108 protein-coding genes, 2 tRNA genes and 1 pseudogene (1 of these 111 only partly in view) are annotated in these 113821 nt (G+C 64.5%); 55 read left to right on the forward strand and 56 right to left on the reverse strand.

All coding sequences use genetic code 11. The features are described 5' to 3' along the window. Nucleotides 1–450 carry the 3' portion of a response regulator gene (locus AB4Z44_RS11035; RefSeq protein ID WP_404714077.1) on the forward strand. Its footprint begins 243 nt before the window's first position, so 450 of the gene's 693 nt are visible here — the last part of the coding sequence; its start codon lies beyond the left edge, outside the window; its stop codon occupies nt 448–450. Between the two features lie 77 nt (nt 451–527). Here AB4Z44_RS11035 and AB4Z44_RS11040 read toward each other — a convergent pair whose 3' ends face one another. Beyond that, a complete protein-coding gene (locus tag AB4Z44_RS11040; RefSeq protein ID WP_404714078.1) occupies nt 528–1184 on the reverse strand; it encodes a flavin reductase family protein in 657 nt (218 codons plus the stop codon). A 241-nt stretch (nt 1185–1425) separates the two neighbouring features. Here AB4Z44_RS11040 and AB4Z44_RS11045 point away from each other — a divergent pair, with 241 nt between their 5' ends. Together AB4Z44_RS11045 and AB4Z44_RS11050 are read left to right on the forward strand one after the other, a co-directional pair. Beyond that, nucleotides 1426–2118, forward strand: a complete 693-nt coding sequence (locus tag AB4Z44_RS11045; protein WP_404714079.1) for a transposase — start codon at nt 1426–1428, stop codon at nt 2116–2118. Nucleotides 2119–2726: 608 nt separating this feature from the next. Next, the gene (locus tag AB4Z44_RS11050) at nt 2727–2975 is read left to right on the forward strand and encodes a hypothetical protein (protein ID WP_404714080.1); all 249 of its coding nucleotides are present in this window, start codon (nt 2727–2729) and stop codon (nt 2973–2975) included. 192 nt (nt 2976–3167) lie between these two features. Here the strand turns inward: AB4Z44_RS11050 and AB4Z44_RS11055 are convergent, their stop codons facing one another. Further along, nucleotides 3168–5090, reverse strand: a complete 1923-nt coding sequence (locus tag AB4Z44_RS11055) for a potassium transporter Kup (protein WP_404714215.1) — start codon at nt 5088–5090, stop codon at nt 3168–3170. A 245-nt stretch (nt 5091–5335) separates the two neighbouring features. Here AB4Z44_RS11055 and AB4Z44_RS11060 point away from each other — a divergent pair, with 245 nt between their 5' ends. After that, nucleotides 5336–5581: a hypothetical protein gene (locus AB4Z44_RS11060; protein ID WP_404714081.1), complete on the forward strand. Its 246-nt coding sequence runs from the start codon at nt 5336–5338 to the stop codon at nt 5579–5581. A 152-nt stretch (nt 5582–5733) separates the two neighbouring features. Here AB4Z44_RS11060 and AB4Z44_RS11065 read toward each other — a convergent pair whose 3' ends face one another. Continuing rightward, the gene (locus AB4Z44_RS11065; RefSeq protein ID WP_404714082.1) at nt 5734–7233 is read right to left on the reverse strand and encodes a S10 family peptidase; all 1500 of its coding nucleotides are present in this window, start codon (nt 7231–7233) and stop codon (nt 5734–5736) included. 169 nt (nt 7234–7402) lie between these two features. Here AB4Z44_RS11065 and AB4Z44_RS11070 point away from each other — a divergent pair, with 169 nt between their 5' ends. Next, a complete protein-coding gene (locus AB4Z44_RS11070; protein WP_404714083.1) occupies nt 7403–7669 on the forward strand; it encodes an AbrB/MazE/SpoVT family DNA-binding domain-containing protein in 267 nt (88 codons plus the stop codon). After that, nucleotides 7666–8082 (forward strand): type II toxin-antitoxin system VapC family toxin, encoded by a 417-nt coding sequence (locus AB4Z44_RS11075; protein ID WP_404714084.1) that lies wholly within the window; start codon nt 7666–7668, stop codon nt 8080–8082. The genes AB4Z44_RS11070 and AB4Z44_RS11075 overlap by 4 nt, the downstream gene beginning before the upstream one ends. Here the strand turns inward: AB4Z44_RS11075 and AB4Z44_RS11080 are convergent. Then, nucleotides 8057–8485, reverse strand: coding sequence for a hypothetical protein (locus tag AB4Z44_RS11080; RefSeq protein ID WP_404714085.1), 429 nt, complete (start codon nt 8483–8485; stop codon nt 8057–8059). The genes AB4Z44_RS11075 and AB4Z44_RS11080 overlap by 26 nt on opposite strands. An 82-nt stretch (nt 8486–8567) precedes the next feature. Here AB4Z44_RS11080 and AB4Z44_RS11085 point away from each other — a divergent pair, with 82 nt between their 5' ends. Continuing rightward, nucleotides 8568–8906: a hypothetical protein gene (locus AB4Z44_RS11085; protein WP_404714086.1), complete on the forward strand. Its 339-nt coding sequence runs from the start codon at nt 8568–8570 to the stop codon at nt 8904–8906. A 5-nt stretch (nt 8907–8911) separates the two neighbouring features. On the opposite strand, the gene AB4Z44_RS11090 is transcribed toward AB4Z44_RS11085, so the two are convergent. Then, on the reverse strand, nt 8912–11008 hold the full coding sequence (locus AB4Z44_RS11090) for a nuclear transport factor 2 family protein (RefSeq protein ID WP_404714087.1): 2097 nt from the start codon (nt 11006–11008) through the stop codon (nt 8912–8914). A 13-nt stretch (nt 11009–11021) separates the two neighbouring features. Then, nucleotides 11022–12347: an MFS transporter gene (locus AB4Z44_RS11095; RefSeq protein WP_404714088.1), complete on the reverse strand. Its 1326-nt coding sequence runs from the start codon at nt 12345–12347 to the stop codon at nt 11022–11024. Between the two features lie 146 nt (nt 12348–12493). On the opposite strand from AB4Z44_RS11095, the gene AB4Z44_RS11100 reads away from it, so the two are divergent. After that, nucleotides 12494–13183, forward strand: a complete 690-nt coding sequence (locus AB4Z44_RS11100; RefSeq protein WP_404714089.1) for a GntR family transcriptional regulator — start codon at nt 12494–12496, stop codon at nt 13181–13183. Between the two features lie 39 nt (nt 13184–13222). Here the strand turns inward: AB4Z44_RS11100 and AB4Z44_RS11105 are convergent, their stop codons facing one another. Then, on the reverse strand, nt 13223–14500 hold the full coding sequence (locus tag AB4Z44_RS11105; RefSeq protein WP_404714216.1) for a sugar MFS transporter: 1278 nt from the start codon (nt 14498–14500) through the stop codon (nt 13223–13225). Nucleotides 14501–14546: 46 nt separating this feature from the next. Beyond that, a complete protein-coding gene (locus AB4Z44_RS11110) occupies nt 14547–15359 on the reverse strand; it encodes a CmcJ/NvfI family oxidoreductase (RefSeq protein WP_404714090.1) in 813 nt (270 codons plus the stop codon). Nucleotides 15360–15459: 100 nt separating this feature from the next. Between AB4Z44_RS11110 and AB4Z44_RS11115 the strand changes: the two genes are divergently transcribed. After that, nucleotides 15460–16770: an MFS transporter gene (locus AB4Z44_RS11115; protein WP_404714091.1), complete on the forward strand. Its 1311-nt coding sequence runs from the start codon at nt 15460–15462 to the stop codon at nt 16768–16770. 4 nt (nt 16771–16774) lie between these two features. On the opposite strand, the gene AB4Z44_RS11120 is transcribed toward AB4Z44_RS11115, so the two are convergent. Genes AB4Z44_RS11120 through AB4Z44_RS11130 form a run of 3 tightly spaced genes read right to left on the reverse strand, consistent with a single transcriptional unit; the run spans nt 16775 to nt 19444 of the window. Beyond that, complete coding sequence (locus AB4Z44_RS11120) at nt 16775–17737, reverse strand: hypothetical protein (RefSeq protein ID WP_404714092.1); 963 nt, start codon at nt 17735–17737, stop codon at nt 16775–16777. Between the two features lie 52 nt (nt 17738–17789). Further along, a complete protein-coding gene (locus AB4Z44_RS11125) occupies nt 17790–18899 on the reverse strand; it encodes a 12-oxophytodienoate reductase (protein ID WP_404714093.1) in 1110 nt (369 codons plus the stop codon). After that, a complete protein-coding gene (locus AB4Z44_RS11130) occupies nt 18896–19444 on the reverse strand; it encodes a nuclear transport factor 2 family protein (RefSeq protein ID WP_404714094.1) in 549 nt (182 codons plus the stop codon). Before AB4Z44_RS11130 ends, AB4Z44_RS11125 begins: the two co-directional genes overlap by 4 nt. Nucleotides 19445–19665: 221 nt before the next feature. Here AB4Z44_RS11130 and AB4Z44_RS11135 point away from each other — a divergent pair, with 221 nt between their 5' ends. From AB4Z44_RS11135 to AB4Z44_RS11150, 4 genes are all read left to right on the forward strand, one after another. Continuing rightward, nucleotides 19666–20646 carry a helix-turn-helix domain-containing protein gene (locus AB4Z44_RS11135; RefSeq protein ID WP_404714095.1) on the forward strand — a complete coding sequence of 327 codons (981 nt, stop codon included), beginning with the start codon at nt 19666–19668 and terminating at the stop codon, nt 20644–20646. A 163-nt stretch (nt 20647–20809) separates the two neighbouring features. Next, nucleotides 20810–23056 (forward strand): TonB-dependent receptor, encoded by a 2247-nt coding sequence (locus AB4Z44_RS11140; protein WP_404714096.1) that lies wholly within the window; start codon nt 20810–20812, stop codon nt 23054–23056. A gap of 135 nt (nt 23057–23191) precedes the next feature. After that, nucleotides 23192–24901 carry an FAD-dependent oxidoreductase gene (locus AB4Z44_RS11145; RefSeq protein WP_404714097.1) on the forward strand — a complete coding sequence of 570 codons (1710 nt, stop codon included), beginning with the start codon at nt 23192–23194 and terminating at the stop codon, nt 24899–24901. Continuing rightward, a complete protein-coding gene (locus AB4Z44_RS11150; protein WP_404714098.1) occupies nt 24898–27000 on the forward strand; it encodes a PQQ-dependent dehydrogenase, methanol/ethanol family in 2103 nt (700 codons plus the stop codon). Before AB4Z44_RS11145 ends, AB4Z44_RS11150 begins: the two co-directional genes overlap by 4 nt. 56 nt (nt 27001–27056) lie before the next feature. Here AB4Z44_RS11150 and AB4Z44_RS11155 read toward each other — a convergent pair. Beyond that, nucleotides 27057–27993 (reverse strand): IS630 family transposase gene (locus tag AB4Z44_RS11155; protein WP_404710065.1). Its coding sequence is split into 2 segments (ribosomal slippage): nt 27057–27662 and nt 27664–27993, totalling 936 coding nucleotides; the frame shifts between segments, so codons are not numbered across the junction. 777 nt (nt 27994–28770) lie between these two features. Between AB4Z44_RS11155 and AB4Z44_RS11160 the strand changes: the two genes are divergently transcribed. The 9 genes from AB4Z44_RS11160 to AB4Z44_RS11200 all read left to right on the forward strand — a co-directional run bounded on the left by AB4Z44_RS11160 (nt 28771) and on the right by AB4Z44_RS11200 (nt 39851). Next, nucleotides 28771–29628: a dienelactone hydrolase family protein gene (locus AB4Z44_RS11160; RefSeq protein WP_404714099.1), complete on the forward strand. Its 858-nt coding sequence runs from the start codon at nt 28771–28773 to the stop codon at nt 29626–29628. Between the two features lie 196 nt (nt 29629–29824). Continuing rightward, a complete protein-coding gene (locus AB4Z44_RS11165) occupies nt 29825–31003 on the forward strand; it encodes an aminotransferase class I/II-fold pyridoxal phosphate-dependent enzyme (protein ID WP_404714100.1) in 1179 nt (392 codons plus the stop codon). Between the two features lie 50 nt (nt 31004–31053). Beyond that, nucleotides 31054–32319, forward strand: a complete 1266-nt coding sequence (locus AB4Z44_RS11170; protein ID WP_404714101.1) for a chloride channel protein — start codon at nt 31054–31056, stop codon at nt 32317–32319. Between the two features lie 430 nt (nt 32320–32749). Beyond that, nucleotides 32750–35251 carry a TonB-dependent receptor gene (locus tag AB4Z44_RS11175; protein WP_404714102.1) on the forward strand — a complete coding sequence of 834 codons (2502 nt, stop codon included), beginning with the start codon at nt 32750–32752 and terminating at the stop codon, nt 35249–35251. A 116-nt stretch (nt 35252–35367) separates the two neighbouring features. Beyond that, nucleotides 35368–36273: a VOC family protein gene (locus tag AB4Z44_RS11180; RefSeq protein WP_404714103.1), complete on the forward strand. Its 906-nt coding sequence runs from the start codon at nt 35368–35370 to the stop codon at nt 36271–36273. Next, a complete protein-coding gene (locus AB4Z44_RS11185) occupies nt 36270–37385 on the forward strand; it encodes an FAD-dependent oxidoreductase (protein WP_404714104.1) in 1116 nt (371 codons plus the stop codon). The genes AB4Z44_RS11180 and AB4Z44_RS11185 overlap by 4 nt, the downstream gene beginning before the upstream one ends. A 13-nt stretch (nt 37386–37398) precedes the next feature. After that, nucleotides 37399–38334 carry a fumarylacetoacetate hydrolase family protein gene (locus tag AB4Z44_RS11190; RefSeq protein WP_404714105.1) on the forward strand — a complete coding sequence of 312 codons (936 nt, stop codon included), beginning with the start codon at nt 37399–37401 and terminating at the stop codon, nt 38332–38334. Between the two features lie 48 nt (nt 38335–38382). Next, nucleotides 38383–38703 (forward strand): hypothetical protein, encoded by a 321-nt coding sequence (locus AB4Z44_RS11195; protein WP_404714106.1) that lies wholly within the window; start codon nt 38383–38385, stop codon nt 38701–38703. A 113-nt stretch (nt 38704–38816) separates the two neighbouring features. Then, the gene (locus AB4Z44_RS11200) at nt 38817–39851 is read left to right on the forward strand and encodes a Rieske 2Fe-2S domain-containing protein (RefSeq protein WP_404714107.1); all 1035 of its coding nucleotides are present in this window, start codon (nt 38817–38819) and stop codon (nt 39849–39851) included. Nucleotides 39852–39885: 34 nt separating this feature from the next. On the opposite strand, the gene AB4Z44_RS11205 is transcribed toward AB4Z44_RS11200, so the two are convergent. After that, nucleotides 39886–40536: a TetR/AcrR family transcriptional regulator gene (locus tag AB4Z44_RS11205; RefSeq protein ID WP_404714108.1), complete on the reverse strand. Its 651-nt coding sequence runs from the start codon at nt 40534–40536 to the stop codon at nt 39886–39888. Between the two features lie 111 nt (nt 40537–40647). Between AB4Z44_RS11205 and AB4Z44_RS11210 the strand changes: the two genes are divergently transcribed. The 6 genes from AB4Z44_RS11210 (at nt 40648) to AB4Z44_RS11235 (ending at nt 47543) form a co-directional block, all read left to right on the forward strand. After that, nucleotides 40648–41634 carry an MBL fold metallo-hydrolase gene (locus tag AB4Z44_RS11210; protein ID WP_404714109.1) on the forward strand — a complete coding sequence of 329 codons (987 nt, stop codon included), beginning with the start codon at nt 40648–40650 and terminating at the stop codon, nt 41632–41634. Continuing rightward, nucleotides 41624–42922, forward strand: coding sequence for a fumarylacetoacetate hydrolase family protein (locus AB4Z44_RS11215; RefSeq protein ID WP_404714110.1), 1299 nt, complete (start codon nt 41624–41626; stop codon nt 42920–42922). The genes AB4Z44_RS11210 and AB4Z44_RS11215 overlap by 11 nt, the downstream gene beginning before the upstream one ends. Next, nucleotides 42919–43968: an amidohydrolase family protein gene (locus AB4Z44_RS11220; protein WP_404714111.1), complete on the forward strand. Its 1050-nt coding sequence runs from the start codon at nt 42919–42921 to the stop codon at nt 43966–43968. Before AB4Z44_RS11215 ends, AB4Z44_RS11220 begins: the two co-directional genes overlap by 4 nt. 108 nt (nt 43969–44076) lie before the next feature. Then, the gene (locus AB4Z44_RS11225; protein ID WP_404714112.1) at nt 44077–45333 is read left to right on the forward strand and encodes a spinster family MFS transporter; all 1257 of its coding nucleotides are present in this window, start codon (nt 44077–44079) and stop codon (nt 45331–45333) included. Between the two features lie 74 nt (nt 45334–45407). Beyond that, on the forward strand, nt 45408–45926 hold the full coding sequence (locus AB4Z44_RS11230) for a DUF3237 domain-containing protein (protein WP_404714113.1): 519 nt from the start codon (nt 45408–45410) through the stop codon (nt 45924–45926). Between the two features lie 69 nt (nt 45927–45995). Next, entirely contained in the window at nt 45996–47543 is a 1548-nt protein-coding gene (locus tag AB4Z44_RS11235) for a DUF6351 family protein (protein ID WP_404714114.1), read from the forward strand. Here the strand turns inward: AB4Z44_RS11235 and AB4Z44_RS11240 are convergent. Beyond that, nucleotides 47533–48525, reverse strand: coding sequence for a helix-turn-helix domain-containing protein (locus AB4Z44_RS11240; protein WP_404714115.1), 993 nt, complete (start codon nt 48523–48525; stop codon nt 47533–47535). The genes AB4Z44_RS11235 and AB4Z44_RS11240 overlap by 11 nt on opposite strands. An 88-nt stretch (nt 48526–48613) precedes the next feature. After that, complete coding sequence (locus AB4Z44_RS11245) at nt 48614–49036, reverse strand: MarR family winged helix-turn-helix transcriptional regulator (RefSeq protein ID WP_404714116.1); 423 nt, start codon at nt 49034–49036, stop codon at nt 48614–48616. A gap of 221 nt (nt 49037–49257) precedes the next feature. Here AB4Z44_RS11245 and AB4Z44_RS11250 point away from each other — a divergent pair, with 221 nt between their 5' ends. Beyond that, nucleotides 49258–50253 (forward strand): hypothetical protein, encoded by a 996-nt coding sequence (locus AB4Z44_RS11250; RefSeq protein ID WP_404714117.1) that lies wholly within the window; start codon nt 49258–49260, stop codon nt 50251–50253. Nucleotides 50254–50306: 53 nt separating this feature from the next. On the opposite strand, the gene AB4Z44_RS11255 is transcribed toward AB4Z44_RS11250, so the two are convergent. The 3 genes from AB4Z44_RS11255 to AB4Z44_RS11265 are packed head-to-tail and all read right to left on the reverse strand — an operon-like array spanning nt 50307 to nt 52795. After that, nucleotides 50307–50927 (reverse strand): nuclear transport factor 2 family protein, encoded by a 621-nt coding sequence (locus tag AB4Z44_RS11255; protein ID WP_404714118.1) that lies wholly within the window; start codon nt 50925–50927, stop codon nt 50307–50309. 53 nt (nt 50928–50980) lie between these two features. After that, entirely contained in the window at nt 50981–52459 is a 1479-nt protein-coding gene (locus AB4Z44_RS11260; RefSeq protein WP_404714119.1) for a carotenoid oxygenase family protein, read from the reverse strand. A 36-nt stretch (nt 52460–52495) separates the two neighbouring features. Beyond that, entirely contained in the window at nt 52496–52795 is a 300-nt protein-coding gene (locus AB4Z44_RS11265; protein ID WP_404714120.1) for a hypothetical protein, read from the reverse strand. 264 nt (nt 52796–53059) lie between these two features. On the opposite strand from AB4Z44_RS11265, the gene AB4Z44_RS11270 reads away from it, so the two are divergent. The 3 genes from AB4Z44_RS11270 (at nt 53060) to AB4Z44_RS11280 (ending at nt 56521) form a co-directional block, all read left to right on the forward strand. After that, nucleotides 53060–53479 (forward strand): PRC-barrel domain-containing protein, encoded by a 420-nt coding sequence (locus tag AB4Z44_RS11270; protein ID WP_404714121.1) that lies wholly within the window; start codon nt 53060–53062, stop codon nt 53477–53479. A gap of 258 nt (nt 53480–53737) precedes the next feature. Beyond that, on the forward strand, nt 53738–55027 hold the full coding sequence (locus tag AB4Z44_RS11275; RefSeq protein ID WP_404714122.1) for an MFS transporter: 1290 nt from the start codon (nt 53738–53740) through the stop codon (nt 55025–55027). Nucleotides 55028–55270: 243 nt separating this feature from the next. After that, nucleotides 55271–56521: an arsenic transporter gene (locus AB4Z44_RS11280; RefSeq protein ID WP_404714123.1), complete on the forward strand. Its 1251-nt coding sequence runs from the start codon at nt 55271–55273 to the stop codon at nt 56519–56521. A gap of 4 nt (nt 56522–56525) precedes the next feature. Here the strand turns inward: AB4Z44_RS11280 and AB4Z44_RS11285 are convergent, their stop codons facing one another. The 5 genes from AB4Z44_RS11285 to AB4Z44_RS11305 form a co-directional block, all read right to left on the reverse strand. Continuing rightward, nucleotides 56526–57314 (reverse strand): class II aldolase/adducin family protein, encoded by a 789-nt coding sequence (locus AB4Z44_RS11285; protein ID WP_404714124.1) that lies wholly within the window; start codon nt 57312–57314, stop codon nt 56526–56528. Further along, nucleotides 57311–57685 carry a carboxymuconolactone decarboxylase family protein gene (locus AB4Z44_RS11290; RefSeq protein WP_404714125.1) on the reverse strand — a complete coding sequence of 125 codons (375 nt, stop codon included), beginning with the start codon at nt 57683–57685 and terminating at the stop codon, nt 57311–57313. Before AB4Z44_RS11290 ends, AB4Z44_RS11285 begins: the two co-directional genes overlap by 4 nt. Further along, on the reverse strand, nt 57685–59931 hold the full coding sequence (locus AB4Z44_RS11295) for a TonB-dependent receptor (protein WP_404714126.1): 2247 nt from the start codon (nt 59929–59931) through the stop codon (nt 57685–57687). The genes AB4Z44_RS11290 and AB4Z44_RS11295 overlap by 1 nt, the downstream gene beginning before the upstream one ends. Nucleotides 59932–60234: 303 nt before the next feature. After that, nucleotides 60235–61014, reverse strand: a complete 780-nt coding sequence (locus AB4Z44_RS11300; protein ID WP_404714127.1) for a LuxR C-terminal-related transcriptional regulator — start codon at nt 61012–61014, stop codon at nt 60235–60237. Next, nucleotides 61011–62288 (reverse strand): MFS transporter, encoded by a 1278-nt coding sequence (locus tag AB4Z44_RS11305; protein WP_404714128.1) that lies wholly within the window; start codon nt 62286–62288, stop codon nt 61011–61013. The genes AB4Z44_RS11300 and AB4Z44_RS11305 overlap by 4 nt, the downstream gene beginning before the upstream one ends. A 147-nt stretch (nt 62289–62435) precedes the next feature. On the opposite strand from AB4Z44_RS11305, the gene AB4Z44_RS11310 reads away from it, so the two are divergent. Next, on the forward strand, nt 62436–63338 hold the full coding sequence (locus AB4Z44_RS11310; protein ID WP_404714129.1) for a 3-keto-5-aminohexanoate cleavage protein: 903 nt from the start codon (nt 62436–62438) through the stop codon (nt 63336–63338). Between the two features lie 62 nt (nt 63339–63400). Then, nucleotides 63401–64264, forward strand: a complete 864-nt coding sequence (locus AB4Z44_RS11315; RefSeq protein ID WP_404714130.1) for an NAD(P)-dependent oxidoreductase — start codon at nt 63401–63403, stop codon at nt 64262–64264. 58 nt (nt 64265–64322) lie between these two features. Here AB4Z44_RS11315 and AB4Z44_RS11320 read toward each other — a convergent pair whose 3' ends face one another. The 6 genes from AB4Z44_RS11320 to AB4Z44_RS11345 form a co-directional block, all read right to left on the reverse strand. Further along, the gene (locus AB4Z44_RS11320; RefSeq protein WP_404714131.1) at nt 64323–65960 is read right to left on the reverse strand and encodes a tannase/feruloyl esterase family alpha/beta hydrolase; all 1638 of its coding nucleotides are present in this window, start codon (nt 65958–65960) and stop codon (nt 64323–64325) included. A 38-nt stretch (nt 65961–65998) separates the two neighbouring features. Beyond that, on the reverse strand, nt 65999–66454 hold the full coding sequence (locus AB4Z44_RS11325; RefSeq protein ID WP_404714132.1) for a nuclear transport factor 2 family protein: 456 nt from the start codon (nt 66452–66454) through the stop codon (nt 65999–66001). A 62-nt stretch (nt 66455–66516) separates the two neighbouring features. Then, on the reverse strand, nt 66517–69069 hold the full coding sequence (locus AB4Z44_RS11330) for a TonB-dependent receptor (protein ID WP_404714133.1): 2553 nt from the start codon (nt 69067–69069) through the stop codon (nt 66517–66519). A gap of 69 nt (nt 69070–69138) precedes the next feature. Next, the gene (locus AB4Z44_RS11335; protein ID WP_404714134.1) at nt 69139–69903 is read right to left on the reverse strand and encodes a hypothetical protein; all 765 of its coding nucleotides are present in this window, start codon (nt 69901–69903) and stop codon (nt 69139–69141) included. A gap of 26 nt (nt 69904–69929) precedes the next feature. Continuing rightward, nucleotides 69930–70322, reverse strand: a complete 393-nt coding sequence (locus tag AB4Z44_RS11340; protein WP_404714135.1) for a DUF6152 family protein — start codon at nt 70320–70322, stop codon at nt 69930–69932. Between the two features lie 46 nt (nt 70323–70368). After that, nucleotides 70369–71283, reverse strand: coding sequence for a TauD/TfdA dioxygenase family protein (locus AB4Z44_RS11345; RefSeq protein WP_404714136.1), 915 nt, complete (start codon nt 71281–71283; stop codon nt 70369–70371). A 203-nt stretch (nt 71284–71486) separates the two neighbouring features. Between AB4Z44_RS11345 and AB4Z44_RS11350 the strand changes: the two genes are divergently transcribed. Both AB4Z44_RS11350 and AB4Z44_RS11355 read left to right on the forward strand, forming a co-directional pair. Next, complete coding sequence (locus tag AB4Z44_RS11350) at nt 71487–71885, forward strand: MarR family winged helix-turn-helix transcriptional regulator (protein ID WP_404714137.1); 399 nt, start codon at nt 71487–71489, stop codon at nt 71883–71885. Nucleotides 71886–71934: 49 nt separating this feature from the next. After that, on the forward strand, nt 71935–73020 hold the full coding sequence (locus AB4Z44_RS11355) for an alpha/beta hydrolase (protein ID WP_404714138.1): 1086 nt from the start codon (nt 71935–71937) through the stop codon (nt 73018–73020). A gap of 1146 nt (nt 73021–74166) precedes the next feature. Here AB4Z44_RS11355 and AB4Z44_RS11360 read toward each other — a convergent pair. The 5 genes from AB4Z44_RS11360 to AB4Z44_RS11380 form a co-directional block, all read right to left on the reverse strand. After that, nucleotides 74167–74496 carry a hypothetical protein gene (locus tag AB4Z44_RS11360; RefSeq protein WP_404714139.1) on the reverse strand — a complete coding sequence of 110 codons (330 nt, stop codon included), beginning with the start codon at nt 74494–74496 and terminating at the stop codon, nt 74167–74169. Nucleotide 74497: 1 nt separating this feature from the next. Beyond that, complete coding sequence (locus tag AB4Z44_RS11365) at nt 74498–75064, reverse strand: isochorismatase family protein (RefSeq protein ID WP_404714140.1); 567 nt, start codon at nt 75062–75064, stop codon at nt 74498–74500. 37 nt (nt 75065–75101) lie between these two features. Then, complete coding sequence (locus AB4Z44_RS11370; protein ID WP_404714141.1) at nt 75102–75554, reverse strand: MarR family winged helix-turn-helix transcriptional regulator; 453 nt, start codon at nt 75552–75554, stop codon at nt 75102–75104. A 375-nt stretch (nt 75555–75929) separates the two neighbouring features. Beyond that, nucleotides 75930–76217 carry a TM2 domain-containing protein gene (locus AB4Z44_RS11375; protein ID WP_404714142.1) on the reverse strand — a complete coding sequence of 96 codons (288 nt, stop codon included), beginning with the start codon at nt 76215–76217 and terminating at the stop codon, nt 75930–75932. Between the two features lie 76 nt (nt 76218–76293). Next, complete coding sequence (locus tag AB4Z44_RS11380; protein ID WP_404714143.1) at nt 76294–76872, reverse strand: recombinase family protein; 579 nt, start codon at nt 76870–76872, stop codon at nt 76294–76296. 185 nt (nt 76873–77057) lie between these two features. Here AB4Z44_RS11380 and AB4Z44_RS11385 point away from each other — a divergent pair, with 185 nt between their 5' ends. Beyond that, nucleotides 77058–77867, forward strand: coding sequence for a hypothetical protein (locus AB4Z44_RS11385; protein ID WP_404714144.1), 810 nt, complete (start codon nt 77058–77060; stop codon nt 77865–77867). Then, the gene (locus AB4Z44_RS11390) at nt 77864–78646 is read left to right on the forward strand and encodes a pentapeptide repeat-containing protein (RefSeq protein ID WP_404714145.1); all 783 of its coding nucleotides are present in this window, start codon (nt 77864–77866) and stop codon (nt 78644–78646) included. Before AB4Z44_RS11385 ends, AB4Z44_RS11390 begins: the two co-directional genes overlap by 4 nt. A 72-nt stretch (nt 78647–78718) precedes the next feature. Here AB4Z44_RS11390 and AB4Z44_RS11395 read toward each other — a convergent pair whose 3' ends face one another. Both AB4Z44_RS11395 and AB4Z44_RS11400 read right to left on the reverse strand, forming a co-directional pair. Then, nucleotides 78719–78898 carry a hypothetical protein gene (locus AB4Z44_RS11395; protein WP_404714146.1) on the reverse strand — a complete coding sequence of 60 codons (180 nt, stop codon included), beginning with the start codon at nt 78896–78898 and terminating at the stop codon, nt 78719–78721. A gap of 472 nt (nt 78899–79370) precedes the next feature. After that, nucleotides 79371–79460 (reverse strand) — tRNA-Ser (locus AB4Z44_RS11400). A gap of 143 nt (nt 79461–79603) precedes the next feature. On the opposite strand from AB4Z44_RS11400, the gene hspQ reads away from it, so the two are divergent. Both hspQ and AB4Z44_RS11410 read left to right on the forward strand, forming a co-directional pair. Beyond that, a complete protein-coding gene (hspQ, locus tag AB4Z44_RS11405; protein WP_404714147.1) occupies nt 79604–79936 on the forward strand; it encodes a heat shock protein HspQ in 333 nt (110 codons plus the stop codon). Between the two features lie 126 nt (nt 79937–80062). Next, nucleotides 80063–80728: a hypothetical protein gene (locus AB4Z44_RS11410; RefSeq protein ID WP_404714148.1), complete on the forward strand. Its 666-nt coding sequence runs from the start codon at nt 80063–80065 to the stop codon at nt 80726–80728. Nucleotides 80729–80738: 10 nt separating this feature from the next. Here the strand turns inward: AB4Z44_RS11410 and queE are convergent, their stop codons facing one another. From queE to AB4Z44_RS11425, 3 genes are all read right to left on the reverse strand, one after another. Next, nucleotides 80739–81383, reverse strand: coding sequence for a 7-carboxy-7-deazaguanine synthase (gene queE / locus AB4Z44_RS11415; protein WP_404714149.1), 645 nt, complete (start codon nt 81381–81383; stop codon nt 80739–80741). Next, complete coding sequence (gene queC / locus AB4Z44_RS11420) at nt 81380–82078, reverse strand: 7-cyano-7-deazaguanine synthase QueC (protein ID WP_404714150.1); 699 nt, start codon at nt 82076–82078, stop codon at nt 81380–81382. The genes queE and queC overlap by 4 nt, the downstream gene beginning before the upstream one ends. A 172-nt stretch (nt 82079–82250) precedes the next feature. Further along, nucleotides 82251–83150 (reverse strand): Hsp33 family molecular chaperone HslO, encoded by a 900-nt coding sequence (locus tag AB4Z44_RS11425; RefSeq protein ID WP_404714151.1) that lies wholly within the window; start codon nt 83148–83150, stop codon nt 82251–82253. 179 nt (nt 83151–83329) lie between these two features. On the opposite strand from AB4Z44_RS11425, the gene AB4Z44_RS11430 reads away from it, so the two are divergent. Both AB4Z44_RS11430 and AB4Z44_RS11435 read left to right on the forward strand, forming a co-directional pair. After that, nucleotides 83330–85525, forward strand: coding sequence for a TonB-dependent hemoglobin/transferrin/lactoferrin family receptor (locus AB4Z44_RS11430; protein ID WP_404714152.1), 2196 nt, complete (start codon nt 83330–83332; stop codon nt 85523–85525). 11 nt (nt 85526–85536) lie between these two features. Then, a complete protein-coding gene (locus AB4Z44_RS11435; RefSeq protein WP_404714153.1) occupies nt 85537–86517 on the forward strand; it encodes a DUF6607 family protein in 981 nt (326 codons plus the stop codon). Nucleotides 86518–86675: 158 nt separating this feature from the next. Here AB4Z44_RS11435 and argF read toward each other — a convergent pair whose 3' ends face one another. The 6 genes from argF to AB4Z44_RS11465 all read right to left on the reverse strand — a co-directional run bounded on the left by argF (nt 86676) and on the right by AB4Z44_RS11465 (nt 91315). Next, complete coding sequence (gene argF, locus AB4Z44_RS11440; protein ID WP_404714154.1) at nt 86676–87605, reverse strand: ornithine carbamoyltransferase; 930 nt, start codon at nt 87603–87605, stop codon at nt 86676–86678. 63 nt (nt 87606–87668) lie between these two features. Beyond that, a complete protein-coding gene (locus tag AB4Z44_RS11445; protein WP_404714155.1) occupies nt 87669–88859 on the reverse strand; it encodes an aspartate aminotransferase family protein in 1191 nt (396 codons plus the stop codon). A 161-nt stretch (nt 88860–89020) separates the two neighbouring features. Next, nucleotides 89021–89419, reverse strand: coding sequence for a PilZ domain-containing protein (locus AB4Z44_RS11450; RefSeq protein WP_404714156.1), 399 nt, complete (start codon nt 89417–89419; stop codon nt 89021–89023). Nucleotides 89420–89494: 75 nt separating this feature from the next. Then, nucleotides 89495–89944, reverse strand: a complete 450-nt coding sequence (gene dksA / locus AB4Z44_RS11455) for an RNA polymerase-binding protein DksA (RefSeq protein ID WP_404714217.1) — start codon at nt 89942–89944, stop codon at nt 89495–89497. A gap of 142 nt (nt 89945–90086) precedes the next feature. After that, the gene (locus AB4Z44_RS11460) at nt 90087–90761 is read right to left on the reverse strand and encodes a hypothetical protein (RefSeq protein ID WP_404714157.1); all 675 of its coding nucleotides are present in this window, start codon (nt 90759–90761) and stop codon (nt 90087–90089) included. A 104-nt stretch (nt 90762–90865) separates the two neighbouring features. Then, nucleotides 90866–91315 (reverse strand): host attachment family protein, encoded by a 450-nt coding sequence (locus AB4Z44_RS11465; protein ID WP_404714158.1) that lies wholly within the window; start codon nt 91313–91315, stop codon nt 90866–90868. A gap of 100 nt (nt 91316–91415) precedes the next feature. On the opposite strand from AB4Z44_RS11465, the gene serS reads away from it, so the two are divergent. From serS to AB4Z44_RS11480, 3 genes are read left to right on the forward strand one after another with little or no spacing between them, the layout of a single operon-like run. Beyond that, complete coding sequence (serS, locus tag AB4Z44_RS11470; RefSeq protein WP_404714159.1) at nt 91416–92708, forward strand: serine--tRNA ligase; 1293 nt, start codon at nt 91416–91418, stop codon at nt 92706–92708. After that, entirely contained in the window at nt 92708–93472 is a 765-nt protein-coding gene (gene surE, locus AB4Z44_RS11475) for a 5'/3'-nucleotidase SurE (RefSeq protein ID WP_404714160.1), read from the forward strand. Before serS ends, surE begins: the two co-directional genes overlap by 1 nt. After that, nucleotides 93469–94449: a peptidoglycan DD-metalloendopeptidase family protein gene (locus AB4Z44_RS11480; RefSeq protein ID WP_404714161.1), complete on the forward strand. Its 981-nt coding sequence runs from the start codon at nt 93469–93471 to the stop codon at nt 94447–94449. Before surE ends, AB4Z44_RS11480 begins: the two co-directional genes overlap by 4 nt. 28 nt (nt 94450–94477) lie before the next feature. Here the strand turns inward: AB4Z44_RS11480 and AB4Z44_RS11485 are convergent, their stop codons facing one another. After that, a complete protein-coding gene (locus AB4Z44_RS11485; protein ID WP_404714162.1) occupies nt 94478–95596 on the reverse strand; it encodes a DUF3089 domain-containing protein in 1119 nt (372 codons plus the stop codon). Nucleotides 95597–95647: 51 nt separating this feature from the next. Between AB4Z44_RS11485 and rimO the strand changes: the two genes are divergently transcribed. Then, a complete protein-coding gene (rimO, locus tag AB4Z44_RS11490) occupies nt 95648–96982 on the forward strand; it encodes a 30S ribosomal protein S12 methylthiotransferase RimO (protein WP_404714163.1) in 1335 nt (444 codons plus the stop codon). 71 nt (nt 96983–97053) lie between these two features. Here rimO and AB4Z44_RS11495 read toward each other — a convergent pair whose 3' ends face one another. Continuing rightward, nucleotides 97054–97422, reverse strand: a complete 369-nt coding sequence (locus AB4Z44_RS11495; protein ID WP_404714164.1) for a VOC family protein — start codon at nt 97420–97422, stop codon at nt 97054–97056. A gap of 259 nt (nt 97423–97681) precedes the next feature. Here AB4Z44_RS11495 and AB4Z44_RS11500 point away from each other — a divergent pair, with 259 nt between their 5' ends. Both AB4Z44_RS11500 and AB4Z44_RS11505 read left to right on the forward strand, forming a co-directional pair. Then, nucleotides 97682–98518 (forward strand): beta-etherase, encoded by an 837-nt coding sequence (locus AB4Z44_RS11500; protein ID WP_404714165.1) that lies wholly within the window; start codon nt 97682–97684, stop codon nt 98516–98518. Between the two features lie 106 nt (nt 98519–98624). Beyond that, complete coding sequence (locus tag AB4Z44_RS11505) at nt 98625–99509, forward strand: PEP-CTERM sorting domain-containing protein (RefSeq protein WP_404714166.1); 885 nt, start codon at nt 98625–98627, stop codon at nt 99507–99509. 25 nt (nt 99510–99534) lie between these two features. On the opposite strand, the gene AB4Z44_RS11510 is transcribed toward AB4Z44_RS11505, so the two are convergent. Then, nucleotides 99535–99609, reverse strand: a tRNA-Val gene (locus tag AB4Z44_RS11510). 101 nt (nt 99610–99710) lie between these two features. Continuing rightward, nucleotides 99711–100085: a cell cycle two-component system response regulator CpdR gene (gene cpdR / locus AB4Z44_RS11515; protein WP_404714167.1), complete on the reverse strand. Its 375-nt coding sequence runs from the start codon at nt 100083–100085 to the stop codon at nt 99711–99713. A 156-nt stretch (nt 100086–100241) separates the two neighbouring features. Here cpdR and AB4Z44_RS11520 point away from each other — a divergent pair, with 156 nt between their 5' ends. Continuing rightward, a complete protein-coding gene (locus tag AB4Z44_RS11520) occupies nt 100242–101105 on the forward strand; it encodes an N-formylglutamate amidohydrolase (RefSeq protein ID WP_404714168.1) in 864 nt (287 codons plus the stop codon). A gap of 435 nt (nt 101106–101540) precedes the next feature. Here AB4Z44_RS11520 and AB4Z44_RS11525 read toward each other — a convergent pair whose 3' ends face one another. Together AB4Z44_RS11525 and AB4Z44_RS11530 are read right to left on the reverse strand one after the other, a co-directional pair. Beyond that, nucleotides 101541–102317, reverse strand: a complete 777-nt coding sequence (locus AB4Z44_RS11525; protein ID WP_404714169.1) for a SapC family protein — start codon at nt 102315–102317, stop codon at nt 101541–101543. Between the two features lie 69 nt (nt 102318–102386). Then, nucleotides 102387–103767 (reverse strand): annotated as a pseudogene (locus AB4Z44_RS11530) (FAD-binding oxidoreductase). Between the two features lie 180 nt (nt 103768–103947). On the opposite strand from AB4Z44_RS11530, the gene AB4Z44_RS11535 reads away from it, so the two are divergent. From AB4Z44_RS11535 to AB4Z44_RS11545, 3 genes are all read left to right on the forward strand, one after another. Then, on the forward strand, nt 103948–104391 hold the full coding sequence (locus AB4Z44_RS11535; RefSeq protein ID WP_404714170.1) for a hypothetical protein: 444 nt from the start codon (nt 103948–103950) through the stop codon (nt 104389–104391). Between the two features lie 94 nt (nt 104392–104485). Beyond that, nucleotides 104486–105889 carry a DEAD/DEAH box helicase gene (locus AB4Z44_RS11540; protein WP_404714171.1) on the forward strand — a complete coding sequence of 468 codons (1404 nt, stop codon included), beginning with the start codon at nt 104486–104488 and terminating at the stop codon, nt 105887–105889. Nucleotides 105890–106074: 185 nt separating this feature from the next. Then, nucleotides 106075–106707 (forward strand): PilZ domain-containing protein, encoded by a 633-nt coding sequence (locus AB4Z44_RS11545; protein WP_404714172.1) that lies wholly within the window; start codon nt 106075–106077, stop codon nt 106705–106707. Here AB4Z44_RS11545 and tgt read toward each other — a convergent pair. Together tgt and AB4Z44_RS11555 are read right to left on the reverse strand one after the other, a co-directional pair. Beyond that, on the reverse strand, nt 106695–107813 hold the full coding sequence (gene tgt / locus AB4Z44_RS11550; RefSeq protein ID WP_404714173.1) for a tRNA guanosine(34) transglycosylase Tgt: 1119 nt from the start codon (nt 107811–107813) through the stop codon (nt 106695–106697). The genes AB4Z44_RS11545 and tgt overlap by 13 nt on opposite strands. Next, complete coding sequence (locus AB4Z44_RS11555; RefSeq protein WP_404714174.1) at nt 107810–108751, reverse strand: AEC family transporter; 942 nt, start codon at nt 108749–108751, stop codon at nt 107810–107812. Before AB4Z44_RS11555 ends, tgt begins: the two co-directional genes overlap by 4 nt. Before the next feature lie 292 nt (nt 108752–109043). Here AB4Z44_RS11555 and AB4Z44_RS11560 point away from each other — a divergent pair, with 292 nt between their 5' ends. Together AB4Z44_RS11560 and AB4Z44_RS11565 are read left to right on the forward strand one after the other, a co-directional pair. After that, nucleotides 109044–109532 carry a hypothetical protein gene (locus AB4Z44_RS11560; protein ID WP_404714175.1) on the forward strand — a complete coding sequence of 163 codons (489 nt, stop codon included), beginning with the start codon at nt 109044–109046 and terminating at the stop codon, nt 109530–109532. 10 nt (nt 109533–109542) lie between these two features. Then, nucleotides 109543–110040 carry a DUF6644 family protein gene (locus AB4Z44_RS11565; RefSeq protein ID WP_404714176.1) on the forward strand — a complete coding sequence of 166 codons (498 nt, stop codon included), beginning with the start codon at nt 109543–109545 and terminating at the stop codon, nt 110038–110040. A 593-nt stretch (nt 110041–110633) separates the two neighbouring features. Here the strand turns inward: AB4Z44_RS11565 and AB4Z44_RS11570 are convergent. Further along, nucleotides 110634–111029 carry a DUF6152 family protein gene (locus AB4Z44_RS11570; RefSeq protein ID WP_404714177.1) on the reverse strand — a complete coding sequence of 132 codons (396 nt, stop codon included), beginning with the start codon at nt 111027–111029 and terminating at the stop codon, nt 110634–110636. 24 nt (nt 111030–111053) lie between these two features. After that, entirely contained in the window at nt 111054–111785 is a 732-nt protein-coding gene (locus AB4Z44_RS11575) for a hypothetical protein (protein WP_404714178.1), read from the reverse strand. A gap of 160 nt (nt 111786–111945) precedes the next feature. Between AB4Z44_RS11575 and AB4Z44_RS11580 the strand changes: the two genes are divergently transcribed. Beyond that, nucleotides 111946–113076, forward strand: coding sequence for a cobalamin-independent methionine synthase II family protein (locus tag AB4Z44_RS11580; RefSeq protein ID WP_404714179.1), 1131 nt, complete (start codon nt 111946–111948; stop codon nt 113074–113076). Nucleotides 113077–113234: 158 nt separating this feature from the next. On the opposite strand, the gene AB4Z44_RS11585 is transcribed toward AB4Z44_RS11580, so the two are convergent. Next, nucleotides 113235–113783, reverse strand: coding sequence for a VOC family protein (locus AB4Z44_RS11585; protein WP_404714180.1), 549 nt, complete (start codon nt 113781–113783; stop codon nt 113235–113237). Between the last annotated feature and the right edge of the window lie 38 nt (nt 113784–113821).

The following is a 113821-nucleotide window of genomic DNA, read 5'->3' on the forward strand; positions in this document are numbered from 1 at the left end:
TCGGCGCGCGATACGACCGACGAGAAAGTGGCCGCGCTCGATCTCGGCGCGATCGACTATGTCACCAAGCCGTTCGACACCGAGGAACTGCTCGCCCGCATCCGCGTCGCCTTGCGCAGCCGGCTGACGGCGGAGGGCGGCCGCGCCGAAGTGACATCCGGCAACGTGAAGATCGACCTCGTCGAGCGACGCGTCACCCGCAACGGCGAGGAGGTCCACCTCACCCCCAAGGAGTTCGGCGTCGTCGCCGAACTCGCCCGCTTTCCCGGGCGCGTCATCACGCACGAGAAGCTGCTCGCGGCGGTATGGGCGAGCGATCACGAACGCCACATCGAATATCTGCGCGTGGTGGTGCGCAATATCCGGCAGAAGCTAGAGGACGATCCGGCGCGGCCGGCGGTGATCGTGAACGAGTTGGGGGTGGGGTATCGATTGATCGGGGCGAGTTAAGTTAGGTCGTGAAGAGATAAATCCAGGGCCCTGAGCCCTTCGGCTGCCTGCCAAGGGACACCATCATGAAGGGAAGGTCACTTGGAAAACTCTCGCTTGCGGTCGACTGGCGTGATCGGGCCGCGCCGCCATTTCTTAACCAGGGCATCGGCATGCGCCTCATAGTAATCGGCCGGACCGCCCCCGCGCGACACGGGGATCGCATGGGTGGTCTGATAGATGCCGTCGAGGATGCATTCCTGATTGATGTGCACATGCACGACCTGGCCGAACACCACCCGGAAGTCGCTGGGAATGCCGTCCAGATCCTTGAGGTGGACGATCTCGGTCACCTTGCATTCGAACTGGGCGGGGCTCGCCGCCACGCGCGGCGGTGCGACATCGATCGAGGCGATCTTCTCGATCCCCGCCATTTCGAACTCGTCGACTTCGGGGCCCACCTCGTCCCCCGTCAGGATCATCACGTCGGTGACATCGCGGCCAACCAGATTCCAGACGAATTCACCGGTTTCCCGCGCATTGCGGACGCTGTCCTTCTCCGCGCCGGAGGAGAAGCCGATGATCAGCGGGCGATAGCTGAAGATGTTGAACAAGCTGAACGGAGCGAGATTGGCGACCCCCTCGCTGCTGACCGTGCTGATCCAGCCGATCGGGCGGGGCGCGACGATCGAGTTGGCCGGCTCGTGCTTGAGACGATGGCCCTCGGCCGGGCGATAGGAGTGAAATTCTCTCATGATGGCGCAAGTCCCCTGGCAAGCTGGAAAAACCGGAAAGATTTCCGGTTTCTTGTTCGATGGGGCCTATAAGTCGTGAATGCGCCTGCGTCTAAGACATTTTCGGACGGTGGCGATGGAAGTCCGCTTTCCACCCCACTTTCAGTCGGCTCTCCAACTTGTGATGGAATTACGGGGACACGGAATTACAGGGACACTATACATAATTGACGTCGCAGCCTGCGCCCGTTAGCCATCGTCAATGGCCCGCTTGTCACGCATCGTCATTCCGGACGTGGCACACCACGTCACCCAGCGCGGCAATCGCCGGCTTCCCGTCTTCTTCGGCGACGACGATCGGATCCTGTACCTTCGCCTCGTGGCGGAAGCCTGCCGGGATCAGGGAACGCGCTGTCTGGCGTGGTGCCTGATGGACAATCACATCCACCTGATCCTCGTTCCGGCGCGCATCGATGGCCTGCGCGCAACGCTTGCGGAGGCGCATCGCCGTTATTCGCGCCACATCAACTTTCGCGAAGGCTGGCGCGGCTATCTCTTCCAGGGGCGCTTTGCCAGCTATCCCATGGACGACGCCCATCTGATGGTGGCGGTGCGCTATGTCGAGCGCAATCCGGTCGCGGCCGGCCTGGTCGAACGCGCCGAGGATTGGCGCTGGTCGAGCGCGCGATCGCACATTGGTGGCCGCCGCGCACAGGATGATCCGCTGACCGATGTCGCCGCGCTGTCGAGCCATGTTCGAAACTGGCGACGCATGCTGGTGGACGGTCTTGAGGCGGCAGGCATCCCTGAGGATGATGCCCTGATCGAAGCTCGGATTTCGACAGGACGCCCGCTTGCCGAGCCGGAGTGGATCGCTGACGCGGAACGCCGTTGCGCGCGGACCATGGCGCCCCAAAAGCGTGGACCCAAGCCCAAGATCGAGAGTTTGGTATAGTGTCCCCGGAACTACGGAACTACCCGAACTACGGCGACGACGATTGGATCTGTACCTTCGCCTCGTGCCGGAGACCTGCCCGGATCAGGGAACGCGCTGCGCCCGGTAATAAACTCGCTCAGCGACGGTGCCCAAAAGCCCGTGTGGGTCCTTTGCGCAGGCCGATCGTACGTCTTCCAGAGTAATCGTTCGCGCCTGGACGCGACCCGCGGTCGACGCTGCCATCAAATTCATGCCCGACCATAGGCCTCGTATGTAGCTCCGGGTGGCGTATTGAAACTCAGGCTTCCAAGCGTTTGAGCAGCTAACGCCACCTTCGTTGCCAAACATGGTGATGGACGGTCTTGCCGCGGCAACCGTGGCGGCCAGAAATATCAGCGGCATCATATCCGTATCTCCGGTTAGACAGGTAGTTTGGGGATTCGGTGGTTGCCTGTCCAGTCGCTCGGCCACAGCGATTGACACCGAATTGGGTCTATCGAAGACTTCGACGCAATATCGACGGCTGATTTCAGCTGGATAGACCGCCGTCCGCTTAGGGCTCAGACAACGGTCAAATCCGAGCAATGCCAGATTGCCCGAAACCTGCCGTCAGTGCACTAAGCGGCATGGCCTATGTCGATCGCTCTTGGCGCAACTGGGGCGCCCTGGTCGGCACTGCGGTTGCTGTCCCGGCTGCCGCCGCCTGGACGTTGATCGAATTCGTTGGCGGCGCTTTAGTGTGCGAAAGCGTCGATGGACCGTGTGGCCCGTCATTGATTGATTGGCTTCTTGGGCTGACCGCCATTGCGGTGGTGGCCTTCGGCGTGGGCTGGATATTCAACCGCGCCATCGATCTGATCAGGAGCGTTCACTAGCGGCGCGGGCCGCTGGGCCACCTTCGCACACCATTTTCGCCATTCGAATGATCTGGTGCTGGGCATCGGCTGATCGGGGCAAGTTGATCGCCCTCACTCTTCCCACCGCTGCGCGGCGGGCCCCTTCCCTCTCCCGACGGGAGAGGGAGAGAGGCGCGGAGCGCCGGAAGGGTGAGGGTGACCCGCTACCGGTTAAAGCTCCACCTGGCTCCCCAATTCCACCACCCGGTTGGTCGGCAGCCGGAAGAATTCCATCGCGCTCTCGGCATTGCGCACCATCCAGGCGAACAATTGCTCGCGCCACACCGCCATGCCGGGATGCGCCGAGGCGATGAGGGTTTGGCGGCCGAGGAAATAGCTCGTGTCCATCGCGCGGAAGATGCCGTTGCAGTCCTTCGCCTGCGCCAGCGCGGCCGGGATATCGGCCTCGTCCATGAAGCCGAAATGGAGGATCACGCGGTAGAAATTGGCGGGTAGCGCGAAGGTCTCGATCCGTTTCTCGATCGGCACGTGCGGCACCTGCTCCATCTTCACCGTCAGCACGACCACCCGTTCGTGCAGCACCTTGTTGTGCTTGACGTTGTGGAGCAACGCCGTCGGCACCGCCGTCGGGCTGGCCGACATGAAGATGGCGGTGCCCGACACGCGCTTGAGCGACTTCGCGGTCGAGGCGATGAACATTTCCATCGTCAGGTCGCTATGCCCCAGCCGATCACGCAGGATTTTCCGCCCGCGCGCCCAGGTGGTGAGAAAGGTGAACGCCACCGCCGCGACCAGCAGCGGAAACCAGCCGCCATCGGGCACCTTGGTGAGGTTCGACGCAAAATAAAGCCCGTCGATCAACAGGAAGCCGCCGGTCACCAGCCCGGCCACCACCGGCGGCCATTTCCACACGGCGAAGGCGAGCACACCGAACATGCAGGCGGTGATGAACATCGTGCCGGTCACCGCGATGCCGTAGGCCGCAGCGAGATTGCCCGAATTCTTGAAGCCCAGCGTGATCATGATCACCAGCACCAGCAGCGCCCAGTTCACGAACGGCACGTAGATCTGCCCCGCCGCCTTGGCGCTGGTATTGACGATCTTCAGCCGCGGCAGGAAGCCGAGCTGGACCGCCTGCTGCGTGACCGAAAAGGCACCCGATATCACCGCCTGGCTCGCAATCACGGTCGCCATCGTCGCCAGGATCACCAGCGGCAGGCGCGCCCAATCCGGGGCCATCAGGTAGAACGGATTCTCGACCGTCTTCGGATCGGACAGGAGCAATGCCCCCTGCCCCATATAATTGAGCAGCAGGCACGGCAGAGCGATGTAAAGCCACGAAATGCCGATCGCCTTGCGACCGAAATGACCCATGTCGGCGTAAAGCGCCTCGGCCCCCGTCACCGCCAGCACGACCGATCCCAGCGCGAGAAAGGCCAGCTTGGGATCGATGATGAAGAAGCGCACCGCCCACAGCGGATTGACGCTCCCCAGGATTGCCGGCTGGGCCGCGACGGACGTGATGCCCAGAAGCGCGATGATCACGAAATAGAAGACCATGATCGGCCCGAACAGCGCGCCGACCCGGGCCGTGCCGTAGGATTGGATCGCGAACAGCCCGATCAGGATCAGCACGGCGATCGGCAGCACCATATGCTCCAGGCCGTCCTGCACCACCGTCAGCCCCTCGACCGCGGACAGGACCGAGACCGCGGGCGTGATGATCGCATCGCCATAGAAGAGCGCTGTGGCCGCCACGCCGAGCATGATGATGCCATTCTTCCACTTGGCCGCGCCGAGGCGGCGCGAGATCAGCGCCAGCAACGCCAGGCTGCCGCCCTCGCCCTTGTTGTCCGCGCGCAGAATCAGCAGGACATATTTGACCGTGACGATCAGCATCATCGTCCAGAAGATCAGGCTGAGCACACCGTAGATGTGCAGCCGATCGACCGTGAGCGGATGATGGCCGACGAAGCTTTCTTTGAGCGCATAGAGCGGCGAGGTGCCGATATCGCCGAACACCACCCCGATCGCGCCAAGCGCGAGCGCGCCGGTGCCCTCGGGGGTGCCGTCATGTGCGTGGGCGGTATCGATGGACGATGGGGCAGAGGCCGGATCGACGGCCTGGGTCATAGCGGACACGTAATGGAACATCCTGCGCGCCGGGGGGCGACCGCGACGACGCACGCGCACATGAACCCGTCCTCATAGGCTTTCGAGACGGGTTCGGGCAGCGGCGCATATGTTTCGCATATGTTTTTCGCGCGACGCGGCGGCCCGATCATATGCGGCCACTATGCCAAGGCGCGGTTCATGATCTCGAATGCCTATGCCGCCCCGAATACATGGCCTGCTTCCGATTGGGTGAAGCGATGCAGATGGCAATGCAACCGACGAAATGGGCAAACCTGCCGCTCCGGCTGGTGGGCGCGGTAACGCTTGTTGTCAGCGCGGCCTTGTGGTCGCTGCTATTCAGAACGCCGACGCGGTCGCCCGATGCCATCGCGTTTCTGCTGGCCCTGCTCGCCTTCGCCTCGCTGAGCGCGGGCAGCGCAATGCTGGTGCTGGGCCAGCATCTCTTCGATCAGGTCGAGCTCTCCCAACGCTGGACGCGGCGATACTAGGATCCTCCCCGGCACGGGGAGGGGGACCGCGACGCGTAGCGGCGTGGTGGAGGGGGCCCACCTCGACCGAAGCACCTGTTTGGAGGTGGGCCCCCTCCACCATTGCTTCGCAATGGTCCCCCTCCCCGTGCCGGGGAGGATTTTAGAGCGCTTCAACTCACCCCGTACAGCGCCATCACGTCGCGCCGGAACGCCGCCTGGCTGTCGCCGCGCGAATAGAACATGTGCCCGCCGGGGTAGGTGCGCAGCTGGATACGGCCGGGCTTGCCCATGTCGGGCATCTGCGCGACCACCATCCGGCTCTGGAAGTAGGGGCAGGACAGATCGTTGTAGCCGTGCACGATCATGACCTTGAGCTTCGGGTCGATCGCGAGCGCGGCGCGCAATTCGGAGGCGGATTCGATCCGGGTGAACCAGCCTTTCTCCCAGCGCTCGTTCACCTCGCCGTTGAGCGCCTCATAATGCGCGTCGACCTTCCAGCCGACCTGGTTGGTGACGAAATCGACCATCGCCGAGGTCGTCGGCGCATAGATGCCGTCGAGGATCGGATCGCCCGCGCGCTGGTTGGGCGACCAGGGATAGGGATCGTAAGCGGTGACGTTGGGATCGTACCAGCTGCCGAGCCGGCCCTGATCGCGATAGAGTTCGCGCAGGAACGCGCGGCTGTCGATCCGCCCGCCCGCGCGGCGCACGAACGCCGGATCGAGCCCGGTATAGCCCGAGACCTTCTGGACGATCCGATCGACCGCCGCCGGATCCTCGCGCCCGCGCAGCAGATCGGTGACGAAATCGGTGCGCGCATAGGTCTCGACCTCGGCCATCTGCGCCGGGGTCAGCGGCTTGCCCTGGCGTTCGTAATAGGCCGCCGCCATCGACGGCAAGGTCGCCACCCACGACATCGGCGAGACATCGGGATCGGCGGCGGTCCTGCCGTCGAGCGCGGGCGACACCATCACCACGCCGGACACGCCGACCCCCATATCGGTCTGCAGCGCATGCGCGATCGCGGGCGCGCGATAGCCGCCATAGCTTTCGCCGACGATATATTTGGGCGAGGCCATGCGCCCGTTCTTGGCCAGCCAGTCATAGACGATGCGCGACAGGTAATTGATATCCTTGTCGATCATGAAAAAGGCCTTGTCGGTCTCGTCGCGCTTGAGCAGCGAGCGCGAGAAGCCGGTGCCGACCGGATCGATGAAGACGAGATCGGTGAAATCGAGCCAAGTGCCCGGATTGTCGTGCAGCCGCGCCGGATCGGACGGGCTGTCGCCCTGCGCGCCGAACTGGATGCGCTTCGGCCCGATCGCGCCGAGGTTGAGATAGACCGATGCCGCACCCGGCCCGCCATTGAAGGCGAAGGTCACCGGGCGATCGGGATTGCGCGGGCCATCGATCGTGTAGGCGGTGAAGACCACCTCGGCGGTCTTCTTTCCATCGGCATCGCGCACCGGCAGCGAACCGACGGTGACCGCATAGTTGATCGCCTTGCCCGCGACATGCGTCACTTGCCTGATGCTGGCGTCCGCGGGGAAAGGCAGTGGGCTCGCATCGGCGGCGGCCGGCTTGTCGGCGGGCTTGTCGGCTGCGATCGTCGCGGTGCCGAGCGCGGCGGTGGCGAGGAGAAGGGTGGCAAAACGTGCGTAGGCGCGCATGATATGTCCCGGAATGGAAGGTTACCCGATCGCTAGCGCAGCTTGGCGGCGGTCAACAGGGCTTTCGACGGAGTGTCGAATGACAACTGCGAACGACCATTCGCCATTTTTCGGTTTAGCTTGGATGTAATGCAGAAACGCATTATATAGCCTCACGAGGAGAATGGCCATGGCAACGCTGACCGTAACCGAGCGGGGGCAGGTGACATTCCGTAAGGACGTCCTCAAACATCTGGGCATCCAGCCGGGCGACAAGCTCAGGCTCGAACTGCTGCCCGATGGCCGCGCCGAATTAAAGGCTGACCGACCAACGGGGTCGTGGAATGCGCTGCGGGGCATGCTCAAGGCCAAGGGCAATGGGCGGACGCTCTCGATCGAGGAGATCGGCGAGGAGATAGCGGAGGCGGGCGCGGCCCGACATCGCGACGGCCCATGAACGTTATCGCCGATACCAACATCCTCGTTCGCCTCGTCATGGAGGATGACGCGGCGCAGACCGATCTCGCTATCCGGACAATGGCCGAGGCGTCGTCGGTTGCGATCAGTCCGCTGGTGCTGTGCGAACTGGCGTGGGTGCTGGGGCGTGGCTATGCGGTGCCGCGCCACGCGATCGCGAACGCGATCCGCAGCATCATGGAAACGCGCGGCGTTCTGGTCGATCGCCCGGCCGCCGAGGCCGGTCTCGCCATATTGGAAGCGGGTGGCGATTTCGCCGACGGCGTCATCGCATATCAGGGCCGGTGGCTAGGGGGCGAGACATTCGTGTCGTTCGACAGGAAGGCGGTCAGGCTTCTCGACGAAAATGGGGTAAGCGCTCGCCTCCTCACCGCACGTACCGCAGATCCTTGAAATCTTCCGGCACATAATCGACCGTGCGCCGGGCGAAGCGCACGACGATCTTGAACACTTCTCCCGGCGCGCCTGCGTCGACATCGGTGACGATCCCGATGGATCCCTTCATCGTGCGGGTCGAATGATCGTCGACCAAAGTCTCGATGATGTCGCCGCGGATCGGCACGCGATCGGTCACGAGCGGCATGTCCGTGAGCCGGACGAGGACCAGAGCGACGGTCTCGTCATAATTGCGCGCGATCGTCGCCGCATCGTCGGCGGGATCGACCTGGACCGCGATATCGCTGAACAGCATCACGACCGGGCCGTCACTCTCCCGGGCCGCCTGCATCGCCAGCGCGATCGTTCCCTCGAAGCTGCGGCCCGTGACGGCGGGGATGGTCGGTACGGTATCTGCCACGGCGGCTCCTGCTCATTGTCGCGCCGAGCCTTATGAGGCCATCCAGCGATTGCGTACAATTGCCGCGACGCTAGAGGCGGCGATGATGGACCGCCGCTTCATTCTCGCCTCGCTCATCCGCTTCGACCGGCCGATCGCCGAACTGGAGGCGCTCGTCGCCGGGCTCGATTGGGATGACGGTCCGGCGGTGCCGCTCCGTCGCCAGGATATCGCTGATGTGATCGACCGCTTCGTGACCGGGCAGACCGATGCCGAGAGCGTCGCGCGCTGGGCCAACCTGATCGAATTGCGCGAGGATATCGCCTTCGAGCCGCGCCACGAACCCGCGGTCGCGGATGCGATCTTCGATCTCGCCAATCCCGATCTGCAGGGGCCCCTGGCGGAGATCGCGCCCGCCATCCTGGCGTCGATCGAAGCCTAGAGGCGTCAGGGCATCGGATCTGGCTCCGGCCCGGTCGGGGGTGCGAGGTATCCGTGCGCCGACAACGCCAGATCGGGGCGGACGTCGCAGGGCACGCACACCGGCGTATAATGTTCGGGCACGCGCCCGCTCACCGGGTTCCGGTAATCGAACCACATCGGCAGGATGCCGGGCCATTCGATCGTCTGCCCGGTGCCGCCGCGGAAGTGCTCCATGCGGGCGCCGAGCGACTTGATCGGGATGTCGGGCGGATATTTGGCCATGAGCGGGCTGGCGGGCGCATTGCTGTCGATCACGCGATCCTTCGCACCCGACCAGCCGCCCTTCCAGTCGGGCGAGACCATGTAGGGCTCGTCGAGCGACAGGTTCCAGAAGCGCCAGATCCCGTCCTCCAGCACCATCTGGTCGTGATATACGCCGCTGTGGAAGCCCGCGCCGTAGAAGGCGTAAGGCTTGGCCGGCTGCTTCGAGGTGCGCGGCTGGAACAGGCGGGCGTGGTAGGTGGCGGAGCGGCCATCGGCGGCGACGTTGATCACCGGCTGGATGCGCCAGTGAAAGGAAATGCCCACGCGCGTCACCGGCGGCTTGCCCCAGACGAGCAGCCCCGCCTGGGTCACCCGCTCGCGCCCGACGAAATAGCCGGCAAAGGCCGAGACCTTGAAGCCGTCCTTCGCGAGCAAGGCGCTGAACTGCGGCGACTGGAAGTCGTCGAGGAAGTCGCCATAGGCGGTCGAGACATTCTCGACCCCGTCATAGGCCTTCGACACGGCAAGACGGCGGGATAGCTCGGCCAGCGCCATCGGTGCGCGTGCCGGGGCGGGCGGGATCGGGCCGGTGAGCGGTGCAGCCGCCACCTTCGTCTTGCCGGCCGGGATGGCGATCGGGCGGCCGCTCGCCGGATTGGCGATCAGGAAGGCCGGGATGATGTCGTCCTGCGAGCCACGATCGGCAGCGGGAACCGTATGGTCGGGGGCGAGGCGGCCGGTCGGCGCGTCCTCGACCAGCCGGCTCCTGGCCCAGCCCTGATGATAATCGCTGCGGATCAACGGAAAGATCCGCATCTCGCGGATCTTCCAGACGCCCCCTTCCCTGACGAAGCGGTTGTCGAAGACGTTGACCTCCCAATAGGCCTCGCCCTTGTCGGCCTCGCCCAGCATGCCGAGCTCGATACCGCGGGCATGGGCTTCGTTGCCGTCGATCGTCACGACCGTATCGAACAGCGGCCGATCGTTGAGCTGGCCGTGGGTCAGCCCTTGCGGCCCCATCCGCTCCATCGCGCGCCGGACGCCGGACTTGCCGTCATAGACGCCGATCCCGCCGATCTCGATCGCGCTCTTGTCGGCGAACAGATCGACCACATCGTCCCACATCCTGCGATCGACATAATAGCCGTACGCATTCTGGAGGTTGCGGACCTTGTCCTCGTCGTTCAGCGCGACGATCCGCTTCTGCAGCGCAGCCAAGGTCGCAGCGGATCGGGGCGCCGGGCCGGTCGCCGGCGGGATCGGCACGCCTGCGCTGTCGGGGGTGAAATGGTAGGGGACGATCGGCAGATCCTGTCCCTTCCAGTTGAGCCAGCCCTGCTCGTACGGGCCGGTATATTGCGGATAGAAATGGAGCGTCGCGATCTTCCAGACGCTGCCCTGCTTCACATAGTCATTCTCGTAGATGCCGCCGGTGATGGTCGCATGGCCTTTGCCGTCGCCCTGAAAGAACAGGCCATGCCAGCGCCCTTTCGCCGTCCGGCCATCGGGGGCGAGGTTGATCAGCGGCGTCTCGATCATCATGGTGTTGACGACACCCGGCGCCAGCCCGTCATGCCCGCCACCCCCGGCCAGCAGATGGCGGCCGATCGCGGCGCGACCGGCGATCGTCTCGGTATCGAATATCCAGCGCGCGTCGTCGGCGAACAAGGCCGCCATTTCGCGCCACAGCCCGAACTGGGCAAAATTGGCGTAGGAGCGCTGGAGCGTCTTGATCGCGCGAACGTCCTCGGCCTGGCCGACATCGCGCGCGAGGCTGTCGCGCGTCACCGGCACGGCCACGACCGGTGCCGTGGAAAGCATCAGCGCCAGGCCAAGCGCGCGCATGGCATTACCCATCACCAACCTCCCATCACGCGACCACCAGCCGCCGGAACAACCCGATCGCGGCGAAGGTCAGCAGCATCGGCACCGCCATCACCCAGAAGACCATATGCGGCCCGATCCCCGCGCTCAGCATCGCGCCCGCCGCCGCCGGGCTGATCACGTTGCCGATCCGCCCGAACGCCACCGCAGCACCGACCCCGGTCGATCGGATCGCCGTCGGGTAGAAACCCACCGCCGGCGGATAGACGAGGTAGAAAGCGCCCGGCACGAACAGGCCGCAGGCGAAGACCACCGCCATATTGAGCGCATCGCTGCCGCTCAGCACCATGCCCAGGGCCGCGACGCTGGCGGCGCCGATCAGCGCACAGGCCATCAGCACGCGGATAACCGTAAAGCGCGGACAGAAAAGCGGGACCACCAGCCCGCTGACGACCCCGCCCGCGCTATAGACGCCGATCGCGGTCATGCCGATCGCCGCCGGCTTTCCGGCGTAGGTGTAGATGAGCGTCAGCCAGTTGGTGAAGAAGCTGACCTCGGCACACACGCCGATGAAGGTCGCCCACAGCAGGCAGGTGCCGAGCGCGCGGCCGTGGCGGAACAGCTCGATCACGCTGCCGCGCCTGCCGCCCTCGGCACGCTCACCCTCCGCCGACGGCACGGACGCGATGCCGAGCTTGCCGAGCATCGCCGCGATTTTCGCGCCGCCGGGATGGCGCAGCAGCAGATAGCGCGGGGATTCGGGCAAGGCGAAGACCAGCAGCACCGTGGTCGCGGCGCAGATGCCGCCGGTCAGGAGGATGATCCCCTGCCAGTCGTGCGTGCCGAGCATCTGCCTGGCCAGAAAGGCCGCGACCACGGCGCCGAGATTCTGGCCGAGGATCACGAACGCGACCACGCTCGCACGGCGCTTCGTGGCGAGGAATTCGGACACCAAAGCGGTCGAGGCCGGGATCACCCCGCCGAAGCCAATGCCGGTGACGATCCGGCAGACCAGCATTTCGGGAACGGTGTGGATCCACACCGTCGCCAGCGTCGCCGCCGTCATCAGCACCATCGCCCCGATCAGCGAGGCGCGACGGCCGTAACGATCGGCGAAATAGCCCATCGCGAATCCGCCGACGATCAGCCCGATCGGCCCGGCGGCGAAGATCGCGCCGAACGCGCCCGACGGCAGCGCCCACGCCTTGGCGATGGCCGGGGCCAGCAAGGGGATCATGGTGAGATCGATCCCCTCGGTCACCGACACCAGGGTGCAGAGCAGGACGACATGGATCTGGAGCGCGGAAAGCGGTGCGGCATCGATCAGCGCCTGCAAACCCGAAGGGCGCGTGCCCTCCCCTTCCACGATCATGCCGTTCACCCTCTCTTGCCGGACCTGATTGATGCCAGACGCATCCCCGCCCGATTGCTCTATGCGGCAGAATCATACAGGATTTGCTGGATGGGGAAGAATTTTGGTCCTAACCGGCGGGCAAACGCGGCCGGGACGATGCGCCGATGACGGAACAAACGACGGGAAATTTCGCCAGCGCCAAGCCGGGCCGCATCAAGCGATCGCCGGGCTTCGTCGACGAGGTCTTTGCATTGATCCGGGCCGACATCATGTCGCTGCGCATCCCGCCCGACACGCGCATCTCGATCGACAGCCTCGCACGCGAACTTGGCGTCTCGCAAACCCCGATCCGCGAGGCGCTGAGCATGCTCGAGGCGGTCGGGCTCGTCACCAAGAAGCATTTCGCCGGCTATTGCAGCGCGCCGCAGCTCAACCGCCGCCAGCTTGACCAGCTCTACGAGGTCCGCCTGCTGATCGAGCCTTACGCCGCCGCGCGCGCCGCCGAGCGGATGAGCGACGAGGATCTGGCGAAGCTGGTCACGCTCGCCAAGAGCATGGAACCGGGCGAATCACGCACGTCCTACGATCGCTTTGCCGACCAGGATGCCGAACTGCACGACATGATCGCGCATGGCAGCGGCAACCAGATCATCGAGGAGTCGCTCGCCCGGCTCCACATCCACATGCATGTCTTCCGCCTGCGCTTCCACAGCGAGGTAACGACCGAGGCCCTGGTCGAGCATGAGCGGCTGGTGGCGGCGCTCGCGGCGCGCGATGCGGCGGGCGCGGAGGCGGCGATGCGCGCGCATATCGAGCGCTCCTACGAACGGCTGATGCCCTCTACGCAGGCGTGACGGGCCCTCCGGCGATTTTGGCGCCCCGATGACGAGACGTCATTGGGACACGGGCTTCCGCGCGAACCAGCCGAACGCCAGGATTACGCCATAGCAGGCCACCGGCAGCAACAAGGCCGTCGTCAGGCTGGTCATATCCGCCAGCTTGCCGGTGACGAACGGCACGATCGCACCGCCGACGATCGCCATGCAGATGATGCCCGATCCCTCCGATGCCCGATCGCCGAGCCCTTCGCTGGCGAGGCTGAAGATGGTCGGGAACATGATCGAGTTGAACAGCCCGACGGCAAGGAGGGTCCAGCCCGCAACGTGGCCGGTCGAGGAAATCGAGACCAGCACGAGCCCGGCTGCAATCGCCGCCACGGTCGCCAGCACCTTGCCCGGCGAGAACATCCGGAGCACCCACGAGCCGATGAAGCGGCCGACCATCGCCCCGCCCCAGTAAAGCGACAGCCGCTCGCCCGCCGAATGTTCGCTGAGCGCGAGCGTGGTGGGCTGGCTCAGGTAGCTCACCATCACGCTGCCGATCGTCACCTCGGCGCCGACATAGAGGAAGATGCACAGGGTGCCGAGCGCGAAGCGCGGGCGCTGGAGCAGTTCGAAGCCCTGGAAGAGACCGACCCTGCTGTCGCCGCTCGCGGGCAAAGCGCGGCGGCGGAACCAGAAGACCAGGGCCGCGAGCGCCAGCACCACCGCGAGCCCGATGTAAGCGCGGCCGATCACCGCCGCCTCGTGGCGCTGGAATGCGAGCAGGGTCGCCCCCGACAGCGTCTTGGGATCGGTCTTCGCGACCGATCCGAGCAGCACCTGGCTGCCGAGATAGGGCATGATCGTCGTGCCGAGCGAGTTGAACGCCTGCGCGAAGGTCAGCCGGCTCGATGCGGTCGCCGGATTGCCGAGCGCCGAGATCAGCGGGTTGGCGACGACCTGGACGATCGTGACCCCCGCCGCGAGCACGAACAGGGCGACGAGGAAGGTCCAGAACAGCCCCGATCCGGCCGCCGGCACGAACAGCAAGCAGCCGGCCGCCATCACCGCCAGCCCCACCACCGCCGCGCGCATATAGCCGATCCGCGAGACCAGCACGCCCGCGGGCAGCGAGATGAAGAAATAGGCCGCGAAGAAGGCGAATTGCGTGAGCATCGCCTCGGCATAATCGAGCTGGAACAAGCCCTTGAGCTTGGGCACCAGCACGTCGTTCAGGCTGGTGATGCCGCCGAAGAAGAAGAAGAGCGCGAACACCAGCAGGACCAGCGCATGCAGCGCCGGCCCCGATGCCAGCGGCGCGCGTGCGCCCACCGATCCGCTCGTCCCCATCGGTGCCGCCACGCTTCGCCCTTCCGTCTAGTTCTGATCGCTCGGCTTATGCGTCTTCCGGCATGAAGGAAATGGTGCGCAATTCGATGCTCTGGCGCGGCGCCGCATCGGCAGGCGCGGTCGGATCGTCGAACGCGGTGTGGGCGGTATGCTGGATGCGCGTGCGATCGGAATCGAACAGCTTGAACGCGTAGATCTCGTCCGGCCGCATGTGCGGCGTATAGTACCAGCGATGCTCGGGCCGGTGCGCCAGATTATAGCCCCACAGCGACGGGCGATTGGCGTCGCCGAGCCCGCCGCGTATCTCGCTGTCGAACATATCCTCGACGAACACCGTGCTCGCGTCGCACAGCGCCAGCGGGGTGCGCTCGACCGTGCGGATCGGGCGCCAGAGGTTGATCAGCATGTAGCGGCGATCGAGCCACTTGTCGGCCTCGTCGCCCAAGATATTCCGCGTGGTCTCGCGCACCGTGTAATCGCCATAATCGACATGCGCGCCATGCGCCGGCAGCCCGCCATCCTCCATGCCGGGACTGTCGCTGCGGATCATCGTGCCGAAGGTGATCACCTTTTCCGCACCGGTAAGCCGCTTCACCAGATCGACGATCTCGGGAATGTAGACATCGGCGATCTGCGCGGGATCGCGGAAGTCGCTGACCGCGGTCGGCTCCTCGAGCAGGACGAAGCCGTTGCGATCGAACGAGAGCTGATCCGTGATCGGGCGGACGTCGTGGATCGTCACCCTGTGCGGATCCTTCGGCCAGTAGGAGGCATCGCGATCGGCGGCGCAGAACACCGCTTTCTCGCCGCGCACGACATAGGTGATCTCGGTTTCGATCGCGCCCGCTTCCATCGCCATCCTCGCATCGGCCGGCTTGTTGCGGCTCGCTGCCCGCCCTTGTAGACCCCGATGCGACGCCGCCGAAAGCCAAAATACGCGCGCGCAGGAGGGGATGAGCATGATCGCGGAGGACGGCCCGGTCGCGTGGCGCCAATGGACGGTGCTGGCGCTCGTGCTGTGCGCTTTGGTGATCGACGGGATCGACACCCAGCTGCTGGCCCTGGTCGCGCCGCTGATCATGGGCGAATGGGGCGTCGACAAGGCCAGCTTCGGCCCGGCGATGAGCGCGGCCCTGCTCGGCATGGCGCTGGGCGCGGGATCGGGCGGGTGGCTGGGCGACCGGCTCGGCCGCCGCACCGTCCTGATCGGCGCGACCTTGTCGTTCGGCCTGTGCACGGTGGCGGTGGGATTGATCCATTCGCTGTTGCCACTGGTCGCGCTGCGGCTGATCGCCGGGCTCGGCTTCGGCGCGGTCGCCCCCAATGGCGCGGCCCTCGTCTCCGAATGGCTGCCGACGGGGATGCGGCCGCGCGCAATGGCCTTCCTGTCGATCACGATACCGATGGGCGGGCTGATCGGCGGCGGGGCGGTGTTGCTCCTGCTGCCGCTGGTCGGCTGGCGCGGCTGCTTCTTCACCTGCGGCATCGCCACGCTCGTCATGGTCGCGGTGATCGTCGCCTTGCTGCCCGAATCCGCCGCCTATCTCGCCGCCAAAGGCCGCCACGCCGAGGCCGAAGATTTGGTCGCGCGGATCAGCCGCCGCCCAGCCACCGCCCGCGCAGCCGCACCGATCGCGGCGTCCGCGGTCTTCACCCGCGCCAATCGGCGGCTCAATATCGGCGGCTGGCTGGCCTTCTTCTGCCTGCAGCTCATCGCCTATGCCTTCATCTCGTGGGCGCCCGTACTGCTGACGATGCTCGGCTGGCCTTTGCCCCATGCCATTCGCGGCTCGCTCGTGTTCAACCTCTCGGCGGTGTGCGCGTCGCTTGCGGCGGGATGGCTGCTCGGCTGGATCCGCGTGCGCACGCTGGCGCTGATCGGCAGCCTCGGCGCGATCCCGGCACTGGCGCTGCTCTACGCATTATTCGTGGCGCACGGGCCATTCGATGCGGCGGACGAGTGGATCATGCTCGGCGCGATCGCGCTGGTCAGCATCCTGGCGGGCTGGGGGATCGCCACGATCTATACCTTATTGTCGTTCGGCTATCCGGCCGGCTGTCGCGCGGGCGGGATGGGCTTCGGATTGATGGCAGGCCGGGCGGGCGGGATCACGAGCGCGTTCACCGGCGGCGCCTTGCTGGCGATCGACGGCGCCCATCCGCTGGCCTTCTTCGTGCCGCTGATGATCGCCGCGGCCGTGGCGGGGCTGGCGGTGATCCTGTTGGGGCCGCGCTATGCGGGCCGGCTGGTCGATATGGCCCGCCCGTGAGACCCTACCAGACGCCCCGCTCCATCAGCACGGGCAGCACCGTGAAAATCGACTCCACCTCTTCGATGAAACCGCCCCGCACCTTGAAAGCCTCCGCCATCGCCAGCGAATAAGGCTTGGTCGTCTGTTTGGGGCAGATCGTGCCGTAGTCGACGACGTTGGCGCAGGGGCCTTTCACATACTGGTTGTACATCGCGAAGGCGACGACGATCCCGCGCTCCTCGTCGACCACCGGATAGCGCCGATCAGTGATCGTATCGGTATCCCAGATGTGGGTGTTGAACTGATCGCGGCACGACATGGCGGTGAAATTGGGCACCGGCTTGCCCGAGGGCGACACGCCCGGGCTCGGGAAGGCGGGATTGCGGATCAGCTGGATGCCGTTCTCGACCTTGATGCAGTCATTGTCGAACGGGACGATATCGCCGTTGCCGCGTTCGATTCCGACATAATGGAGATCGGCGGCCTGGATGATCTGCGATCGGTCGCGCCGCTCCTCGGGCCGGAGCGCGGTGGCGAAAGCCGGGCGCGCGAGCGTCAGCTTGCCGGCGCCGCTGGAGAGATCGAAGGTACCCGCACTGGCGGCAGCGCCAGGCGCGATCGCCTCGATCTCCGAAATCCGGCCATCTTGGATGCGCAGGCGCACTGTCAGCATCGTCCAGCCGCTCGCGATCTGGGCATTGCCCATGAAGGCGATCTGCTGATTGCGGATATCCGACGCGAGGATCCGGTAGGTGCCGATCGCGCGCAGGCTCTTCCACAGCCCCTCGCCGATCGGCACTAGCGCCTGGTTCTCGGTATATTTGACGTTCGGGACGGCATGGATCCTGGCGGGATCATGCGCGACGATTGCGCCAAGATACGCGGTCATGAAGCCTTCGAGGCAGGATCGATCGCAAGCCGGTTTCTCAGCGGCCATGGCCGGTGCGGCGAGCATCATTGTGGCGGCTGCAACGAGTGCTTTCATGATCCTGTCCCCTCAAGCCCCACCCGTTCGCTCATTGCTAGCGGGCTGATCCTCAGCCCTCCCACTCCAGCGACGCGATATCGCGCTTCTGGAAAGGACGGATTGCGGCATAGTCGCCGTCGTGTACCTTCTTGACCCAATCGGGATCGCTGATCAGGCTGCGGCCGACCGAGACGAGGTCGAACTCGCCCCGCGCCAGCCGCCGGCTGAGCTCGTCAAGCGACGTCTCGATCGTCGATCGCGCCTCGCCTTCGGTGCTGAAGCTTTCCATCACGTCGCGGTCCAGCCCGACACTGCCGACCGTGATCGTCGGCAGCCCGCTCAGATGGCGCGTCCACCCCGCTAGGCCCCAATCGTGATCGGGCCATTCGGGGGTCCAGAACCGGCGGGTCGAGGCGTGGAGCATGTCCACCCCGGCCTCGCGCAGGATCGCCAGCATCTCGCCGAGCTCGTCGGGCGTTTGCGCGACGCGCGCGGTATAATCATGCTCCTTCCATTGCGAGAAGCGGAAGGAGATCAGGAAATCCGGCCCGCAGGCCGCACGGATCGCGGCGACGATCTCGGCGGGCAGGCGCACCCGATCGGCGATCGCCGCGCCGCCATAACCGTCGGCGCGCTGGTTGGTCGCCGCCCACAGGAATTGATCGAGCATGAAGCCATGCGCGCCATGCACCTCGACGCCCGCCGCACCCGCCTTCTGGGCGAGCAAGGCACTGGTGACGAAGCCGTCGATCATTTCGCCGAGCTCGGCCGGCGATGCCGCGCGGCCGCGCTGCAGGCCGGGATGGCCGTAGCCCGAGGCGCTGAGGGTCAGTCCGTCCTCGTCCTTGCGCAGCCCGCCCTCGTGCCACAATTGCAGCAGCATATGGCCCCCGGCATCGGTGACCGCACCGACGCAGCGCGCCCATGCATCGAAGGTGTCGGGTGCGAGACGCGAGGCAGCGGGCTGGGCCGTGGCGGACTCGTGCGCGATCGCGCAGGATTCGCTGATCACCAGCGAGACCCCACCCTCGACCCGCCGTCGATAATAATCGGCAAGCTGCGGCAGCGGGCGTCCGCCTTCGCTGAAGCCGCGCTGCATGCCCGGCATCACGAAGCGGTTGGCGAGTGTGATCGGACCGATCGTGAAAGGCCTGAACAGCCCCGATATATCCGCGCTCACAGCGATGCGCCCCGGGGCGGCTGAAGCGGGCGCTCGTAGCTCATGTCGGTGGGATCGCGATGCGCGCGGATCTCGTCCCAGGCCGGGCCGAGCCAGCCGGATTTGGCGATCTCGAAGCTGCAATCCATCACGAGCCGCCGCACCGAGATCGCCCATTTGCCGTCGCGCCGCTCGAGCCGGTCGATATAGCGGCCATAGCCCGATCCCAGCATCTGCCCGCCCGGTTGCACCACGAAGAAATAGACATAGCTTTCGGCATGCGCCTCGTCGCCGTCGATCTCGCAATTGTGGCTGGTGATGCCGTGATGGGTCGCGACGAAGCTGCCCTCGATCTCGATCGCGAACGGCACGAACTCGTCGACGCCGCCGAGGAAGGGCCCATGCTGGTCGATCGCGTCGGGATGGTAGGCATTGCGGATCAGGCCCGCATCGAGCCGATCGAGCCCGCGCCCATAGAGATTGATGCAGTCGAGAATCTCCTGGCGATCGCGCAGAAGACGGACTTCGCTTTCAAGCGCCGCAAAGGCTTCCTCGGATATCGTCACAAGAAGCTCTCCCGGCATATTCTGGCTGTGGAGCGGGGCTACACCCAAGTTTCCGGCATCGGCTTTCGTGTTTCCGAACCGATCGCTTGCCCGGGCGCGAAGCGCGGCCCGATCCGGCGCACAAAGCGCTTGCGCCCATCCCCGCCAAGGGACATTTTCATTTCACCGAAGCGGGTCAACCCGCTCGCGCGAGAGTGATGCCAAAAAGGAGGGTTTATCCCGTGGGCCACGTCCAGACGTCCGAGGCGAATTCACCCAATATCCGCGAGCGCTTTCGGATGATCGGATCGATCGTGTCCGAATGCTTCTATTCGAGCTGGGCGGCCGAGCCGATCGGACCGATGCAGGGCGCATCGCGCGTCAGCTGGGCTTATACCGACGGCGTCAGCGTCAGCCGCGCGCAGATGACGCCGCAGCGGATGATCAACAGCTGCGCCACCAGCCGGCACAAGCGCCGTTATTATGCCTATAGCGCCAACCAGACGACCCACATCCGTCTGCCGGGCAAGCCGATCATCCAGGTGCAGCCCGACGAGGTGATGATCCTGAGCTCCAGCACGCCGAGCGAATGGTTCATGTCGCGCCCGTACGAAACGTCGTGCCTGATCATCGAGGAGGATCTGTTCCACCAATATGTGCCCAATGCCGACGATATCGTCGGCCGCCGGCTGAACATTCCGAACTGCCTGCAGGAATCATTGAAGGGCATCGTCGACTCCGCCTGGGCGATCTCGTCCGCGGGACTGCTGGACGTGGCAGGGCTGAAACTGGCGCGATCCTTCATGGAGATGCTGTCGGTCGCGTCCCTCTCGAACTCGACCGATCCCGCAGATGTGGAGCGGATCCGCAGCTCCGCGCTCGATGTGCGGCGCATGCAGGTGAAGGCCTTCGTCAAGGATCATTACAAGGATCCCGATCTTTCGGTCGGTACGATCGCGCGCAGCCTCAATCTGAGCCCGCGTTACGTGCAACTCGCCTTCGCACCCGAGCAGACCACGCCGTCCGAATATATTCGCGAGCTGCGGCTCGAGGCGTCGGCGCGCATGCTGGGCGATCTGCACAATGCGCGATCGATCACCGAAATCCTCTACGATTGCGGATTCAACAGCTCCTCGCATTTCTCCACGCAGTTCAAGCATCGCTTCGGCATTTCCCCCCGCGATTTCAGGATGAACGCACAATCGCAGCGCGGATTTCAATAACAGCGCGAACCGCGTTGACGGCCAATTCGGCTCTTCATCTATTCGCGCAAACGAAAATGGCCGCTTCGTTCGCGGGAAAGACGTGCTGCCCCCGCAAGCCTAGCTCACCTCTGTCCGCGACATTTTGCGCGCGGTCCAAAGACGGAATGAGGGGAGATTGGTTATGCGCATGCACAGGGAGGGCCAGCGCCACTCCGCCGGATCGGCGATGCTCCGATCGACGGCAGCGATGCTGCTCGCGACGACGGCGACCACCGCTTATGCGCAACAGGCCGCGACCGGCGGCGCGCCGGACACGACCGCGCCTGCCGCCGCGACATCCACCGATACCGGCCTGGGCGAGATCGTCGTCACCGCAGCGAAGCGCTCCGAAAACCTCCAGCGCGCCGCCATCTCGATCACCGCGGTGAGTGCGGCGACGATGCAGGCGCGCGGCATCAACGATCTGGGGCAGCTTGCCGGTCTCGCGCCCGCGGTGCAGTTCCAGCCCAGCTTCCTTTTGCTCACCTACATTCGCGGCGTCGGCAATTATTCGTCGCAGCCGGCGGTGGACCAGTCGGTCGCCTACAATGTCGACGGCATCTATCTCGACCGGCCTTATGCCGTGCCCAACCTGCTGTTCGATCTGGACCGGATCGAGCTGGCGCGCGGCCCGCAAGGGACGCTGCAGGGGCGCAACTCGACCGGCGGTTCGGTCGATCTCATCACCGCGCGCCCGACCATGGATTTCGCCGCCAAGGTCAGCGTGTCGGCCGGCAATTACGGGCTGGTCGCGACCGAGGGCATGGTCAACGTCAAGCTGTCCGACGATATCGCGCTGCGCATTTCGGGCGCGAGCAGCCAGCATAACGGCTATTTCGACAATGGCTTCGGCGATCAGAATGCGCTCGGCTTCCGCGCCCGCCTGCTGGCGCACGTCACCCCGCGGCTCGAAGTCTTGCTGACCGCCGAATATACCCGCCAGAACGAGAAGGGCCCGACCGACTCCCCCTGCCCGCCCGGCAGCATCGATGCGGCCTGCAAGGGCGTGAAGTGGCGCCCGTTCGCCGGCACCGCCGGCCAGGGCACGAACGACGTCACCAACATCAACGAACCGCAAATTCTGCGCGACAAGAATTATGCGATCTACGCACAGGTCAATTACGATCTCGATTTCGCGACCCTGACGTGGGTGCCAAACTATCGCTCGCTCAATTATCGCAGCGATCAGGAATATTCGCAATTCTTCGGCTTCGCCCCGGCAGCGATCGATCAGATGCATTCGGAAGAATTGCGGCTCTCATCGAAGGCCGGATCGCCGATCACCTGGGTCGCCGGCCTTTATTATGGCCGCCAGCATTCGCGCGAGCAGAACTATTTCCTGACTTCGCAGGGCGCGTTCATCACGGCCAACGAGCCCGGCTTCGACACGATCGGCCATGTCTATTTCAAGAACGACATCGATCGCTACGTCTACCGCTCGCAATCGGTGTTCGGGCAGGTGTCGGTACCGATCTTCACCGGCTTTCGCCTCGTCGCTGGCGGCCGCTACACGCAGGACAAGAAGGAGCTCACCGGCCGCGTCGGCCTGGTCAATCCCGGGCCGACTTTGGTGACGGTCGCCGTCGGCGGCACGCAGAAACTGCATCGCTTCACCTATAAGGCCGGCTTCGAATATGACATCGCCGATCAGGTGATGGGCTATGCCCATATCAGCACCGGCTTCAAATCGGGCGGCGTCAACGGCGTGCCCCCCGGCTCGGCGGTCTCGTCGATCTTCGGGCCGGAGAAGAACACCGCCTATCAGGCCGGTATCAAGAGCCGCTTCCTCGACAACCGGCTGCAGCTCAATGCCGAGGGCTTCTATTACGATTATCGCGGCTACCAGACGAGCGCCTTCTACACGACGCCGCAAGGGATCACCGTCGGCCTCAACGTCAATTCGCAGAAGGCGCGCATGTATGGCGGCGAGGTGGAAGGCAGCTTCCTGCTCACCCCCGACGATCGCTTCGACGCCAATCTGTCGTTGCTCCACGCCAAATACGTGACCTTCGTCGTGCCGGGCGCCGGGCTCGATCTCAGCGGCAAGCGCATGCAGAATGCGCCGGGCCATACCTTCACGCTGAGCTACGGCCATACGTTCCAGATGGCGGGCGGCGGCAAGGTCGTCGCTCATGGCGAAGGCCATTACGAGAGCAATCAATATGTCGATTACCGCCTGTCGCCCGGGTCGCTGCAGAAGGGCTATTGGCGCGCCAATGCGGACCTGACCTACACCGCGCCCAACGGCCGCTGGACGCTCGGCGCGTTCGTCAACAACATCACCAATAACGGCGCGCTGACGACCGCGGTTGGCGGGCTCGGGCCCTATGAACTCGGCGTGCCGCTGCCGCCGCGGACCTTCGGCGGACGCGCCACGGCGAAATTCTAGGACAATATCCAACCATCATTCCCGCGAAGGCGGGAATCCATATGCTCTGAAGCTCGCGAATATCTCGAAACGTTAGAGAATATGGATTCCCGCCTGCGCGGGAATGACGAAATAAAGGCAGGAGAAACCGGCACCATGGCGGAAACGGAGTTGTCGGCGGGGCCGGTGACCTGCGACGTGCTGATCATCGGCACCGGCGCCGCAGCGATGAGCGCAGCGCTCACCGCCTCGGTCGCGGGATTGTCGGTGCTCATGGTGGAGAAAGAGGAGAAGTTCGGGGGCGCCTCGGCGCGCTCGGGCGGATGCCTGTGGGTGCCCAACACCAGCCATGCGGCGCGCGCCGGGGTGGAGGATAGCCGCGAGGCCGCGATCACCTTCTTCCGCAACGAAACCGGCCATCGCTTCAACCAGCGCAATGTCGAGGCGTTCGTCGATGCGGGGCCGGCGATGGTCGATTTCGTCGAGGCGAACAGCCCGGTCCGCTTCGGCTTTCTCAAGGGCTTCCCGGACTATCATTGCGATACGCCGGGCGGATCCACCAAGGGACGCGGGCTTTACCCGATCAACTGGGATGCCGCCCCGCTAGGCAAGGATCTCGCGCGGCTGCGTCCTGCTCTGGAGACGGGCACGTTCCTGGGTATGCAAATCGGGGTCAACGAGGTCGGCTATTATATGACGGCCGGTCGCAAGCTCGCTTCGGCCGCTTATGTCGCGAAGTGCATGATGCTGCGGGTCCGCGATCAGTTTCGGGCAGGCCGAACGATGCGGCTCGCGCTCGGCAACGCGCTCGTCGGCGGTCTCGCGGCGGGGGCATTTGCGCGTGGCATGAGGCTCTGGACCTCCAGCCCGGCGCGCCGCCTGCTCTTCGACGGCACCCGCGTGACCGGGGCCGAAGTCGATACCCCGCAGGGCCTGCGCCAGATCGTCGCGAAGCGCGGCGTCATCCTTGCGACCGGCGGTTTCCCGCACGATTCCAAACGGCGCGCCGAGCTCTTCCCCACCGGAGCGACCGCGCCAGAGGTTTGGGGCATGTTCCCCTACGGCAATTCGGGCGACGGCATCCGCATGGGCGAGGCGGTCGGCGGCCGCTTCAACGCCGACGTCAAATCCCCGATCGCGCTCACCCCGATCACGCGCCTCGCTTCGGGCGAAGGCGCGCTCGAGACGATGCCCTGCTTCTTCAATCGCGGCGTCCCCGGCGCGATCGCGGTGACGCGCGACGGCATGCGCTTCGCCAACGAAGGGCGCTCCTACCACGATGTCGGGATCAACCTGCTCGCCAAGACCGCCGGCCAGCCCGAGGCGGTGGCGTGGCTGGTGTTCGACCATCGCTTCCTGCGCCGCTACGGCCAGGGACCGATCCGGCCCGCGCCCCTGCCGTACAAGCATTTCATCAAGAGCGGTTATCTCAAGATGGGCAAGACGGTACGTGAGCTGGCCGAACAATGCGGGATCGATCCCGACGGACTGTCGGCCTCGGTCAGCCGCTACAACCATTTCGCCGCCGAGGGGCACGACCCCGATTTCCATCGGGGCACCAATGCGTTCGACATCGCCAATGGCGATCCCGAGCATAAGCCCAACCCCTGCATCGGGCCGCTCGATCAGGCGCCTTATTACGCCGTCCGCGTCTTCGCCGGCTGCGTCGGCACCTTCGCCGGCCTGCAGGCGGACGAGCATGCGCGCGTGCTGAACGAGCAGAACCAGCCGATCGCGGGCCTCTATGTGGTCGGCAACGATATGCTGAGCATCACCGCGGGCGATTATATCGCGGGCGGCTGCACGCTCGGCCCCGGCATGACCTTCGGCTATCTCGCCGCGCGCCATATCGCGGGCGCGGCATGAGGCGGCTTGGCACTGCCTTGTCGGCGCTGGCGCTCGGATCGCTGGTCGCGAGCCATGCGCTCTCCTCGACCGGGATCGACACCGCGCGCTTGAGCAACGAAGCCGACGGCACCGATTGGGGCAGCTATGGGCGCACCTATAGCGAGAACCATTATTCGCCGCTCGCGCAGATCACGACCGCAAACGTGGCGAAGCTCGGGCTGGCCTGGTCGTTCGACCTCAACACGCCGCTCCGCGCGGACTCGCAGCCGCTGGCGGCGAACGGCATCCTCTATGTCGCGACCGGGCTCAGCGTCGTCCAGGCGATCGATGCGCTCAGCGGCAAATTGCTGTGGCGCTACGATCCCGATGTCGCCGGGGTCGGCGGGCGCAAGCTCATCTCGGGCTGGGGCATTCGCGGGCTGGCCTTGTGGAGGGACCGCGTCATCGTCGCGACGCAGGACGGCCGCCTGATCGGGATCGACGCGAAGAGCGGCAAACTCGTCTGGAGCACGCAGACGCTCGACAAGAGCGTCGACGCGATGGGCGAGGCCGACATTACCGGCGCGCCGCGCGTGTTCGACGGCAAGGTCGTGATCGGCTTCGGCGGCGCCGAGCGCTGGGCGCGCGGCGCGGTCAGCTGCTTCGATGCCGAAACCGGCAAATTCCTTTGGCGCTTCTACACCGTGCCCGGCGATCCCGCCAAAGGCTTCGAGAACGACACGATGGCGATGGCCGCCAGGACGTGGACCGGCGAATGGTGGAAATATGGCGGCGGCGGCACCGTCTGGAACGCCATGACCTACGATCCCGAACTGCACCGGCTCTATATCGGCACCGGCAATGCCGGCCCTTGGAACTGGAAGATCCGCAACCCCGGCAAGGGCGACAATCTCTTCATTGCCTCGATCGTCGCGCTCGATGCCAACACCGGCAAATATGTCTGGCATTACCAGGAGAATCCCGACGAGGCGTGGGACTATAATTCGACGATGGATATCGCGATGGCGACGCTCACCATCGGCGGCCGCCCGCGCAAGGTGCTGATGCAGGCGCCGAAGAACGGTTTCTATTATGTGATAGATCGCGAAACCGGCAAATTGATTTCGGCGGAGAAGATCGGGCTGGTGACCTGGGCAAAGGGCGTGGATCTCAAGACCGGGCGACCGATCGAAAATCCGGGGATCCGCTACGAGAATGGCCCGATCCTGCAATGGCCGGGCACCTACGGCACGCACAATTGGCAGCCCATGTCGTACAGCCCGAAGACGAAGCTGGCCTATATCCCGACAATCCACCAGGCCGACATCTACTCGTCCGAGGGCATCAAGCCGGCCGACTGGAAGCCGATCAACGATGCCTGGAACACCGGCATGGGCGGCGCCGGTACCCTGACCGCACCGGCCGACACCTTCTCGAGCATGCTCCAGGGCTGGGATCCTGTGGCGCAGAAAGCGCGGTGGCAGGTGCCGACCCCCGGCATCATCAACGGCGGCACGATGGCGACCGCCGACGGCCTCGTCTTCCAGGGGCATATCGACGGCACGTTCAACGCCTACGACGCCGGCACCGGCAAATTGCTGTGGCATTTCCCTGCCGGGGTTTCGGTGCTGGGCGCGCCGATCAGCTATACTGCCAAGGGGCGCCAGATGGTGTCGGTCGTGGTCGGCCCGCCCAGCGGATCGCCCTCGGCCACCCTGACCGGCCAGTCCAAATTCGGCTGGACCTACCGCACCCATCCGCGAATGCTGCTCACCTTCGCGCTCGGCGGCAAAGCGAAGCTGCCGGCGATCCCGAAACATGCGCCCGAGCAGCCGCTCACCAGCCGCGAACTCGTGCCCGACCCCAAACTGGCGGCGGCGGGCGGCGCGATCTTCAACAATGCCTGCATGACCTGCCACGGTGTCGGCGCGATCGCCTCGGGCGGCGCACCCGATCTGCGCGCATCGCCGGTGCCGCTCGATCGCGACACGTTCGCGCAGATCGTGAAGGAGGGCGCCTTGCTCAAGCAGGGCATGCCCAAATTCGGCGATCTCGGCCCCGCCGATCTCGACGCGTTGCGCCACTATATCCGCCAGCAGGCGCTCGCCCCGAAGACCGACGTCGTCCACGCCATGTGATATTCGCGCGTGCTGGAATCAATCCACCTTTCGCACGACATTAGAGTCTGATGACGTTAAGTTGCACCATAGCCTGAGTTTCGCAGGTAATTGCTGCATTCATCGGGTGGGAACCGATCCAGCAGCGCTCCGACGCGCTGCCATGTTGCGTCGTGCGTTCGCTCTGCGGCCTTTCGGAGCAGGTGTTTGAGCTTGGCGAAGACCTGCTCGATCGGATTGAGGTCTGGGCTGTAGGGCGGCAGGAAGAGAAGGCGAGCGCCTCTGGCGCGGATGGCGGCCCTGACGGCGGGTGTCTTGTGGCTGGAGAGGTTGTCCATGATGACGATGTCGCCTGCGCGCAGCGTTGGGCAGAGCTGGGTTTCGACCCACGCGGTGAAGCTGGCGGCGTTGATCGGCTGATCGAACACGAACGGCGCATCGATCCGGTCGGAGCGCAGGGCGGCGATGACGGTCATCGTTTTCCAGTGGCCGTAAGGCACCTTGGCATGGAGCCGTTTGCCGACCGGCGCCCACCCACGCAGAGGCGCCATGTTGGTCTTGGCCCAGGTCTCGTCGATGAAGACGAGGCGCGCTGGATCAGGCCGGCTCTGGAACTTCTTCCACTGCTCGCGCCGCCGTGCCACTGCGGGTCGTAGCTGCTCGGCGGGGAGCACGCTTTTTTTTAAAGCTCAGGCCCTCGGCATGGACGAAACGCCAGACCTGCACATAGTCTACCGTGACGTCGCGTTCGGCGAGTTCGGCCACCAGCCCGCGCAGGGTGAAGTCTGTCTTTGCCCGCTCCAGCAACCAGTCGCGGTTGCCGCCCGACAATATGCCGATCTTGTGGCCGCCCACCTTGCCCGGAGCCACGCTGCCCGATCCGCGATATCGCTGCGCCCAGCGCACCACTGTCGCGGCGCTGACACTCAGCGCCTCCGCCACCGATCGAACCGTCTCCCCCGCCAGCACCCGCGCAATCGCGCGATCCCGCAAATCCATCGAATAGGGTTTCATCGTCGCTGGCCTCCAACCCAGCACGAAGCTTGAATCAGAAAATCAGACCCGTGTGAATCCCCCGATTCATTCAAACGTCATCCCGCTCTAGTATTCAAATCGATATCTTTGTCAGAAAATCTCGCTGTTATATTGACTGATATCGTTTCACCAACCCTGTAATTTCTCTTACAATAATTTACGGTATCGAATTTTATAATTCTCTTATAATGACACTCACTATTTCCGATGTTGATTTTTTGGCAAGAAAAACCCAAACGGGCCAATGCGTAGAGCCGATTACCACGGCTGTTCGAAATTTCATGTCTGATATAGCGTTCAGCATAGCCGGCTAGAAATGGGCCCATCGGCCATTGCTCGTCAACGAACCCATCCATTTTTGATGATGCATCCAACGGCGATGTTCTTTCAATTCTGTCCTCGCAGACCATACCGCAGCCGCCAAGGCAAAAGAATCCGCAGATCGCGGCTACAAAACCGGGTATCGCCGATCTCGGCTGATCGAGATTATTTGAGATCATTGGAAAGTGGCTAAACATTCCAGCCCTTTTGCGCATCACGATTTAAGACTCTGCAAAATTGCACCGTCTGGCTTACGCTTCCTATACACCAAGTTACCCGGAGCAAGACATGTCGTAACCCAGCTATAGACACCGGCCATATCGACGCCTTCGCGCCATGGTTTGCATAGCCAAGCGAACATCATCAAGTGCGCCTATTGACAGCCGCGCGCACGGGCCGACCATGCGACAAAGTCAACGACGGGAGAGAATCGGCATGTGCGATAACGATATCCATCAGGGACTGGTCGAGGACTGGCGCCTGTCGCGCCGCGCATTCGTCGCCACCGGCATGGTCGCCGGCATCGCGACTGCCGCACACGCCGCCGACAACGTCGTCGAAAAGGACGTGACGATTACCACGCCCGACGGCACCTGCGATGCCGCGCTCTTCTATCCCGCCGGCAAGGGCACGTGGCCCACCGTGCTCGTCTGGCCCGATATCATGGGGCTGCGCCCGGTGTTCCGCGACATGGCGCGGCGGCTGTCGGCCGAGGGCTATGTCGTGCTCGTGCCCAACCCCTTCTATCGCAGCAAGCATGCGCCGGTCGTGGAAGGCGCATTCGATTTCAACAATGCCGAAGCGCGCAAGACCCTGTTCGGCTATCGCGCGGCGATGACCGACGAAGGCGTCGAGAAGGACGCCACCGCCTATCTCGCCTTCCTCGACGCGCAGAAGCAGACCGCAAAAGGTAAGAAGGCCGGCGTGCAGGGCTATTGCATGGGCGGCCCGCTTTCCTTCCATACCGGCGCGGCGGTGCCGAACCGGATCGGCGCGATCGCGACCTTCCATGGCGGCGGCCTCGTCACCGATACGCCCGCCAGCCCGCATCTGCTGATCCCCAAGACCAAGGCGGCCTATCTGATCTGCGTCGCCAAGAATGACGATGCACGCGAGCCCAAATCGAAGGACGTGCTGAAGGACGCGCTCAAGGCGGCGGGCCGGCCGGGGACGGTCGAGGTCTATCCGGGCGACCATGGCTGGACCGTTCCGGGCAGCCAGGTCTACGATCAGGCGGCGGCGGAGCGTGCGTGGGCGGCACTGGCGGCGTTTTACAAGGCGAATCTGGTTTAAGAACGCCGTCCGTCTCATCCACCCGTCACCCTGAACTTGTTTCAGGGTCCACCGCGCGTGCCGCACCGTCTGTGCGGATGCCTGGTGGATGCTGAAACAAGTTCAGCATGACGGATGGTGGAGGGGATCGGGCTACCCGGAAACGAGAGGGGACTTTGGGTTGCCCTCCCCGCCTCCCGCGCCCTAAACGGCGGGCGTGACTGCAGATATCGCGCCCTTCCAGGCCATCACGATCAGCCGCCTCGCCCACCGTCTCGCGGTGGAGGGGCGGTCGATCATCCATATGGAGTTCGGTCAGCCCTCGACGGGCGCGCCCGCCGCCGCGATCCGCGAGGCGCATCGCATCCTCGACGCAGACGGCATGGGTTATTGGGAAAGCCCGATGCTGCGAACGCGCATCGCCCGCCATTATGCCGAGGCCTATGGGGTCGAGCTCGATCCCGATCAGGTGCTGCTCACCTGCGGCGCCTCGCCCGCTTTGGTGCTGGCACTGACAACCCTCTTCGCGCCCGGTGCGCGGGTGGCGATCGCCCGGCCCGGCTACGTCGCCTATCGCAACACGCTGAAGGCGCTGCACATGGTGCCGATCGAGATGGCGTGCGGCGCGGCCGAGCGGTTCCAGGTCACCGCCGCCGCGATCGAGGCGATGGAGCCCAAGCCCGACGGGCTGATCGTCGCCAGCCCCGCCAACCCGACCGGCACGATCATCGCCCCCGACGAATTGCAGGCGATCGCCGAGACCTGCCGCCGCCACGGCATCCGCATCGTCTCCGACGAAATCTATCACGGGCTGAGCTATGCCGGCGCGACCGCGTCGATGCTCGAGGTCGAGCCGCAGGCTTTGATCATCAACAGCTTCTCCAAATATTTCAGCATGGCCGGCTGGCGGCTGGGCTGGCTGGTCGTGCCGCCCACGCTGATCGAGGCGGCCAAGGCGCGGATCGGCAACCTGTTCCTCACCCCGCCGTCGCTCAGCCAGCATGCCGGGCTGATCGCGTTCGATTGCCGCGACGAGCTTGAGGGCCATATCGCGACCTATGCGCGCAATCGCGATCTGATGCTGGCGGCCCTCCCTACGCTCGGGCTGGCACGGATCGCCCCGCCCGACGGCGCCTTCTATATCTATGCCGATATCGGGCATCTGACCGACGACAGCCTCGCTTTCTGCACTCGCCTGCTGGAGGATACCGGCGTCGCCACTGCCCCGGGCGTGGATTTCGATCCGGTCGAGGGACACCGCTTCATGCGCTTCAGCTTTGCGGTCTCGACCGACCGGATCGAGCAAGCGATCGAACGGATAAAGCCGTGGTTTGCCGAGCGCGCAACGGAGGCGGGCGCGAAACCTGCCTTTCCCCTTCACGGAAAAGGGCTTTGACCGATCGATCCGCCCACCGCAACAACGCCCTTCGCAGAGGCCGGATTTTCATGCGTCGCCACGGCCCCACCGCACCGATATGGCGGCAGCGGCTCGCCATCTTCGGCGGCGCGGTCGCAGTCGGGCTCGTCGCGATCCTGTTCGCGGCGGTTGCCGACAAAGCGAGCGACTTGTTTGCGAACCGGATCGCACACGTCTGGTGGCTGCCGCTGATCGTTACACCGCTCGGTTTCGTCGTCATCAGTTGGGTGACGACCCGCCTCGCCCCAGCCGCACGCGGCTCCGGCATCCCCCAGATCATCGCCGCCAAGCATGATCCGGAAGAGGCGACCGCGTCGCTCGCCTCGGCGCGAACCGCCGGCGCCAAGGCGGTATTGACCGCCGCTGCGCTCGCCTGTGGTGCCTCGGTCGGGCGCGAGGGGCCGACGGTGCAGATCGGCGCGACCGTGATGGCCTATGCGCACCGGCTGATGCGCGTGCCCGTGCGGGCCTCGGTGCTCGTCGCCGGCGCCGCGGCGGGTGTCGCCGCGGCGTTCAACACCCCGCTCGCGGGCGTCGCCTTCGCGATCGAGGAACTCGCCGCCGCCTACGAGCAGCGCATGACCCTGCTGGTGATGACGGCGGTGCTGATCGCAGGGATGATCAGCCTCGGCGTCGCCGGCGACTATGTCTATTTCGGTATCGTCGGCCAGACCTTGCCGCTGCGTGCCGTGCTGTTTCTGGCACCGGTGGCGGGCATCCTCGGCGGTTTGAGCGGCGGGCTGTTCTCGCGCATCATGCTGTGGCTGGCACGCGGGGGCGCGGCGCGGATTTCGCGCGGGCAGCCGCTGCTCCTCGCGGGCGGATGCGGCCTGGTGGTGGCCAGCCTCGGGGTGGCGACCGGGCTGACCTGGGGCACCGGCTACACCGCCGCGCGGGCGATGATCGACGGGGCGCACGCCCCTCTGTGGTTCGGCCCCGCGAAGTTCGCGGCGACACTGGCCACCGCCGCCGCCGGCCTGCCCGGCGGCATCTTTGCGCCTTCGCTGGCCACGGGCGCGGGCATCGGCAATCTCGTCCACGCGATCTTCCCGGGCGAGCCGACCGGCGCGGTCGTGCTGCTCGGCATGGTCGCCTATTTCACGGGTGTGGTGCGTGCGCCGCTGACATCGGTGATCATCATGTCCGAAACGACCGGAAGCCGCGGTCTGATGCTGCCGCTGCTCGCGACCGCGCTGATCGCCGAAGGCGCCGCTTCGCTCATCTCGCGCGAGCGGCTCTATCATGGCCTGGCGGCAGGCTTCCTGCCAGCGGATGCAGGCGCCCCGAAGCGTTGAGACGCGATCGCAGAACGCGGCACTGTCCCTATCTTAGCAACGATTTTTTAATCTTTTCCGTATCATAAGAGCGTCAGGCCATTGCAGGGGTCGCGTTAGCCTCAGCGATTTGGTTTCGGTGGACGGGCAGCGCGTGCGCGCCGACCTGGGGACGTCCACCGTTACACTCTCGGCCAGTCCTCCCGACATGGACGCCTCACCGCCTTTGCGGTCTTCCCACGCTCGACATGCCGGCCACCGAGGCTGCGAAACCGATTCGCATGACCGGCGACATTGCGACCTGACCCTACACGTTTGCCGCCGGTTCTCATCGGTTGGCCCGCCGCTGCCGTCGCGCACCGAACATATTGAGCCGCCCCTATATTCATGATAGCAGGAATTTAAATTCATGGATCCGGGAATAAACCCCGGACGAAAGGGAGAGGGTATCATGAAGAACGGAATGCTCGCGTCCGTGTCGTTCGGCGCGCTCGTGCTGGCTATGCCTGCCGCCGCACAGGAAGCACCCGCAACGCCGTCTCCCCCCACAGCAAACGCGCCTCAAGGGGCGGCGGTTGGCACCGTTACGCCCGAGGGCCAGGGCCTCGCCGAGATCGTCGTCACCGCGCAGAGGGTCAGCGAAAGCAGCCAGCGCACGCCGCTGGCGATCGACGTCGTGAAGCCTGAAGAATTGCAGCGCCAGAACGTCATCCGCGCCGAAGATCTGGCGCGGACCGCACCTGCGCTGGCCGCGATCGGTGGCACCGGTGGGCCGACGACCGCCTTCTTCGTGCGCGGTGTCGGCAATGGCACGGTCAATTCCTATTCGGATCCGGCGATCGCGTTCAATTATGACGGCGTCTATATCGGCCGGCCTTCCTCCACGTCCGGCGTCTTCTACGACCTCCAGCGCGTCGAGGTGCTCAAGGGCCCGCAAGGGACGCTTTACGGCCGCAACGCCACGGGCGGGGCGATCAACGTCATCCCCAACCGGCCCAAGCTGGGCGAGAATGGCGGCGAGTTCACGCTCGGTTACGGCAATTACAACTGGCTGACCGGCCAGGCGGCGGTGAACCTGGCGGTCGGCGAAAAGGTGGCGGCGCGCTTTGCCGGCACGATCGCGCGGCACGACGCCTTCCTGTCCGACGGCACCGGCAAGCAGCGCGAATATGCCGGTCGCGCCCAACTCTATGCCGAGCCGACCGAACAGCTGAACCTGCGCATCGGCCTCGATTATGCGCACCAGGGCGGCAGCAGCCAGAGCGGCTTCTACCTCGGCACGGTCGATCCGGTCTTCGGCGCGACCGGCTTTGCCGGCTACAAATATACGCCGACCAATTTCTCCCGCCAGCAGGGGCTGCTCGATCCCGCGTCGAACGCGTTGCTGTCGTCGCGCTTCGTCACGCAGGCCGGCCGCGCAGGGGCGGTGGTCGATGGCCAGCCCTACAACGACGACGATTATTGGGGTGCCACGGGCGAACTGAACTACAAGACCGACATCGGCACGTTGACGATCCAGCCGGCCTATCGCGAGGCCAAGCTCGACTACACGTTCAACGGCGTGTTCCGCCAGGCCGGCGTCAAGGAGAAGGACAAGCAGACCAGCGTCGAGGCGCGCTTGGCGGGCAAGATCGGGCCATCGCTCGATTATCTGCTGGGCGGGATGTATTTCGACGAGAATATCAACACGCCCAACGCCTTCTACGACCAGTCGACGCTGTCGCCGATCCAGCATTTCACCACCGGGACCAAATCCTATGCCGGGTTCGGTAAGCTCACCTTCCGCCCGATCGACAAATTGAGCCTGACGGCGGCCGGCCGCTACACATCGGACAAGAAGACGTTCGACGGACTGTCGCAGGTCTATATCCTGTTCTGCGGCAATCCGGCGAGCTTCCCGCCCAACAGCTGCCCCACCCTGCCGTTCGTCCCCACGGTGCGCAGCACGGCGGAAATGGAAAGTTTCTACACGTCGCGCGGCATCCCCGTGACGTCGGTGCCGCTCTATGTCCTGCCGCCCTTCCTCGGCGGATCGCAGACCGCGCCGTTCGTGCTGCGTTCGCCGATTGCGATCGATTCCGGGCTGAAGAACGAGAAATTCACCTACCGCCTGGCCGCGCAATACGATCTCACGTCGCGCAACATGCTCTACGCGAGCTACGAGACCGGCTACCATGGCGGCGGTTTCTCATTCGCGCGCGGGGTGGAATCGTACAAGCCCGAGACGATCCGCGCTTACACGATCGGAAGCAAGAATCGCTTTTTCGGGAATACCTTGCAGATCAACGGTGAGGCTTTCCTCTGGAAGTATAAGGATCAGCAGTTCACGCAATTCGGCTACGATCTCGGCAGCCCGCCCGCGACGGTCTATTTGACGCGCAACATCGGCAACAGCACGATCAAGGGTGCCGAATTCGACGTCGAACTGCTGGCGACGCCAAACACCTTGCTGTCCGCCAACGTCCAGTATCTCGACGCCAAATATGACAGCTTCGTCTATTACGCGCCCAACCAGGGGCTGCCGCCGAACACCGCCTGCGGCTACGCACCGATCACGCAAACCGCGACCGACGGCAGCGTGCTGAACGTGTTCCGCGTCGATTGCTCGGGCAAGCAGGCATTCAATTCGCCCAAATGGTCGCTCAACCTCAACGCCCAGCAGACGATCCCGCTGGGCTCGCACAAGCTCGTGCTCCAGGCGGGCACGCGCTATCGCGGATCGAGCTATTCGTCGGCGGACTATCTCTCCTACCTCAAGTCCGAGGCAGCTTTCGTAAGCAACGCATCGGTCACGCTCTCGACCGACAACGAGCGCTGGTTCGCGAGCGTCTATGTGTTCAATCTCGAAAACAACCAGCGCCTCGTCGGCGGCACGACCAATTCCGCCGGCGTGATCTCCGCCGCCGCCGAACAGCCGCGCACCTATGGCCTGCGGATCGGCGGAAAATTCTGATAGACGGAACGGATGGTATCCCTGCGGGCCAACCCCGAAAGATACCATCCCGGTTGCAATCGCGCAGCGAGCCTTTATTCCTGAGTACAGGAATTATCGAGTCCGGAGAGGTCCCCATGACCGCAGTCACCGATCTACAGTATGTTGCCCTCGCCGTGCCCGATCTTGCGGCCGAACGGCAGTTCTTTGGCGAAACCTGGGGCCTCACCGAGGTCGGCGAGATGGACGGCAAGGTCTATTTCGCCGCCGAGGGATCGCCCTACCCGTTCGTGATCCGGCTGCGCCAGGACGACGAGCGCAAGACCGATCTGATCGGCTTCTCCGCCGCATCGCGCGCCGATGTCGATGCGCTCTATGCGCAGGTGCAGGCGGCCGAGTGCAAGATCATCTCGCCCCCGGGCGCGGCCGAGGGGCCGGCGGGCGGCTACGCCTTCCGCTTCTTCGATCCCGATGGGCGGGCGATCGAGGTGATCTGCGACAGCAACCAGCGCACGCACCGCGCGCTGGCCAAGGGCGAGGCGATCCCGATCGGGCTGAGCCACATCGTGCTCCACACCCCCGATCATAAGAAGCTCGCCCAATTCTATCAGGACGTGCTCGGCTTCCGCCTGTCCGACTGGATCGGCGAGTTCATGGTGTTCCTGCGCTGCAACCCGGTGCATCACCGCCTCGCCATCCTGCCCGGGCCCCCTGCCCTCAACCATGTCGCGTTCGACGTGAGCTCGGTCGACGAGCTCATGCGCGGGCTCGCGCGGATGACCGAAAAGGGGGTGAAGCTCTCGTGGGGCCCCGGCCGCCACACGGCCGGCAACAACACCTTCACTTATTATCTCACCCCCAACGGCAATGCGGTGGAATATACGTCCGACCTCGAAGAGGTCGAGGAGGCGACCTGGCAGCCGACCACCTATGCTTTCTCCCCGACCATCACCGATCAATGGGGCACGGGGCGGATCATCACCGGCAACGTGCCGCATGCCGAGATGACCCCCGACAAGGGCCTGTGGCAGGTGCCGGCGTGATCGCAAATGCGCTGATCGTCGGCGGAGGCGTCGGCGGCATGACCGCCGCGATCGCGCTGCGCCGCGCGGGGGTCGATGTCACCTTGATCGATGCCGATCCCGACTGGCGCGTCTATGGTGCGGGCATCAGCGTCACGGGCATATCGCTGCGCGCGTTCGACGATCTCGGCATCCTCGATCGGATCAGGGCGCGCGGCCATGTCGGTGCCGGGATGCGCGGCAAGACGGTCGCCGGGCAGACCGTGTTCGAGCCGCCGGTCCCCGAAAACCCGCGCCCGGTCGAGCAGAGCGGCGGCATCATGCGCCCGGTTCTGCACGACATCCTGTCTTCGATCGTGCGGGCGGAAGGCGTGACGGTGCGGCTCGGGGTGAAGGTCCAGGCGCTGGTGCAGGATGACGACGGGGTCGATGTCGGGTTCACCGACGGCTCCGAGGGCCGCTACGATCTCGTCGTCGGCGCCGACGGCATCTTTTCGCAGATTCGGGGCATGATCTTCCCCGATGTGCCGCGGCCCAAATTCACCGGCCAGGGGTGCTGGCGCGTCGTCGCCAAGCGCCCGCCCGAGGTGGACCGGACCGAAATGTATTTCGGCGGACCGGTGAAGCTGGGCATCAATCCCGTATCGGCGGACGAGATGTACATGTTCATCCTCGAACATGTGCCCGACAATCCGTTCTTCGCGGAGGCGGAGATGGTGTCGCACGTACGCGCCTTGCTGGAGCCGTTCGGCGGCGCGGTGCCGGCGGTGCGCGAATCCCTCACCGATGCGGCGCAGATCAATTACCGCCCGCTCGAATGGCTCCTCCTGCCCAAGCCCTGGCACCAGGGCCGGGTGGTGCTGATCGGCGATGCCGCGCACGCCACCACCCCGCATATGGCGAGCGGCGCCGGCATCGCCGCCGAGGACGGGCTGGTGCTCGCCGACGAGCTGAAGCGGCACGATGCCGTGGCCGACGCGCTCGATGCGTTCGTCGAGCGGCGCTTCGAACGCGCGCGGCTGGTGGTCGAGAATTCGGTGATGATCGGCGACATGGAGATGGCGGGCGACATGTCGAACAAGGGCCCGACCATGCTCGGCGCGACCATGCACCAGCTCCAGCAGCCTTATTGAGAGGAAGACGAGAATGGCATTCGGCCTGGCGACCCTGCGCGACGGCGGTGCGGCCCTGGTAGTCGATGGCAAGGCGATCCGGCTTGCCGATCATGACGAGCCGCGCGACGCGCTCGCCTTGCTCGACGATTGGGATGCGGTGCTGCCGCGACTCGAACGGATCGCGGCAACGGCGGCGCCGGGCGAGGAGGCCACCGATTTCGCCGCCCCCTATATCCCCCGCCAGATCTTCTGCACCGGCGCCAATTACCGCAAGCATGTGATCGGGCTGATCATGGGCGATCCCTCGATGCGCACCGCCGAGCATGAGGGGATCAGCGACGACGAACGCCGCGCGCGTGCCGAAAAGACGATGGACGAGCGCGCCAACGCGGCGCTGCCCTTCTGCTTCCTCAAGCTGCCGTCGTGCGTCGTCGGGCCGAACGATCCGGTCGTGCTGCCGCGCAATGTCGAGAAACCCGACTGGGAGCTCGAACTCGGCGTCGTGATCGGCAAGCGCGCCCGCCACGTCACGCCCGAAGATGCGATGGATTATGTCGCCGGCTTCGTCGTGGTGAACGACGTCACCGCGCGCGAGCATATCTTTCGCCGCGACGGATCGGCGATCGGCGCCGACTGGCTGTCGGGCAAATGCTTCCCGACCTTCCTGCCGTTCGGGCCGATGATCGTGCCAAAGCAGTTCGTCGCCGATCCCTATGCCCTCAACATCAAGCTGGCGGTGAACGACAAGGTCTATCAGGACGAATCCACCGCCGACATGATGATCAACATCCAGCGCCAGGTGGCGTATCTGTCCGACCGCGTCGTGCTGACGCCGGGCGACGTGATCTGCACCGGATCGCCCTACGGCAACGGCTCGGCCTTCGGCGTCTATCTGAAGCCGGGCGACGTGATGGAGGGTACCATCACGGGGCTCGGCACCCAGCGTAATCCGTGCGTCGCCGAGTGAAGTCGCCCCATTAGAACCTATCGAGGGAGAGAGATTATGCGTCAGACGATGATCATGGTGGCGGTGGTTTCGCTGGTGACCGGCACTCTGCCTGTCGGCATCGCAGCCGCGTCCGCGCAGACCGCCACGCCGAACCCGACCGGCCATTACTCGGTGAATTCGACGCTGGTCGGAAAGCTGCTCGACGATCCCGCAGCGGCCGCGGTGCTGAAACGGCTTGTTCCCACCGTCTATGCGAATCCCATGTTTCAGCAGGATGGTCGCGCGCTGACGCTGAGGGACATCCAGACCTATGAAACCGACGCGCTCAGCGATGCGAACCTCGCCAAGATCCAGGCGGAGTTCGATAAGCTTCCGCCGAAGGGCTGATGCGACTTTCCGCAGCTTGGCAACGCAGGGAGACGACCGGGCATTTTCGGGGGTGACGTCGTGAAGAAGACGATCAGCGGAACCGGCACCCCGCACAATCCTGGGATGACCAAATGAGCAGAGCCGCCTGGCTCCGCAATGCCTGGTATCAGGCAGCGTGGTCGGCGGACCTGGCGCCCGGCGCGTTGCTGGCGCGTACCTTGCTCGACGAGCCGGTCGTGATCTTTCGCGGAAGGGAGGGCTCTCCGGCGGTGTTGGCCGACCGTTGCCCGCACCGTTTCGCGCCGCTGTCGATGGGGCGGATCGAGGCCGATGGCGTGCGTTGCGGCTATCATGGGCTGGCGTTCGGCGGCAACGGCCATTGCATCGCCAACCCGCACGGGCCGATCACGCGCGCGCTGCAGGTGCGCGCTTATCCAACGATCGAGCGGCACGGGGCGATCTGGGTGTGGATGGGCGAAGACGAACTGGCCGATCCCGCCAGTCTGCCAAGGCTCGACTTCATCGACGAAACCCCCGAGGCCGGGCGCATCCAAGGCTATATGCCGACGCAGGCGAACTACCAGCTGATCGTGGACAATATCCTCGATCTAAGTCACGCCGATTATCTCCACCCGACCACGCTGGGTGGCATGATGACCGCAGCCGATGTGCACATCACCGAGCAGGAGGGACGGGTGCGCACCGCATGGACCGCATTGGACCTCGCCGAGGCACCCCCGCCCTTTCGCGCGCAGGTCCCGCCATCGTCGAACATGGACATCCGCATCTCGGTCGAATGGCAGGCACCGGCAACGATGATGCTGTGCGTCACGACCATGCCTGCCGGAACCCCGCCGACACCCGCGGACGAGAGCTGGACGCTCCACAGCATGACCCCTGAAACCGCGACGCGGACGCACTATTTCTACTGCGCCACTCGTCGCCGAAAGCTCGACGATACCAATCTCACGTCCGCGATCAGAAACGCAATCGAGCAGGCTTTCCAGCGCGAAGACAAACCCATGCTCGAAGCGCAGCAGGCCCGCATCGGTACACCCGATCTGCTGGATCTTGGCCCCGCAATGTTGTCGATCGACAACGGCGCGGTCCGCGCCCGCCGCCTGCTGGCGCGGCTGATCGATCGGGAGAGCGAACCGAGGAGATAATAGAGAACGGAAGCATCCGTCGTTCATACTCCGGCTAACGCTTACGCAGCCCATTCAACAGTAATTGCGTGACGAACGTCTCGTACTTCCGGTCGAGTTCGGCCATGTCGGTGCCCGGCGGGGCGAGCAGGCGGACGAGCGGGGCGCCCGATACGAAGAAATCGCTGATGCCGATCACCGCGAGATGCAGGAACAGCGCATCGAAGGGTGCCAGTTCCTTGCCGCCATCGCTCTTGGCGATGTCCTCGTAGAATTCGACCGGGGCCCAGTTCCACTCGCGCACCTGATCGAGCAATTCCGGAGACCGGGCGCTGTCCAGCTCCTCGATCATGAGCCGCTGCATGTATTTGGCCGATCGCGTGAAGCGGAACGTGCGCTTGATATAGTCCTGGAGCGCGTCGAGCGGCCGATCGATGCCGGGCATCGGATCGCCCAATTCCGTGAGCCGTTTCACGGCCGCAAGCAGCAATGCCTCGCGATTGCCGAAATAATACCGGATCATCGCAGGGTCTGCCCCTGCTTCGCGCGCGATCGCGATGATCGTGACCTGATTGGGCGGCAGAACCTGGAGCAGCCGGGTGGCTGCGGCCAGCACGGCCTCGCGTCCGACCCCGGCGGCGGCCGTCGCCGGGCGCCCTTTTTTGCGTTTCTCGCCGGCAGCGGGAGCAGGTTTGGATTTGGCCACGACGCTTCTATTCCTCTTTTGCGGCGGACGAGCAACCGCCGTCGGCCCCGGCTAATTCTTGCAAACGGGAATTAACTTGCTAGACCTGCCCGCAACGAGAAGGAGGAGCGGGTGGCGAACTGGCCGTTCACGCAAGGCGTGCACGATATCGGCAACGGCGTTTACGGTTATGTCCAGCCGGATGGAACCTGGGGCTGGTCCAATGCCGGGCTGATCGCCAGCCAGGGCGAGACGCTGCTGGTCGATACGCTGATGAGCGTGCCGCTGACCCGCGAGATGCTCGACGCCTTCAAGACGGTGCCCGGCGGCGCGAAGATCGATCGGCTGGTCAACACCCATGCCAATCCCGATCACTTCTTCGGCAACGGGCTGGTTGCCGACGCCGAAATCATCGGCACGTCCGAGGCGAAGAAGGAAATGGCCGGCTTCGATCCGAAGATGCTCGCCGCCCTCGCCGCCAATTACCAGCAGATGGGTGAAGCCGGCGAGTTCCTTTACGAAACGATGGGGCGCAAATTCGATTTTTCGGGCGTCGACGAGGTCACGCTGCCCACGCGCACCTTCGACCACCAGCTCACGCTGACGGTGGGCGACAAGACGATCGAGCTGACCGATCTGGGCCCCGCCCACACCCAGAGCGATACGATCGTCTGGGTGCCGGGCGATCGCACCGTCTTTACCGGCGACCTCCTGTTCAACGAGGGCCATCCGATCATGTGGGCCGGCCCGGTCGAGAACTGGATCAGGGCCTGCCAGTACATCATCGATCTCGATCCCGCGGTGGTCGTGCCCGGCCATGGGCCCATCACCGAGAGGACAGCGGTGGCCAATATGAAGGCCTATCTCGAATATGTCCGCGACGAAGCGAGGAAGCGCTTCGACGCGGGCATGGACTTCGAAGAGGCGGCCCGCGACATCAATATGACCGAATATCGCGGCTGGAGCGATCCCGAGCGGATCGTCGCCAACGTCTTCTCACTCTACAAGCAATGGGGTGCCCCCTTCACGGCCGAACAGCAGCGCGGGCTGTTCGGCGCGATGGGCCGTTACCACAAGGAACTGGCCGCGCATGACGAGGCTTGCGGCCATGAGCATTGATCTGAACGCCACCCACGATCCCGCGCGCAAAAGCTGGGCCGAAAGCGCGAACGCGCCCGATACCGACTTTCCGATCCAGAATCTGCCGTTCGGGCTATTTCGCACCGACGGAGCGGCGGCGGGCGGAGGCGGCGTCGCGCTTGGCGACTCCATCATCGATCTCGCGGCCCTGCTGACGCTGGACGTCCTGACGGGCGCGGCGATCGAAGCGGCGAAAGCAGCGGCCGGACCGTCGCTCGAACCGCTGCTGCGCTGCGATCCCGCTGCGGTGAGCGCGCTGCGTGCGCAATTGTCCGATCTGTTCCGCAAGGACGGGACCGGCGATCCCGCGCAGCTCGAGCCGGTCCTGGTGCCGATCGCCGGGGCCGAACTGCTGATGCCGCTGAAGCCCACGGCCTTCACCGATTTCTGCACCTCCTACGATCATATCCGCCGCATGGGCGGGGCGACGCCGAAGCTGGCGGCCCTGTCGTTGCCGGTCGCGTACAATGGCCGCGCCAGCTCGGTGCGGCCGAGCGGCACGCCGGTGGTCCGCCCGAGCGGACAGTATGAAGCCCCTCCCGGCAGCAATGCGGTGCGCTTCGGGCCCGAACCGATGCTCGATTTCGAGCTGGAATTCGGCGTGTGGCTGCGCGCGGGCAATGTATTGGGCGAGCCGCTCGGCATGGCCCAGGCGGAAGACGCGCTGTTCGGCTGCTGTCTCGTCAACGATTGGTCGGCGCGCGGCATCCAGTTCTTCGAATCGATCCTGGGCCCGCATCTCGGCAAAAGCTTCATCACCACCATTTCGCCCTGGATCGTGACGATGGAGGCGCTGGCGCCGTTCCGCGTCGCGGCGCGCGGCCGCACGAGCGACGAACCCGCGGTGCCCGCCTATCTGCTTGGCGATGCCGATCGGGCGGCCGGCGGCATCAATATCGAGCTCTACGCCGATCTCGCCAATGCCGGCGGCGCGTCGGCGCGGATCGTGCGCAGCAATCTCGCCGAGCTGTTCTGGACGCTCGCGCAGATGGCGGCGCATCAGGCCTCCAACGGCGCTCCGCTCGAGCCGGGCGATCTCATCGCGACCGGAACCGTCTCGGGCGCTGCCGAAGAGGCGCGCGGTTGCCTTGCGGAGATCACGATGCGCGGCGGCAAGCCGATCGATCTGCCCGACGGCAGCCAGCGCAACTGGCTGGAGGATGGCGATACGCTGACGCTCAGCGGGCGCGCGCTGGCCGATGGCTATGTGCCGATCGGCTTCGGGCCATGCGCGGGCACGATCCAGCCGGCGAAGGCTGCGGCATGACGATCACCACCTGCGGCGACCGCAAGCCGATCCCGGTGAAAGCGCGCGGCAAGCACCTTGTCGTCGACATCCATTGCCATCTCGGCATTCCGGCAGCCGACGGCATCGTCCAGGCGAAATATCCGGGGCCGCCGCCGGGCATCAACGACTTCACCAGCGCCAAGAGCAGCGAAGTCAATCGCGCCCAGTTCATGGCGATCGGCCGCACGCTCAACACGCTCGATACACGGCTGGCGGACATGGACCGGCTCGGGATCGACGTGCAGGCGATCAGCCCCAGCCCCGGCCAATATTTCTACTTCGCCGATGCCGAGACCGGCCGTGACGCCGCGCGTGCGGTGAATGACGGCATGGCAGACGCGGTCGCCAGACATCCCGATCGTCTGATCGGCATGGGCACCGTACCGTTGCAGAATGTCGAGATGGCGGTGGCGGAGATGAAGCGCTGCGTGCGCGAGCTCGATCTGCGCGGCATCGAGATCAGCTCGAACGTCAACGGCAAGGATTTCCACGCCGAGGAATTCCGGCCCTTCTTCGCGGCAGCCGAGGAACTCGGCATCCTGCTCTTCCTCCATCCGCTCGGCTTCACCCACGCCAACCGGATGAGCGAATATTATTTCAACAATCTGATCGGCAATCCGCTCGAATCCACGCTCGCGATCGGCCACCTGATCTTCGGCGGCGTGCTCGATCGTTATCCGGGCCTGAAGATCTGCGTCGCGCATGGCGGCGGCTACATGCCCGGTTACTGGGGCCGGATGGATCATGGCTGGCGCGCGCGCGCCGATTGCAGCGAGCATTGCCAGCATGTGCCATCGAGCTACCTGCGCAAGCTGTGGCTCGACACGCTCGTCTTCGATCAGGACGAGCTCGACAGCCTGGTGCGCACGCACGGTGCGGACAAGCTCTGCCTCGGCACCGATTACCCGTTCGACATGTCCGAACCCGATCCGGTCGGCTTCCACGCACGGCTCAGTGAAGCGGATCAGGCCAAGATCATGGGCCGCAATGCCGCCGATTTGTTGGGGCTGGTTACGGCACGGTAAAGCGGGCGCGCGTGCCGATAGAGTGACCCGATAGAGTGACAAAGGGCCAACGATAGGCCCGTAAAAGACAAACGGAGAGGGGGCTGCCGAACGGCAGAGAGCGACGTCATGACCGAGATTGTCCGCCGCGCGACCGGGGCCCGCTACACGCTGTTCCTGCTGTTCCTCGCGAACCTGCTCAACGTGGCGGATCGCGCCTTGCTCGGCATCGTCGTCGATCCGGTGAAAGCCGATCTGGCGCTGAGCGACACCCAGATGAGCATCGTCTCGGGCTTCGCGTTCGTGACCTTCAATCTGGTGATGGGGATCTTCATCGCCCATTGGGTCGATCACGGCAACCGCAAGCTCATCCTCACGCTCGGCGTCGCCCTGTGGTCCGCGGCGACCGCAATGACCGGGCTTGCGCAGGGCTTCACCTCGCTCACGCTCGCACGGATCCTCGTCGGCGTCGGCGAAGCCACCGCCTTCCCGGTCGCCTATTCGATGATTGCGGATCTGTTCGCGGCGCCCAGGCGGCCGCGGGCCGTCGCGATCTTCCAGGCGAGCACGTTCGTCGGGCTGATCGCCGGATCGATCCTGGCGGGCGTCATCGCCGCCGCGCATGGCTGGCGGACGATGTTCGTTACCTGCGGTCTGGCGGGGTTCGTGCTCGTCGCGCTGCTCCTCGTCACGATGCGCGAGCCGCAGCGCATCGAGGGTGGCGCCGTGCTCCATCGCCGCAGCGAAGGCGGCATCGCCGGATCGATCCTCCACCTCGCCCGACTGCCCGGCTTCGTCGCTTTGTCGTTCGGCACCGCGTTCGCGACGATGGTGGGCGGCGTCATGCCGACATGGGCGCCGGCCTTCTTCCTGCGCAGCCATGACGTGCCGCTGGCCGCGGTTGGCGCGCTGATCGGGCCGGCGGTCGGTGGCGGCGGCATCGCCGGAACGCTGGTGTCCGGAATATTGGCGACGCGGCTCGCGCGCGGGCGCGACAGCGAAGTGCCCGGCATGCTGGTGCCGCTCGTGGCGCTGCCGCTGGCGGTCCCGTTCCTGGCGATCTTCACCTTCGCGCCGTCGCTCACCCTCACGATGATCGCCGCGGCGATCATGAACTTCCTGCTGGGAATGGCGGTCGGGCCGTGCATCGCGGTCGCGATCGGCGTGGCGCCCCCGCGGATGCGTGCGCTGGCCTCGACGCTCGTCCTGGTCGGCACCGGCCTCATCGGCAGCGCGCTCGCGCCCGCGATCGTCGGTATCATCAGCGACGCGCTGCAGCCGAGGTTCGGCGCCAATTCGCTGCGCTACGGCATCGCCGCCATTATCCCGACCCCGATCATAGCGGCATTGTTCTTGCGCCGCGCTTATGCTCAGCTTCGGTCGTAGCTAAGCCAGGATTGCAGCCTGCTCGCCCAATAAGATTACCAGGGGAGGACAAGAGAGAGATGCCGGGTCGGACGATGATTCATCGCGCAGCCAAGCCGATGGCGGGGCTTGCAATCGCGCTCATTCATTTCGGCGCCGGCGCTGCCGAACCGGCGGCCGCACCCCGCCTCGAATTCGCGTTCGAGGAACTGGTGACGCTTTCCCCCGCGATCGTTCCGGGCAAGACGCCCTATGGCAGCAGAAACATGATCCCGATCACCGGGGGGACATTCGAGGGCCCCGGCATCAAGGGAACCATCGTCCCCGGCGGCTGGGATTGGCAACTGGTCCGCGCCGACGGCTGCGTCGACGTCCACGCCGATTATATGCTGAGGACGGACGATGGCGTCGTCATCAACGTCGTCAACAATGGCGCCCTGTGCATGCCGCACGACGGCCAGCCGCCGAAGCCGGTGCGAACGTCGCCTCGTTTCGAGGCGCCGCTGGGCAAATATGAATGGCTCGGGCAAACGGCTTTCGTTGGTACGCTCGAGGGCGCCAAGGGTCCGAAGGGCGAGCCGGCAGTCCGGATCCGCTTCTACAAAGCGATGTGACGTCAAATAGCAAACTTGGACTAGGACAGGGGTAGCCAGATGGGCATTTTCGGATCGGTACGATGGGCCATGCTGGCCACCGCCATCGGGATGGGTACGGCGGCGCACGCGGCCGGCCCCGCATGCGGCAAGGCGCTCAATCTCACCATCACCTACCCGGCCAAGGTGCGGCTCACCGGGGCACAGTGGGTGCCGCCGGCCGCCGCGGGCACGGTGACGGCACGCGCCGGCCAGCCGCCGCTCGACGTCGCGCTGCCGGGATATTGCAAGATCACCGGGATGATCAACGAGCGGACCGGCGCGGGCGGACGCAGTTTCGGGATCGGCTTCGTCATCGCATTGCCCGCCGATTGGAACGGGCGCCTGCTGTTCCAGGGCGGGGGCGGGCTCAACGGCGTGCTCAACCCACCGCTGGGCACGCAGGCGACCGGCGACCGGCCCGCGCTGGCCCGCGGTTTCGCCGTGGTGTCGACCGACGGTGGGCACCAGAGCCCACGCGGGTTCGACTTCAGCTTCAGCGACGACCAGGGCGCCGCGCTCGACTTCGCCAACAGTTCGATGCCGATGACCACTCTGGTCGCCAAGCAGGTTGTGGCGGCGCATTATGGCCGCCCCGCCCACCACAGCTATATCGTCGGCTGTTCGACCGGCGGGCGTGAGGCAATGCTGGCGGCCGAACGCTATCCCGACATGTTCGACGGCGTGGTGGCGGGTGCGCCCGCCATGCGCACCGGCTTCTCCAACATCACGACCAGCTACATCACCGCCACGCTCAACCGGGCCGCACCGAAGGACGCGACCGGACGCCCCACGGCCTTGTTCTCTGCTGGGGACAAGGCGCTGATCGTGCGAGCGATGCTGGACGATTGCGATGGGCTGGACGGGCTGAAGGATGGCGTGATCGCGCGATACGGCGCCTGCCATTTCCGCCCGGCCCGGATCGAATGCAGCGGCGCCAAGACCGCGACCTGCCTGACGTCGGCCCAGGTCAAGGCGCTCGACACGGCCTTCCTGCCGCCACGCGATGCGGCGGGTGCCGTGATCTACCCGGCCTTCCCCTGGGATACCGGGGTGGTCTTCGACGGGCCCGGCATCCCCGGCATCCTCGTCAACGGCGTCGCCACGCCGTTGGGGCCGGCGAACACCGCGACCACGGTCGATCTCGACGCGCGGGTTCAGGCGGCGCGTGCCGATGCGATGCAGGCACTGACCGACACCAATGTCTGGACCAGCCTCAACACCTTTCTCGACCGCGGCGGCAAGATCATCTGGTATCACGGCACAAGCGACCCCTGGTTCTCGCCCCTGGACACGCAGGACTATTACGAACGCGCCGCCAAACAGAACGGGGCACGCTGGGATGGATCGGCGCGGCTCTACATGGTGCCGGGAATGGGCCATTGCGGCGGTGGAACGAATACGTTCGACCAGTTCGATTTGCTGACCAAGGTCGTGGACTGGGTCGAGCATGGCAGCGCGCCGTCGGACGTGCCGGCCCACCGCAAGTTGCCGACGCCGGCGGACCGTCCGCTATGCCCGTGGCCGAGCTATCCGCGATACAAGGGCACCGGCAACGAGGCGGATCGGGCCAGCTTTCAGTGCAGCATCAGCAGTTGATCAGCGCGCTCTGCTGGTGGCGGGTGTCGATGCAGCGCTGATGCTCACGGAACAGGCCGGGCGGCAAGCCGTATCGATCCTTGAACGACTTGCTGAAATGGGCGGAATTGTTGAAGCCCCACATGAAGGAGATCTCGGTGATCGAATGCTGCGCCATGCGGGGATTGCTGAGCGCCTCGCGGCAGCGTTCCAGCCGTTCCGACCAGACGAACTGGCTCAAACTCAGCTCGTCGCCGCTGAACACCTTGTGCAGGTGACGCTTGGTGCAGCCGAAGGCGGTGGCGACGCGCGCGATCGACAATGCCGGGTCGCGCACGTTGCGGCGCACATAATCCTTGACCCGCAGGCGTAGCGTCTCACGCATCGACACCGGGGGCGCCGCATAGCGCGCCTCGAACAATGCCAGGCGGACGAGTTGGGCGGCCATGTCGGCCAACTCGCCGCAATTGCTGTCGTCGATCGCGGCGATCTCGTCGAGCAGGCCCGCGAGATAGCGCGGCAGCAGCCGTCCGGTCCCCCCGCTCGCCCCGAAGCCGCGCACAATATGCATCGTGACGCTCCCCGCGATGGCGAGCCGATCGCGCGGCAGCAGCACGATCAATTGCTCGCCCGCCCCACCGCTGGTCATCGTGAAGGCGCGTTCGGCATCGCAGATCGCCCACATGCCAGGCTCCAGCGCCAGATCGCGGCCGGCTTGGCGCAGCGTCGCAACCCCTTCGCGCTGCACGACCAACTGAATGAGCCCCGCCCCCGTCCCGGCAGGCAGCACGGCTTCAGGGGACCGCGCGAGGCGATGGGCGCTCGCAACGATACGGAACAGGTGCAACGGCCCGAGCCGGCCAAAGCTTGCCTTGCCGCTGAACGGCTCCCCTGCCGCCTCGGTGCGGAAAGGAACGAGCGGTTTCCAGAGGCTTGCGTCCCATCGCGAGAGGCGCTCTTCCGGCGCGATCTCGTCCGTGGTGAAGTGGGCAAGCTGCGCCATCTTCCTCCCTTTTGCTGCCGTGCAGCGATATTTCCTTCTTATAAAGATATATTATTCAGCGCCGGACGGGTGTCAACGCCATCGCGGATCAGCCCCGATCGAACATGCGCAGCAGTCGCACCAGGTCCTTCAGATTGCCGGCGCCGATGCGCTGGGCATATTCGGCCAGATAGAGGTCGTGTACCGCATGCGCCGCGGACAGCATCGTCGCGCCTTCGTCCGTCAGGCTCAGTTTGCGCGCGCGGCGATCGTGGGCGTCGGTCTTCTTCGTCACGAAGCCGCGCTTGACCAGGTCGGCGATGATGCCGACCATGTTGTTCTGGGTGATACCCATCGGCATGACGAGATCGCCCGGCGTGCACCCGGGATTGCGATCGATCAATTCCAAGACCGAAAATTGAACGGCCGATATATCCAGGGTGCGGAAATGGTGGGCGAAGCGCCGATCGGCATCGCGCCATGCGCGGCGCAGCAGATAGCCGAACGTGTCGATCAGGATGCCCATGTCCATGGGCCTATCCGGGCCGGCGGCAACCTCATCGAGCGACGCTTCCCGATACATCGGTCGATCTGATTTCATGGGCAAGGGCTATGGGCACAACGCCTTGCCCGTCAACGTCTGCCCCGCCCGAAACCCGGTGTTCGCAGCCCTCCTTGCGCCGAGTTCGCTGTCAGCGAAGCGAGCCTGCACTTTCACGATTATCCTGACCGCATAACCGGAGAGGAAAGACCATGCGACACGCGCTTCTTTTGGCAACGGCGGCGATGAGCGGGCTGGCGATGGGCCCGGCCTTCGCCCAGCCGCGATGCGGCAAGGCCTGCCTCGAGGAGATCGGCACGGCCTATCGCACCGCCTATCTTGCGCATGACCCGAAGCTGGCGCCGTTCGGCAGGAGCGTCCGCTTCACCGAGAACAATGTCGAAATGCGGCTGCCCGACGGGACCTGGGATACGGTGACGCAGGAAGTGGGGCCCGCGCTGACGATATCGGATCCGGTCAGCGGCAATGTCGGCATCTACACCACGATCATGCAGAAGGACGTTCCGGGCTTTCTCGCGATCCGTCTCAAGGTGGCGGGCGGCAAGATCACCGAGGTCGAGCAGGTCATTTCGACCAAGCGGAACCTGTCCTCGCCGCCGACGCCGATCGGGCCGATCGAGGGATTTGCCCATGATCCCGATCTCGCCCGGCCGGTCGACCCCCGCGAACGGACGAGCCGAACCGATCTGGTTCGGATCGCCAATGGCTATTTCACGACATTGGAGAACAACAATGGCGAGATCCGCGATACGAAATTTTCGCCGACCGCCACGCGCTTCGAAAACGGCATGAAATTCCCCGATGTCGAGAAGGGCTTCAAATCGGGCCGCTACCATTTCAACGAACGTGTCCGCGATCGCGATTTCGTCCTGGTCGACGAGGCGCGGGGGATCGTGATGGCGCGCGGCTTCATCGATCACAAGGGCGTGCTCGATACGTTTCAGCTCACCGATGGCACGCCACAGCGAAGCGTCTTCCGCGAGCCGCAAACCTGGGGGCTGCTGGAAATGTTCAAGATCAAGCATGGCGAGATCACCGGGATCGAGGCGACCTTCATCCAGACCGCTTATTACATGCGCTCGCCCTGGACCGCGCATCCGGACATGCGACCGGGCGGCATCACTCCGCCCGCGCCGCCAGCCCCGCCATCATCGCCGGCACCGACCAATCCGCCGCTGCCGGAGTGATCCCAGGTTAGCGCCCCGATCGACCAATCGGTCCGCCGATCGCGATCGGCGGATCACTTCTCGCGCGGATCGCGCTCGCCGAGTTCGGGATAATAGATGCCGCGGTTGCTCAGCCGCTCGTTGAAGATGCGGCGCTCCTGGAAATACCAGCGGCCGTCGATCTTCACATATTTGTCCTCGTAATGGCCGAACTCGGCCGTCTCGAACTTGTGGTCGTTGCGGTTGCTGAAGCCCAGCCACATGCCGACATCGTGCGCGGTGTTCGGACCGGTGAAATCGATCCGCTGGCTGCCGAGCGTATGGATGAAGCGCGGCCGATCGGTGGCATCCTTGGGCAGTTTCTGGCGGCCGGTGCCGAAGCTCGCGAGATTCTTGTAGATCGCGTCGCGCCCATGCTCGACCCCGCCGATCCAGTAGAGCGTCGCGTCGGGCGCAAATACGCCCGCATAGGTATCGAGATCGCCGGCATCGAGCGCGACGAAATAGGTGCTCATCAGATTGACGATCGACACATAATCGTCCGCCCGTCCCGCGGGCACCATCGGCGGGAACGGGCTTGGCGCCTGCGGCTGGAGGGTCTTCACCCAATCGGTGGCGCCGGGCGCGCCGATCTGCGCCGCGGCCGGCAGCGCCATCGCCATGCCGGCCAACAGCGCAAGGATCCTCTTCTGCATGGTCTTCTCTCCTGGTCGGCGCGCTCCACCCGAGCGAGCCCTCATGTGTTCGATCAGACGGGGAGCGGCAACTCGCCGTCCTGGACCCAGATGCCATGCACCTGGGGACCGGCGCGGAATGGGAGCACCACGCGCGCAACATCGCCCTCACCCAGGCGCTGCGCATCGACGATCACCAGCTCGGAGCGCATCTCGGCGTAGTTCGACGCGACCCCGATCAGGTAACCGTCCCCCTCGGTCGTGCTGCCCGGTCGCGGCACGAAGCAGCATTCCTGCAACGAGTGGACGTCGCCCGCGAAATAGACGTCGAACTTGCCGCTCTTCAGATCGAACCGGCCATAGCTGTTGGTCACCCGCCCGCGCATGTTGCCCGCGCGCTGGGTATCGAAGGCGGCATTCTGATCGGTGAAGCCGGTATAAACGTAGCGTTGGTCGAGCGTCAGGTAGCGCGGATCGACCCGCGCCAGATCGACCACCGGGGTCTGGAACAACGTCTCCTCATGCCAGCGATCATCCTTCGAATTCAGATCGAAGACGTAGCGGCGGATATAGGCCTTGGCCCGATCGCGATCCCACGGCGAACCGTCGACATTCGGGAAGAAGGGGAAGAAGTTGGTGTCCCAGAAGGGGGCCTCGAGGATCACCTTGTCGCCCTCGGTGCGCGCGTTGACGGTGTGCATCATGCAGCGCTCGGGGCCCTGGAACCAGCGCATGTCCCTGGCGTCGCCATCGCGCGGCAGGATGCCGATCATGCTGGGTTTCGACTTGTCCCACCACCAGTGGATCTTGCCTGCTTGTAGGATTTCCTGGCTGGTCGTGTAGCAGGCGAACGGGAAGACGATGTGCTTCTGCGTCAGCGCAATGTCGTGCATGATGCTGACATAGGGCACCTGAAAACGCACCTCGCGCTTCACATGGCCGTGACGGTCCATCGTGTAGACGAACACGTCCTTGCTGGCCGGGCCGGTGGCTTCGTAGCCATAGGTCACCATCTCGCCCGAGACCGGATCGATCTTGGGATGCGCGGTGTGGGTCTGGCTGCGATATTGGCCGTGGAAATCCCACGTGCCGATCGTGTCGAGCGTCAACGGATCGATCTGGTAGGGAAGCCCGTCTTCCTTGAGCGTGAAGAGCTTGCCCGCGAAGGCCAATGGCGTCGTGTTAGAGACCGTCCGTCGCGCGGGATGCGCGACATCGCGGACGCTCGGATCGTCGGTATAGCCATTGCGGTAATAACCGTAGAGTTGGCGTCCCGCCGCCAGATTGTGCTGGAATCGCTCGGTCCGAACGAAGCGGCCCTTATAGTCGACCCGCCCCTCGTGAAACCGGAACATGCTGACATAGCCATCGGTATTGAGGGCCGCGTCATCCTTATATTTGGGCGGATAATACCATTCGCCGCCCAGGCGCACGAACGCGCCTTTGAGATCGTGCGGCAGGGTGCCGATCACCTCGCAATCCCGGATGTCGGCATCATAACGCTGCGGCGAGAAGAAGCCCTTCATCGTCGGCTGGCCTGAGAAATCCACCATGATGCGACCTCGAGAATGGATGCGTTGGGAAGGCGTTCAGAGATTGTAGACGAGTTGGCGGAGCGCATCCTCGTCGAGGCCGTCGAGCGCGCGAAGCCCGGGCGGCGGGACATAAGGCTCGGCGGTCCCACTATGATCGAGATAGAGGTGGTCGGCATGGAAGGCGACGACCGCGCCCTGCGCGCGCGACCGTGTCGGCATGCGCAGCGCCATCGGCGACAGCATCGCCGCGCTGCCCGCGATGAGCAGCGCGCCGCCGATCACCCCCCGCCGGGATACGCCGCGGCGATCGACCGGGTCGTGCGCGGGGCATCTGGGTGACTGTATCCCCGTCATGTTCATCCCCAAATCGTCGGCGCTTCTCCACGCGCGCCTATCAGCGTGGGCTAGCCGCGGCCCCCGAGGCTCGCTTCACTGCGGGCGAACCGCGCATTCGCTCGCAGCGAACGGCGTGATGCTGCCGAGAGAGGCCTTCCTCCAGCCGGGCCATCGCGAACCCCTGCTTAAAGGTTTGGGGCGCCCCATGACCGCCGCCATCTCCCTCGATCGACGGAACAGTTGCGCGCCAGGGCGGTTTGCCGTGGGAACAGAGGATCGCGCATGTCAAACCCAGTCGACGCCGCTCATATTGCCGAACCGACCAATCTGCTCCTGGCATCCAACAAGGTTGACGGAACCAAGGTCGCGTCCCGCGATGGTGATGCCCTCGGATCGATCTACAGCCTCATGATCAACAAGCGTTCGGGGGCCGCTGCTTATGCCATCTTGAGCGTAGGCGGCTTTCTCGGCATCGGCAGAAGCTATTACCCGCTTCCGTTCGAACTTCTGTCGTACGACCCTGTCGCCGACGGCTTCATCGTGACAATCGATCGGCGCCTGCTGGAAGGCGGCCCCAGCTGGGCCAATAATCCGCCCGATTTCAACCAGGCCTATGCCGATCGCGTATCCAATTATTATGGCGTGGCCCCGACAAATATATCGATCGGTGAAGCGGCGTCGGGCGCGACGGCACCGCAATAAGACGCGAACCGGTCGCGTTGCAGAAGCGACTGGCCCCATACGCCCCAAGTCGATCGCGATGCGGCGGACTTGTTGCTGCCAAAAGCACGGCAAAACCCTAAACCGAATATGAACCGCGCGGTTCAGTGGGCGTCGCGCGCCCCCGGCTAGATACGCGGCATCTCGCAATGGCGAGACGATGTTTCCGTTACATCGCATCCACTTCGGACCCTTTTTGGCGAGTTGGGGGTTCAGCGGCGCGGACTAACAGGGGTCGGTATGGCAACAGCAACTGCGGCGGTACGGCCGGAAGGCCGCGGCGCGCCGAAAGAAGCCACGCGCGCCACGGCGGCGCTTCAGGCGCTCAACTTCTTCATGGCCGACATGCAGGCGGGGATCGGCCCGTTCCTGGGCGTCTTCCTGCAACAAAAAGGCTGGACGTCCGGCCCGATCGGATCGGTGATGACCGCCGGCGGGATTGCGGGCATGATCATGACCGCGCCGGCGGGCGCCTTCATCGACCATACCGACAAGAAGCGCTGGGTCGTGATCGTCACCGGCATCTGCACCGTGATGGCCTCCTTTCTGATCCTGTTCTCGCAGTCGGGCGTGATCGTGACGGTCAGCCAGGTTGCAACGGCCATCGCCGGTGCGGCGATCGGACCCGCCGTTACCGGCATGACGCTCGGGATCGTTCGGCAAAGAGGCTTCAACGCGCAAAACGGTCGCAATCAGGCGTGGAACCATGCCGGCAACATGATCGGCGCTGGCCTGTCGGGCTGGCTCGGCTGGAAGTTCGGGATGCCCGCCATATTCTACCTCGCCGCGGCATTCGGCGTGCTTGCGATCATCTCCGTGCTGATGATCCCCGAAAAGGCGATCGATCATCGCGCAGCCCGTGGCCTGGAGAGCAGGGACGGCGATAGCGACGAGCCCGGCAAGGCCGAAGGCTTCAGGACGCTGCTGCGCAACAAGCCGATGCTCATCCTCGCAGCCGCCCTCGCCTGCTTCCATCTCGGCAACGGCGCCATGCTCCCGCTCTATGGCCTCGCGGTGGTCGGTGCCGGCAAGGGCGATGCGGCCTTGTTCGTCGCCCAGACGGTCGTGGTCGCCCAGGCGGTGATGATCGTGGCGTCGCTGCTCGCGATGCGCATGGCGGCCGGCAGAGGCTATTGGCTGGTCCTCCTCATCTCCTTCGCGGTGCTGCCGTTGCGCGGCTTCCTGGCCGGAACCTTCATCGAGCATTGGGGCGTCTGGCCGGTCCAGGCGCTCGACGGGATCGGGGCCGGGCTGCAGAGCGTCGCGGTTCCGGGGCTCGTCGCCTGCCTGCTCAACGGGACCGGCCGGGTGAATGTCGGCCAGGGCGCGGTGATGACCGTGCAGGGCGTCGGCGCCTCGCTCAGTCCCGCGATCGGTGGCTGGCTGGCGCAAGCGCTCGGCTATCACGTCACCTTCTTCGTGCTCGGCAGCTTCGCCCTGATCAGCGTCGCTTTATGGATCGGCTTTGCCGGCACGCTGCGGCGCGCCTGCGCGGGAATGGACGGCGCCGCAGAAGACGAAGCGGCGTGACGGCCCCGGTCTGCCGGGTTCGTATCGGCGATCCGCACATGAACGAGGCTGACGGCCGGCAGCGCCGCGGTCTCTGCGCGAAGAGCTTGCGCGGGCAAAGACGGAAAGGCAGACGCCCCTCGTGTTCGTGCACGCTCATCCCGGCCATTGTGCCGATTGCCAAGTGATCGCTCGCATGTTCGCGGATGCGCGTGTCGTCTTTTTCGGCACCTGCAGAGCCCCCAACAGGAACGGAAAGCGTCGGTGATGCTGGCGACAGCCGCGACCCTGGGAATCTGCGCGGCCTCGACCGGGGCGGTCATCGCGCGCCCGTTCCGTTGGCCCGAAGCGATCTGGGCCGTGGCGGGCGCCGTTTTGCTGCTGCTGCTCGGCCTGATGCCACTGGACGCGGCGTTCGGCGCGGTCGGCAAGGGCATCGACGTCTATCTGTTCCTGATCGGCATGATGCTGCTCAGCGAAACGGCGCGAGAGCAGGGCCTGTTCGACTGGGTCGCAGCGACAGCGGCCAACCAAGCCGGGGGATCGACCGCACGCCTGTTCCTGCTGGTCTACCTGACCGGGATCGTCACGACGACCTTCCTGTCCAATGACGCGACCGCCGTCGTGCTCACTCCGGCCGTCTATGCGGCCGCCAGGAAGGCCAAGGCCGACGCGCTGCCATTGCTCTTCGCCTGCGCGCTCATCGCCAACGCCGCAAGCTTCGTGCTTCCGATCTCCAACCCCGCCAACCTGGTCCTGTACGGCGGAAAGATGCCGCCGCTCGGCCAATGGTTCGGGTCGTTCGCCCTGCCCTCGCTCGCGTCGATCGTCGTGACCTACATCATGTTGCGGTGGGCTGAGCGCAAACGATTGGCCGCGCGTTGCGAGCACGGCGCGGAGCGTCATCCGCTGTCGCACGGCGGCAAGGCGGCGTTTGCCGGCATCGCGGCGACGGCCGCCTTGCTCATCGTGATGTCCGCGCTCGACAGACCGCTCGGGCTGCCGACATGCCTTGCAGGGATCGCGACGACGCTCGGCGTCTGCGCGCTGGCAAGGCAATCGCCGATCAGGCTGGCGCGCTCGGTCTCGTGGAGCGTATTGCCGCTCGTCGCCGGCCTGTTCGTGCTGGTCGAGGCGCTCGACCGGACCGGCATGATTCACAAGGTCGCGCTTGCTCTCCAGGCGGCGGCGTCCGATCCGGTGCGCGGTGCGGCGGCCTCGGGCACGATCCTCGCATTCGTGTCGAACCTGATGAACAACCTGCCCGCCGGGCTCGTGGCCAGCACCGCGGTGGCGCAGGCCCACCCGCCCCGGCTCATCGTCGACGCGCTGCTGATCGGGGTCGATCTGGGCCCCAATCTCTCGATCACGGGCTCGCTCGCCACGATCCTGTGGCTGCAGGCCATCCGCCGCGAGGGCGAGGATGTCGGCTTCTGGCGTTTCCTGAAGGTCGGCGCCGTGACCATGATCCCGGCCCTGGCCGCCGCCCTCGGCGCGCGCCTGCTTATCGGGTGAAGGATCAGGCTGCGTAGTCTGCACCGGCCGTGTCGAGCATGCGCCGCAGCGCACTCCATTCGCGCGCGATGACGCGCTCGCCCCCTTCGAAGGCGCGCGCCATGGCGCGGCAATCGCCCTCGCTCGGGTAGACCAGTTGCGACGCCGGATCGGTGCATTGCGAGAGCGAGGCCACCTGCATTCGGCAGGCGCGTTCGAGATAATAGATGCGCGAGAACGCCTCGGCGACGGTGGGTCCGATCACCAGCGGCCCGTGGTTGCGGAGCATCAACACGTCGCCTGTGCCGAGCGTTTTCGGCAGCGCGTCGCGCTTTTCCTTCGTATCGAAGACGCCGGTATAATCCAGATACGCGATCTTGCCGTAGAAGCGCAGTGCATGCTGGCTGAGCGGCAGCAGCCCATCGCGGTAATTGGCCACCGCGATCGTCGCCTCGGTATGGGCATGCATCACGCAGGCGGCGGCGGGCGTGCCCATATGGATCGCGCTGTGGATGCAGAAGCCGCCCCGGCTGATGCCGAGCCCGGTGGGATCGGAGATGACGTTGCCGTCGACGTCGCATTTGACCATCTGCGATGCGCGCGCCTCGCCGAACAGATGGCCGTAGGGAAGCTGGAGGAAATGGCCCTCCTCGCCCGGCACGCGGACCGAGATATGGGTATGGATCAGATCGGTCATGCCCTGCCAGTCGAGCAGGCGATAGGCGATCGCCAGGTCGACGCGCGCGTCCCACTCGGCCGCCGAGCATTCGACCCCGGCGCCGGTCGCCTGCGAGTCCATGATATTGTCGATCATAATTGCGGTTCCTCGCCGGCGAGCGTGCGCTTGAGGATGGCCATCGCCTGAAGCGCTTTGGGCAGCCCGGCATAAGGGATCGTCTGGAGGACGATCTCCTTGAGTTCGTCCTCGGTGAAGCCGAGCTTGTGGGCATGCTTGAAGTGAAGGGCGACACCGTGCGCGCCGACCGCGATCAGGATCGACAGGCAGATCAGCTCGCGATCGCGCAGCGCCAGGCCCGGGCGTGCCCAGATCGTCCCGAAATTTGTCTCGGTGACGATCCGCCACAAATCCTCGTCGAGCTCGCGCACGCCCTCATTCTGCCCCCAGCCGAGCTGTTCGAGCACGGCGAGACCGGCCTGTTCGCGACCGTCATCGAACCCGCCCATCAGAACTTCACCTGTCCGCGCACGCCGAACGTCCGCGGCGGAAGCAGGCGCGCCCCGAACGCCTGGTTGACGGCATAGCTCGTGCTCATCGTCGTCGCGGTGATGGTGGTCGCGTCGGTCACATTGTCGACATAGGCTTTGAGCGAGAAAGCGTTGCCCGGCGCCTCGTAGCCGAAGCTCAAATTCACACGCGCGCTGGCGTTCGCGACGCCCTCAGGCAGGTAGGACAGATCGGTCTGATAGTGCCCTTCATAGCGGACGTTGGCCTCGCCCACGAGCCGACCGCCGTTGGGAAGCGGGATGCCCTGCTCGACGCTGCCGACGAGGGTCCAGGTCGGCGAGCGCAGCGTGGTCTGGCCCGAACAGTCGACCGCCGCATTGGGCGGCGAACCCGCCGAAACCGTGCAGCTCGTCCGCGCCGCCGGCGGCGCGCCCAGCGTCAGATAAGTGAAGTCGTCATATTTCGAGTGGAGATATTGCGCCTGGAAACTCAGCCGGGTGGTCGGCGTCGCCAGAAATTGGCTGTCGAGATCGAACCCGTAAGCGTGGCTCCGCGCGGCATTCTCGGTCACCAGCGTGGCAAGGCCGGTGACGAGCTTGACGAAGCTGACCTGCTGGTTGGAATATTTGAGGTAGAAGCCTTCCAGGTTGAGCTGCAGCCTGTTGTCGAAGAAGCGGTTCTTCGAGCCGGCCACGAACGAGGTGACCTTCTCGGGCTCGTACGTCGTGAACCCCGGCGGCCCGTAATAGAAGCCGCCCGCTTTGAAGCCGGTGCTGACATTGGCGTAGAGCAGACTGCGCGGCCCGGCATCATATTCCACGCCGGCCTTCCAGTTCACCTTGTTCCAGTCGCGCGAGCCCGCAATGACGTTGGTCGGCGCGCCCGGCGGTGCCGCGGGGATGACCGGATCGGGCCCGTTGGCCACGAGCCGATAGCGGTTGCTGTCCGAATTCTTCTTCTCATAGGTGTAGCGCACACCGCCGACGATGCGGAAGGTGTCGGTCAGGCCGTAGTTCAGCTGGCTGAACAGCGCCCCGGTCCAACCCGTCAAATTGGTCCTCTGATCGCTATAATTATGCGCGGTCGCGCTCTCGCCATTGGCGTGCGCGTGCATCGCCGTATCGAGATAATAAGCCCCGAACACATAGCCGAGCCGCTGCCCGCTCGGCGAGGCGAGGCGGAGCTCGAGCGACTTCTGCGTAGGATGCTGGTTCTCGATGATCTGCCAGCTCGTCGCGGTGCTGTTGTAGCGCACGTCGGACTTGCGATAGCCGCCGACCAGCGAGACCGTGCCGATGTGCGTGGTCCAGTCGGCGTTGAGGCCTACCCCATAATAATCGCTGTCGAGATAGGGATCGCGCGACTGCACCGCGATGCCCGCCGCAGTGTAGTAAGCGGGCAGATCGCCGACATCGGTATAGGGATCGGCGACGAAGCAGCTGACGCCCGGCCGACCCAGCGCCGAACAGGCCTTGCGCAAGGTCGCACCCGGCCCCTTCCCGCCTTCGTGCGCCCAATCGGCGGACAGCAGGATCGACAGGTCCGTGGACGGCTGGAACAGCACGGATCCGCGCACCGCGTTGACGTCTTCGTCGTTGGTGCCGAGGCTCATATAGCCGGAATGCTTGGCATGCTGGCCGGCGATGCGGACCGCGACCGCATCCGACAGCGGCAGGTTGAAGGCCGCATTGGCGTCGAAATGGGAATAGTTGCCGAGGACGATGCCGGCATTGCCGCCCAACCGGAACGTCGGACGGTTGGGAATGAGGTTGATCGCGCCGCCGGTGGCGTTGCGACCATAGAGCGTGCCCTGCGGTCCCTTGAGCAGCTCGACGCGGTCGAGATCGTAGAAGAGCCCGCGAAACGTCGTCGGTGTCGCGAGATAGACGCCGTTGACGTTCACCGCGATCGACGGGTCCGAAAAGGCGTTGCCGCTGAGATTGCTCACCGAGCGGACGGTGAAGGTGGTGTAGGGCCCTCCGCTCGGCTGGATTTCGATGCCGGCGGTCTGGCGCGCCAAGGCGTCGATATTGGTGACACCGGCATTGCGCAGCGCGTCGCCCGACACCGCCACGATCGATAGCGCCGCCTTCTGCGCGCTTTCGGTGCGCCGCTGGGCCGTCACGACGATGTCTGCCAGCCCCTGCTCCGGGGCCGGCGTGGTCGGGCTGCTTTGCGCGAACGCGGGCGCGGCGCCCGCGAACGCGAGAGCCAGAAGTGAGCTACCGAAACCGACCCTCGACATGGCGCAATCCCCCCGAAGAGTTTTTTGATTGCGCGGAGGGGTAGGAGCGCCGCCGAAAAAGGTCTGTCCGTCGGCTAGAGGACAATCGCGCGGCCCGGAGCCGGCCTAAGACCGGGTGACTTCAGGTTGGACCAACCAAGCTATTCAACCTCATCTTGTCCTGCTCCAGCCCTGAATCGTACACAGCCCATGCCGTCATTCCCGCACAGGCGGGAATCCATATTCTCAAGGGTTGGAGGTTATGGATCCCCGCCTGCGCGGGGATGACGCTTTTAATCATGGTTCTGATCTTAGGCACGAGCTTCAGTGGCTGACCAGCAGGCAGAGCTGATAGGGGCTGGTGACGCTCAGGCGATGATAGGCCCGTTGTCGATAGGTGAGCACCGAGGTCTTGGCGATACCGAGGTCGAGCGCGGTCGCCTCCACGGTCATCCCGATCGCCGCGCGCGCGCACACTTGCCGTTCGCGCAGCGTCAACGCCGGAAAGCGGGCAGCGAAACGGTTTTCGAGTTGCTCGGCGCCAAGCCGCGGCGCGACGCCCGGACGCTGCCGGTTGAGCGGCAGCATGGGCAGCACCAGCCAGGCGAGATTGACGAGGGCGGAAATCTCCTGGTCAGAGAAATAGCCGTCGGACTGGTGGCGGGCGATGTTCATGGCGCGCCAGGAGTCCGGGCCGCGCTGAACGATCGAGATGCGTTCGATGATGCCGGGCTCTTCGAAGAAGCGGCGGCGAAATCCCGCCGACGCGATATCGGAGGGCAGGATCCGCTGGAACACCGTATCGCTGGGCTCGGCGGCTGCGCGATAGGCGTCACTAACCGGATCGAGCTGCAGATAGGATTTGTTGTAGAGCGGGAGCAATTCGATCAGCCCGGGCTCGCACGAATAATATTGCAGGCTGTTGTCGAGCCGGCCGGTCGCCTCGAACAGATAGACCCGCCGGGCGCCGGACGTCACCGCGAGGATCGAATCGCGCACGGTCGCGCCGAATTCCTCGGTCCCGATCGCTCCGAGCAGCCGCTCGTAGGATGGACCGATCGATCGGCTGGCGTGCCAGTCGGTGATCTGCTGGATCGTGGTCAACTCTCCCTGGCCTCCGGCTTCGCGCGGCTGTCGGGATCGTATCTACCACGATTTGCCGCGGCGATGACAAGCAATGCCGCCGCGGCCAGAGCGGCGGGAATGGCGAACAGCGACATGACGGTCTCCGCATGCATGCCCGCGCTCAGCGCCACCCCGACGAGGATCGGCGCGACGACAGTGCCGACGCGCCCGACGCTCTTGGTGACGCCGATCCCGAAGGCCCGCGTGGCCGACGGGTAGAAGCCCGCCAGCACGACGTTGACACCGCCATAGGCGCCCAGCGCGAAGAAGCCGCAGACGATCAGCAGTGCCAGCAACACGGGCGGGGAAGCGCTCGCCAGCACCTGACCGATCACGACCAGCAACAGGCTCGCAGCGCAGAGAAAAACGACGAGCACGCGCGTTGCCCCAAAACGGTCGATCAGCAAACCGACGCCCAGAGCGGCGACGATCCCGCCCAACGAGAAGACCGAGACGGCCATCGCCGCATAGGCCGTATCGCGACCCAGTTGCACCAGCATGATCGGCAGCCACGAATTGAGGCAATAGCTCAGCGTCAGCATCGCGATGAACAGCACCCATAGGGCCAATGTACCGACCAGATAAGGCGGGGAGAGCAGCGAGAGCGCGTCCCCGATCACCCCGGGCGACGCTGCGGCATCGGCGTCGGCCGACGCGGTGGGCTCGCGAAGCCAGACCCATGCGATCGCCGCGGACAAAATGCACAGCCCGCCGACGGCAATCATCGCCGCGCGCCAGCCGCCATGGGCAAGGAACAGCCCCGACAGCAGCCCCGCTGCGGTCGATCCGATAGCATAGCCGGTGAACAACACGGTCACGGCAAGGCCGCGACGATGCGGCGGTGCGGCCCCGGTCACCATGGCCATGCAACTGGGCAGCGACCCGCCGAGGAAGAAGCCGGTGACGAAGCGCAGCAGCAAAAGCTGGCTTGCGGTCTCCGCCGCGCCGCTGATCGCCTGGAAAAGCCCGAAGCCGGCCAGCGTGCCGACCACCACGATCCGATGGCCCGTCCGGTTGGCGAGCAGTGGAAAGAGGATCAGTCCAAAGCACTGCCCCGCGAGATTGGCCGAGAAGATCGGCCCGAGCGCGGCGTTGGTCAAAGCGAGCGTATGGGCGATCTCGGGCGCCAGCGGCCCCATGATCGAAAATACCACGCCGTCGAGAAGATAAGCGAGCGAGCAGATCGCGATGACCGGCATGTCGAACACGGCCGACACCTCGGCGGCGGCAGACTCCTCGTTGCGCGCTGTCATATCGACATCCTCTCTCGCGCCGGTCTTCGCACGTCCCCTGTCGCCCCGTTGTCCTTTCGAGAGAGGACAGCCGCCTTGTCCCGCCGGAAGAGGACAGACGCGGCAGCCGCGACCCGCCATCGGGTTTGCCGAAGCGGAGGGATTTCGATGCTCGAAGGTAACAAGGTCATCATCACGGTCGCGCTCAACGGCGGCATGCAGCAGGATCGCGACGGCGCGATCATTCCGAAGCAGCCCGACGAGATCGGCGAGGCGGCGGCGCGCTGCTACGAGGCGGGCGCGTCGGTCGTGCACGTCCATGCCCGCGACAAGGAGGGCAGGAATTCGGGTGACCCGGCCATCTATTCGCAGATCATCCAGGAGATACGCGCCCGATCGCCGATCCTGATCCAGACGACCAACGGCATCGGCGTCCGCCGCGATGCCACGACCGGCCGGCTATACTGGCCCGACGATGCCGAACGGCTCGGCCTGCTCGGGATCGAGCCGCAGCAGGATCTGTTCGGGATCGCGGCGGGATCGGCCGATTTCTACAATCCCGAGGGCGGCTACCCGGGCGAGACGCCTTACGTGAACTCGCCCGAATTGCTCAAGAAGACGATCGAGGCGGTCTACGCCAAGGGATCCGCGCTGGAATATGAGATCGTCGAGGCAAGCACGCTCCATCGCCTGCTGCGCTATGCCGCCGAGGGCCTGTTCGATCGCGATCGGGACAATGTCTGGCTGCTCCATGGCGGCGGCTTTGGCGCGACGCCGCCGATCGCGCGCAACCTGCTCTTCTCGATCGACGAGGGCCAGCGGCTGTTCCCCAAGGCGATCTGGGGGGTCACCGGCACCGGACGCGACATGTTCAGGATGGTGACGCTGGGAATGTCGATGGGGTGCGATCTGGCGCGCGTCGGCTTCGAAGACGGCGTCCACTTGCCCGATGGCAGCGTCGGACGGCACAATAGCGACATGGTGAAAGCCGCCGTCGAGATCGCCAAATTCTACGGCATGGCGCCCGCGACCGTCGCCGAGGCGCGCGCGCGCTTCCGCCTGCCGGCCTGACGATTATGGGCCGGCCCGCACTCCTGATCCACAGTCCATTCCTGATCGAAAGGCTGAGTGGATTGGAGATCGACGCCGATATCCTGCTGCCGGGCGACCTTTCGAACGTCTCTCGGGATGCGATCGAAGCGGTCGCTTGCGGCGAAACCTTGCCCGACAGCCTGATCGACGCGCTTCCCAACCTGAAGCTCGTCGCCTGTTTCTCGACCGGCTACGCGGGCATCGATCTGGCGCGCCTGCGCGCCCGGGGTATCGCGCTTACGACGGGCGCCGGGGTCAACGCCCACGATGTCGCGGATCATGCCATCGCGCTGTTTCTCGCCCTGTGGCACGGCATTCCGGCGGCCGACGCGCTCGTGCGCGCCGGCGGCTGGCGCGAGGGGGTCGTCGCGCGCCGCTCGCTGCGGGGCCGGCGGGCCGGCGTGGTCGGTCTGGGGAGGATCGGCCACGCCGTTGCGACGCGCCTCGCCGCGCACGAAATGGAGGTCGCCTGGTGGGGACCGCGCGATCAGGCCGATGCGGGTTTTCCGCGTGCCGAAAGCCTGCACGCCTTGGCCGAACAGAGCGACGCCCTGTTCGTCGCCACGCGCGCCGTGCCGGAGAATGCGGGCCAGATCGACGCCGCGATCCTCCACGCGCTGGGGCGGGATGGCGTATTGATCAACGTCTCGCGCGGCTTCCTGGTCGACGAGGCGGCGCTCGTTTCCGCCCTGACAGCGGGGACGATCGCGGGCGCGGCGCTCGACGTGTTCGAGCAGGAGCCTACCGATCCCGCCCGCTGGCGCGACCTGCCCAACATCGTGCTGAGCCCCCATCTGGCCGGCTATACCTACGAGGCCGGCGAAGATCTGTTCGGCCAGTTGCGCGCCAACATCGAACGGCACTTCCGCGGTGCTCCCCTGCTCACGCCGGTCACGGGTTTGTAGGGGCCTCGGCCACCGCAGGAAGATTCTGGCGCCTCGTCAGTTGCAGACCAGCCTTAGCTCAAAGCCGGCACGCGAAGCTGTCGGCCGCGTTCACGTCCCCGCCAACGTACCGAGCGATGGTGGGGTACGGGCAGAGCGGGCGCTGGACCGCAGGGAACTTGCGCGACCCGGCCAGGATACGCGCGGGCGCCTGCCCCTGCTCGACCCAGCGCATGATCGCGTCCAGCATATCGAACTGGTCGGTCGCCTCGCCTCCGCCGCAATGAAGCATGCCCGGAACGAGGAAAAGGCTGACCGCTTCTCGGCCGGAGGGGCCGGTCGACGCCACCATCTGATCGTACCAGGCGGCGACGACGTTCGAGGCGAGCCCCTGATCCGACAGACCGTTGTAGACGATCATCTTCCCATGACCGGCGAAGCTTCCGAGGAACGGATTGTCGGCGTCGGTGAGCGCGGCGGTATGGCGTAGCCGTTCGACCACCTCGCCATAGTCGATGGGCGTCTCGGGGCCGAATGCGGGGTCGGGCGGCGTGAGGTGGAGATACTTGAAGGCGCCGAGGCCCAATGTCGCATCGGCCGGTTTCCCCTGCCCCGATCCCAGCCGCATGCCGCGCCACGCGGACGAAGCGATCCCCGTATCGTAGTTGAAGGCGCCGTAGAGCGCGTTACCGTCGCGATCGCGCGGGCCGCGGTGCAGATCGCGCAAGACCGCGACCTGGGCAGGCGACAGGCATGACGCGGCTTTCGCCCCCCGGCAGCTCAGCACGCCGGGATCGAAGTCGCAACGGCGCCAGTCATTGATGAACCCGTCGGACAAGCCATCCTTTGCGTCGCAACGCCTGAGGACGGCCGCGCGAACGAGTTGCAGATCGCCATCCGAGAAAGCGCGCGCATAAATGGGCTGGCCCTGGCCGTCTTTGGGGGCGATCCGCGCCAGAGCGTGGAGGTTCGACACTTCCGCAAGGGTGACCCGGGAGAAACGAAGCGTGGGATCGCCCGCCACGATCCCGTCGAAGTAGAGCGGCAGCCGCTGCGAGACGGTCAGCGCCTGGCGCCCCCCGTTCGAACATCCGACCATGTAGGAGCGAACGGGTGGCTTGCCGTAATAGCGCGCAATCAATGCCTTGGCCGCGAGGGTGACCTTGTCGAGCGCATTGTATCCGTAATCGATGCGCGCCTGCTGATCGACGGCAAACGAGGCGTCGACAGGCGATCCCTGGTGGCCGGCGTCGGTCGATACGACGGCAAACCCGCCGACGAGCGCGGGCGGCTGCGCGGAATTGGGAATGACGCCGATTGCAGGCGCCACGACGCCGTCGAGCCCCGCGCCCCCCTGAAAGAGAAAGCGCCCGTTCCAATCGACCGGCAGCCGAAGCTCGAAACCGATGCCATAGGCGCGCCCACCCGCGCCGATCCGTCGGTTTATCGTGCCCCGGACGAGGCAATGTCGCGGGAGGACGATCGGCGCCGCGCCTTGCCCGCTCGCACCGGCGGGCGGAGGGGCACTGGTCGATAGCGCAGCCTCGTCGATCACCGCGCCATCGATCGACGTCGCCCGCAGCGCCGCACATCGCTCGACGTCGCCGCGCGCATTCGCCTGTGCGCGCACGGTCGACGGGAGCAGCAAGGCAAGCGCCATCGCCGCAATGCCGTGGCCAAAGATCCACCAATGGCCGCTCCGTCGATCTGCCGCCATGCTTCGTCCTCTCCCGTTGCCGGCAGCTATCGGCCCGCTCAAAACATCGTGTTGGAATTCATCGGGTTTTCCGGGATCGGCTGGACCGCATCCCAATGCTCGACGACCTTGCCGCGCTCGAGCTTGAAGATGTCGATGATCGCATTGCCGCGCGTGCCGGGCTCGCGCACCGAATGGACGTGGAGAATCACGTAATCGCCGTCGGCGAAGGCCTGCTTGATCTCGCTGTGCGAATTGGGGAATTTTTCCTTGAGGAAGGCGATGAACCCCCTCAGCCCTTCGGGCCCGTCCTTGGCGGTAGGGTTGTGCTGCGTGTAGCGATCGCCGAGATATTTGGCGGCGGCGTCGAAATCCTTGGCGTTGAGCGCCTTGTCGTAAAACGCCATGACCAGCGCCTTGTTGTGCCGCTCCTGCGCGGTTTCGCTGCCTGCAGCGAATGCCGGCGCCGCGACGCTGGTAATCGCCAGCGCGGCTGCGAGCGCAAATCGTCTCATGCTATGCTCCTGCTGCTCGATAGGATCGACCGCGGCCGCCGAAGCGACCGCGGTCCCAAGACTTAGAACTTCTTCTTCACGCTGAACGCCCATTCGCGCGGCCGGCCGGGTTGGGCGGTGATCGTGCCGCCACCGCTGATGGAGCCGTCGGAGACGGTCAGATAATAATATTTGTCGGTGAAGTTCGTGACTTCCAGCGCCGCTTCCAGATCGCCCTTCTTATTACGCCAGGTCAGTCGGGCATTGGCAATGGTATAGCCGTCGATGATGTTCGAGGAACGGTTCGCGCCCGCCGTGTAGAGATGGCCCTGGAACGCCGCGTCGACGCGTGGCGTGAGCGTGCCTGCCGCGCTCAAGCCGAATTCGTATTGAATACCGGCGCTCCACTTCCAGCGTGGCGTGTAGCTCGGATAATCGCCGAACTGCGGGCCGTTGAGATTGGTCGGGCCGCCCACGCTCACGGTGGAGGTCACGCCGTTGACGGTCGCCGTGTACGTCCCGAACTTCGTATATTTGAAGTCGAGATAGCTGAACGACCCGTCGAAGACGAGGCCCGCCACCGGGCGGATCGTCGTTTCCAACTCGACGCCCTTGATGTCGGCATCGCCGGCGTTGGTCGGAAGTGCGCACGGCACGCCGAAGCCCGCACCCGTGAGCGCCGTGCAATTGCCCAGAGAAAGCTGAATGCCCTTATACTTGCTGAGGAAGGCAGCGAGGTTCAACCGCACCTTGCGATCGAACAGATCGCTTTTCGCGCCGATTTCGTACGCCGTCAGCGTCTCGGGGCCGAACGACTGCACCTGCTGCGAGAAGAACGGCCGCGGATTGATGCCGCCGCCCTTGAAGCCGGTCGAAATCTGCGCGTAGCCCATGATCGTATCGGTGAAATTATATTGGGCGTTGGCCCGATAATCGACCCGGTCTCCGCTATACTTGCCGGTCAGTCCGTTCAAAGGCGCCAGCGCCGGCGGGGCGACGCCGCCCTCGGGGCTGCGGCGGACATAAGTATAGGTCTTCAATTCCTTGGTGTACCGCAGGCCGCCGTTGAACGTCAGCCGCGGCAGCGGCGTCCAGGCGAGCTGCGCGAAGACGGCCTTGCTGCTCGCCTTGACCGGATCTTCCTGCTCGAAGCGCAGCGCCGAATAGCGCAGATCCTGAAACGACTTATAGACCGACTTCTGATCGCTGTAATAGCCGCCCAACGTATATTGGAGCTTGTTGCTGTCACCAATCGATCCGCTCAGCCGCGCTTCCTCGCTGAAGAAGTGGAACGTGAGCGGTCCATAGCCCAGGCTGTGCGACAGCGGCGACGCGTCATTGTCGTTCGAGAAGTAGGAATTGTAGGCGCGGTACGCCGTGATGGACGTCAGCTTCACCTTTTCGGCCAGCTGCCATTCGGCCTCGCCCGACACGCCCCAGCCCCGGAAGCGGACGCGCCCGTCCGCCTGCCCGGCTGGATAAGAGCCGTCGGCCGGATCGATGAAATTCTCGTAGGTGCAATATTTTCCGCACACGAAGCGCGTGTCGTAGGGCACCGTCACGTTGAAGGGCTGGATATCGCGACCCGGAGGCGTGGCGCTGGCATAAGGCGGGCTCGCCGGCAGCGGAAAGCGGGGGCTTGCAAGATCCCCGTTCGGATAATTGCGCTGCAGAAGGATATTCGGCGCGGTGGTGCGATCATCGTCGGTATAGTCGCCGGCGATATTGACCTCGAACGTCTCGGTCGGCCGCAGCCGGATCTGGGCGCGTCCGGCAATGTAATTGACCTGGCCCTCTTTCGCGAGGAGGCAGTTGCCGGTGGTCGTCGCGGGCACGCCGCCTGCGGGGTTGATGGCGGTCCCTGCATTGAGAGGCGCGTTGGCCGGCAATGTCGCCGGTCCGCCGGCAGGGTAGACGCATCCGAAGTCGAGACGCTTGACGTACCCCTCCTGCTTCTTGCCCACGCCGGACAGCCGAACGTCGACGCCGGGCGCGAGATTGAAATCGGCGCCACCCCGCAGGTCGATCCGGTTACGGCTGCCATAGGTCGCCGAGATATAGCCGCTGCCGTCTCCCTCCGGGCGTTTGGAATAGAGTTTGACCGCGCCGCCGATCGAATTGCGCCCGGCGAGCGTCCCTTGCGGACCGCGCAGAATCTCGACCCGGTCTAGATCGAGGAGATCGAGGATCGATCCGGTGAGCGTCGCATAATAGACATCGTCGACATAGAAGCCGACGCCGGGCTCCAGCGCCGGGTTGAAGTCGAACTGGCCGACGCCGCGAATGTTCGCGCCAAGCGCCGGGCCATAAGCGGCGCCCTGCGGCTTCAGCGTGACCGACGGCGCCTGGTTCGCAACCTGGGCGATGTTGGTCTGGCTGCGCGATTCGAGCATCGCCGACGAGACCGCGGTGATCGCGATCGGCGTATCCTGCAGCTTCTGCGATCGGAACTGCGCCGTGACGATGATCTCGTCAGGACCGCCCGCAGGCGGAGCATCGGCTGCCGCGGCCGCGGCACCAGCGCTATTCGACGCACCGGCTGCAACCTGCGCCATCGCCCCCGACGCGCAGAATGCAAGGCCGGCGATCAGACCGGTCGATGTGCCGATCGTGGCATATATACGTGCTTTTCGCATGGAATTCCCCTCCTGTTAATGTGTCGGCCAGTGAATATTTTGATCTGGCCATCCCCGAAAAAAGTACTCCTACTTCTTGTTTTGGTAGTTCTGACCGAACGACGGATCACAATCGTACGGAAATACATAGCTGCCGGGGTGCGCGGTCCACTTTATAAACCTGGCGCCATTATTCTCCAGCACCTGTGGATCCTCGAACCACTCCGTCGCCATCAGCGTCTTATGATCGGGACTGAGCTTGTAACGCTCTACCATATGGATCTGATCGCTATGATTGAGCCCGTTGTTGGTGATGGTGGCGGCAGAGAGATGGGTCGTATCGACGACCAGTTCGTCGCCCTCCCAATGGCCGATCGAATGGCCCGTCTTGGAATGCGGCGCGTCCGCGGGCGGATGGTCGCGTCCGTCCATGAAGATCTCCCGCACCTGATCGAAATATTCGTACTTGAACACGATCAACGTGGGTGTCTGGTAGATCTCGAACGGGAACGGCCCCTGGATCGCGTAGACGATGGAAGGCGCGGCGCAGGTGCGCGCGACAGTCATCTCATCCGACGGCTTCCACTTGCGCGCGGCGGCGAGTGCGTCGGGCTTGGGCTTGAGGCCGCCATATTCGCCCTGCGGAAACTCAGCAAAGCCGCTATCGTCGACGATCCCGGTATTGGGTGGAAGCTTGGCCATCAGGCCAGGATCGAACGGATGCTGCTGGGGGGACGAATTCCAGAAGCCGGACAGATCGGGATGTGTCCCACCCACCGCCGGCGCTGGCGATTGGGCGATCGCGCCGGCCGAAGCGGCCCATAGCAGCAGTCCGCCCGCCAACAGGCGGGACATGCTGCTTGCGCGCGCGAACCGCAGGCTCACTTGTCGTCCGTGCTGAATGGAGTGCCGATGACCGTGCCATCAGCGCGGTTGGCCTGGCGCAGTCGCAGGTAAGGCTGGCCGTCGCGCGATGCCCAGCCGGTCAGCGTGACGACTTCCCCCGGTTTCAGGGTTTCGCGCGTCCAGCCCCGCCGCATCAGAACCACCGGCGCATTGGTTTCGGCACGCCAATGCTCGACCTGCCCGTTCGCGCCGCGCACATCGATCGCGATCAGGCCATGCGGGTTGGTGAAGTGGTATGATGTGACAGTGCCTTTGACCGTCACCGTCTTGTCCGGATCGAAGAAGGCCGCGAAGGAGTGATGGGCGGATGCCGCCCCGGCAATCGTCAACGCGACAAGACAGGCGATCACCTTACGCGGACTCATCATCGCGGCATTCCTTGACTGCAAATTCGGTAGATAGGAACATTCGAAATCATGGCAGAGGCGCCTCGCCGACGACGGTCGTACGCACGAGATGGCGGCGCTCGCCTTCATAGTCGTGCACGCCGCAATGTTGCGAAAAGCGGTTGTCCCAGACGATCACCGTGTTGCGCTCCCAGCGCACGCGGCACTGATATTGCAGCCGGTACGGAAGCGAGTCGAAGAAGTTGAGCAGCGCCTGGCTCTCGTCGTCGCCATAGCCTTCGAAACGTTTGAAATAGGCCCGGCAGACATAGAGCGCCTTGCGTCCGCTCACGGGGTGGCGTCGCACCGCCGGATGGGTGCTTTCCAGCCGATCCTCGGTGAAATCGTGCGCGGTCCGCAGCCGCAGCCGCTTTTCCGGATCGAGCGCCTGGTTCTTCTTCCAGATATCCTTGCCCGAATAGACGACGCGCAGCCCGTTCGCGAGGGCCTGCATCGCCGGCGACAGCCCTTCATAAGCGAGATACATGTTGGCGAAGGCCGTGTCGCCGCCATAGGCCGGCGCATCGATCGCCCGCATGACCATGCACTTGGGCGGATTTGGCAGAAACGGGCTGTCCGAGTGGAAGCGGGTGAAGGGCACGACACTCGCCGGCTCGTCCGCCTCGCGCCGCACCTCCTGCATGTCGGGATGCCCCGGAAAGATGGGGGCCTGCGGCAGATCGGTGAGTTCACCGAAATGGCGCGAGAAGCTTTTGTGCTGCTCGGGCGTGAGCGGCTGATCGCGGAAGACTATCACCAGGAAATGCTCGAACGCACCCATCACCTCGGCCAGGACGGCGGGCGATAAAGGGCGCCGGAGGTCCACGCCGCGGATCTCCGCACCGCAAGCGCCCGTGAGCGGCGTGACCTGGATATGCTGGAATTGCGGCATCGGCCGCCCCGCCACGGTCACGCCAGCCACCATCGATCGTGCCGTCGCCATTGGCACCTCTCCCGTTTTTATCGAATCGATTTCTAGTTCACCTTATGAACGATCGTCAATACGGTTCATTTTATGAACTGTTTTTACGATCCCGTTGACTTGGTCCGCCGGTTGGGTGTGGTGGCGCCATGATAAGCGAGGATGCACCAACGCCCGTCGCCTTCGGGCTGCTCGAGGATGTGCTCGGATTTCGGATGCAACGATTGCGCGCGGCATTGTCGGCGCCGATGATCGTGGGAATGCGGCGCTGGGGGCTCCGCCGCGGTGCATTCATGGTGCTGGCCCTGGTGAAGGCAAATCCCGGTCTGTCGCAGACCGCGCTCGTCCGCGAGACGGGCATCCAGAAGACGCTGCTTGTCGCGCTGCTGCACGAACTGGAGGATCGCGGGCTGGTGGTGCGTCAGGCCCTCGCCTCGGATCGTCGACACAATCAGCTGTTCCTGACCGACGCCGGCCACGCTGCCGTGCGCGAGATGGGAGAGATCGTCTCGCGGATCGAGGCACCGATCCATCAGGCCCTGTCTCCCGCCGCTATCGACCAGTTGAAGGCGGCTCTGGATTGCGCTCTCGCTGCGATCCAGCAAGATCGCGCCCAAGAATAGCGCTTGCGACGCTTGAAAAACACGAAGCGACAGAACGGGAGACGGATGGATGCGCGGGTGGACCAAATTGGCCGGGATCGTTCTCGCTTCGGCGATCGTAGCGTTGCACCCGGGCCGCGGCATGGCCCAGGTGGCGACCGAGGCACCGCTCCCGGTTGCCAACGCTCCGGCACCGCGCATCGAAGCGATCAAGATCCATTCGCGCGAAATTGCGGGCAATCTTCTCGGCACGTCGGCTGAGCGCGAGGTCTACGTCGTCCTTCCGCCCAGCTATGACCGGCAGCCCAAACGGCGTTACCCCGTCGTCTACGCGCTTCACGGCTATTCGATCGACGCCGCTCAATGGTTGAAGGAGATTCATGTCCCCGACACCGTTGCGGCGGCCTTCGCCAAGGGCACGCCGGAAATGATCATGGTGTTTCCGAACAGCAAGAACGAATATGGCGGCGCCTTCTATTCCAATTCGGTTACGACCGGGAATTTCGAGAACTTCATCGCCGATGAATTGATCGAATATATCGACGCGCATTACCGCACGATCGCGCGGCCCGAGGCGCGCGGCCTCGTCGGCCATTCGATGGGCGGCTATGGCGCCGCGCGCATCGGCATCCTGCGCGCCGAACGCTTCGGTGCGCTCTATCTCATGTCGCCGTGCTGCCTGTCGGCACTCGGCACGCAGGGGCTCACCGGCAACGATGCGGCCAGGATCGGCGCGCTCACGAGCATCGCGGCCGCCAAGGATCTGCCATTCAAATTTGCGGGCCCGCTCGCAATTTCCGCAGCTTTCGCGCCCAACCCGCACAACCCGCCGCTGTTTGTCGATCTGCCGGTCGACGATCAGGGCAAGGAACGCCCGGACATCATCGCCAAGCGCGCGGCGAACGCCCCGCTCGATTTCCTCGATCAATATATCGCAAAGGTTCGTCGCTATCGCGCGATCGGCATGGATGTGGGCGATCAGGACACTCTGGTCGGCGATACGACTAGGATGCACGAGGCGCTCGACGCCTATGGCATTGGCAATCGCTTCGAGGTTTACAGCGGCACGCACACAAGCCGTGTTGCGTTCCGCTTTCAGGATAACGTCCTGCCCTTCTTCGGGCGCGCGCTCTCCTTCGTTCAGCCGCGCCGATAGCGAGCAGCAACACCGCAGCGATTAACAATATTTTCGGCGCCGTGCGCTTCAAGAAATCGAAAGCGCGATGCATGCCGATTCGATCGAGGCTCAAGTCGCCCATGCCAACTTGGCGGATCTGCACATTTGGCAGTGCGTGGCCAGCGCTCACCGCGAAGCGGAAGAGTGCAATGGGTGCATGGTGAAGTACGTCTGCTATCGTGGACACGATGATGTCCCTCAATCGCCCGGCCTCTTGAAAGGCCCGCAGTCGCCCGCGGTCGGTTCGCGGACGGCTGATGTTCGTCCACGGCATCGTAGCGACAGAGTAGCCTTATGCCCAAAGTGGCGATAGCGGCCCGCGGCTATTGCTTGGTTCGGATCCGCTGCTCGATCCTTATTTCGGCTTCCAACAGCGCGATCTCTCGCCTTAAGCGCCGCACCTCTTCCGGATCGGTTGCATTCGTGAGAGCCGATCTCAAGTCCACAAGTCTTCGTTCGACATATATCCCCATCTCGACCCTCCATAGACGACGCCCGAGTCGTCACATGAATATCATGGTTAATTTCACACTTATCGCTCTCTCCAAATTCAACGGTCCGCTCACCCGATTTGAGAGCCATTGCGCCATACGGATATACTACGTCCTACTACGTATTAATACTGTTGAAGATGTCGCGGGAAATTTCCTGGCGCCGGAAGATAGCCCTTAGGTGAAAAGAGCGATAACTATACTCGAAATCCCCGTTGAAGCCGGGCCGAGCCTGCGGCAGCGTTTCGAGGCTGGCGCTCGGGCGAGCGGGACGTCAGCGGCGCCCCGTTTCGGCCTCTACACGGGGCGGGGCGCCATCCTTTACGGCGGCTTAGCGCGGGCGCCGCTTGGACCCCGAAGCTGCGGGCGGGGCTCTTACCCCCACTGGAGGGTTGAGACCCGGCGCGACATTCGGCAGAAGTCTCCCGCCGGCCTGCTGGCGCGACTCCTGCGGCTGGAGGTATCTTCCGTGCGCTGGCGGGGCGCTTGCCGAATATCGTCGAGTAAGGACGATCCGGGGAGTCCTCGCGCCAGAGCGTAGAAGGATTGCGGCCGCACACCCCGAGGCGGCACGCCGCCCAGACGCGATAATTGAACCTTCGCGGCGACCGGACGATACCCGTCGGTGGCGCCATCACGGTTGCTCCGGCGCATTGCCGCCGTGGAAGCGGCCGAAATGACGGGCAGAAAACAGAGCGATCAGGAGAGCACCGGCGCCGCATGCCAGAACGTCGGCCGTGTTCCGCAACCCGAAGTCGCCGACGCGGCAGACCAGGACATAGCCAACGACGATATTGAAAAAGCCCCAGAGCACGTTGACGATCGAGGAGGAGAGCCCCTCGCCCGGCGGTTTCGCAAAGGGGCTCTGGAATGGCCTCCCCAGCATACCGCTGACGCAATGGGGGACCGCGTTTGCCAGGAAGGCGCCGCCGAAGAAGTAGGAAAGAAGGGCAAGCCACTGCACGTTACGCGCTCCTCGTCTGCAGGAGGTCGACGATCTCCCGCGTCGCGCCGGTTTCGCCGAGCCGCGGGAAGACCTTACTGATGCTGTAGTCATGCGCCTCGGGACGCATGTCGGTCATGGCGTCGATAGCCAGGGTGACGTTGAAGCCTTGCTCATAGGCCTGCCGTGCCGTCGCCTCGACGCCGGTCCCCGTCGCGATGCCCGCGATCACGACCTGGGTAACGCCGAGCGCTTTCAACTGCGCTTCGAGATCGGTGCTCGCGAACGCGCCCCAGGTCCGCTTCGTCACGACAATGTCCTCGGGTTGCCGGTCCAGTTCCGGGATGAAGTCGGTCCAGTCTTCCGGACGCGGTCCGGTCTGACGCGGCGGCTGTTCCGTCCGGCCCGGCGCGCTGCCGGCGACGTTGACGAGCACCACCGGCAGGCCGCGCGCGCGGAAGGCGTCGGCCAGCGCACGGGCATGCCCTATGACATCGCCAATGGCGGGAATGCCCGGCAAGCCGACGATTCCCTTCTGCAGATCGATGATTACCAGGGCGGTGTGCGGGTCGAGTGTGGTCGGCGCCAAGGGGGTTCCAATCGAGTTCGAGAGCGTTTGAGCCTCGTCAGTCGTCGACAAGCCGCTTGAGCAGCGCGATGGCCTCGCCGAGCTTGTCCTGCTCCTGCGGAGACAGCCGCGCCTGGAGGGTGCGGGTCAGCCAGTCCTGCCGCGCCGCGCGGCCTTCCTCGACCCATTTCCGGCACGCCTGGGTGAGCGACAAGATGGTCTGGCGTCCGTCCTTCGTATCCGGCGTACCGCTCACCAGGCCAGCCTCCTCGAGGGGAGCGATTACCGCGCCCATCGATTGCGGGCGCATCCCCTCGAGCCGGGCGAGGCTCGACGTAGTCGCCGGCCCCTCCCGCTCCAGCCGGAGCAGGACGGATACCTGCGATGGCGTCAGGTCTCCGGGCGCAGCCTGCTCGCGCAGCCGGCGCTTCAGCTTGCCGACAAGCGCGCGGATTTCCCTCGCAAGACTGTCCGCCTGGGGCGTCGGGGAGCTGTCCTGAGGCGTAATCACAACCTCCTACTAGAACAAGAAAGCGTAACTGTAAAGCTAGCCTTCATATTTGGTCGCGCCGCCTGATTTGCCGTAAGACTGCGGTAAACAGGATGCCGACGGTGAACCGAGCCGCTTATATGCCACGCGGGCGCGAGCCGGCGCGGTTCAATGGCCTCTAGCTGTTTGATGCGCTCTAGGATGCGAATGAAGTTCCTGTGGCCTTCGATCGCCCGCCCTCAAAAAGCTCATCAGCACGTTGAGCGGCGTGGAACCAAGCATCGTTACCGTGCTGCTTAATCAGTAAGTTGGCACAAGCCCATATCTCGCGATCGGATATTATCAGAGATTATCCGCCCTGATCCCGCCGAAAGGACAGGGGATTTCTACATCGCTTCAGTTTGCTGCCGCTGAAAGCTGGGTAACAACGTTATGCCTGATTTCGTCCTTCTTTGCTCGGATCATGCCGGGGATCAGAAACGCGTCGATCAATACCCAAACAAAGCCTACCAACACAAAGTAGGATAGGATTTGGAGAATAGCCGTGCCCGTCTTCCCTAGGTAAAAGCGATGGGCGCTAACGAACCATAGGAACAACCAGAGAAGATAGGCGACACCGGTGCTAGGACTGTCGTTGGCAACCCGTTGCTCCACCAAAGAAAGTTCTGCGATGCTGAGTGCCATTAAGATTCTCCCCGCTCCTCAACCGGCTGTTGAACAAGCTATGCGAACCTAGCAGAAAAGAAACGAAGCTCAACACTTAGGTCCTTTTCTCGACCCTCTGAATAGCAGCCCGCGAAACACTGTATTGTTTAGCCAATACACCCAGCGATGCACCTGCAGCCCGAGCTGATCGGATAGCCTGCTGTTGCTCATTAGTAAGCACCATCGGCCTGCCAAGCGTCTTGCCGGCAGCCTTCGCCCGACTAAGCCCCGATTGGGTGCGCTCTATAAGGAGGTCGCGTTCGAATTCGGCAACGGCAGCGATCACCCCCATTGTCATCTTACCGGCCGGGCTCGTTAGATCGACCCCGCCAAGCGCAAGGCAATGAACCCGCACCCCATCCTTAGCCAGCCGATCAACCGTAGCCCGAACATCCATGGCATTCCTGCCCAGGCGATCGAGCTTGGTGACGATAAGGATGTCGCCACCTTCAAGGCGATCAACGAGCTTAGCGAACCCCTTCCGCTCCATTGCGGCGATGGAGCCCGAAACGGTTTCGGTGACAATCCGCTTTGGATCGAGCGCAAAGCCGGCGCCTTCAATCTCTCGAACCTGATTGTCGGTTGTCTGATCGCCAGTGCTAACCCGGCAATATGCAAAAGGGCGGCTCATCATCGTTACCCTGTATCGAATCGGTGTAACGGAACTAGCAATGTATCGGATATATTTGGAGTCTAATTTACGATACGGCCGCCAGCGCTGTATCGGAATCGACCGTTTTAGCCGAGCATTTGGCGCGAGTTGCAAACCAGCTACATCGGGAGCATGCTAATCGAAGATAGCGATTGCAGAGCAGAGTGATGGCAAGCAACAACGAGCGGGTACTCGCTGAAGTCCTTTCAATTGACGCGTGGCATGAACCGCTCAGGTGCGACGGTAAAACTTCGGCAGTTCACGTCGAATTGAGTTTCCGTAATGGCCGTTTGGGCGGCGACGATAAGAGCTTCCCATTCACATTCGATTTGTATCTTAAGCGAGCAGTGCTTACAATTAGATTGGAGAAGCCGCTTGAACTGGATCGCCAATCTGTAGCGAGGAACATACCGAAAGATAACAGTGAATACACCATGGTAACTGGGCTGAAGAACAAGGTGCAAGCAAGCGCCGCCTTTAAGGGTAAACTTTCTCCCAGTTCGATAAGCGCCAGCTTGGACGGCTCAGTAAGTGCGGACAACGAAGCCACACAGGAAGAGAAGCTTAAGGTAATTCAGCGTTTTCCTCGTATAATTGCCACTCCACGACCCGGCGGATCGCACGAATATTCTTGGTGCCTAGAGCCGTTCCATGAAGACTATTTAACCGGGCAACCATGGGACCCTACGGAAGATCCTCGTTTATCGGTAAAGTCGCTTGGAAGAATCCTCGCAATCGAGCCTGCAATAAAAGTAGTGGTCAGCTGCTCGCTGGATGATATTCATATCGATAATCTTCAGCTAAAGAATCGAACTATATTGAATGTAGCGGAGGATTTAATCTTTGGAACCGTGAACGAAAAAGCCGCGATTCAGCATCTAAAACATGTTTTGAAAGACATGCAGTTGGAAGCGGGTTTGCTAGAGGACAGGTTTTCTGAAATGAACATTGCAGATATATTGTCGGTGACGCAATGAATGATTATGATCCAAGATTCTCTAAAACTATAGAGATATTGGTTTCTAAGAGTGGGTCGTTAAAAGCGTTAGCTAAGATTTCTGGGCGCGATCCATTTTCGTTCTATAGATCTGCTGATCTATCTAACTTAGATCTTAGCCAACAGGACTTGACTGGACTTAATTTCGAAGGGGCAGATTTACGATTTTGCAATCTCGCTGACATTCGATATGACTCCGGAGCCTTTAACGGATGCATTGTTGATGATGCAAATAGTCACATAAAGGATCAGTACGAGTTTTACGCAAGCGATGTCGAAAAATTCAAGACAGAAGAAATCCTGCTTCATTGTAGAGTAAGGCCCAATATTATTGATCAATTTATTGAGCCGTTTGATATGACCCTAAGAGAATTTAGCAAGTTTTCCGAGGTTGGGTTAAATTCTCTTAGGAAGGCGCGCGTCGGATCGGTTGTTGCGATGGAAACTGCTAAGCGTATTTTCCTTAGTTTGCGACGTATGGTTTACGATCCCAACCAAGGTTTAAACGAAGATTGGTGCGGTAAATTTGAGCAGCCGCATGTCGATTTTCTTGTTGGTGGCAACAATGCACCTTGGGCTAGCATAACCCGAGAGCGGTTTAACCGCCTCATATTATTAAGGCAAATTAGAAGAGAACTAGTTAGAGAAAGAAGGCCGGACCAACCCGAATTGCCCTACCGAGATACACCTGAAACACTTGCATTCGTCGAAGAGTCTCTGCTTAGTCTACGTGAACTTGGGGTTGATGCTACTTATTAGCAAGTAGGTCCGTCTACTGAACCGCTTAATGGGCGGCCCGAAGGCCGCCCATGCTGACGCGTTAGGGTGCAGCTAAGCTGCTAGTTGAAGATGCCCAATGTTCGAACGGGCGATATCGATCGCTCGCTCGGCATCAGGCAGATTGAAGAACGACTCCGCCGACATGGCGAACAGCTTGCCCGAATGATCGTAGCAGAGCCATTGCCACATGTACTGGTCGTTCATGTGGAGCCAGAAATCCAGGTGTGCCATTGGCACCTCCTTCGTTTCTTAGTGGGGCCATCGGAATCGGACGATCATTTGTCCTGAGCACCGCGAGAGGGAAGCCAGTTGCCCGAGCCTTAAAGATTCGGGTGTTGGCTATGTCTATGTACGGGCCCCCGTTTTCACGTCGTTCCTACTAGCTTGTCGCTCGGGCTATGGACTCATTGGCGCTCTCCCTTGTGCGTGATGCCTTCACGTCAGCCCCAAGAGGTAGATCATGGAGAGGTCGGGCAAGCAAGCGACGAATCGGCTTATCCACATCGATCGCCCTCGATCAGCCCCGCCTACGGGTTGTCTGACCCGTTCCCTGAATTGAGATGATGCGGCGGTCAAAAACCGAGGCGGCATAGATGCAGGAAATCCCCGCCATCCCACCGGCTTAATGATGTTGGGCGGAATGTGGGCCACCTCACCCGCCCAAAGGAATTCTCTAGCTAAATCAACTAGTTAGAGAATCCTTTGGCGGAGAGGGTGGGATTCGAACCCACGTTACGGTTCCCCGTAAACCGCATTTCGAGTGCGGCGCGATCGACCACTCTGCCACCTCTCCGCAAGAGGTCCCGGTCGAAGGAGGGAGGCCCCTAGCCGAACGTTTCGCGCTTGCCAAGCGGCGCTTGCACGCAAAGCGCGCGGCACTAAATAAGAGGAATGATTCCGCACCGCACCACATTCTCGTCCCCGCCGCTTCCGCCGATGCCGCCGGTCGCCACCGCGCGCTTCGGGATCGGGGAGGTTGTGCGTCATCGCCTGTTCGCCTTCAGGGGCGTGGTGTTCGACATCGACCCGGTCTTCGCCAATAGCGAGGAGTGGTATGATGCCATCCCCGAGGACGTGCGTCCGCGGCGCGACCAACCGTTCTACCACCTGCTCGCCGAGAATGCCGAGAGCAGCTACATCGCCTATGTCAGCCAGCAGAACCTGGAGCGCGATGAAACGGACGAGCCGGTCGATCACCCCGCGATCGAAGGGCTGTTCGACGATTTCAACGACGGCCGGTACGAACTACGCCGTGAACACCGGCATTAAGGCCTGTCAGTTCCCTTGCTGAGCCCTGTATGGCCGGCTGGCGCCCGGCCGTCCTGTCGTTTGCGCTTCAAGACTCTTTTCCTCGAGTCGCGACAGGTTTAAAGAGCGCGAACAGGGAGATAGTGAATGGCAGTTTTTGCGTATTGCGTTCGTGGCGCGGCATTGATCGGGTTGACGCTTGGCGCGCTCAGCCCCGCCAACGCCTATCTTTACTGGGGCAAGCTCCCGCTCGCGGGCGCGCCGGTCACGGGCGATGATCCCAGAATCGCGATCAGCCTCGCCGGGGCTACGGCCAAGGAACTGCAGGCCAATCTGACCTGGACGATGCGGGCGGGGCTCAATGTGGCGGCGCTGCAATGCCAGTTCGCGCCCGCGTTGGGCACGGTTGCCAATTACAACAATATGCTTCGCCAGCATGCGGCCGAGCTGCAGGCGACCTATGCGACGCTCGGCGCTTACTTCAAGCGCACCCTGCCCAAGAATTGGTCGATCGCATTCGATCAATATACGACGCGCACTTACAACAGCTTCTCGACGCTCCAGGCGCAGCGCAGCTTCTGCGAAGTGGCATCGTCGATCGGGCAGGACACGCTGGCCCGTCCCAAGGGCCAGCTCGGCGCGGTCGCGATCGCGAGGCTGCGCGAATTCCGCAATAGCCTGACGCCGATCGGGGATAGCGGTTTCGTTGGGGTGCGGCCCGATGTCGACGTCAAGATCGACGCGTTGCCGCCGCTGGAACCCGTCTGCTACGACAAGAAGGGCCGGGAGAAGCCCTGCAAGAAAAGGGGGTAGGGCCGTCGGGCTAGCGCACCCCGATCAATTTGTGGGTCTGGGTCGACAGGCGCCAGCGCGGATGCTGCATCACGAAGGCGATGCACGCATCGCGCGCGGCGATCGCATCGGGGCCGTCCATCGGCTGGACCAACCAATGATCGAAGGCCCAGCCCTCCAGCGCCGGCACGTCGAGCCCGGGTTGTGGCCACACCATCTTCAATTCGTTGCCCGATTGCTGGACGACACGCGTCCCCGCCTTGGGGCTGACGCAGATCCAGTCGATCCCGGCCGCCGTGGGTAAGGTACCGTTGGTCTCGATCGCGATCTCGAACCCCTCGGCCTTGAGCGCGGCGACGAGCGGCGCATCGACCTGAAGCATGGGCTCGCCCCCGGTGAGGACCGTGAAGGGCTGCCCCTGATCGCCTGCGATTCCGTGCGCCCACATCGACCGCGCCTGCGCCGCCAGCGCCGCAGCATCGGCGAACCGACCGCCACCATCGCCGTCGATCCCGACGAAATCGGTATCGCAGAAAGTGCATTCCGCCTTGGCGCGATCCTCCTCGCGCCCCGACCAGAGATTGCAGCCCGCGAAGCGGATGAACACCGCGCGGCGCCCAGCCTGGATGCCCTCGCCCTGCACGGTCAGGAACATTTCCTTGACGGCATAGCTCATTCGAGCGGCGCCACCGCATAATCGGTCGGATCGGGCAGCCCCGCCTCGACGAAGCCCTTGGCGCGCAGCCGGCAGCTGTCGCAGCGCCCGCAATGCTGGTCGCCGACCGGATCGTAACAGGACCAGCTCATCCCCGCATCGAGCTCCAGCCGTGCCGCTTCGGCGGCGATATCGGCCTTGGTCATGCGGAGCAAAGGCGTGTGGATCGTGAAGCGATCGCCCTCCACCCCGGCCTTCGTCGCGACATTGGCGAGAGCCTGGAACGCCTCGACGAATTCCGGGCGACAATCGGGATAGCCCGAATAATCGAGCGCGTTGACCCCGATATAGATGTCGCGCGCGCCGGTCGCCTCAGCCAGTCCCAGCGCAAGGCTCAGGAAGATCGTGTTGCGCGCCGGCACGTAGGTGACGGGAATATCGGTCCCCACCCCTTCCTTGGGCACATCGATATCGGCGGTCAGCGCCGAACCGCCGAAGCGGGTGAGATCGATCGGCAGGATGATATGGCGCTCGGCACGCAACCGCTCGGCGATGCGCGATGCGGCCTGCAGCTCGACGCGATGGCGCTGATTATAGTCGATCGTCAGCGCAACGAGGCGCTTGCCCGCCTCGACCGCGAGCCCGGCGGCGACCATCGAGTCGAGTCCGCCCGAAATGAGCGCCACCGCGACGCCCTTGTTCCCAGTCTGTGTCATGCGCGGCCCGATATGCGAGCGGGCCGGCTTTTCCAAGCATAGCCCGAAAAGAAGGGGCCGCCCCGATGGAGCGGCCCGAGATCGAGGCCGTTTCGGCCCACCAGGGAGGTCAATGCCGAAAGGGCACTGAAGCCCTTTAGCGCCGATCTATTAAACAAGCGGTGAATGGCGATCATGCCGGTTCGGGCTCGAGCGAGAAACGGCGCGCACAGAATTCGCAATCGACATGGATCAGGCCGTCTTCATCGGCCATCGCCGCCTGATCTTCGGCCGGGAATTGCCCGATCACGCTCGCGATATGATCGGGATCGCAGCGGCAGCCGCGGCTGAGCGTCACGCCGGGCAAGGTGTGCACCTCTTCCTCGTTGAACAGCCGCCACAGCAAGGTTTCGAGCGGCAGTTCGGGATCGGCCAGTTCATCCTCGCGCGCGCTGCCGCCGAGGATCGCGACATCGGCCCATTCGGGATGGTCGAGGCGCGTGTGGAGCCGGTCGCGCCCCTCCTCGCCCTCGGGCAGGTGCTGGAGCAGCAGCCCGCCCGCAATCACGCCGCCGGCCGTGCGCGCCACGCCGATCCGCACGAGGCTGGGGATCTGTTCGGACTGGGCAAAATAGGATTGCGCTGCCTCGCCCAGGCTGCCGCCCTCCAGCGGCACGATCCCCTGATAGCGCTCACCGGTGGTGGCGAGATCGAAGGTGATGGCGAGATAGCCCTTGCCGAACAGCCCGAAGAGCGACGGATCGGCAGGCAACTCGGCCAGCCGATCGGGATCGTGGCGAACATAGCCGCGCATCTCGCCGCCGCGATAATCGACCACCAACAGATCGATCGCGCCGCCCTGGGTCTGCGCCTGGATCGTAAGCTGGCCGGCAGCCTCCTTGAGCGTCGCGCCGAACAGGGCCGCCAGCACCAGCGCTTCAGCCAGCACGCGCTCGATCGCCGGCGGATAGCCGTGCGCAGACAATATCGTGTTGAGCGCCGGCCCGAGGCGGATCAGCCGCCCGCGTGCGTGGCGGGCCGGGATGGTGAAACCGAGGGTTCGATCGAGATCCAGAGAGGTCATGCCCCCCATTTAGGATGTCGGGCGCGTAAATCCATCGGGCCGCGATGCCCGCACGGCCCTGGATTGACACAGCGCCGGAACGATCCCTAATCCCATGCAAACGCGAATCACTCGCATTAGCATTAGAGGGACGGGAATTGGACTATCCAGACTTGCGGCATTCGCGCCATGGAAAGCAGATAGCGGCGTTGGCGCTCGCGTGGGCACTCGTCCCGGCGGCGGCCATCGCCGGGGTGGATACCGATGATGGATCGACCATCACCGTCACCGCGACCCGCGTTCCGCAATCGGCGAACGATGTGCCAGCGACCGTGAGCGTGATCGATGCGGAGACGATTGCCGATCAGCTCTCGTCCGATATCAAGGCGTTGATCCGGTTCGAACCCGGCGTCAGCGTCCATCGCGCGCCCACCCGTTTCGGCGCGGCGCAGGGGACGACCGGGCGCGACGGCAATGCCGGCTTCAATATTCGCGGGCTCGAGGGAAATCGCGTGCTCATCCAGGTCGATGGCGTGCGCGTGCCCGACGGGTTCGAGTTCGGCGCGCAATCGGCCGGACGCGGCGACTATGTCGATCTGGGGGTGATCAAGTCGGTCGAGATCCTGCGCGGCCCCGCATCGGCGCTTTACGGCAGCGACGGGCTGGCGGGCGCGGTCAGCTTCACCACCAGCGATCCGCAGGATTTCCTGCGGCCCGGCAGGAGCATCGGCGGGATCGTGCGATCGGCCTATGATTCGGCCGACGACCAATTCTCCGAGACCGGCATTCTCGCCGCCCGGTCGGGCGCATGGTCGGCGATGATTTCCTATGTCCGCCGCGACGGGCACGATCTCGACAATAAGGGCAGCATCGACGCGCCCAACGCCACGCGCACGACGCCAAACCCGCAGGACACGCACTCGAACGCATTGCTTGGCAAGCTGCTGTTCGAGCCGGACGCCCATAATCGCATCCGCCTGACGCTCGATCATCTCGACGATCATGTCTTCACCAATGTGCTGAGCGGCGTCGCGGCAGTGCCGAGTGCGGCCACCAGCGTGATCGGCCTGACCGCGCGCGATCGCACCAGGCGCAATCGGGCGAGCCTGGACTGGCGCTATACCGGACAAGGCGCGATCGAGTCCGCACAGGTGACGGCCTGGTATCAGGACAGCCTCAACCGCCAGTTCACCGCCGAGGATCGCAACACCGCCGCCGATCGGACGCGCATCAACACCTTCGCCAACCGCGTCTTCGGCGCGAGCGCGGAACTGCACAGCGATTTCTCGACCGGCGCGCTCACGCATCGTCTGGTCTATGGCGGCGACGGCAGCATCACCCGCCAGAAGGGCGTGCGCGACGGCACGGTGCCGACCCCGCCCGATGTCTTTCCGACGCGCGCCTTCCCGATCACCGATTATACGTTGGTGGGCGGCTATATCGCCGATCAGATCGGCATCGGCGGCAAGCTCGTGACGCTCTTCCCGGCACTGCGCCTGGATTATTACAAGCTCGATCCGAAGGGCGATCCGCTGCTGGCCGGCTTCGCGTCCGCCGGGCAGCATGATACCCACGTCTCGCCCAAGATCGGCGTCGTGGTGCAGCCGAGCGACGGGCTCAACCTGTTCGCAAACTATGCGCGCGGCTTCAAGGCGCCCTCTCCCACGCAGGTGAACCAGTTCTTCCAGAACCTCGCGCAGGGCTACACTTCGATCCCCAATCCCGATCTCCGGCCCGAGACCAGCGAGACGTTCGAGGGTGGGGTAAAGATCGAGAAGGGCGCGATCGGCGCGGCGGCAACCGGGTTCACCGGGCGCTACCACAATTTCATCAGCCAGGAGGTGGTGAGCGGGGGCTTCACGCCGACCGACCCGGCAGTCTTCCAGTTCATCAACCTCAACCGGGTGCGGATCAGTGGCGCCGAGGGCAAGGTGGATGCGCGCACCCGCATCGGCATTTCGGGCCGGTTCGCGATCAGCTACACCAAGGGTACGGTGATCGGGACGGGCAATGTCCGCTCGCCGCTCTCGACGATCGATCCGCTCAAGCTGGTCGCCGGCGTCGGCTATGACGCGCCCGACAAACGCTATGGCGGGCAGCTGATCGCGACCCATTCCGCGCAGAAGTCGCTCGCATCGACGACCTATGCGACCGCGACCGGCCCGGCGAGCACCTGCACGGGCACCGGCGGTTGCTTCCGGCCGGGCGGGTTCACCATCCTCGATGCGACGGCCTATGCGAAGATCGGGCAGCTCTTCACGCTGCGCGCAGGCATCTTCAACCTGTTCGACACGAAATATGCCTGGTGGAGCGATGTCCGCGGGCTCGCCGCCAGCTCGACCGTCACCGACGCCTATACCCAGCCCGGACGCAATGCGAGCGTCTCGCTGACCGCGCGCTTCTGAGGACCGATCCCATGAAAACACGCTCTATCCGACTGGCGCTTGCCGCATCCCTGCTGACGATCGCCCACGCCGCACCCGCCTTGGCCGACGGCCCGGTCGCCGCCCGCAGCACCGCCGACGAAAAGGCCGCGTTCGAGGCCGACCGCGCCTCGATCCTCGCCATGACCGGCAATTATGCCGTTACGTTCGACATGCGCGAAACCACGCCGTGGCGCACCGATTACACGCCGATCCCGGCCAAGGTATCCGGCGGGCATGAAAGCGTGCGCGTGATCGAGGACACGGGCCGCAAGATCGTGCTGCAGCATATGCTGGTCGTCAGCGAAGCCGGCAAGACGATGGTGGTCAAGCATTGGCGCCAGGACTGGACCTACGAGCCGGCGTCGGTTCTGGTCTATGCCGGCCAGGGGCGCTGGACGATCGAGGCGGTGCCCGAGCGGATGCGCAAGGGCCGCTGGTCGCAGACCGTCTGGCAGACCGACGATTCCCCGCGTTATGGCGGCTGGGGCGAATGGACCGAGGAAGGCGGCGTCCGCCGCTGGCGCAGCAACTGGACCTGGCGCCCGCTCGCCCGGCGCGATGCGGTGCGCCATCCACGCTACGATCGCTACCTCTCGATTAACCGCCACTCGCCCTCGCCCGCCGGCTGGATCCACTGGCAGGACAATATCAAGATGGGGCCCATCGACGGGAAGATCGGGCCGTTCGTGCAGGAAGCGGTGCTCAACTCCTATGTCCGTGACGATCGTTATGACGTGAAGGCGGCGGACGATTATTGGGCCGCGACCAAGGACTATTGGGCGGCGGTGCGCGGCCTGTGGGATGCCGCGATCGCGAAGGCCAACGGTGTGGCCGTGGCGGAAGTCGCCGAGACGGGATCGGCGTCCGGCGAAAGGCTGATGGCTTTTGCGGACGATATCCAGGCCGGGAAGCTCAAGACGGCTGCAGCGGTGGATAAGGCCAGGGCGGTGATTGCGGAGGTGACACGCTGACCTGAAAATCCTCCCCACGATTTCGTGGGGAGGGGGACCATCCGAAGGATGGTGGAGGGGCCGCCGTCGCAAGACGGCGGTCTGAGACCGCCGCCCCTCCACCACCAGCCTGCGGCTGGCGGTCCCCCTCCCCTTGCTCTGCAAGGGGAGGATTTGATTTACAGCTTACCCAAACACCACAGCAGAACCGCCTTCTGCGCATGCAGGCGGTTCTCCGCCTCGTCCCAGATCGCCGATTGCGGGCCGTCTATCACCGCGTCCACCACCTCCTCGCCGCGATGCGCGGGGAGGCAGTGGAGGAAGATGCCGTCGCCGGTCGCATCGCCCATCAGCGCCTCGGTCACCTGATAGGGCGCCAACGCCGCAAGCTTCTCTTCGGCATGGGCCTGCCCCATCGAGATCCAGGTGTCGGTGACGACGACGTCCGCCCCCGCCACCGCCTCACGCGGGTCGCGGGTCAACAAAGGCGGGCGGTTGCCGATCCGGCGCGCGGCCTCGACCACCGCCGGATTGGGTTCATACCCTTCCGGGCACGCCGCCGCGACATCGAAGCCGAGAAGAGCGCCCGCCTCGATGATCGAGTGAAGCACATTGTTGCCATCGCCGAGCCATGCCCAACGCGTCCCCTCGACGCCGCCCTTGCGCTCGATGATCGTGAGCAGATCGGCCATGATCTGGCAGGGATGGCTTTGATCGGTGAGGCCGTTGATCACGGGCACGCTGGCATACTCCGCCAGTTCGCGCGCCTTGGCGTGATCGTCGGTGCGGATCATGATCGCATCGACGTAGCGCGAGAGCACGCGCGCGGTATCCGCCACCGTCTCGCCGCGGCCGAGTTGGGTCGAACCCGCATCCATCACGATCGTGGTACCGCCGAGCTGACGCATCGCCATATCGAACGACACGCGCGTGCGGGTGGAGTTCTTCTCGAACACCATCGCCAGCACATAGCCGTCGAGCGGGCGGTCGAGATCGGGCTTGCCCCTGGGCCAGCCGGCGCGGACCTGCTTGCGGGTACGGGCATCGTCCAGCATCGCCCGAAGCGCATCGGGGCCCGCATCGACCAGATCGATGAAGTGGCGGGTCATAGTTCCAAATCCCCCAACCGCTCATCCCGGGGCGTTCCCCGGGACGAGCGGATCCTGATCAGTTCATGCCGCCTCGGGCAGCACATAATCGCGCGCACCGGCGCTCAGGCGCTCGATGCATTCGGCGACATGGCTGTCGTCGATATTGAGCGGCGGCAGGATGCGGACGACATTGTCGCCGGCCGCCACCGTCAGCAGCCCGTGTTTGTCGCGCAGATGGCCGACGAACGCGCGGCTGTCGCTCTTGAGCTTGATGCCGAGCATCAGCCCCATGCCACGCACGCTTTCGAACAGGTGATCGTGGTTGGGGATCATCTGCTCGAGCGCCTGGCGCAGGCGCGCGCCGGTCTGCTTCACATTCTCGAGGAAGGCGGGTTCGCCGACGATGTCGAGCACCGCTTCGCCCGCGGCACAGGCAAGCGGGTTGCCGCCATAGGTCGAGCCGTGCGTGCCGAACACCATCCCCTTGGCGGCTTCCTCGGTCGCAAGGCAGGCGCCGAGCGGGAAGCCGCCGCCGATGCCCTTCGCCACCGCCATGATATCGGGGGTGATGCCATATTGCTCATGCGCGAAGAAGGTACCGGTCCGCGCATAGCCGCACTGCACCTCGTCGAGGATCAGCAGCATCCCATGCTCGTCGGCGAGCTTGCGCAGGCCACGCAGGAATTCCTGCGTCGCCGGCAGGATGCCGCCTTCGCCCTGGATCGGCTCGATCAGGAAACCGGCCGCATCGGGGCCGATCGCGGCTTCGGCCGCCGCCAGATCGTTGAACGGCACGACCGTGAAGCCCGGCAGCAGCGGCTCGAACCCGTCGCGCATCTTCGGCTGGTTGGTGGCCGAGATCGTGCCGAGCGTGCGGCCGTGGAACGCGTTGGAGAAGCTGATGATGCGATGCTTCTCGGGCTGGCCATTGGCATAATGATAGCGCCGCGCGGTCTTGATCGCGCACTCGACCGCCTCGGCGCCCGAATTGGTGAAGAAGACGGTGTCGGCGAACGTCTTGTCGACCAGCCGCTGCGCGAACCTCTCGCCCTGCGGGCTGCCATAGAGGTTGGAGACATGCATCAGGGTCGCCGCCTGGTCGGCGATCGCCTTTACGAGCGCGGGATGGCCATGGCCGAGGATGTTGACCGCGATGCCGCTCGCGAAATCGAGATAGCGCTCGCCATTCTCACCGAACAGATACGCGCCCTCGCCTCGCACCGGACGCACGCCACACCGCGGGTAAACGGGCATCAGGGGCGTGATAGTCATGGTACGATATCCTTCTTCAGCGCAGAATTCGGTGGAAAGGCTCCGAAATGGAAAAGGGCGGCCCGATCGGGACCGCCCGAAGCGCCCTATATCGCCCTGAGGGCGGGAGCGTCAATTGAAGGTGGAGAAGGAGGACCGGGAATTCTGACGGATAGGGCGCCCTAGGGATTGCCCTTCAAACCCGGCCGCCACATCGATCGGCTCGCCTTCACCAGCAGCGGCTGGGCGCCACTGCTCGACGCAACCGGCTTGCGCGCATCGCGCGGATCGACCGGCTCCGCGAACGATACACCGATCCGTCCGCCCGTCGACCAGGCGATCGTCCCGGCGATGCGGCCGATCCCGCGCAGATCCACCTCGATCAATTCGCTGCGTGCGAAGCCGACCGGGCATTCGGCCATCATCCCGCCCGCGGACAGATTGCGCACCTTGACCATCACGTCCTGACCGCCTGGTCGGCGCACCGTCGCCATCAGGAACATGCTGTCGCGCGGCGCCGAGCGGAGATTGGCATATCCCCCCTCCTCGTCCGTTTCGTCGCGCGTCAAAGACTGATCCACCGCATCCCCGAGCCTTTATCCTCCACGAAATGTGACGGAAAATGGCTGACAAGGCGTTAACAGCCAGCGTCGGAGCTATTCTTCCCGGCTGACCTTCTCGTTGCGCTCGTGGCGCTCCTGGGCTTCGACCGTCATCGTCGCAACGGGACGCGCTTCGAGTCGGGCAAGGCTGATCGGCTCGCCGGTTACCTCGCAATAGCCATATTCGCCCTCGTCGATGCGGCGGATCGCAGCGTCGATCTTCGAGATCAATTTGCGCTGGCGGTCACGCGTGCGCAGCTCGATCGACCAGTCGGTCTCGCTCGAGGCGCGATCGGTGACATCGGGTTCGCGAAGCGAATCGACCTGGAGCTGGGCGAGCGTCTCTTTCAATTCGCGGAGGATCGAATCCTTCCAATCGAGCAACTTGCGCCGAAAATAAGCCTGCTGCCTCGGATTCATGAACTCTTCGTTCGGCGATGGTCGATAATCTTGATCCAACACTTCGCCACCGACCCGACTGTGATCCTGCGCCGCCGTCGCCATCATTCACTAAGCCCCAAAGGGGTGCGCAAACTCGTAGCTCGCCGACCCCATCGCCCGCCGGCCCTATAGCCAGCGGTGGGGCCGCAAACAAGCGCCCGGCGCACAACGGAAATCCGTTGCGCGCCGAACCGCTCATCGCGCGTTAAGCGCCGGTCTTCTTCGCCGCACCGGCCCCCTTGGCGGCGGCCTCCAGTTCGGACGCGGTCATCGCGATGACGAGGCCATTTTCGCCCTGCGCGAAGGCCGTCTTGGGCAACTGTGCCTTGGCATTGGCGGTCGCGACCGTCACCAGATTGCCCGATACTGCGGCAACCTTGCCGACCACGCCGCCCTTGGTATCGTTCACCGTCGCGCCGACCGTGATCGACGCGGGAGCGGAAAGGGCGGTCTGGCTGGCGGCCGGCGCGGTCTTGCCCGCCGGTGCGCTCGTGGCCGCGGACGCGCTCTGCGCGCCACCGCCGGCCTTTGCGACCGCATCCTCGAGCTGGGCCTTCGTCATGCCGATCACGAGGCCGCCATTCGGCGCTGCCGCAAACGCGGTGACAGGCAGGGTCGCCTTAGCCGTGCCGGTCGAGAGCACCGCGTTGCCGCCGCTGACCAATTCGATCGTGCCGACCGCACCGCCACTGGCATCTGCCACCTGAGCGCCAGCGGCCACGTTCGGCGTCGCGGCGGCCGCAGATGCCGCGGGTGCTGCAGCGCTATCCGACGGCGCGGGCGCCTGGGTGGTCGTGGTCGTCGTCGGCGTGCTCATCTGTGCGAAAGACGGAACAGCAATCAACGCCGAACTGGCCAAAGCAAAAGCAATATACTTCATGTCACTCTCCAAATGCGGTTACTCGCTTGAGTAACAATGTAGGTACGAATCCCCTGTGATCAGAACTCCCCGGATGAACCGTTCAATTTTCAAGGTGAATTTTATCAGGATTGATAGGATTTGAGCGCTTCCTCGATCCGATCGACCGAATGCCCGGTCAGATCCTTGGGTATCTCGGCACTGATCCGTGCCTCGACTTCCTTGTGATAATGGCGCCGCAACTCACCCAGCGTGCGGGGCGACGCGACGATGATCAACTGCTCGAATTCGCCCGCTAGCGCGGCGCGATTTATCCGGTCGGCCGCATCGGCCGCGAAGCGGTCCTCGGCCTGCTGGTGAAAATCGGCTTCGCCGGCGCTCGATGCGCCGCCCATTCCCGGGCTTCCGGGCTTCTGGCCGGCCCGATCGCTCTTGATGTCCTGGTCGGATGCGTCGGCCTGTTGCTCCGCCGCGACGACCTTCAGGTCGAGATGTTCGGCATCCCCCTCGTTGCGGAAGAACAGCATCTTCGCGCCGTCGGCGATCAGCACATAGCTGTCGTGGGGAACTTGCATCGGGCTTACCTCTCATCTTTGATCGACGGGCTAACGCACCGACGGCGTAACGGGTTGCAGGGTTGCAGCTTTACGTCGCCACCGTCATTAGGCTCGCGCCATGCATGATATCCGCGCCATTCGGGACGACCCCGCCGCTTTCGATACCGGCCTCGCGAAACGCGGGCTCGCGCCTCAGTCGGCCGGACTGCTCCAGCTGGACGAGGTGCGCCGGGCGCGCATGACCGAGGCGCAGGCGCTGCAGACACGCCGCAACGAAGCGTCGAAGGCGATCGGCGCGGCCAAGGCCAGGCGCGACGATGAAACCGCGCAGGCGCTGATGGCCGAGGTCGCGGAAATCAAGGCGCGCATGGGCGCGATCGAGGCCGAGGCGGCCGAGACCCAGGCGGCACTCGATACCGCGCTCGCCGCCATCCCCAATCTGCCCGCCGCCGACGTGCCCGAGGGCGAGGACGAAGCCGGCAATGCCGAGCAGAAGCGCTGGGGAAGCCCGCGCAGCTTCGATTTCAGCCCGCGTGACCATGCCGATCTCGGCCCGCCGCTCGGCGTCGATTTCGAAAGCGGCGGGCGCATTGCCGGCACCCGCTTCACCGTGCTGCGTGGCCAGGCGGCGCGGCTGCATCGGGCGCTCGGCCAGTTCATGCTCGATCTCCAGACGACAGAGAACGGCTATAGCGAGACGTGGCCGCCGTTGCTGGTGCGCGACGAGGCGGCGTTCGGCACGACGCAATTGCCCAAGTTTCGCGACGATCTGTTCCAGACGACCGACGGCCGCTGGCTGATTCCGACCGCGGAAGTGAGCCTGACCAATCTGGCGCGCGAGCAGATCCAGCCCGAAAGCGCGCTGCCGATGCGGCTGGCCGCGCTGACTCCCTGCTTCCGTTCGGAGGCCGGCGCCGCCGGACGCGACACGAGGGGCTTCATCCGCCAGCACCAGTTCGAGAAGGTCGAGCTCGTCTCGATCACCACCCCCGAGCAATCCGACGCCGAGCACGAGCGGATGACGCTCGCGGCCGAGACGATCCTCGAACGGCTCGGCCTGCCCTATCGCCGCATGCTGCTGTGCACCGGCGACATGGGCTTCGCCGCACGCAAGACCTTCGATCTGGAGGTGTGGCTGCCCGGACAGGACACTTATCGCGAGATTTCGAGCTGCTCGAACTGCGGCGACTTCCAGGCGCGCCGCATGGATGCGCGCTACAAGCCCGCCGACGGCACGACCGGGCGCGGCACGACCGCGTTCGTCCATACGCTCAACGGATCGGGGCTGGCAGTCGGGCGGACGTTCGTGGCGGTGCTGGAGAATTATCAGCAGGCCGATGGATCGGTGACGGTACCGGAGGTGCTGCTGCCTTATACGGGCGGGATGACGCGGCTGGTGCCGGACGCCTGATGCGGATCCTCATCACCAATGACGACGGCATCAACGCCCCCGGCATCCATCTGCTCGAACGGATCGCCCGGCGCTTCTCCGACGACGTTACCGTCGTCGCGCCTGCCGAGGAGCAATCGGGCAAGGGCCGTTCGCTCACGCTGACGCAGCCGATCCGCCTGCGCACGATCGACGCACGCCACCATGAGGTGGTCGGCACACCCACCGATGCGGTCATCATGGCGCTGGCGGTCATCATGAAGGACGCCCCGCCCGAACTGATCCTGTCAGGCATCAATCGCGGCGCCAATCTCGGCGAGGATGTCCTCTATTCGGGCACCGCCGCCGCTGCGATGGAAGGGGCGCTGGCGGGCATTCGCTCGATCGCGCTCAGCCAACGCTACGAGCGCGAGGGGATGGGCAACGAAGTGTCGTTCGCCGCCGCCGAGGGGTGGGCCGAGCGGGTGCTGGCGCCACTGATCCAAAGCGAGTGGGCACCGCGCACTTTGGTGAATATCAATTTCCCGCCGGTCACGGCCGATGCGGTCGAAGGCATCAAGGTCGTCGGTCAGGGCCTGCGCGATTACGGCCGCCCGAAGCTCGACGAGCGGGTCGATCCGCGCGGCTTCACTTATTACTGGCTCGGCCTCGGCAAGGTGCCGCATACGGCGCAGGCGGCAACCGATCTGGAGGCGATCGAACAGGGCTATGTCACGGTGACGCCGCTCCATCTCGATCTGACGCATCAGCCCTCGCGCGCGACGCTGGAACGACTGTTCGCATGAGATTGCCGGGCGCCCTCGTTGCGCTCATGCTGATCGCGGCAAGCCCCGCGCCCGTTTCGCAGCAGCCCCCGCCAGCGTGGGAGGCCAAGCCGGTTACCGCCGATGCCGACGAGGTCGAGGATTCGACCTATATCGTGCAGCCCGGCGACACGCTTTCGCGAGTCGTGAGCAAGACCAAGGTCGGCACCGATGCCTTGGCACGCACCAATGATCTCAAGCCGCCCTACGTGTTGCGCCCGAAGCAGAAGCTCAGGATTCCAGGCGGCCGCTACCATCTCGTTCGCCGGGGCCAGGCAGGCATCGCGATCGCGCGCGCTTATGGCGTCGACTGGTCGCGCATCGCCTCGCTCAACCACCTGGAGGAGCCCTATTCGCTCCGCGCCGGCGAGCGGCTGCTGCTGCCGAGCAGCAAGGAGGTCGCCAAGATGACGCTGGAACAGCGCGCCGCCGCCTTCCGCATCGACATAGACGATCTCGTCACCGGCAGCGAGCCCGCCCTCGCCCCCAAGGCCAAGCCCGTCGCGCCGACCAAGGCTGCCGAGAAACCGGTGCCGCCCACCGTCGCGGTCGCCCAGCCGAGCCCCGAGCCCAGCGCCGCCCCCGGCCGCTTCATCTGGCCGGTCAAGGGCCGCATCCTCCGCTTCTTCGGCCCACAGCCCAATGGCGCGCGCAACGACGGGATCAATATCGCGACCGAACGCGGCACCCCGATCCAGGCTGCGGCCGAGGGCGTGGTCGCTTATGCCGGAACCCTACCCGGCTTCGGCCAACTCGTCCTGATCCGCCATGGCGGCGGCTGGCTCACCGCCTACGGCCATGCCGACGCCCTGCTGGTGACGCGCGGTCAGGCGGTCGCACGCGGCCAGACGATCGCACGGGCCGGTGCCAGCGGTTCGGCCGACCAGCCGCAGCTCCATTTCGAGATTCGCGACGGCCGCAAGCCGGTAAACCCGGTCGACAGGTTGCCGGCGCAATAGAATCCTCTCCTGGCGCAAGGGGAGATCTTCAAGGGTGCGCCTTCACCCAGGCCGCGCTCTGCGCACCCAGCAGATCCACGATATTCCCCTGCACCAGACTGATATCGAGCGCATGCAGCCCCCAGCCGCCGGGCAGCGCGAGCTGGTTCAGCGCATAAGCCAATAGCCCGGCAAATTTGCCGTTGGGTTCGATATGGATGCGCAGCACCGCCCCCTTGTCGTCGGTGACGCACTGTGCGCTCATCTGGCCCAGTGGTTCGACATAAGGCGGGTCGCTCGGCGCGGAGAGGGCGGGTTTGGACAGGTAGGGCTTAGCGAGACCGCTGCCGCCCGCGAGCGCTGCCGGATTGACGCACAAGGGCGGCTCACCCGCATTGGTGCCCCCGAAGAAGCGCTCGCCGGGTTGGCCGTCCCGATAGCTCGACCAGGCGATCAGGCAGCCGGTCTGGTCGGCGGCAGCGCACGGCGGGATCGCCTTGAAGCTCTTCGCCGAAAGATCGCGATTGCCCGCGAGATAGGCCGCGACCAGCAATTTCTGCACCGGCTTGCCGTCGATCTTCTCGGCGATCAGCCGCTTGAGCAGGATCGCCCCCTGGCTGTGACCGATCAGGACGACGCCACGCCCCTTATTGTCGTGCGCCAGATAGGAGCGCCATGCCGCGACGATATCCGCATAAGGCACGTCGAAGTCGATCGCCTTGTCGTCGCCGGGGTGCGCCATGCTCCAGCGCAGGGCGGTCATCGTGAAGGAATGATAGACCGGCACGAACAAACGGCATTTCTCGCGCAGCCGTGCCGCCTGGCCATGGACCGCGCGCCGCTCCGCCGCGTCGGGCTTGAGGTCGCTGTAGAGGGTCGGGTCGTTCGACGTCGTCGGATAGACGTAGAAGCAATCGATCTTCGGATCGGCCGCGGCGACGAACGGCGCCGGCGTCCGCTCGCCCTTCGCATCCACCGCGATCGCATCGAGGTTGGTCGAGCAGGTGCCGTCGTCGACACCCGGGCGGCAGATCCAGTTTTCAGGGATCGAATAATTCACCGGAAAGATGTCGCCGCGCGGTGGCATCGCGCGCCCGTTGGCGGGGCCTTGCGCACTGGCGGGGGCGAGCAGTGAAGCCCACAGAGCCAAGGCTATCGTCAGCCGCATCGCCATCCTCTCGCAAAATCGTTCGCGATCCACTATGTGGGCCGCCTTCCCATGGCAACTACACTCCCCTCCCCGCCGAAGGTCGGCATGGTTTCGCTCGGCTGTCCCAAGAATCTGGTCGACAGCGAACGGATTCTCACCAAGCTGCGCGCCGACGGCTATTCGATGTCGCCCGATTATGCGGGGGCGGACGTCGTGCTGGTCAACACCTGCGGCTTCCTCAATTCGGCCAAGGAGGAAAGCCTCGAGGCGATCGGCGAGGCGATTGCCGAGAATGGCCGCGTCATCGTCACCGGCTGCATGGGCAAGGAAGCGGAGATGATCCGCGAACGCTTCCCCGCCGTGCTCGCGGTCACCGGCGCGCATCAATATGAGCAGGTCGTCGGCGCCGTGCACGACGCCGCCCCGATCCCGCCCTCGGCCTATCTCGATCTGGTGCCCGAGCGCGATCTGAAGCTCACGCCGAAGCATTATAGCTATCTGAAGATTTCGGAGGGCTGCAACCACCGTTGCAGCTTCTGCATCATCCCGGCTTTACGCGGCGATCTGGCCAGCCGCCGCCCCGACGCGATCCTGCGCGAGGCGGAGAAGCTGGTCGCAGGCGGCACGCGCGAATTGCTGGTGATCAGCCAGGATACGAGCGCCTACGGGCTCGACCTGCGCCACGGATCCTATGCGCTCAAAAGCGGTGGCGAGATTCGTGCCGACATGACCGATCTGGCCCGCCATCTCGGCCAGTTGGGCGCGTGGGTGCGGCTCCATTACGTCTACCCCTACCCGCACGTCGATCGCGTCATTCCGCTGATGGCAGACGGGCTGGTGCTGCCCTATCTCGACATCCCGTTCCAGCATGCCGCCCCCAGCGTGCTGCGCGCGATGAAGCGGCCCGCCAACGACGCCAAGGTTCTTGAACGCCTCGCCAAATGGCGGTCGATCGCGCCCGACATCACGATCCGATCGACCTTCGTCGTCGGCTTCCCGGGCGAGACCGAGGCGGATTTCGAATATCTTCTGCAGTGGCTCGACGAAGCCCAGCTCGACCGGGTCGGCGCGTTCCGCTTCGAGCCGGTGGCGGGCGCCGCCGCCAACGATCTGCCGGATCACGTGCCCGAAGAGGTCAAGGAAGAGCGTTACGCCCGGCTGATGGAGCGCTGCGCCGCCATTTCGACCGCAAAGCTCGAGGCCAAGATCGGCCGCACGCTCGACGTGATCATCGACGTTGCCGACGACGAGGGTGGCGCCACCGGTCGCTCGAAGGCCGACGCGCCCGAGATCGATGGCGAGGTCCACCTGCGCGATGCCTACGGGCTCACGCCGGGCGATATCGTGAAGGTCGAGATCGAGGATGCCGACGAGCATGATCTGTTCGGCGTGCCGGTGGTTTGACGCGGCTCTGAATTTGCGTTCGTCCGTCGACTTCGCTCAGGACGAACGGCCCCGGGAATTTGGGCTCCGCTTCACTCCGCCTGATCCAGATAGAACAGATTCCCGTCGGGATCGGCGAAAATCCCCATATAACCGCCCCAGGGCTGCTTGCCTGGTTTCATGGGAAATTCCACGCCCTTCGCGATCAGTTCCTCGGCCGCGGCATTCACGTCCGCGACGGTCAGCCCGATGCCCGTATGGCGATTGCCCGGCACGCCGCCACTGAAATGGTCTACTTCGGACGCGGCAATCGCGAAGCGGAAGCCGCCGACATCGAAGCGGGCATAATGGAATTGAGGCTCGCAAAAGACCAGGGTGAAGCCCAGCACGTCGCGATAGAAAGCGACCGAGCGCTCCAGATCGCGAACACCCACATTCACGTAACCGATGCGGCAATCCATGGCCCGCCTCCCATCGCATCCGCCAAAGTACCGAAAATCGCATCGCCACGCTATCGAGGGGTGCGACAAATATTCGCACAGGCGCCATGGGGGCCACTGCGCGAGACACATAGCCGGGTGCTCTCCCACTCGGTGAAAGCGAGGGTGTTCTGGCTCGGGTCACCGACGAATGTGCCGGACAGAGTCAACTAATCACTGGCAGTCGGTGATGCGCTTGCCTAATCATCCCCGGAAATCGGCAACGCCGCAGGAGGACAGGATGGCGAAGGACAACAAGATCATTCTCTACGATCTGGCGCTCGCAAGCGGCGCCACGATCAGTCCGTTCGTATGGGCGACCAAATATGCGGTCGCGCACAAGGGCTTCGAGATCGAGATCGTCCCCGGCGGCTTCACCGGGATTCCCGAGCGTACCGGCGGCAAGACCGAACGGCTGCCGGCGATCGTCGACGACGGCAAATGGGTGCTCGATAGCTGGCTGATCGCCGAATATCTCGACGAGACCTATCCCGACCGCCCAACCTTGATCGGCGATCCCAGCGTCAAGGTGCTGACGCAGGCGATGGAAAGCTGGCTGTGGGCAACCGCGATCAGCCCGTGGATGACCTGTTTCATCGGCCAGTATCGCGATCGATCGCTGCCACAGGACCATGCCTATGTCACCGAATCGCGCGAGCGCATGTTCGGCCGCAAGATCGAGGACATCATCATCGGCCGCGAGGATCGCGTGCCGCTGGTCCCGCCCAAGCTGCAGTTGATGCGCAACACGCTGGCGCAGAACAAATGGTTCGGCGGCGACAGCCCCAATTATGCCGATTTCCGCTTGCTCGCGGTATTCCTGTTCACCGCATCGGTGGCGGACACGCCGGTGCTGACCGACGACGATCCGCTGCGCGACTGGATCGATCGCGGCTTCGATCTCTATGGCGGGCTCGGCCGGCATCCCGGCCTCTCTCCGCTCTTCGGGCTCCAGTTGCGCGAAGGCGATCCCGAGCCGTTTGTGCGGGGGCCGCTGGCCGGTGGTCTCAACACGCGCAACACTGGCCCCCAATCGACCGCGGCGGAGACGGCCCGGCTCAAGGGGACGGCCGCTTAACCGAGCTCTCTCCCGCGTTTCGCGGGAGGCGTTCCCTCGCCAGCCCCTTGCGCGTATTGACCCCCGACCTGCGGGGGCAGGTTTCGCATGCTCAGGGGGCCACGACTTGCACCTTTATCGTTCCGCCTTGCTCGCGGCGCTGGCCCTGCTCGCGTCGCCGGCCTCCGCCAAGACGATCCTGTTCGTCGGCAACAGCTTCACCTTCGGCGGCGGATCGGCGGTGCGCATCTATCATCCCGATTATGTGACCGATCTGAATGACGAGCATATCGGCGGCGTCCCCGCGCTGTTCGCGACCTTTGCGCGCGAAGCGGGGCTCGACTGGCAGGTCAGCCTGGAGACATCGCCCGGCCGGGACCTGGCCTTCCATTATGCCGACAAGCAGCGCGAGCTCGCCGGCAAGTGGGATGTGGTGATGCTACAGGGCTTCAGCACGCTCGATCCCGCCCGTCCCGGCGATCCGACGCGCCATATCCAGGCCGCGGCCGAACTGGCGGCGATGTTCAGGGCCCAGAATCCGCAGGTGCGGGTCGAACTGGTCTCGACCTGGTCGCGCGCGGATCTGACCTTTCGGCCCGGCGGGCATTGGTATGGCAAGCCGATCACGCGCATGGCGCAGGATATCGACGCCGCCAATGCGCTGGCCGTGCGCAGAAATCCCGATATCGTCGGAACGGTCCCTGTCGGGCTCGCATGGAATCGCGCGATCCAGGCCGGGCTGGCCGACGACAATCCTTATGATGGCATCGCGTTCGGCAAGATCGATTTGTGGACGTGGGACCAATATCACGCGAGCGTGGAGGGCTATTATCTCTCGGCGCTGATGATCTTCGGCCGCGTCACCGGGCTCGACCCGCGCACGCTCGGCGAGACCGAACTGGCGGGCAACGCGCTCGGCATCGCGCCCGTGTGGATCAAAGCGTTACAGAATATCGCGGCCGAGGAGCTGAGCGCGACCAGGCCGGGATCGGGAAATGAAAAAGGCCGCTGACCCGTCAGGGTCGGCGGCCTTATTCTGGTGGGCGTGGCAAGGATTGAACTTGCGACCCCTGCGATGTCAACACAGTGCTCTACCACTGAGCTACACGCCCACTGGGCCGATCACTCACCACCAAGGAAAATGAATCGACCCGGAAACGGGGTCCGGCGCTCCTAGCGAAGCCGTGCCGGGCATGCAACCCGCTCGCCCAAGTTAAATGTCGGCGGCGCTGCCGAGCTGGAAAATGCGATCGACCTCGTTGACGAGATCGCGCAGGTGGAATGGCTTGGACAGGACCTTGGCCTCGCGCGGCATCGCGCTGTTCTGCAGCGCCACCGCGGCAAAGCCGGTGATGAACATGACGCGCATCGCCGGATACATCACCGCCACCCGCTGGGCGAGTTCGATGCCGTCCAGCTCGGGCATGACGATGTCGGTCAGGAGCAGATCGAACAATTCCTGCTCGAGCATCTTGAGCGCTTCCGTGCCGCGATCGACCGCGGTCACGCTGTAACCCGTCCGCTCGAGAGAGCGCTTGATGTAAACTCGCATCGACTCTTCGTCTTCGGCGAGCAGAATGCGGATCATCGATATCTCCATGTACCTGCGCACCACGCACGAGCACGGGAGCCTCTATAGGGGTCAGATAGTTAACAAACTCTAGCGCGGTTACTGGCAAATATTAACCATTTCGCGCCGCTTTTGCCACTTTCGCGAGACCTGCCCGGCGGCTAGCAGGAGGTGATGGGCGGACGCATTTCCGACGGGCAATCACCACCATGGTTCGATCGGCTGGGGCCGGGCTTCGCGGCGACGCCGCTCGTCATCGCCGTCCCCCACGCCGGACGCATCTATCCCGACGAACTGCTCGCCGACAGCGCGGTGCCCCGTGGCCAACTGGAGGAGCTTGAGGATCGCCACGCCGATCTGTTGATCGCGTGCGCCGTGGCGCAGGGTGCGGTGGCGATCGTTGCCCGCGCCGCGCGCGCCTGGATCGATCTCAATCGTTCCGAGGAGGATCTCGATCCCGCCCTGCGCAATCCGCCGGGGAGCGGGCCGTCTGCGACCGCCCGTGCCCGATCGGGGCTGGGGCTGATCCCACGCCGCATCGGACGGCGCGATCTGTGGCGGACAGGCCCCTCCCCCGCGGCGGCGGCGCGGCGCATCGGTGAGGTGCATGCGCCCTATCACGCGGCGATTGCACGCGCGCTCGACGATGCCTTGCTCCGGCATGGCCATGCGGTGCTGCTCGATTGCCATTCGATGCCCCCCTTGCCGGGGCTTCGCCCGGCCCGGATCGTGATCGGCGATCGCCATGGCCGAACCGCGGCGCACGGATTGGCGGCGCGGTTGGCCGCGGTAGCACGCGCAGAGGGCTATACGGCCGCGATCAACGCGCCTTACGCCGGGGCACACGCGATCGAGCGTCATGGCCAGCCCGCGCGAGGCGTGCATGCCATCCAGATCGAGGTCGATCGTTCGCTCTATCTGCTGCGCGATATGCGGGCGATATCGCCCGGGCTGGAGCCTGTGCGCGCGCTGATCGCCACCCTGGCGCAGGCCGCGATCGAAGCGACACGCCCGTCGCTCGACATTGCCGCCGAATAGCCGTCGGAACCGTCGGAAAGAAAAAGCCACCCCGTGCTATGCACGGAGTGGCCAAGGTTCAGGGAGGAAGCGCGCCGAAGCGCGCTAATGCCCGGCCGCGAAAGGGGAACACGGCGAGGCATCACGGTTAGAAATAATCACGCCGCGAAAAGTTTCAAGCCGTGTGCGACATTTTTGCATCCCCGATCGGGAGCAGGATCCAGCGTCCTATTCCCGGAAGGAAAAGCGTCAAATTGCCGCACCCCCGGCAAAAAGCACGCTCTGCGAGATATTTAGCAGTCGGTCTGGCCGCTATCCAGCCTGTCCGAATCGGACGAAACGCCGGATGCGCTCCGCCAATCTTTTGCACCGTTTTGAATGCAATCATCGGGACGTCGGGAAACGAAAAAGGCGGCCCCCGCAGGGACCGCCTTTGCGAACGCAACTATGTGCGGGTCAGTTCAACTGGACCTGCGGCGGCACCTTGCCCTGCTCCATCTGGCGATTGAAGACCTCGGTCATCAGGTTGAGCGAAAAGAGGTGTGCGTGAAGCAGGACGAGCATGCCGTTCTGGTTCATCTTGCGCAGCTGATCGCCGCGCAGTTCACGCAGCTTTTCCTCGTTCACCATCTGGAAGCCGCGATAGATATAGGGGTTCGCGACGTTGGGATGCTGGATACTGACTTCGCCATCCTCGAGCAGGCCAGTCTCGAGCAGGTCCTTCATGAACTGCCCGGTGCGCTGGGCGCCCATCTCGAACTGCTCGCAGAATGCGAGCGTGTCGGTCACCTGCTGGGTCGATTCGCCGTTCTCGAACAGCGCGAGCCCTTCCTCGGTCTCGCCGAGCAGTCCCGATTGCGGATCGAAGCACAGCGACATTTCGTCGCTCTGCGGGTTGAGCCGGGCGAGCATGAACGGATAGCGGCGCAGATAGGCCGGCAGATAGGTGTTCGGCGGATTGAGCTTGTTGTCTTCGTCGACGAACACGTTCACGCCCTCGTTCAGACCCATCAGCGCCAGCGGCACGGGATCCGGGCCCGCCGAAAAGATGATCGGATAGAAACGCATCGCGACGGTGAACTCGTCGGTCGTCAGCGGTATCGCATGGACGTTGGCGACGATCCGGAAATCGTCATGCCCCTTAACCTTGTAATTGGCATGATCGAGCTTCGAGAGCGGGATCAGATCGTTATACAGAAGCGGCAGGCCCTGGGCCTGGGGAACGCTCGCCATGCAGCTACTCTCCTGGACGAATGCGGCCGGGCGACGCGCACGCCGGCTCAAAGGTGGATCGGTCGCCCCTTATTGGCTTGCGGCAACGGGCGCAACCGCGTGCGCCATCGGCACCAACTTGCCGGGGTTCATGATCAGGCCCGGATCGAGCGCAGCCTTGATCGCGCGCAGCGCCGCCAGACGCACGGGTGAGGCCGTGCGCGCGAAATCGGCCAGCCTGGTCTGGCCGATGCCATGTTCGGCCGAAAGCGAGCCGCCTTGTGCGGTCACCAATTCATGGACGAAGCTGCTGATCGCCGCGCCCTCCTGTCTGAACCATGCGCGATCGTCGACGCCTTCGGGCGCGCGGACGTTGAAATGAACGTTACCGTCGCCAAGATGCCCGAACGCGATCACGCGCACCCCGGGAAACCGCGCTTCGACCGCTTCGCGCCCTTCATCGAGGAAGGCGGGCATCTGGGAGACCGCAACCGAAATGTCGTGCTTGGCCGCCATGCCATCGACTCGTTCCGCCTCGGAGATCGAACTCGCGCAGCTTCCACAAGGCCTCGGCCTGGGCTTCGCTGGTAGCGAGCGCCGCATCTTCGATCCGTCCCGCCTCGATCGCGGCGCCGAGGGCGGCACCCAGCGCCTCGCCCGGATCGGGCGCACCCGATGGCGCGGTCGCCTCGATCAGGACATGCCAGGCATGCGTGCCCGCAAGTGGTGCACGCGTGCCGGGGATATGCCGGAGGACCAGATCCAGTGCGGTACGCGGCACGATCTCGAAACTCTCGATCGCCTCACCGGTGGTTGCCTCCAGCTGCCGCAACAAGGCCAGAGCCGCCTGCGGTGTGGCGAGCCCGACCCATGCGACCGCTCGCGCCCCGATGGCCGGGATGAGCCGCAGGCTCGCCGCAGTGACGATCCCAAGCGTGCCCTCCGCCCCCACCAGCAACTGGCGCAGGTCATAGCCGCGATTGTCCTTGCGCAGCGCCGACAGGCCCTCGAATATTTCGCCATCGGGCAGCACCGCCTCGATGCCCAGCACCTGTGCGCGCATCGTGCCGAAACGCAAAACCTGCGTGCCGCCCGCGTTGGTCGAAACCAGTCCGCCGATCGTGGCGCTCCCTTTGGCGGCAAGGCTGAGCGGGAAGCGGCGGCCGATCGCCTCGGCCGCTTCGTGAAGGTCCGCCAGCACCACGCCGGCTTCCGCAATCGCGACATTGTCGTCGGGCAGGATCGAGCGGATTGCGTTCATCCGCCGCAGCGACACTAGCAAGGCGCTGCCGTCGGCCGGCGGCGTAGCACCCGCCACCATCGATGTGTTCCCGCCTTGCGGCACCAAAGCCACACCTGCGCGTGCGGCGAGCCGCACGACATCGGCCACCTCATCCACATTCGCCGGCGAGAGCAAGGCGGCAGCCGCCCCGGTCACGCGCCCGCGCCAATCGGTCAGCCAGGGTGCCATCGCATCCGTATCGGTAGTGAACCCTTTTGGGCCCAAACGGCGTTCGAGAGCGCCAAGCAGCGTTGCATCGGGAACACAGGTCATGTGCCATGCTATAGACGGCGCGCACGATACGTCGCCAGTTCATCCGGCATTCAAGCCGCTGCTTGTTGCACGGGCCTCGACCATGGATTCAGAATCGTGACCTTTCCGCTGCTTGTCGGGCTGTTGCTGGCCAGCAGCGCATCCGTCGCCGCGCCGCCTGCCCCGTCATCACCGATTCAGCCGCAGGGGCTCCAGTTCGCCCAGGTCACGTTTCATTCGAGGGTCGTCGTCCGCATCGAGGCGGCGCGCGTTCCGACCATCACGACCTGGGTCGAAAAGAAGGGCCCTCACTGCATCAACCTGTCGGATATCCAGGGGACCGCGGTGATCGTCGCCAACAGCGTCGATATCGCACTCCGCGGCAGCGACCGTACCCGGATGCGCTTCCAGCGATCTTGCCCGGGGCTGGACTATTATTCGGGATTCTATGTCGTCCCCAACAAGGACGGAAAGATCTGCGCCGGGCGCGATATCGTCCGCGACCGGGCCGGCGGCGAGTGCGCGATCGACAAATTCAGGAAGCTCGTGCCGGCGAAATAGCCGTTTTACTTGACATCATGGCCTCTTTATCCCTTAGCCCCGCAATGGACGCGGGCGCCATTGTCGCGTGCCCGGCCCCATTGCCCGGACGCTTATGCCCTTTGCCGATCTCGGCCTTTCCGATGAATTGCTCCACGCGATAGAGGATTCGGGCTACACCGAACCCACGCCGATCCAGGCGGCTGCCATCCCGCCTGTGCTGATGAACCGCGACCTGATCGGGATCGCGCAGACCGGCACCGGCAAGACCGCCAGCTTCGTGCTGCCGATGATCGACATCCTCGCGCATGGGCGCAGCCGCGCGATGATGCCGCGCAGCCTGATTCTCGAGCCGACGCGTGAACTCGCCGCGCAGGTCGCCGAGAATTTCGAGAAATACGGGAAATATCACAAGCTCAGCATGGCGCTGCTGATCGGCGGCGTGCAGATGGGCGATCAGGTCAAGGCACTCGCCAAGGGTGTCGACGTGCTGATCGCTACGCCGGGCCGGCTGATGGACCTGTTCCAACGCGGCAAGATACTGCTCTCGGGCTGTTCGATCCTGGTGATCGACGAGGCCGATCGCATGCTCGACATGGGCTTCATCCCGGATATCGAGGAAATCTGCACCAAGCTGCCGGCAACCCGCCAGACCCTGCTTTTCTCCGCCACCATGCCGGCGCCGATCAAGAAGCTGGCCGACAAGTTCCTCTCGAACCCCAAGCAGGTCGAGGTTTCACGGCCCGCATCGGCCAATACCCAGATCGAGCAGGCGCTGGTCGAGACCAGCGCGCGCGGCAAGCGCGAAACCTTGCGCGAGTTGCTGCGCGCCGACGACGTCAAGACCGCGATCATCTTCTCGAACCGCAAGACGATGGTGCGCGAGCTGGCCGAATCGCTGCGGCGGTCGGGCTTCGCCGCCAGCCAGATCCATGGCGACATGGAGCAATCGGAGCGGCTGCGCGAGCTCGACCGGTTCAAGACCGGCGAGATCAACGTGCTGGTAGCATCGGACGTCGCGGCGCGCGGGCTCGACATCAAGGGCGTCAGCCACGTCTTCAATTTCGACGTGCCATGGCATCCGGACGATTATGTGCACCGCATCGGCCGCACCGGCCGTGCCGGCGCGACCGGCAAGGCCTTCACTCTCGTGACCCCCGACGATGCCGAGGCGGTCGATAATATCGAGAAGCTGACCGGCTTCAAAATCCCGCGCGTCAAGCGCGCCGACGCGATCGAGGCCGAGGCTGAGCCCGCGAACGAAGAGCCCCGGCCGTCGCGCAGCAAGCGTGGCGATCGGCGCGGGCCCGCCAAGGCGTCCGCGCCCGCGGCCGCTCCTGCAGAAGAGGCGCCCCGGCCGGTCGAGCGTTCGCCAGAACCGCGCGGCCGCGACCGCCAGCCCGAGCCCCGCCGCGACGATCGCCGGCAGGCGCGCGATGCCGAGCCGGCCGATGACGGCTGGAACGGACCGATCCCCGCCTTCCTCTCGCACGGTTTCGGCTCGCTCGCCGAAGATTGAGCACCCCTTCTTAAGCCTTGGGTAAATATTGAAGGTTAGAAACGGCAGTCGCTTCAGCGCGGCGACCGTTTTGATTTCCTCGTGCAGGGGAGATCGGTGCCGGGGGCGGCGGGGAATGGCCACCGCCAGTGGCCGGGATCGAGGTTATGGTGGGGAAGCAGCGCACCACGCGTGCATCCGGGACTGTGGCTGAACAGGCCCCCACGAGCGCGTCGCCCGGGGAAGCGGCCGATCGGCGAGGCAATATCCGCCTCACCACCGTCCTGCAGATCGCCAAGATCATCACCCGCCGACACGAGGAATTGTGCATCCTGCGCGATATATCCCCCAACGGCGTGAAGGCGGAAATCTATCATCCGGTGGCGATCGGCGAGAGCGTCACCGTGGAATTCCGAACGGGCCATGCCGCTTCGGGCGCGGTGGTATGGGCGCATGGCGCGTTCATCGGGGTAGCCTTCGCCGACATGGTATCGGTCGAGGGCGTGTTGTCGCGCTCGAGATTTGCCGATGGACTCGGCCGCATTCGCCCGTCGCGGATCACGGTGGATCTACGGGGCCGATTGCGCAGCGGCGAGGACGATGTCGATATTCAGGTGGTGGATATCTCGCTGTCGGGCGCCAAGGTGCTGGTCGATATGGCCTTCCGTCCCGACATGACCTGCGACCTGTGGCTGCCATCACTGGATCGCAAACGCGCGCTGGTCCGCTGGTCGCGTGCTGGCACTGCCGGGCTGATGTTCGCTGCTCCGATCCCGTTTCGAGACTTCGCCTCGTGGCGGCGACTGCTCGTGACGGACATCGAGACTCAGCCGAGGTAGCGTGCGCGGAACCGATTGGCCCATTCGGTCAATTGGCCAACCGCGATCGCATCCCGCAAGCCGGCCATGACCTGCTGGTAGAACCACAAATTGTGCTGGGTCAGGAGCATCGCTCCCAGCATTTCGCCGCTCTTGATCAGATGATGGATATAGGCCCGGCTCCATCCTGCCGCCGGCGAATCCGGATCGATCGGCCCCAGATCCTCGGCCCACTTCGCATTGCGCAGGTTGATCGGGCCATCCCAGGTGAATGCCTGCCCGTTGCGACCGCTTCGCGTCGGCAGCACGCAATCGAACATGTCGATGCCGCGCTCGACCGCACCGACGATATCGTCGGGCTTGCCCACCCCCATCAGGTAACGCGGCTTGTAGGGATCGAGCTGGCCCGGCGCATAATCGAGGCAGGCGAACATCGCCTCCTGCCCCTCCCCCACCGCCAGCCCGCCGACCGCATAGCCGTCGAAACCGATATCGAGCAGGGCATCGGCCGAAGCCTTGCGCAGCCCTTCGTCGAGTGCGCCCTGCTGGATGCCGAACAGGGCCGCGCGATCGGCATGGTCGCCACCCGCATCGAAGGCCGCGCGTGAGCGGCGCGCCCAGCGCATCGAGCGCTCCATCGCCGCGGCCTGGACCTCCCGTGTCGAGGTGGTCGGCACCAGTTCGTCGAACGCCATGACGATATCCGATCCGAGCAGGCGCTGGATCTCCATCGATCGTTCGGGGCTCAGCATATGCGCCGATCCGTCGAGATGACTCTTGAACGCCACCCCTTGCTCGCTGCGCTTGGTCAGCGCGGAAAGGCTCATCACCTGATAGCCGCCGCTGTCGGTCAGGATCGGGCGTTCCCAGCCGGAAAATGCGTGGAGGCCGCCGAGCCGCGCCACCCGCTCCGCACCGGGGCGGAGCATGAGGTGATAGGTATTGCCGAGGATGATGTCGGCCCCGGTCTCGCGCACCTCGGCCGGGCGCATCGCCTTGACCGTGCCGGCGGTGCCGACCGGCATGAAGGCCGGCGTACGGATCTCGCCCCGCAGCATCGTAATGCGGCCAGTGCGCGCCTTGCCGTCGGTCGCGTCGATCGCGAACGCGAAACGTTCTCGGTTCATCCCAGATATCCCGCCTGAAGCAGCCAGACCCAGCCGCTCACGGTTGCAAAGGCCAATGCCGTGGTCACGAGCAAGGCCGCCCCGCAGAATTTCTCTTCGCCATAACGCTGCGCGATGATCGGATAGATACTCAGCATCGGGATGGTTGCGAGCAGAATCACCGTATGGCGCAAATCCTTGTCGGCGATCGGGATCAGCATGAGTAAGCCGATCATGGCCAGCGGGTGGATCAGCAGCTTGGCGGCGGAGATCTCCAGCACCGGCCGCATCATCCCCTTGGCGCTCAACCCGAACAGGCTCGCGCCGATCACCAGCAACGCGACCGGAGCCGAGGCACCCGCCAGGAGATCGATGACCTTGGCGAGCGGGCCGATCGGATGAATCCCGATCACGAGGCCAATGCATGCGGTAACGATGGCGATGACCAACGGCGACTTGACCAGACCCAGGCCGATTCGCCTGGCGAGGATTCCCACCGGCGCATGCCCCGCCTGCCCGCTTTCGGCCAGCGCCAGAACGGTCGGCAGCATCACCAGGTTTTCGACGATGTAAGTCAGCGCCAGCGGGACGGCCGCGTGCGGTCCGATCAGTTGCATCGCCATGGGAAAGCCGATGAAACCGTTATTCGACACGCTCATGCCGAAGCCACGCAATGCTGCCGACGTGACGCCCTGCTTGTGCACGATGCGCGCGTAGAGGAATCCGCCGATCAGCAAGGCGAGCGACCCCAGCGCATAAACGAGGAGATAGCGCCATTCGAGCACATCGCGCAGTTGCTGCTGGACCAGCGCGCGGAACAATAGCGCCGGCAGGGCGATGGTGATGACGAAGCGGCCCATGCCCCGCACCTGATCGGGCGTGAACAGGCGGCGCCATGCACAGACATAGCCGAGGCCGATCAACAGAAAGATCGGCAAAGTGATGGTCAGTATCGCCAAGGCAGCCCCGTTCGCTCTTTGCGCCGCCCCCTGGCATCCGCCGTCGGCGGGTTCAACGCTCTACGCGCCCTATCTCTTGTCTCGGCACCCCGGAAGCCGGGTATCGGACACCGGCACTTCCAGGCGGTTGCCGTCGGCTCGGGCCGTTTCCGCCATCCGCAAGGCTCGCGGCACGGTTGCGACGAACAAATTTACCTGCCCCGGCTGCGCCACGCAGTGGACATTGTCTCCCCGGATGATAGGCCATAGTTGATTCGGTCCTCAGGATAAGATCGGGACCGTCGGAGGGATGATGTCGTTATCGAAAGCGCTGGGGTCGCTGTGCCGCTGGCTTGAGACATGGCCGTTGCACACGACGATGCAGGATCAGGGCTGGATCGTGCCGACCGTGCAGACGGTCCATATCCTCGCGATCGGCTTCGTCTTTTCGTCCTCGATGGTCCTGTCGCTGCGCGCGATCGGGGCATCGGGGATCGACTGGTCGCCCGCGCAATGGGGCCGCCGGCTCAACCGCTGGATCGGCTGGTCGCTGCTGGTGCTGCTGGTGAGCGGCGCGATCCTGATCGTCGGCGAACCCGCCCGCTCGCTGCTGAGCCCGGTCTTCCAGCTCAAGATGCTGCTCGTGGCGATCGATGGCCTGCTCGTGTGGTGGCTCGCAACCCGGCTGCAGCATCGCCACGATCGTGTGACGGGCAGCGAACGTGGGCTGGCCGTGCTGATCGTGCTCCTGTGGATGGCGGTAATCTCGTGCGGTCGCTGGATCGCCTACTATGGCGGCTGAAGGATAGGCGATGCTGGATCAGATTTTCACCGCGCTCAACGATAGCGCAATCGGCACGACGATTCGCGAGAACGGCATCGTCTTTCCGTGGATCGAAGTGGTTCATGTGATGGCGATCACCATCGTGGTCGGCACGATCGCCCTGGTCGACCTGCGGCTCGTCGGCCTCGCGTCGACCAACTATCCGGTATCGCGGCTGACCAAGGCGCTGCTGCCGCTGACGTGGATCGCGTTCGCGATCGCGTTCGTCAGCGGCGCACTGATGTTCAGTTCGCAACCCGCCAAATATTTTGCCAATTTCGCTTTCCGCATGAAGATGGTGATGCTGCTGGCAGCGGGGCTCAACATGGCGGTGTTCCACCTGATGACGATGCGCGGCATCAGCCTGTGGGACAACAATGCGAAGGTGCCGGGCGCGGCCAAGGCGGCCGGGCTGATATCGATGGTGATCTGGGTGACGATCGTGGCGCTCGGCCGCTGGATCGGCTTCACCATGTCGCCCTTCTGACGCCGGACACAGAAACGCCCGCCGATACGCAACACGGCGGGCGTCCTTGAAGCTTGGGGCCAGAGCTTTGCACGGACACGGGCCCCGTGGAGCGCATAACCGGAATTTGTGACCAAAGGTTCCACGACCGGGTTCGTTTCGGCGCATTTTGCGAGACCGTGACCACTTTGCTTCGGCAAGCGCGGGGCCTTCAGGGGCGTGGGGCCTGCGACGATGCCGCCCGCATCCTCTGCCCGACCTGAGTTGCGCTCGTGATGGGGGCGCCCGCCGCGCGGCCGTCGGTTTCTGCGATGCTCGCATTTGCCGCCTCGAGTTGCGCATCCATCGCATCGTTGTTGCGATCGCGCTGGGCCTGCGAACCGCAGCATGTCAGCGTCAATCCCAGTGCAAAGCAGCCGCAGAGCCGCACTCGCGCCCGAAATTGTCGATAAGCCTGTGATGTCATGCCGCACTCCTCGCTGGCGGGAGCACAAGCATCTCTCAGTCGCACGGTGCCAGGATCGGATCGGTCGATCGCTGCCTTATGGTGGAGAATCTGCCGGATAGCGAGGACACCGCAGGCGTCGGAGCGTACCGACGCCTGCGCATGCGTTTCACTGAGTCTTGCTGGGATCGTCGGTCGGGCTCGAAAGCTGCTTGAGCGTCTGGCCGTTGGGCAAGGTCACGGCGACATCGAAGCCGCCCTTGCGCCCATCCTTGAGCGGATAATAAACCAGGGAGATCTTGTCGCCCGGCTGCAGCGTCCGCTTGCTCCAGCCGATCCGGCCAAGGTGGTTGGGGCTCATTCCCTCGAACGCCCATTCCTCGTCGCCAACCTTCACATACAGGAAGGTGTGCGGGTTGGTCCATTCCCACCGCTCGACGGTGGCAGAGGCGATCTTCACCTCCTTGCCCCACGAGAACATCGCGGTCGAATGATGGGCGACCGCCGCACCGGCGGTCAGCAAGGCGGCGCCGGCAACGGCGAGGCGGGTGAATGTGAAACGCATATTCTCTCCTTCGGCCTCGGCCGCTTAATGCTTGGCGATATCGAACGACGGGCGGCCAAATTCGTCGGCCTTGTCGTGGTTATTCTCCTGGCAGACATATTCCTTGAGCTGCCAATCGCGCTTGCGGACGTAGTTGGTCTCGAGCACCAGCGGCTTGGCCAGCACGAGCGGATCGGTGATCGTCGTGACGATCAGCATCTTGCCCGGCCCGACAAGATGGATCCGCTCCTGAATCACGGCCTTCTCGCTTGGGTGGACACCGGGGACCAGGCTCGTCTTCGGGTTGAGCCCGATGGTGTCGACGACAAGGGTATCGCCCTCCCAATGGCCGACCGACCAGCCGTTGAAATAGGGATCGGGATCGTCCGGCAGCGGGCGCCCGTCGGTATAGACGCGCCGCATCTGGCTCTCGGTCTCGATATTGATGGTCACACGGCCGGGGGTGAACAGGAATTCGATCGGATAAGGCATGCGCATGATTTGCGGCATGCCGGGCGGCACGCAATTGGCGAGTTCGGTCTGGAGATTCTCGCCCTTTTTCTTCGCTTCCTCGAACGCGGCAAGCGCCTTGGCCGGCCCGGGCAACAACACCGGCGTCGATGCCGCGCGCGACGCGAACAGGCTCCCCCAAACGGGCTGCCACACACCCGACCAGTCGGGAAGCTTCGCCAGCGCCGCATAATCCGCCGGCGTCGCCGGCTTGGTTATCGGATCAGCCATTGCCGGCATCGCCAGCAGGGCGGCAAATGCCAGCACCGCCCTCGCCTTATTTCCCATCGTACATCCTTCTCGCGGCTTATCTGTTTTCACGCTCAGTCTTATGGCGCCACAATGGACTTGGTCAACTAACTCGCGCGGACTTTTGACTTGAGCCGGCGGGCGCGGTGTAAAGGAGGGCGAGAGAGGGCCGAAAACAATGCGCAATACAGACCGCTTCCTGACCACCCATACCGGCAGCCTGCCCCGCCCCGAGCGTCTCATGCAGATGATGTTCGCGCAGCAGGCGGGCGAGGACATCGAGTCGGGCGCACTCGATGCCGCGGTCGACGATGCGGTGCGCGAGATGGTCTTGCGGCAGACCGGGGCAGGCATCGCGATCGTCAACGACGGCGAGATGTCGAAGCCGAGCTACGCCACCTACATCAAGGACCGGCTCCACGGCTTTGGCGGATCGAGCGGGAGTTACAGCTTCCAGGATCTCGACGATTTCCCAGGCACGCGCGCCAAGGTGTTCGCCGATACCGGCCGTGCGAAGCGACGCGCCCCTGCCTGCGACGGCCCGATCAGCGTCAAGGACATGGAGGCGCCGCGCGAAGACGCCCGGCGGCTCGCCGCCGCCGCCGGGGAGACCGCCACCTTCATGAGCGCCGCCTCGCCAGGCGTCACCGCGCTTTTCTTCGGCAACCAGCATTATCCGAGCCACGAAGCCTATGTCTTCGCGATCGCCGATGCGCTGGCGCACGAATATGAGGCGATCGCCGAGGCCGGAATCATGCTCCAGCTCGATTGCCCCGATCTCGCGATGGGGCGTCACGTGCAATATGCCGACCTCGATCTGGCGGGTTTCCGCAAGGCGATGGGGCTCAACATCGCCGCACTCAACCACGCGGTGCGCAACATCCCGGCCGAACGGATGCGGATGCACCTGTGCTGGGGCAATTATCCGGGGCCGCATCATCGCGACGTGCCGCTGGCCGAGATCCTCGACGTGGTGTGGACGGCGAAACCGGCAACCGTGCTGCTGGAGGCGGCCAACCCGCGCCACGCGCACGAATATGCCCTGTTCGAAACGGCACCATTGCCCGACGGCAAGATCCTCTGCCCCGGCCTGATCGAGCCGCAATCGACCTATATCGAACATCCCGAACTGATCGCCGACCGGATCGGCCGCTATGCCGACATCGTCGGGCGCGAGAATGTGATCGCAGGGGTGGATTGCGGGTTCAGCATCCACGTCGGATCGGGCGGGCTCGATCCGGAGGTGGTGTGGGCCAAGCTGGCGGCCCTGGCGCAGGGGGCCGAGATCGCGAGCAGGCGGTATTGGTGAGGTTTTGAAGGAGGGTTTCGCGCCGAGGCGCAGAGTTTGGGAGTGACGTTCAATAGTCACGTCGCCCCTGCGCAAGCAGGGGCCCATCTCTCTATCCTCCAAGGCATTACTCGTTGGAACAGACATGGACCCCTGCCTGCGCAGGGGCGACGATGTTCTTACGCCGCCATCTCATCCTCATGGCGGAAATTGTTGTTGATGCTGTGGTCGCCCGCCAGCCAGCGCTTGAGTTCGCTATGTGCGTCGGCCTTGCGCAATGCATTGATCTGATCGGCCTTCTCGGCGTCGCGGGTGAACTCCACCGTCATGCCGTTGGGATCGACCGCATAGATCGAGCGACAATAGCCATGCTCGAGCACGTAGAAATTCGGCAGGTCATAGCCCGCCGCCTTCAGCCGCGCCTCGATCGCATCCTGCGTCTCGGCATCGACGTTGAGCGCGATGTGGTGGAACGGCGATTCGGGCATCTTCGGCCCGAACAATTCCTGGTCGGCTGGATTGGCGAACTGGAAGAAGGCGAGCGCCCCGCCGTCGCCGATGCCGAAGAAGCAATGGCAGTAGGTGCGCTCGGCACCCCACAGTTCGTCCACCTCGCACCACGTCGCGATCAGCGGCAGGCCGATCAGATCCTCGTAGAAGGCGCGCGTCGCCTCCAGATCGCGGGTGACATAAGCAGTGTGGTGCAGACGGCTCGGCAGCTTGGCCATGTTTATCCCCTCACATATTGAATGCTCTTCTCTACGGA

This window comes from Sphingomonas sp. MMS24-J13 (assembly GCF_044905095.1).
In the GTDB taxonomy this organism is placed as follows: domain Bacteria; phylum Pseudomonadota; class Alphaproteobacteria; order Sphingomonadales; family Sphingomonadaceae; genus Sphingomonas_I.

Coding starts and splice junctions, on each gene's coding strand:
- AB4Z44_RS11040 (WP_404714078.1), bottom strand. CDS start 1,184: ATGAGAGAATTTCACTCCTATCGCCCGGCCGAGGGCCATCGTCTCAAG.
- AB4Z44_RS11045 (WP_404714079.1), top strand. CDS start 1,426: ATGGCCCGCTTGTCACGCATCGTCATTCCGGACGTGGCACACCACGTC.
- AB4Z44_RS11050 (WP_404714080.1), top strand. CDS start 2,727: ATGGCCTATGTCGATCGCTCTTGGCGCAACTGGGGCGCCCTGGTCGGC.
- AB4Z44_RS11055 (WP_404714215.1), bottom strand. CDS start 5,090: ATGACCCAGGCCGTCGATCCGGCCTCTGCCCCATCGTCCATCGATACC.
- AB4Z44_RS11060 (WP_404714081.1), top strand. CDS start 5,336: ATGGCAATGCAACCGACGAAATGGGCAAACCTGCCGCTCCGGCTGGTG.
- AB4Z44_RS11065 (WP_404714082.1), bottom strand. CDS start 7,233: ATGCGCGCCTACGCACGTTTTGCCACCCTTCTCCTCGCCACCGCCGCG.
- AB4Z44_RS11070 (WP_404714083.1), top strand. CDS start 7,403: ATGGCAACGCTGACCGTAACCGAGCGGGGGCAGGTGACATTCCGTAAG.
- AB4Z44_RS11075 (WP_404714084.1), top strand. CDS start 7,666: ATGAACGTTATCGCCGATACCAACATCCTCGTTCGCCTCGTCATGGAG.
- AB4Z44_RS11085 (WP_404714086.1), top strand. CDS start 8,568: ATGATGGACCGCCGCTTCATTCTCGCCTCGCTCATCCGCTTCGACCGG.
- AB4Z44_RS11090 (WP_404714087.1), bottom strand. CDS start 11,008: ATGGGTAATGCCATGCGCGCGCTTGGCCTGGCGCTGATGCTTTCCACG.
- AB4Z44_RS11095 (WP_404714088.1), bottom strand. CDS start 12,347: ATGATCGTGGAAGGGGAGGGCACGCGCCCTTCGGGTTTGCAGGCGCTG.
- AB4Z44_RS11100 (WP_404714089.1), top strand. CDS start 12,494: ATGACGGAACAAACGACGGGAAATTTCGCCAGCGCCAAGCCGGGCCGC.
- AB4Z44_RS11105 (WP_404714216.1), bottom strand. CDS start 14,500: ATGGGGACGAGCGGATCGGTGGGCGCACGCGCGCCGCTGGCATCGGGG.
- AB4Z44_RS11110 (WP_404714090.1), bottom strand. CDS start 15,359: ATGGCGATGGAAGCGGGCGCGATCGAAACCGAGATCACCTATGTCGTG.
- AB4Z44_RS11115 (WP_404714091.1), top strand. CDS start 15,460: ATGATCGCGGAGGACGGCCCGGTCGCGTGGCGCCAATGGACGGTGCTG.
- AB4Z44_RS11120 (WP_404714092.1), bottom strand. CDS start 17,737: ATGAAAGCACTCGTTGCAGCCGCCACAATGATGCTCGCCGCACCGGCC.
- AB4Z44_RS11140 (WP_404714096.1), top strand. CDS start 20,810: ATGCGCATGCACAGGGAGGGCCAGCGCCACTCCGCCGGATCGGCGATG.
- AB4Z44_RS11145 (WP_404714097.1), top strand. CDS start 23,192: ATGGCGGAAACGGAGTTGTCGGCGGGGCCGGTGACCTGCGACGTGCTG.
- AB4Z44_RS11150 (WP_404714098.1), top strand. CDS start 24,898: ATGAGGCGGCTTGGCACTGCCTTGTCGGCGCTGGCGCTCGGATCGCTG.
- AB4Z44_RS11160 (WP_404714099.1), top strand. CDS start 28,771: ATGTGCGATAACGATATCCATCAGGGACTGGTCGAGGACTGGCGCCTG.
- AB4Z44_RS11170 (WP_404714101.1), top strand. CDS start 31,054: ATGCGTCGCCACGGCCCCACCGCACCGATATGGCGGCAGCGGCTCGCC.
- AB4Z44_RS11175 (WP_404714102.1), top strand. CDS start 32,750: ATGAAGAACGGAATGCTCGCGTCCGTGTCGTTCGGCGCGCTCGTGCTG.
- AB4Z44_RS11180 (WP_404714103.1), top strand. CDS start 35,368: ATGACCGCAGTCACCGATCTACAGTATGTTGCCCTCGCCGTGCCCGAT.
- AB4Z44_RS11190 (WP_404714105.1), top strand. CDS start 37,399: ATGGCATTCGGCCTGGCGACCCTGCGCGACGGCGGTGCGGCCCTGGTA.
- AB4Z44_RS11195 (WP_404714106.1), top strand. CDS start 38,383: ATGATCATGGTGGCGGTGGTTTCGCTGGTGACCGGCACTCTGCCTGTC.
- AB4Z44_RS11200 (WP_404714107.1), top strand. CDS start 38,817: ATGAGCAGAGCCGCCTGGCTCCGCAATGCCTGGTATCAGGCAGCGTGG.
- AB4Z44_RS11215 (WP_404714110.1), top strand. CDS start 41,624: ATGAGCATTGATCTGAACGCCACCCACGATCCCGCGCGCAAAAGCTGG.
- AB4Z44_RS11220 (WP_404714111.1), top strand. CDS start 42,919: ATGACGATCACCACCTGCGGCGACCGCAAGCCGATCCCGGTGAAAGCG.
- AB4Z44_RS11225 (WP_404714112.1), top strand. CDS start 44,077: ATGACCGAGATTGTCCGCCGCGCGACCGGGGCCCGCTACACGCTGTTC.
- AB4Z44_RS11230 (WP_404714113.1), top strand. CDS start 45,408: ATGATTCATCGCGCAGCCAAGCCGATGGCGGGGCTTGCAATCGCGCTC.
- AB4Z44_RS11235 (WP_404714114.1), top strand. CDS start 45,996: ATGCTGGCCACCGCCATCGGGATGGGTACGGCGGCGCACGCGGCCGGC.
- AB4Z44_RS11240 (WP_404714115.1), bottom strand. CDS start 48,525: ATGGCGCAGCTTGCCCACTTCACCACGGACGAGATCGCGCCGGAAGAG.
- AB4Z44_RS11245 (WP_404714116.1), bottom strand. CDS start 49,036: ATGGACATGGGCATCCTGATCGACACGTTCGGCTATCTGCTGCGCCGC.
- AB4Z44_RS11250 (WP_404714117.1), top strand. CDS start 49,258: ATGCGACACGCGCTTCTTTTGGCAACGGCGGCGATGAGCGGGCTGGCG.
- AB4Z44_RS11255 (WP_404714118.1), bottom strand. CDS start 50,927: ATGCAGAAGAGGATCCTTGCGCTGTTGGCCGGCATGGCGATGGCGCTG.
- AB4Z44_RS11260 (WP_404714119.1), bottom strand. CDS start 52,459: ATGGTGGATTTCTCAGGCCAGCCGACGATGAAGGGCTTCTTCTCGCCG.
- AB4Z44_RS11265 (WP_404714120.1), bottom strand. CDS start 52,795: ATGACGGGGATACAGTCACCCAGATGCCCCGCGCACGACCCGGTCGAT.
- AB4Z44_RS11270 (WP_404714121.1), top strand. CDS start 53,060: ATGTCAAACCCAGTCGACGCCGCTCATATTGCCGAACCGACCAATCTG.
- AB4Z44_RS11275 (WP_404714122.1), top strand. CDS start 53,738: ATGGCAACAGCAACTGCGGCGGTACGGCCGGAAGGCCGCGGCGCGCCG.
- AB4Z44_RS11285 (WP_404714124.1), bottom strand. CDS start 57,314: ATGATCGACAATATCATGGACTCGCAGGCGACCGGCGCCGGGGTCGAA.
- AB4Z44_RS11290 (WP_404714125.1), bottom strand. CDS start 57,685: ATGGGCGGGTTCGATGACGGTCGCGAACAGGCCGGTCTCGCCGTGCTC.
- AB4Z44_RS11295 (WP_404714126.1), bottom strand. CDS start 59,931: ATGTCGAGGGTCGGTTTCGGTAGCTCACTTCTGGCTCTCGCGTTCGCG.
- AB4Z44_RS11305 (WP_404714128.1), bottom strand. CDS start 62,288: ATGACAGCGCGCAACGAGGAGTCTGCCGCCGCCGAGGTGTCGGCCGTG.
- AB4Z44_RS11310 (WP_404714129.1), top strand. CDS start 62,436: ATGCTCGAAGGTAACAAGGTCATCATCACGGTCGCGCTCAACGGCGGC.
- AB4Z44_RS11320 (WP_404714131.1), bottom strand. CDS start 65,960: ATGGCGGCAGATCGACGGAGCGGCCATTGGTGGATCTTTGGCCACGGC.
- AB4Z44_RS11325 (WP_404714132.1), bottom strand. CDS start 66,454: ATGAGACGATTTGCGCTCGCAGCCGCGCTGGCGATTACCAGCGTCGCG.
- AB4Z44_RS11330 (WP_404714133.1), bottom strand. CDS start 69,069: ATGCGAAAAGCACGTATATATGCCACGATCGGCACATCGACCGGTCTG.
- AB4Z44_RS11335 (WP_404714134.1), bottom strand. CDS start 69,903: ATGTCCCGCCTGTTGGCGGGCGGACTGCTGCTATGGGCCGCTTCGGCC.
- AB4Z44_RS11340 (WP_404714135.1), bottom strand. CDS start 70,322: ATGATGAGTCCGCGTAAGGTGATCGCCTGTCTTGTCGCGTTGACGATT.
- AB4Z44_RS11345 (WP_404714136.1), bottom strand. CDS start 71,283: ATGGCGACGGCACGATCGATGGTGGCTGGCGTGACCGTGGCGGGGCGG.
- AB4Z44_RS11355 (WP_404714138.1), top strand. CDS start 71,935: ATGCGCGGGTGGACCAAATTGGCCGGGATCGTTCTCGCTTCGGCGATC.
- AB4Z44_RS11375 (WP_404714142.1), bottom strand. CDS start 76,217: ATGGCACTCAGCATCGCAGAACTTTCTTTGGTGGAGCAACGGGTTGCC.
- AB4Z44_RS11380 (WP_404714143.1), bottom strand. CDS start 76,872: ATGATGAGCCGCCCTTTTGCATATTGCCGGGTTAGCACTGGCGATCAG.
- AB4Z44_RS11385 (WP_404714144.1), top strand. CDS start 77,058: ATGGCAAGCAACAACGAGCGGGTACTCGCTGAAGTCCTTTCAATTGAC.
- AB4Z44_RS11390 (WP_404714145.1), top strand. CDS start 77,864: ATGAATGATTATGATCCAAGATTCTCTAAAACTATAGAGATATTGGTT.
- AB4Z44_RS11395 (WP_404714146.1), bottom strand. CDS start 78,898: ATGGCACACCTGGATTTCTGGCTCCACATGAACGACCAGTACATGTGG.
- hspQ (WP_404714147.1), top strand. CDS start 79,604: ATGCCGCCGGTCGCCACCGCGCGCTTCGGGATCGGGGAGGTTGTGCGT.
- AB4Z44_RS11410 (WP_404714148.1), top strand. CDS start 80,063: ATGGCAGTTTTTGCGTATTGCGTTCGTGGCGCGGCATTGATCGGGTTG.
- queE (WP_404714149.1), bottom strand. CDS start 81,383: ATGAGCTATGCCGTCAAGGAAATGTTCCTGACCGTGCAGGGCGAGGGC.
- queC (WP_404714150.1), bottom strand. CDS start 82,078: ATGACACAGACTGGGAACAAGGGCGTCGCGGTGGCGCTCATTTCGGGC.
- AB4Z44_RS11425 (WP_404714151.1), bottom strand. CDS start 83,150: ATGGGGGGCATGACCTCTCTGGATCTCGATCGAACCCTCGGTTTCACC.
- AB4Z44_RS11435 (WP_404714153.1), top strand. CDS start 85,537: ATGAAAACACGCTCTATCCGACTGGCGCTTGCCGCATCCCTGCTGACG.
- argF (WP_404714154.1), bottom strand. CDS start 87,605: ATGACCCGCCACTTCATCGATCTGGTCGATGCGGGCCCCGATGCGCTT.
- AB4Z44_RS11445 (WP_404714155.1), bottom strand. CDS start 88,859: ATGACTATCACGCCCCTGATGCCCGTTTACCCGCGGTGTGGCGTGCGT.
- dksA (WP_404714217.1), bottom strand. CDS start 89,944: ATGGCGACGGCGGCGCAGGATCACAGTCGGGTCGGTGGCGAAGTGTTG.
- AB4Z44_RS11460 (WP_404714157.1), bottom strand. CDS start 90,761: ATGAAGTATATTGCTTTTGCTTTGGCCAGTTCGGCGTTGATTGCTGTT.
- AB4Z44_RS11465 (WP_404714158.1), bottom strand. CDS start 91,315: ATGCAAGTTCCCCACGACAGCTATGTGCTGATCGCCGACGGCGCGAAG.
- serS (WP_404714159.1), top strand. CDS start 91,416: ATGCATGATATCCGCGCCATTCGGGACGACCCCGCCGCTTTCGATACC.
- surE (WP_404714160.1), top strand. CDS start 92,708: ATGCGGATCCTCATCACCAATGACGACGGCATCAACGCCCCCGGCATC.
- AB4Z44_RS11480 (WP_404714161.1), top strand. CDS start 93,469: ATGAGATTGCCGGGCGCCCTCGTTGCGCTCATGCTGATCGCGGCAAGC.
- AB4Z44_RS11485 (WP_404714162.1), bottom strand. CDS start 95,596: ATGCGGCTGACGATAGCCTTGGCTCTGTGGGCTTCACTGCTCGCCCCC.
- rimO (WP_404714163.1), top strand. CDS start 95,648: ATGGCAACTACACTCCCCTCCCCGCCGAAGGTCGGCATGGTTTCGCTC.
- AB4Z44_RS11495 (WP_404714164.1), bottom strand. CDS start 97,422: ATGGATTGCCGCATCGGTTACGTGAATGTGGGTGTTCGCGATCTGGAG.
- AB4Z44_RS11500 (WP_404714165.1), top strand. CDS start 97,682: ATGGCGAAGGACAACAAGATCATTCTCTACGATCTGGCGCTCGCAAGC.
- cpdR (WP_404714167.1), bottom strand. CDS start 100,085: ATGATCCGCATTCTGCTCGCCGAAGACGAAGAGTCGATGCGAGTTTAC.
- AB4Z44_RS11520 (WP_404714168.1), top strand. CDS start 100,242: ATGGGCGGACGCATTTCCGACGGGCAATCACCACCATGGTTCGATCGG.
- AB4Z44_RS11525 (WP_404714169.1), bottom strand. CDS start 102,317: ATGGCGAGCGTTCCCCAGGCCCAGGGCCTGCCGCTTCTGTATAACGAT.
- AB4Z44_RS11540 (WP_404714171.1), top strand. CDS start 104,486: ATGCCCTTTGCCGATCTCGGCCTTTCCGATGAATTGCTCCACGCGATA.
- tgt (WP_404714173.1), bottom strand. CDS start 107,813: ATGAACCGAGAACGTTTCGCGTTCGCGATCGACGCGACCGACGGCAAG.
- AB4Z44_RS11560 (WP_404714175.1), top strand. CDS start 109,044: ATGTCGTTATCGAAAGCGCTGGGGTCGCTGTGCCGCTGGCTTGAGACA.
- AB4Z44_RS11565 (WP_404714176.1), top strand. CDS start 109,543: ATGCTGGATCAGATTTTCACCGCGCTCAACGATAGCGCAATCGGCACG.
- AB4Z44_RS11570 (WP_404714177.1), bottom strand. CDS start 111,029: ATGCGTTTCACATTCACCCGCCTCGCCGTTGCCGGCGCCGCCTTGCTG.
- AB4Z44_RS11580 (WP_404714179.1), top strand. CDS start 111,946: ATGCGCAATACAGACCGCTTCCTGACCACCCATACCGGCAGCCTGCCC.
- AB4Z44_RS11585 (WP_404714180.1), bottom strand. CDS start 113,783: ATGGCCAAGCTGCCGAGCCGTCTGCACCACACTGCTTATGTCACCCGC.